The organism is Gardnerella sp. DNF01159 (assembly GCF_049244215.1).
In the GTDB taxonomy this organism is placed as follows: domain Bacteria; phylum Actinomycetota; class Actinomycetes; order Actinomycetales; family Bifidobacteriaceae; genus Bifidobacterium; species Bifidobacterium swidsinskii.
Genome location: NZ_CP058387.1, coordinates 1,499,459 through 1,614,801, shown reverse-complemented (window position 1 = coordinate 1,614,801; position 115,343 = coordinate 1,499,459). Strand labels below are relative to the sequence as shown.

The 115,343-nt window shown below is 41.6% G+C and carries 106 protein-coding genes, 1 tRNA gene and 2 pseudogenes (2 of these 109 running past the window's edge); 85 read left to right on the top strand and 24 right to left on the bottom strand.

The genetic code is table 11. The annotated features are described in order from the left end of the window. From HXT39_RS06590 to HXT39_RS06570, 5 genes are all read right to left on the bottom strand, one after another. A protein-coding gene (locus HXT39_RS06590) for an NUDIX hydrolase (protein ID WP_199172866.1) crosses the window boundary here: on the bottom strand, positions 1–867 show its 5' portion. Its footprint begins 312 nt before the window's first position; 867 of the gene's 1,179 nt are visible here — the first part of the coding sequence; the start codon lies at positions 865–867; its stop codon lies off the left edge, out of view. A 429-nt stretch (positions 868–1,296) separates the two neighbouring features. Further along, on the bottom strand, positions 1,297–1,746 hold the full coding sequence (locus HXT39_RS06585; RefSeq protein WP_233186347.1) for an RloB family protein: 450 nt from the start codon (positions 1,744–1,746) through the stop codon (positions 1,297–1,299). Further along, the gene (locus HXT39_RS06580; RefSeq protein WP_233186330.1) at positions 1,731–2,018 is read right to left on the bottom strand and encodes an RloB family protein; all 288 of its coding nucleotides are present in this window, start codon (positions 2,016–2,018) and stop codon (positions 1,731–1,733) included. Before HXT39_RS06580 ends, HXT39_RS06585 begins: the two co-directional genes overlap by 16 nt. Before the next feature lie 55 nt (positions 2,019–2,073). Beyond that, positions 2,074–3,399, bottom strand: coding sequence for an AAA family ATPase (locus tag HXT39_RS06575; protein WP_103013759.1), 1,326 nt, complete (start codon positions 3,397–3,399; stop codon positions 2,074–2,076). A 483-nt stretch (positions 3,400–3,882) separates the two neighbouring features. Further along, positions 3,883–4,206 (bottom strand): helix-turn-helix domain-containing protein, encoded by a 324-nt coding sequence (locus tag HXT39_RS06570; RefSeq protein WP_103013760.1) that lies wholly within the window; start codon positions 4,204–4,206, stop codon positions 3,883–3,885. Positions 4,207–4,349: 143 nt separating this feature from the next. On the opposite strand from HXT39_RS06570, the gene HXT39_RS06565 reads away from it, so the two are divergent. Next, entirely contained in the window at positions 4,350–5,585 is a 1,236-nt protein-coding gene (locus tag HXT39_RS06565) for an AIPR family protein (protein WP_103013761.1), read from the top strand. A 1,113-nt stretch (positions 5,586–6,698) separates the two neighbouring features. On the opposite strand, the gene HXT39_RS06560 is transcribed toward HXT39_RS06565, so the two are convergent. Then, entirely contained in the window at positions 6,699–8,936 is a 2,238-nt protein-coding gene (locus HXT39_RS06560; RefSeq protein WP_004110091.1) for an RNA degradosome polyphosphate kinase, read from the bottom strand. A gap of 662 nt (positions 8,937–9,598) precedes the next feature. Between HXT39_RS06560 and HXT39_RS06555 the strand changes: the two genes are divergently transcribed. The 3 genes from HXT39_RS06555 (at position 9,599) to HXT39_RS06545 (ending at position 12,390) form a co-directional block, all read left to right on the top strand. Continuing rightward, on the top strand, positions 9,599–10,330 hold the full coding sequence (locus HXT39_RS06555) for an MIP/aquaporin family protein (RefSeq protein ID WP_012913721.1): 732 nt from the start codon (positions 9,599–9,601) through the stop codon (positions 10,328–10,330). A gap of 175 nt (positions 10,331–10,505) precedes the next feature. After that, positions 10,506–11,555, top strand: a complete 1,050-nt coding sequence (locus tag HXT39_RS06550) for a glutamyl-Q tRNA(Asp) synthetase (RefSeq protein WP_103013874.1) — start codon at positions 10,506–10,508, stop codon at positions 11,553–11,555. Positions 11,556–11,589: 34 nt separating this feature from the next. Continuing rightward, a complete protein-coding gene (locus tag HXT39_RS06545) occupies positions 11,590–12,390 on the top strand; it encodes a YggS family pyridoxal phosphate-dependent enzyme (RefSeq protein ID WP_103013762.1) in 801 nt (266 codons plus the stop codon). A gap of 25 nt (positions 12,391–12,415) precedes the next feature. On the opposite strand, the gene HXT39_RS06540 is transcribed toward HXT39_RS06545, so the two are convergent. Further along, positions 12,416–13,231, bottom strand: a complete 816-nt coding sequence (locus HXT39_RS06540; RefSeq protein WP_102695081.1) for a fumarylacetoacetate hydrolase family protein — start codon at positions 13,229–13,231, stop codon at positions 12,416–12,418. A 295-nt stretch (positions 13,232–13,526) separates the two neighbouring features. Between HXT39_RS06540 and clpB the strand changes: the two genes are divergently transcribed. The 10 genes from clpB (at position 13,527) to HXT39_RS06490 (ending at position 24,981) form a co-directional block, all read left to right on the top strand. Then, positions 13,527–16,121 carry an ATP-dependent chaperone ClpB gene (clpB, locus tag HXT39_RS06535; RefSeq protein WP_103013763.1) on the top strand — a complete coding sequence of 865 codons (2,595 nt, stop codon included), beginning with the start codon at positions 13,527–13,529 and terminating at the stop codon, positions 16,119–16,121. 294 nt (positions 16,122–16,415) lie between these two features. After that, positions 16,416–16,577 carry a hypothetical protein gene (locus tag HXT39_RS06530; RefSeq protein WP_004136515.1) on the top strand — a complete coding sequence of 54 codons (162 nt, stop codon included), beginning with the start codon at positions 16,416–16,418 and terminating at the stop codon, positions 16,575–16,577. Between the two features lie 26 nt (positions 16,578–16,603). Then, entirely contained in the window at positions 16,604–17,371 is a 768-nt protein-coding gene (locus HXT39_RS06525) for an ABC transporter ATP-binding protein (protein WP_004136514.1), read from the top strand. A 533-nt stretch (positions 17,372–17,904) separates the two neighbouring features. Beyond that, a complete protein-coding gene (locus HXT39_RS06520; RefSeq protein ID WP_004136513.1) occupies positions 17,905–18,999 on the top strand; it encodes a hypothetical protein in 1,095 nt (364 codons plus the stop codon). Next, positions 18,989–19,720 (top strand): hypothetical protein, encoded by a 732-nt coding sequence (locus tag HXT39_RS06515; RefSeq protein ID WP_004136512.1) that lies wholly within the window; start codon positions 18,989–18,991, stop codon positions 19,718–19,720. The genes HXT39_RS06520 and HXT39_RS06515 overlap by 11 nt, the downstream gene beginning before the upstream one ends. Before the next feature lie 54 nt (positions 19,721–19,774). Next, a complete protein-coding gene (rmuC, locus tag HXT39_RS06510) occupies positions 19,775–21,115 on the top strand; it encodes a DNA recombination protein RmuC (protein ID WP_004105862.1) in 1,341 nt (446 codons plus the stop codon). A 57-nt stretch (positions 21,116–21,172) separates the two neighbouring features. Then, positions 21,173–22,021: a hypothetical protein gene (locus tag HXT39_RS06505; protein WP_004136511.1), complete on the top strand. Its 849-nt coding sequence runs from the start codon at positions 21,173–21,175 to the stop codon at positions 22,019–22,021. Between the two features lie 43 nt (positions 22,022–22,064). Then, positions 22,065–22,871, top strand: a complete 807-nt coding sequence (locus tag HXT39_RS06500) for a TrmH family RNA methyltransferase (RefSeq protein WP_103013764.1) — start codon at positions 22,065–22,067, stop codon at positions 22,869–22,871. A gap of 146 nt (positions 22,872–23,017) precedes the next feature. Beyond that, positions 23,018–24,010: an ATP-binding cassette domain-containing protein gene (locus HXT39_RS06495; protein WP_004136505.1), complete on the top strand. Its 993-nt coding sequence runs from the start codon at positions 23,018–23,020 to the stop codon at positions 24,008–24,010. Further along, positions 24,007–24,981 (top strand): ABC transporter permease subunit, encoded by a 975-nt coding sequence (locus HXT39_RS06490; RefSeq protein WP_103013765.1) that lies wholly within the window; start codon positions 24,007–24,009, stop codon positions 24,979–24,981. The genes HXT39_RS06495 and HXT39_RS06490 overlap by 4 nt, the downstream gene beginning before the upstream one ends. Positions 24,982–25,841: 860 nt before the next feature. Here the strand turns inward: HXT39_RS06490 and vly are convergent. Beyond that, positions 25,842–27,392 carry a cholesterol-dependent cytolysin vaginolysin gene (gene vly, locus HXT39_RS06485; RefSeq protein ID WP_004110067.1) on the bottom strand — a complete coding sequence of 517 codons (1,551 nt, stop codon included), beginning with the start codon at positions 27,390–27,392 and terminating at the stop codon, positions 25,842–25,844. A 498-nt stretch (positions 27,393–27,890) separates the two neighbouring features. Between vly and gatC the strand changes: the two genes are divergently transcribed. The 7 genes from gatC to rho all read left to right on the top strand — a co-directional run bounded on the left by gatC (position 27,891) and on the right by rho (position 36,754). After that, positions 27,891–28,187, top strand: a complete 297-nt coding sequence (gene gatC, locus HXT39_RS06480) for an Asp-tRNA(Asn)/Glu-tRNA(Gln) amidotransferase subunit GatC (RefSeq protein ID WP_004105888.1) — start codon at positions 27,891–27,893, stop codon at positions 28,185–28,187. Between the two features lie 4 nt (positions 28,188–28,191). Next, complete coding sequence (gene gatA, locus HXT39_RS06475; RefSeq protein WP_004110065.1) at positions 28,192–29,733, top strand: Asp-tRNA(Asn)/Glu-tRNA(Gln) amidotransferase subunit GatA; 1,542 nt, start codon at positions 28,192–28,194, stop codon at positions 29,731–29,733. Positions 29,734–29,765: 32 nt separating this feature from the next. Beyond that, positions 29,766–31,265 carry an Asp-tRNA(Asn)/Glu-tRNA(Gln) amidotransferase subunit GatB gene (gatB, locus tag HXT39_RS06470; protein WP_076002567.1) on the top strand — a complete coding sequence of 500 codons (1,500 nt, stop codon included), beginning with the start codon at positions 29,766–29,768 and terminating at the stop codon, positions 31,263–31,265. 256 nt (positions 31,266–31,521) lie between these two features. Then, positions 31,522–32,430 (top strand): GNAT family N-acetyltransferase, encoded by a 909-nt coding sequence (locus tag HXT39_RS06465; protein WP_076002568.1) that lies wholly within the window; start codon positions 31,522–31,524, stop codon positions 32,428–32,430. Next, a complete protein-coding gene (locus tag HXT39_RS06460) occupies positions 32,430–32,744 on the top strand; it encodes a DUF2469 domain-containing protein (protein ID WP_004105898.1) in 315 nt (104 codons plus the stop codon). The genes HXT39_RS06465 and HXT39_RS06460 overlap by 1 nt, the downstream gene beginning before the upstream one ends. A 91-nt stretch (positions 32,745–32,835) precedes the next feature. Then, the gene (locus HXT39_RS06455; RefSeq protein ID WP_012913735.1) at positions 32,836–34,455 is read left to right on the top strand and encodes an NAD(P)/FAD-dependent oxidoreductase; all 1,620 of its coding nucleotides are present in this window, start codon (positions 32,836–32,838) and stop codon (positions 34,453–34,455) included. Between the two features lie 337 nt (positions 34,456–34,792). Next, positions 34,793–36,754 (top strand): transcription termination factor Rho, encoded by a 1,962-nt coding sequence (gene rho, locus HXT39_RS06450; RefSeq protein ID WP_004110057.1) that lies wholly within the window; start codon positions 34,793–34,795, stop codon positions 36,752–36,754. A 96-nt stretch (positions 36,755–36,850) separates the two neighbouring features. Here the strand turns inward: rho and HXT39_RS06445 are convergent, their stop codons facing one another. Beyond that, positions 36,851–38,056, bottom strand: coding sequence for a pyridoxal phosphate-dependent aminotransferase (locus tag HXT39_RS06445; protein WP_004110055.1), 1,206 nt, complete (start codon positions 38,054–38,056; stop codon positions 36,851–36,853). Positions 38,057–38,338: 282 nt separating this feature from the next. Here HXT39_RS06445 and HXT39_RS06440 point away from each other — a divergent pair, with 282 nt between their 5' ends. The 24 genes from HXT39_RS06440 (at position 38,339) to nucS (ending at position 61,513) form a co-directional block, all read left to right on the top strand. Next, complete coding sequence (locus HXT39_RS06440; protein ID WP_004105907.1) at positions 38,339–38,800, top strand: Lrp/AsnC family transcriptional regulator; 462 nt, start codon at positions 38,339–38,341, stop codon at positions 38,798–38,800. 5 nt (positions 38,801–38,805) lie between these two features. Further along, on the top strand, positions 38,806–39,147 hold the full coding sequence (locus tag HXT39_RS06435) for a chorismate mutase (protein ID WP_004110050.1): 342 nt from the start codon (positions 38,806–38,808) through the stop codon (positions 39,145–39,147). 146 nt (positions 39,148–39,293) lie between these two features. After that, positions 39,294–40,349 carry a class II fructose-bisphosphate aldolase gene (gene fbaA, locus HXT39_RS06430; RefSeq protein ID WP_004110047.1) on the top strand — a complete coding sequence of 352 codons (1,056 nt, stop codon included), beginning with the start codon at positions 39,294–39,296 and terminating at the stop codon, positions 40,347–40,349. Positions 40,350–40,464: 115 nt separating this feature from the next. Continuing rightward, on the top strand, positions 40,465–41,766 hold the full coding sequence (locus HXT39_RS06425) for an adenylosuccinate synthase (RefSeq protein ID WP_102703307.1): 1,302 nt from the start codon (positions 40,465–40,467) through the stop codon (positions 41,764–41,766). A gap of 95 nt (positions 41,767–41,861) precedes the next feature. Beyond that, positions 41,862–42,365: a fluoride efflux transporter FluC gene (locus HXT39_RS06420; RefSeq protein ID WP_033888544.1), complete on the top strand. Its 504-nt coding sequence runs from the start codon at positions 41,862–41,864 to the stop codon at positions 42,363–42,365. Further along, positions 42,365–42,775 (top strand): fluoride efflux transporter FluC, encoded by a 411-nt coding sequence (locus HXT39_RS06415; RefSeq protein ID WP_004110041.1) that lies wholly within the window; start codon positions 42,365–42,367, stop codon positions 42,773–42,775. The genes HXT39_RS06420 and HXT39_RS06415 overlap by 1 nt, the downstream gene beginning before the upstream one ends. Before the next feature lie 39 nt (positions 42,776–42,814). Further along, entirely contained in the window at positions 42,815–44,182 is a 1,368-nt protein-coding gene (locus tag HXT39_RS06410) for a ClC family H(+)/Cl(-) exchange transporter (protein ID WP_004110037.1), read from the top strand. A gap of 123 nt (positions 44,183–44,305) precedes the next feature. After that, the gene (locus tag HXT39_RS06405; RefSeq protein ID WP_102703308.1) at positions 44,306–45,481 is read left to right on the top strand and encodes an ATPase; all 1,176 of its coding nucleotides are present in this window, start codon (positions 44,306–44,308) and stop codon (positions 45,479–45,481) included. After that, positions 45,468–46,544, top strand: a complete 1,077-nt coding sequence (locus HXT39_RS06400) for a CpaF family protein (RefSeq protein ID WP_004110032.1) — start codon at positions 45,468–45,470, stop codon at positions 46,542–46,544. Before HXT39_RS06405 ends, HXT39_RS06400 begins: the two co-directional genes overlap by 14 nt. A 29-nt stretch (positions 46,545–46,573) precedes the next feature. After that, entirely contained in the window at positions 46,574–47,149 is a 576-nt protein-coding gene (locus HXT39_RS06395; protein WP_004110029.1) for a type II secretion system F family protein, read from the top strand. A 3-nt stretch (positions 47,150–47,152) separates the two neighbouring features. Next, complete coding sequence (locus HXT39_RS06390; RefSeq protein WP_004110027.1) at positions 47,153–47,800, top strand: type II secretion system F family protein; 648 nt, start codon at positions 47,153–47,155, stop codon at positions 47,798–47,800. 138 nt (positions 47,801–47,938) lie between these two features. Beyond that, complete coding sequence (locus tag HXT39_RS06385) at positions 47,939–48,214, top strand: DUF4244 domain-containing protein (RefSeq protein ID WP_033888546.1); 276 nt, start codon at positions 47,939–47,941, stop codon at positions 48,212–48,214. Positions 48,215–48,243: 29 nt separating this feature from the next. After that, positions 48,244–48,624, top strand: a complete 381-nt coding sequence (locus tag HXT39_RS06380; protein ID WP_102703309.1) for a TadE/TadG family type IV pilus assembly protein — start codon at positions 48,244–48,246, stop codon at positions 48,622–48,624. Next, on the top strand, positions 48,621–49,025 hold the full coding sequence (locus HXT39_RS06375; RefSeq protein WP_033888548.1) for an Rv3654c family TadE-like protein: 405 nt from the start codon (positions 48,621–48,623) through the stop codon (positions 49,023–49,025). Before HXT39_RS06380 ends, HXT39_RS06375 begins: the two co-directional genes overlap by 4 nt. A 105-nt stretch (positions 49,026–49,130) precedes the next feature. After that, a complete protein-coding gene (locus tag HXT39_RS06370) occupies positions 49,131–51,536 on the top strand; it encodes a DNA polymerase III subunit gamma and tau (protein WP_102703310.1) in 2,406 nt (801 codons plus the stop codon). Positions 51,537–51,542: 6 nt separating this feature from the next. Then, positions 51,543–52,151: a recombination mediator RecR gene (gene recR, locus HXT39_RS06365; RefSeq protein WP_004105782.1), complete on the top strand. Its 609-nt coding sequence runs from the start codon at positions 51,543–51,545 to the stop codon at positions 52,149–52,151. A gap of 129 nt (positions 52,152–52,280) precedes the next feature. Beyond that, positions 52,281–53,045, top strand: coding sequence for an aspartate kinase (locus HXT39_RS06360; protein WP_004109991.1), 765 nt, complete (start codon positions 52,281–52,283; stop codon positions 53,043–53,045). Between the two features lie 63 nt (positions 53,046–53,108). After that, positions 53,109–53,678, top strand: coding sequence for an ACT domain-containing protein (locus tag HXT39_RS06355; protein ID WP_004105778.1), 570 nt, complete (start codon positions 53,109–53,111; stop codon positions 53,676–53,678). A 101-nt stretch (positions 53,679–53,779) separates the two neighbouring features. Next, complete coding sequence (locus tag HXT39_RS06350) at positions 53,780–54,847, top strand: aspartate-semialdehyde dehydrogenase (protein ID WP_004109990.1); 1,068 nt, start codon at positions 53,780–53,782, stop codon at positions 54,845–54,847. Between the two features lie 52 nt (positions 54,848–54,899). Next, positions 54,900–55,520, top strand: coding sequence for a DUF5701 family protein (locus HXT39_RS06345; protein ID WP_004109989.1), 621 nt, complete (start codon positions 54,900–54,902; stop codon positions 55,518–55,520). A gap of 109 nt (positions 55,521–55,629) precedes the next feature. Further along, positions 55,630–56,331 (top strand): ABC transporter ATP-binding protein, encoded by a 702-nt coding sequence (locus HXT39_RS06340; RefSeq protein ID WP_004105770.1) that lies wholly within the window; start codon positions 55,630–55,632, stop codon positions 56,329–56,331. Between the two features lie 13 nt (positions 56,332–56,344). Continuing rightward, complete coding sequence (locus tag HXT39_RS06335; RefSeq protein ID WP_103013766.1) at positions 56,345–59,098, top strand: ABC transporter permease; 2,754 nt, start codon at positions 56,345–56,347, stop codon at positions 59,096–59,098. A 237-nt stretch (positions 59,099–59,335) separates the two neighbouring features. Next, a complete protein-coding gene (locus tag HXT39_RS06330) occupies positions 59,336–60,769 on the top strand; it encodes an amino acid permease (protein ID WP_100066729.1) in 1,434 nt (477 codons plus the stop codon). 36 nt (positions 60,770–60,805) lie between these two features. Next, positions 60,806–61,513: an endonuclease NucS gene (nucS, locus tag HXT39_RS06325; RefSeq protein WP_064621458.1), complete on the top strand. Its 708-nt coding sequence runs from the start codon at positions 60,806–60,808 to the stop codon at positions 61,511–61,513. 97 nt (positions 61,514–61,610) lie between these two features. Here the strand turns inward: nucS and HXT39_RS06320 are convergent, their stop codons facing one another. Then, positions 61,611–62,600, bottom strand: coding sequence for an FKBP-type peptidyl-prolyl cis-trans isomerase (locus HXT39_RS06320; RefSeq protein WP_103013767.1), 990 nt, complete (start codon positions 62,598–62,600; stop codon positions 61,611–61,613). Between the two features lie 79 nt (positions 62,601–62,679). Here HXT39_RS06320 and HXT39_RS06315 point away from each other — a divergent pair, with 79 nt between their 5' ends. The 4 genes from HXT39_RS06315 to HXT39_RS06300 all read left to right on the top strand — a co-directional run bounded on the left by HXT39_RS06315 (position 62,680) and on the right by HXT39_RS06300 (position 67,213). Then, positions 62,680–64,476: a hypothetical protein gene (locus HXT39_RS06315; protein ID WP_064621457.1), complete on the top strand. Its 1,797-nt coding sequence runs from the start codon at positions 62,680–62,682 to the stop codon at positions 64,474–64,476. Then, positions 64,469–65,533 (top strand): hypothetical protein, encoded by a 1,065-nt coding sequence (locus tag HXT39_RS06310; protein ID WP_004109972.1) that lies wholly within the window; start codon positions 64,469–64,471, stop codon positions 65,531–65,533. Before HXT39_RS06315 ends, HXT39_RS06310 begins: the two co-directional genes overlap by 8 nt. A gap of 41 nt (positions 65,534–65,574) precedes the next feature. Next, positions 65,575–66,591, top strand: a complete 1,017-nt coding sequence (locus tag HXT39_RS06305) for a tetratricopeptide repeat protein (protein ID WP_103013768.1) — start codon at positions 65,575–65,577, stop codon at positions 66,589–66,591. A 283-nt stretch (positions 66,592–66,874) separates the two neighbouring features. Continuing rightward, positions 66,875–67,213, top strand: coding sequence for a hypothetical protein (locus tag HXT39_RS06300; RefSeq protein WP_004109968.1), 339 nt, complete (start codon positions 66,875–66,877; stop codon positions 67,211–67,213). Positions 67,214–67,948: 735 nt separating this feature from the next. On the opposite strand, the gene HXT39_RS06295 is transcribed toward HXT39_RS06300, so the two are convergent. Next, positions 67,949–68,497, bottom strand: a complete 549-nt coding sequence (locus HXT39_RS06295) for a hypothetical protein (protein ID WP_231130963.1) — start codon at positions 68,495–68,497, stop codon at positions 67,949–67,951. Between the two features lie 77 nt (positions 68,498–68,574). Between HXT39_RS06295 and HXT39_RS06290 the strand changes: the two genes are divergently transcribed. Beyond that, positions 68,575–68,697, top strand: a complete 123-nt coding sequence (locus HXT39_RS06290) for a hypothetical protein (protein WP_255358933.1) — start codon at positions 68,575–68,577, stop codon at positions 68,695–68,697. A gap of 408 nt (positions 68,698–69,105) precedes the next feature. Here HXT39_RS06290 and HXT39_RS06285 read toward each other — a convergent pair whose 3' ends face one another. After that, a complete protein-coding gene (locus tag HXT39_RS06285; RefSeq protein ID WP_076002578.1) occupies positions 69,106–70,398 on the bottom strand; it encodes an MFS transporter in 1,293 nt (430 codons plus the stop codon). After that, positions 70,382–70,870, bottom strand: a complete 489-nt coding sequence (locus tag HXT39_RS06280; protein WP_226988337.1) for a hypothetical protein — start codon at positions 70,868–70,870, stop codon at positions 70,382–70,384. The genes HXT39_RS06285 and HXT39_RS06280 overlap by 17 nt, the downstream gene beginning before the upstream one ends. A gap of 384 nt (positions 70,871–71,254) precedes the next feature. On the opposite strand from HXT39_RS06280, the gene HXT39_RS06275 reads away from it, so the two are divergent. Continuing rightward, positions 71,255–71,620, top strand: coding sequence for a hypothetical protein (locus HXT39_RS06275; RefSeq protein WP_162861110.1), 366 nt, complete (start codon positions 71,255–71,257; stop codon positions 71,618–71,620). A 115-nt stretch (positions 71,621–71,735) separates the two neighbouring features. On the opposite strand, the gene HXT39_RS06270 is transcribed toward HXT39_RS06275, so the two are convergent. The 4 genes from HXT39_RS06270 to HXT39_RS06255 form a co-directional block, all read right to left on the bottom strand. Continuing rightward, positions 71,736–72,236, bottom strand: a complete 501-nt coding sequence (locus HXT39_RS06270) for a DUF7507 domain-containing protein (protein WP_233186332.1) — start codon at positions 72,234–72,236, stop codon at positions 71,736–71,738. 96 nt (positions 72,237–72,332) lie between these two features. Next, positions 72,333–75,137, bottom strand: coding sequence for an LPXTG cell wall anchor domain-containing protein (locus tag HXT39_RS06265; protein ID WP_233186333.1), 2,805 nt, complete (start codon positions 75,135–75,137; stop codon positions 72,333–72,335). Positions 75,138–75,322: 185 nt separating this feature from the next. Then, complete coding sequence (locus tag HXT39_RS06260) at positions 75,323–76,381, bottom strand: hypothetical protein (protein ID WP_004109958.1); 1,059 nt, start codon at positions 76,379–76,381, stop codon at positions 75,323–75,325. A 198-nt stretch (positions 76,382–76,579) separates the two neighbouring features. Next, positions 76,580–77,413, bottom strand: a complete 834-nt coding sequence (locus HXT39_RS06255; protein WP_033888551.1) for a tyrosine-type recombinase/integrase — start codon at positions 77,411–77,413, stop codon at positions 76,580–76,582. 160 nt (positions 77,414–77,573) lie between these two features. On the opposite strand from HXT39_RS06255, the gene HXT39_RS06250 reads away from it, so the two are divergent. Beyond that, entirely contained in the window at positions 77,574–77,825 is a 252-nt protein-coding gene (locus HXT39_RS06250; protein WP_116285258.1) for a helix-turn-helix domain-containing protein, read from the top strand. Here HXT39_RS06250 and HXT39_RS06245 read toward each other — a convergent pair. Continuing rightward, positions 77,785–77,858: transfer RNA gene (locus tag HXT39_RS06245), tRNA-Met, on the bottom strand. The two genes, HXT39_RS06250 and HXT39_RS06245, sit on opposite strands and share 41 nt — an antisense overlap. A 155-nt stretch (positions 77,859–78,013) precedes the next feature. Here HXT39_RS06245 and HXT39_RS06240 point away from each other — a divergent pair. The 17 genes and pseudogenes from HXT39_RS06240 to HXT39_RS06160 all read left to right on the top strand — a co-directional run bounded on the left by HXT39_RS06240 (position 78,014) and on the right by HXT39_RS06160 (position 92,669). After that, positions 78,014–79,045 (top strand): homoserine O-succinyltransferase, encoded by a 1,032-nt coding sequence (locus HXT39_RS06240; RefSeq protein WP_076002579.1) that lies wholly within the window; start codon positions 78,014–78,016, stop codon positions 79,043–79,045. Positions 79,046–79,247: 202 nt separating this feature from the next. Further along, positions 79,248–80,102 carry a F0F1 ATP synthase subunit A gene (atpB, locus tag HXT39_RS06235; RefSeq protein ID WP_102703312.1) on the top strand — a complete coding sequence of 285 codons (855 nt, stop codon included), beginning with the start codon at positions 79,248–79,250 and terminating at the stop codon, positions 80,100–80,102. Between the two features lie 77 nt (positions 80,103–80,179). Next, on the top strand, positions 80,180–80,413 hold the full coding sequence (gene atpE, locus HXT39_RS06230) for an ATP synthase F0 subunit C (protein ID WP_004109950.1): 234 nt from the start codon (positions 80,180–80,182) through the stop codon (positions 80,411–80,413). Positions 80,414–80,468: 55 nt separating this feature from the next. Next, a complete protein-coding gene (locus HXT39_RS06225; protein ID WP_004109948.1) occupies positions 80,469–81,011 on the top strand; it encodes a F0F1 ATP synthase subunit B in 543 nt (180 codons plus the stop codon). A gap of 99 nt (positions 81,012–81,110) precedes the next feature. Continuing rightward, positions 81,111–81,692, top strand: coding sequence for a F0F1 ATP synthase subunit delta (locus tag HXT39_RS06220; protein WP_004574172.1), 582 nt, complete (start codon positions 81,111–81,113; stop codon positions 81,690–81,692). Between the two features lie 16 nt (positions 81,693–81,708). Continuing rightward, complete coding sequence (gene atpA / locus HXT39_RS06215) at positions 81,709–83,370, top strand: F0F1 ATP synthase subunit alpha (protein ID WP_012913755.1); 1,662 nt, start codon at positions 81,709–81,711, stop codon at positions 83,368–83,370. A 3-nt stretch (positions 83,371–83,373) separates the two neighbouring features. Next, the gene (locus HXT39_RS06210) at positions 83,374–84,378 is read left to right on the top strand and encodes a F0F1 ATP synthase subunit gamma (RefSeq protein WP_004574170.1); all 1,005 of its coding nucleotides are present in this window, start codon (positions 83,374–83,376) and stop codon (positions 84,376–84,378) included. 6 nt (positions 84,379–84,384) lie between these two features. Further along, positions 84,385–85,872, top strand: coding sequence for a F0F1 ATP synthase subunit beta (gene atpD / locus HXT39_RS06205; protein ID WP_012913756.1), 1,488 nt, complete (start codon positions 84,385–84,387; stop codon positions 85,870–85,872). Positions 85,873–85,874: 2 nt separating this feature from the next. Next, entirely contained in the window at positions 85,875–86,189 is a 315-nt protein-coding gene (locus HXT39_RS06200; RefSeq protein ID WP_033888552.1) for a F0F1 ATP synthase subunit epsilon, read from the top strand. A 739-nt stretch (positions 86,190–86,928) separates the two neighbouring features. Then, positions 86,929–87,114, top strand: a complete 186-nt coding sequence (locus HXT39_RS06195) for an antitoxin VbhA family protein (RefSeq protein ID WP_012913757.1) — start codon at positions 86,929–86,931, stop codon at positions 87,112–87,114. A gap of 18 nt (positions 87,115–87,132) precedes the next feature. Further along, positions 87,133–87,852, top strand: a complete 720-nt coding sequence (locus HXT39_RS06190; RefSeq protein ID WP_012913758.1) for a Fic/DOC family protein — start codon at positions 87,133–87,135, stop codon at positions 87,850–87,852. A 294-nt stretch (positions 87,853–88,146) separates the two neighbouring features. After that, positions 88,147–89,397, top strand: coding sequence for a Fic family protein (locus tag HXT39_RS06185; RefSeq protein ID WP_012913759.1), 1,251 nt, complete (start codon positions 88,147–88,149; stop codon positions 89,395–89,397). A gap of 30 nt (positions 89,398–89,427) precedes the next feature. After that, the gene (locus HXT39_RS06180; protein ID WP_199172868.1) at positions 89,428–90,477 is read left to right on the top strand and encodes an FAD:protein FMN transferase; all 1,050 of its coding nucleotides are present in this window, start codon (positions 89,428–89,430) and stop codon (positions 90,475–90,477) included. Positions 90,478–90,725: 248 nt separating this feature from the next. Next, positions 90,726–91,418: pseudogene (locus tag HXT39_RS06175) on the top strand (type I restriction-modification system subunit M); the annotation flags it as partial. A gap of 640 nt (positions 91,419–92,058) precedes the next feature. After that, positions 92,059–92,346 (top strand): terminase TerL endonuclease subunit, encoded by a 288-nt coding sequence (locus HXT39_RS06170; RefSeq protein ID WP_199172869.1) that lies wholly within the window; start codon positions 92,059–92,061, stop codon positions 92,344–92,346. Between the two features lie 12 nt (positions 92,347–92,358). Next, positions 92,359–92,487 (top strand): hypothetical protein, encoded by a 129-nt coding sequence (locus tag HXT39_RS06165; RefSeq protein ID WP_255408308.1) that lies wholly within the window; start codon positions 92,359–92,361, stop codon positions 92,485–92,487. Continuing rightward, a complete protein-coding gene (locus tag HXT39_RS06160; protein WP_080551010.1) occupies positions 92,484–92,669 on the top strand; it encodes a head-tail adaptor protein in 186 nt (61 codons plus the stop codon). Before HXT39_RS06165 ends, HXT39_RS06160 begins: the two co-directional genes overlap by 4 nt. 5 nt (positions 92,670–92,674) lie before the next feature. On the opposite strand, the gene HXT39_RS06155 is transcribed toward HXT39_RS06160, so the two are convergent. Both HXT39_RS06155 and HXT39_RS06150 read right to left on the bottom strand, forming a co-directional pair. After that, positions 92,675–94,252: an Eco57I restriction-modification methylase domain-containing protein gene (locus tag HXT39_RS06155; protein WP_102703314.1), complete on the bottom strand. Its 1,578-nt coding sequence runs from the start codon at positions 94,250–94,252 to the stop codon at positions 92,675–92,677. A gap of 62 nt (positions 94,253–94,314) precedes the next feature. Further along, positions 94,315–95,211 (bottom strand): hypothetical protein, encoded by an 897-nt coding sequence (locus tag HXT39_RS06150; RefSeq protein ID WP_004109026.1) that lies wholly within the window; start codon positions 95,209–95,211, stop codon positions 94,315–94,317. A gap of 238 nt (positions 95,212–95,449) precedes the next feature. Here HXT39_RS06150 and HXT39_RS06145 point away from each other — a divergent pair, with 238 nt between their 5' ends. From HXT39_RS06145 to HXT39_RS06085, 13 genes and pseudogenes are all read left to right on the top strand, one after another. Then, positions 95,450–95,650, top strand: a complete 201-nt coding sequence (locus HXT39_RS06145) for a hypothetical protein (RefSeq protein ID WP_033888430.1) — start codon at positions 95,450–95,452, stop codon at positions 95,648–95,650. Between the two features lie 201 nt (positions 95,651–95,851). Then, positions 95,852–96,013, top strand: coding sequence for a hypothetical protein (locus tag HXT39_RS06140; RefSeq protein ID WP_004109027.1), 162 nt, complete (start codon positions 95,852–95,854; stop codon positions 96,011–96,013). Positions 96,014–96,089: 76 nt separating this feature from the next. Next, positions 96,090–97,004, top strand: a pseudogene (locus tag HXT39_RS06135) (type I restriction-modification system subunit M); the annotation flags it as partial. Next, entirely contained in the window at positions 97,001–98,212 is a 1,212-nt protein-coding gene (locus tag HXT39_RS06130) for a restriction endonuclease subunit S (protein ID WP_102703315.1), read from the top strand. The pseudogene HXT39_RS06135 and the gene HXT39_RS06130, both read left to right, overlap by 4 nt. Before the next feature lie 111 nt (positions 98,213–98,323). Beyond that, positions 98,324–99,277 carry an Abi family protein gene (locus tag HXT39_RS06125; RefSeq protein WP_102703316.1) on the top strand — a complete coding sequence of 318 codons (954 nt, stop codon included), beginning with the start codon at positions 98,324–98,326 and terminating at the stop codon, positions 99,275–99,277. 58 nt (positions 99,278–99,335) lie between these two features. Then, on the top strand, positions 99,336–102,626 hold the full coding sequence (locus HXT39_RS06120) for a type I restriction endonuclease subunit R (protein ID WP_102703317.1): 3,291 nt from the start codon (positions 99,336–99,338) through the stop codon (positions 102,624–102,626). Positions 102,627–102,865: 239 nt separating this feature from the next. Further along, a complete protein-coding gene (locus tag HXT39_RS06115; protein WP_102703318.1) occupies positions 102,866–104,584 on the top strand; it encodes an FTR1 family iron permease in 1,719 nt (572 codons plus the stop codon). A gap of 95 nt (positions 104,585–104,679) precedes the next feature. Further along, the gene (locus tag HXT39_RS06110) at positions 104,680–105,324 is read left to right on the top strand and encodes an iron transporter (protein ID WP_012913768.1); all 645 of its coding nucleotides are present in this window, start codon (positions 104,680–104,682) and stop codon (positions 105,322–105,324) included. Positions 105,325–105,396: 72 nt separating this feature from the next. After that, positions 105,397–106,668, top strand: a complete 1,272-nt coding sequence (locus tag HXT39_RS06105; RefSeq protein WP_012913769.1) for a DUF2318 domain-containing protein — start codon at positions 105,397–105,399, stop codon at positions 106,666–106,668. A gap of 12 nt (positions 106,669–106,680) precedes the next feature. After that, complete coding sequence (locus tag HXT39_RS06100) at positions 106,681–108,015, top strand: ABC transporter permease (RefSeq protein ID WP_103013770.1); 1,335 nt, start codon at positions 106,681–106,683, stop codon at positions 108,013–108,015. After that, entirely contained in the window at positions 108,005–109,372 is a 1,368-nt protein-coding gene (locus tag HXT39_RS06095; RefSeq protein WP_103013771.1) for an ABC transporter permease, read from the top strand. Before HXT39_RS06100 ends, HXT39_RS06095 begins: the two co-directional genes overlap by 11 nt. Before the next feature lie 40 nt (positions 109,373–109,412). Continuing rightward, a complete protein-coding gene (locus HXT39_RS06090) occupies positions 109,413–110,258 on the top strand; it encodes an ABC transporter ATP-binding protein (protein WP_103013772.1) in 846 nt (281 codons plus the stop codon). A gap of 44 nt (positions 110,259–110,302) precedes the next feature. Further along, positions 110,303–110,902, top strand: a complete 600-nt coding sequence (locus HXT39_RS06085; RefSeq protein WP_103013773.1) for an FMN-binding protein — start codon at positions 110,303–110,305, stop codon at positions 110,900–110,902. Between the two features lie 12 nt (positions 110,903–110,914). Here the strand turns inward: HXT39_RS06085 and HXT39_RS06080 are convergent, their stop codons facing one another. Beyond that, entirely contained in the window at positions 110,915–111,151 is a 237-nt protein-coding gene (locus HXT39_RS06080) for a hypothetical protein (protein WP_162861111.1), read from the bottom strand. 182 nt (positions 111,152–111,333) lie between these two features. Then, positions 111,334–111,837, bottom strand: coding sequence for a hypothetical protein (locus HXT39_RS06075; RefSeq protein WP_103013775.1), 504 nt, complete (start codon positions 111,835–111,837; stop codon positions 111,334–111,336). Positions 111,838–112,031: 194 nt separating this feature from the next. Here HXT39_RS06075 and HXT39_RS06070 point away from each other — a divergent pair, with 194 nt between their 5' ends. Both HXT39_RS06070 and HXT39_RS06065 read left to right on the top strand, forming a co-directional pair. Further along, positions 112,032–112,772 carry a response regulator transcription factor gene (locus HXT39_RS06070; protein ID WP_103013776.1) on the top strand — a complete coding sequence of 247 codons (741 nt, stop codon included), beginning with the start codon at positions 112,032–112,034 and terminating at the stop codon, positions 112,770–112,772. Then, positions 112,766–113,983 (top strand): histidine kinase dimerization/phosphoacceptor domain-containing protein, encoded by a 1,218-nt coding sequence (locus tag HXT39_RS06065; RefSeq protein ID WP_012913775.1) that lies wholly within the window; start codon positions 112,766–112,768, stop codon positions 113,981–113,983. Before HXT39_RS06070 ends, HXT39_RS06065 begins: the two co-directional genes overlap by 7 nt. Positions 113,984–114,021: 38 nt before the next feature. On the opposite strand, the gene HXT39_RS06060 is transcribed toward HXT39_RS06065, so the two are convergent. Together HXT39_RS06060 and HXT39_RS06055 are read right to left on the bottom strand one after the other, a co-directional pair. After that, positions 114,022–114,282, bottom strand: a complete 261-nt coding sequence (locus tag HXT39_RS06060) for a hypothetical protein (protein WP_004109882.1) — start codon at positions 114,280–114,282, stop codon at positions 114,022–114,024. Between the two features lie 189 nt (positions 114,283–114,471). Further along, complete coding sequence (locus HXT39_RS06055) at positions 114,472–114,684, bottom strand: hypothetical protein (protein ID WP_004109881.1); 213 nt, start codon at positions 114,682–114,684, stop codon at positions 114,472–114,474. Between the two features lie 408 nt (positions 114,685–115,092). Between HXT39_RS06055 and HXT39_RS06050 the strand changes: the two genes are divergently transcribed. Next, on the top strand, positions 115,093–115,343 hold the 5' portion of the coding sequence (locus tag HXT39_RS06050; RefSeq protein ID WP_004109878.1) for a type II toxin-antitoxin system RelE/ParE family toxin. The gene runs 28 nt beyond the window's last position; only the first 251 of its 279 coding nucleotides appear in the window; the start codon lies at positions 115,093–115,095; its stop codon lies off the right edge, out of view.

Sequence of the window (115,343 nt, the reverse complement as noted above, 5' to 3'; positions counted from 1 at the left end):
CTCGTGATGGTCTTCAGTAAGTTCCGCAACCTGTTCTATTTGAAGTGAAGAGTCGTGTGCAAAAGCCGCAACCGTTTCAACGCAACGCTTCCAAGGTGACGATATGATTTTATTCGGCGCGTAGCAGGCAAGCTCGCGTCCTAGAGCGTATGATGCGGCTGCTCCAAGAGGTGTGATTGGTCGAGTCGCTTCGCTTCCTTGCCAAGTTTTTCGAGACTCAGCTTTTCCGTGACGCACCAAAAGCAGCGTGCTATATTCTGCTTGACCTGCGTGGAGCTTTTCTAAGAAAGCATCCAGCACTTCGCGGTCGCTATCGTGCGTAAGTTTTTTGCGCGCTTGAGAAGGAGTGAGCCATAAAACATTGCTAATTTCAGTAGGCTTGGCTGGCTTAATTGGTCCGAAAGCAGGGAGACGCTTTGCTGCAGTTGGCTTGTCGATTAAGCGCATCATCCAGTAATGGATTCGCTTTATTACTTCCGGCTGGGAATTGCGATTTTGGCTGCTATTTGATGAGCTGTTCTTGGAAGATTTTTTGCCTTCGCGCTCAAGCGGATACTCTATTTTGGCAATGTGTGGACCTAGCGTGACTGAATATCCTGTTTCTTCTCCAACTTCGCGCACGGCTGTGTGGCGATGTGATTCGTTTGGCTCGTTTTTGCCCTTTGGCCAGCTCCAATCGTCATATTTAGGACGGTAGACTAGGCAAAGTTCAAAATCGTCGTCGCTGGGCTTTATTGCATCGCTAGGCTTTATTGCATTGCTTCCTGTTTTTGCATCTTCGCCTGCGTTTGAGTTGTTTGTAATATTGCGCTTGCGATAGATTATTCCGCCAGCTGCTTCAACGTATTGCGTCGTTACTGCACTCATATTCACTATTTTAGCGTTTTTCTTTCGCAAATTTTAGTTATGCTTGGTTATTTATTGCAATTCGATTATTTGTCCATTTGGTTAGAGTCAATTTAGTTGCTGATTTTTGTATATTTGCGCTGCTTACGTTTATCATGGCCATGACTGTGATAAAAGTGTTGTGACTGTCATTTTCTCGTCCATAACAGTGATTTTCGTATATATGACTGTCATTTTTTCGATTTTGAACATGATTTACTATATTTTGACAGTGATCTTACATATTTTGACCGAGATGTGTCGACTTATGACTGTCATTTTAACTTCCGTGACTGTGATAATTTACTCCATAGACGTGATGACTCATCAATATTGCGCCATCATCTCACCCACATCTAGATTATTGCTGTTAATAACAGTAATGAAGACATATGTAGTTACATCATTAATTCACAATTTTTCTGACAAATCTACTCCTGATACACGCTTGCATTCATTTAATATTGTTTCTACTATTTCTGGAACATCTGTCCAAGGAGCGTAGTTTGACTTTTGAGTTACTGAAGGGTGATTTTTGCGAGTTTCTCTCTGTTCGGTTTGCATATGCTGCTTTGCGTTTTTAAAAGCATTCTTATAGTTTCCAGTTAATTTTTCTAATTGGATATGCTTATTTTTATTCCCAGTAGTGTTGTGCAGTAGTCCAAGTTCTTTTGCTTCTTTTTGGCAATCTCGCGTTTCTGTGCAAGAAAGAGGGCAGCTTTTTATATGGTCAATAAGCCATACTTCGAAGCAAGGGTTGGAAATTACTAATTTTATCTTCCCACAAGTTGAATCCGACTTAGATTGAGCTTGTTGAATTTTTTCTCCAAATTCATCAACGTCTGTTACAACCCATACCAGTGTAAACGGATCGTAGTTTTCTTTTTTGCTTCTTTGCAGTCTAATTTCTCAAGTTTAATTGCATAATTCATTAAAGTGAGTGGGTCTACGCCCTCTTTTTCTATGTTAATTGATTTATGAATATCCCATGATGCAGCACAATATTTACTTACTTCTGATTTTATATAGCTAAAATACTCAAACTCTGTAACTACACCGCCACAAACAATGAGGAATCTTTTATTTCGTTTCGACTGTTTCTTCGAACGGCCGTGTGATGGAACATGAACCATAGCCCGCTCCTCATGAATACTAGTGTTTTATATCGTTTTGAATACTGGTAGTGTTTTAGCTTCTGTTAGTATTTGTAAGTATTTCCGCAAAAACATCATATAGAGACGGTTGTGGTGCTGAAGCGTATATGTTGTGTTGATAGTTTTTACCAAAGTTTACATTGCGGTTTTCCCATTCCGTAAGTGGATGTAGTGAAGATTCGCCTAATGTGTTTTTCTCTATAAACCAAATTTGATCTCTGTCGAGAATAGTTTTGTCGGTTCCAGAATTACTAATAAGACTTAAATCGTGAGTAGTAAAAATTAATTGCGATTGGTTAGGATTCGTTTCTGGATTACTGTAAAGCTTGAGTATTTCAGACACGAATTGCATGCTTAGACTTGTGTCGATTTCATCGATTAGAAGTATGGAATGTTTTGATAATGCATCTATAACGAAAGCAAATAGCAATAATGCTGTTTTAGTTCCTAAAGATTCAAAATCCTCAGGAAGCTGGCAATCTTTTTGACCAGAATGTGTAAACATTAAACGTGAAACACTAAATTTTTGCAATTTTTCAGTGTTTTCAGAAGTGTTATCTGTAAGTTTATTGTTATCTCCGTCAAGTTCATTAAGAAGATTTGCGAGTCTCGCTAGTTTTTCTGATTGTTTAGCATCTAGCTGTTCGGATTGGACTGTTACACCTTTTAATCCTAAATCTGCATATTTTAGCAACTTGCTAATGTTGGATGCAAAATCTGGATTTTCTTGTAAAACTGTTATCAAATTATTGGAATACTTATCAAAGTCAACTGTTCTGCATTGCTGTGTAGAAGTTATTTCTTCGTATGCAGCTTGCAATGCTTGTACTCCTGATGCTGCAGCTGCAGATAGAAATAATGCGTTGTCTCTTGTAATTTTTTCTACAGTTTTTCCTATGGTTTTTAGATTTGAGCCAAATCGCATTGGCTTGCCATGCTCTCGTTCAAACAGCACAGTTTTTCTGTTTGTTGTAGAGCGGAAAAGCCATAGTACCTCTTCAATAATGTAGTTATTATTGAAGGTGAACCAATATTTATACCTGTTTTTATCTCTTGCAATAAATTCTATAAAGAACGTTGAAGGTTTATTTTCAGACTCTTTATTCAAAAGAAAAGGAAGTGCATTTATTTTTGAATTTGAGTTGCCGCTTTTGAAGCTTCCTTCCACAAAATTTTTTAAGAATGCTATACATTTTAGCAGATTTGTTTTCCCTGAGGCATTTCCTCCGTAAATGGCTGCAAGAGTTGATACATCTGGATGGGGCCACGAACTGTTTTTTGCATGTACGGTTCTTTGCATGCTGAATTGTTGCGATTGACGAAAACTTAGCGCGTTTTCTACGCTAAAATTAAGCAACATAGTTGCCTCCAGTGTCCAGTTTGCTGTTTGTTTACAAGTAGCATCAAAATTTTTCTGATTATTATCTACTATCTACAGCGATATTCCTTAATATAATAATATCCTAAAATATCATATTTACAATCTACAAACAGTTTTTTGCATGAAATCTACATAAAAGCAGTTGAAAATTTAAAGAATAGGATTGTTGTTCGTATGTGTGTGGTAGGTAACTTATACTAAAACGTAAGCGACGTTAAATTCTCAAACTTCCCAAAACTGGCAAATAATGCTAGGTAGGTTGTACATTGTCAAAATAGTTGCTGAGAATATTAGTTAGATATTGCAGGAGCTGGTGCCCGAGATAATCAGGTGATTATGGCTCCAACTTCCATATTCTCCGAAAAGATAGGCAATAAAGTTATTGGTCATTGCATAAATATCACTGCGTATTATATTAAGCTAAATAATAATTTCTTATTTTAATCTTGATTGGACAACTTATTATTTTTTTGATTTGCCTGGATCTATAATTGCTTCAGCTACTTCTTTAAATAAATCCCGTGCGTCAACTTGAAGAGCTGTTGCCAATTTAAATAATGTTAAAATCGATGGAAGATTTTTTCCATTTTCGATGTTTGCCAGGCTTTTTACACTTATCCAATCAGGATCTAAACCTACATGATCCGCATAGACAAATTTTTCTCTAGTTTTAGCTATATCGGTAAGTTCAAGCCTATGCTGTTTGATTATTGCGCCTATTCGCTTTATTGCATTTGATTCTTCTATGCTTTTTATGTTTTGTTTTTTTGTTTTTCTTATTGTCATAAAGATATTTTACATCAAAAAAGAACCTTGGTTCCTTTTTAATAAAATTTTGTATGATAATCTTATAAATATCTTCACCAAAAGGTGCTAGATGTATGGTTACAAACTGTAATTGTGCTTTAAGCTACTCAAAGGAGTGCAAAATGATAAAAGAATTTAAATTTGAAGCTGTGCGAACGCTTACGTCACCTGTAGATAAAGAGAAAGATGACGATGGCAACAAAGTTAAATACTATATTGTATGGGTTAATTTGCGCGATTTGCCAGAAGGAATGCCTACGGATGTAAATCCTCGTGAAGTAAATATGAAAACAGCTACAGCTAAAAAGCTCAAGGCTGCGGTTTCTAATTCGGATCCGTATTTTGACATGCATAACAGGGGAATGGTAATTCTTGCCAACCGTGTCAAAACTGATCCATCTAAATCAACAATTGAAATTGATTTTGGTGATAATTCTTCTCTTTATGGTGTTTTGGATGGTGGGCATACTTATAAAGCCATTATTGAAAATCGAAAAGAAATCCCTGAAGGAATGGATAAGTTTGTTAAAATCGAAATCTTTGTAGGTAAAAATATTGATGTAGCAAAATTATCTGATGCGCGTAACACATCTGTTCAAGTTAGCGATATTGCATTATTTAATCTTGAAAATAGGTTTGGATTTATTAAAGAAGCCTTGGAATCTAAAGGTGAAACCTATCGTAACGAAATTGCATATAAAGACAATGAGGATAAGCGTATACCAATTTCTGATTTACTTAGATTAATGTATGCATTTAATATTGATTTGTTCAAAGACGATACGAATGCTCCTATTGCTTCATATTCTGGGAAGGCTATAGTTTTTAAGAATTATAGTGAAGAATATAATAAATATGAGTCGTCAAATCCTGATGATGTAAATGATTCTAAAGAAAAAAATATTTATTATCTTCTTGCTCAAGAATTGCCAGTTTTAGTTAGGTTGTTTGAGCTTATTCAAAAAGATATGGGCCAAAAGTATAAAGGGTATAAAATTGACAACAATCAAAAGAGTGCGTTTGGCAAAATTCGTGGTGTAAAAACTACGGATAAAGCAAAAACGTCTTATCATTGCGAAGACATTAAATATGATATTCCATCTGGGTATATTATGCCTATTTTTGGAGCTTTTCGAGCGTTGTTGAAGAGGACCAAGGACGGCTCTCTCAAATGGGCTTATGCGCCGGAAGTGATATGGGAAAGGGTTGGTAAAACTTTAGTTCAAAATACTCTTGATACAGACACAAACCCAAATAATATTGGCAAACTTAAGATTGTTTGGCAATCAAATTATCGTATCGTTGAAAATGAAAAGAACAAGATGTTGATTGCGGAATTAGAATCCAATAATCATTAAATTTAGTAAATTAATAATTATCATTAGATTACGTACGACTACAAATGCCTGAGAAAAATACGGCATTTGTAGTCGTTTCTGTGTTGTGCAGAAACGTTTGCAGGTGATTTTTCTGGTGTTTGTGTGTTGTAGTCCAAAAAGCGTATAAGAAATCATGCTTTGCATATTGCAATACACGTGTGTCGCATTAATCGAATCTATTTTCTGTACATTAGCCAACTCGGACAAAAGTGTGTAAAAAATAAGCCCATAACCCTTATGGGAGTAGTGCTCATAGTATATCGAATGTAGGTTATTTCCTTAGGAGCTGTGGCGTTCGTATCAAAATATTTAATAGCGATTCATGTTGAGTGTTACTAGCTCAGTTAGTTAGATGAGTTTTTGATTGTGTTGAGGCTATGAGTATTACTACCTCGGTTGGTTGACTTAGTTTTAGGGTAAGCGGTAAAAAGTGTGTCTAAAAATCCGAGTTATCGTTGAAATACCAAGGAAAATTCTCTGTAACTAAGCTAAAAAACTTAACATTTAGTATTCCTTGACATTTTCGTAGACACGTGATCGCGCATATCAGGCATCTGCAACCGACTTAAATGTACTGTATTTCCCGAACTAACGTCATCTGTGTGTATATATATATTCTTATGCGCTAAGGATTACTAAATTTTATAACATAGTTAACTAGTGGATTGGGGTATATGTTTTATTATTACTTCAAACATCAAAAAAGTATATAACGCACTCACTTACTGCAAGAAAGCTATATTTCTCTCAAGACGCTCTAACTAACAGATACATTTTGCTGCTTATCGGTATTTGGAGCATGACCCTAGATATTGCAGGAGCTGATGCCCGAGATAATCAGGTGATTACAGCCTCAGCTTCCAATCCTTAAGAAGATAGGAATAGAACTGCTATATAGTATGTAAACAATATTATAAACGCTCAATTTTCACATAAATTATCCTAAAACTGGCAAATGGTGCTGTAGAAATTTCGGCTATTGCCGGGAATACTTGAGATTTAGCCAGATTATAAAGGGTTAATAAACACAACAAGAGCCAGAAACATGTTACTGAATCTGGCTCTTGCTTATTGTTTATTAGTTATTTGCGATTAGTTCGCACCGCGAGGCTTACGCGTGTGAGTATGAATCAAGTAAGCCTGGCTGTCAACGAGCGGACGACCTTCCTTATCACGAGAATGCAAGGTATACGTGCCGTCGCCATCCATCCACCACGAAACAGTTGAATCAGCCATTTGCAAATCAATATACTGAATTAATGCTTCAACTTGATCAGGCGCAGTAATGCGAACTAGGGTTTCAACTCGACGATCAAGATTGCGGTGCATCAAATCTGCAGAGCCAATCCACACTTCTGGACCACTTGCAGGACCGTCACCAATCTGCGGGCCACAAGAATTAGCGAACGCGTAAATACGGCTGTGCTCAAGGAATCGACCAAGAATAGAACGAACGCGAATATTCTCACTCAATCCCTCAATGCCAGGCTTCAGTGAGCAAATTCCACGCTCAACAATATCAATCTTCACGCCAGCTTGAGAAGCACGGTATAAAGCGTCAATAGTTTGCTCATCAACTACGGAATTGACCTTAATCTTAATCCACGCTTCCTTGCCAGCAAGAGCTGCGGCTTCCTCGCGGCGAATACGCTGAATAATGCCAGTGCGAACGGTTCGTGGAGCTACAAGTAAGCGATGGAAGCTTGACTTTGGAGCATAACCGGAAAGCTGGTTAAACAAGCGAGTCAAATCCTGTCCGACTACAGGATCGCAAGTAAGCAACCCCAAATCAGTGTAAAGGCGAGCAGTCTTAGGATTGTAATTACCTGTGCCAACGTGGCAGTAGCGACGCAACCCTTCTGCTTCTTGGCGTACCACGAGTGAAAGCTTGCAGTGAGTCTTCAAACCAACAATGCCGTACACAACGTGAACGCCTGCGCGCTCAAGCTTACGAGCCCAAGCAATATTTGCGTCCTCGTCAAATCGTGCCTTAATCTCAACCAGCGCAAGTACCTGTTTGCCAGCGTGAGCTGCGTCAACAAGAGCGTCAATAATTGGCGAATTGCTAGACGTTCGATACAAAGTTTGCTTAATTGCAAGCACTTTTGGATCTGCAGCAGCCTGCGCGAGGAATGCCTGTACAGAAGTAGAGAACGAATCGTAAGGATGATGCAACAAAATGTCATGCTCGCGAATAGAAGCGAAAATATCTTGAGCGTGGCTAGTTTCAACTTCCGCAATCTGACGGTTCGTAGTAGGAATAAACGGACGATACTTCAAATCTGGGCGGTCAAGCGCCTGCAATTCAAACAATACCGTCATATCAAGCGGCGAAGGCAAGCGATAGACTTCCTCAGGGCTTACGCGAAGTTGATTTGCAAGAAGCTGAGAAAGGAATGGGCTGGCCTCGTTAGAAATTTCCAAACGAATTGGCGGCCCAAAGCGGCGGCGAAGAAGTTCCTTCTCCATAGCGTTAAGCAAGTTTTCTGCATCGTCTTCCTCAACGTCAATATCTTCGTTACGCGTAACGCGGAAAGAGCGAGCTTCCTTAATAATCATTCCTGGGAAAAGTGATTCCAAGTGTGCTGCAATCAGCTTTTCCATAGTGATGAAGCCGTAGCGCTCTTCGCGACCTTCTTCGTCTGTTAAATCGTCAACTGGTACAAGGCGATTCAAATTATCTGGAATTTTTACGCGCGCAAAATGCGACTTTCCAGAATTTGGATTTTCGACGATAACAGCCAAGTTAATAGACTTGCCGGAAATGTATGGGAATGGGTGAGCAGGATCCACTGCAAGAGGCGTAAGAACAGGGAATACTTGCTTTTTGTAGTAATCAGACAAACGTGCTTTTTCTGATTCTGTAAGCTTATCCCAGCTGAGCAACACAATGCGCTGTTTGGCAAGCTCAGGAAGAATGTGCTCAATAACATAGTGAGCGTGCTCATCTTGACGGCGGTGAGTTACTTCACTAATAGCGCGCAATTGCTGACGAGGGCTTAAGCCGGATGCTGCAGTTACTGCTATTCCAGAATCTATTCTGCGCTTTAATCCTGCAACTCGAACCATAAAGAATTCGTCGAGATTTGACGCAAAGATAGCAGCAAAATTAGCGCGTTCAAGAAGTGGCAAATCTGTATTCTGAGCCAACTCGAGCACGCGACGATTGAACTTCAACCAGCTTAATTCTCGGTCGAAGAAACGATCTTTTGGCAACGGTAGCTCACCCTCACGAGCTTCACGCTTTTCTGCCTTTTCATCTTCGGCGATGTGTTCGGCAATTTGACCGCGCAGTATCGCCTTTGAGGGAGCGTCAAAAATTTGTACCATATTCTGTAATTGTATGCGTTGCAAGGGAAGTGCGCGACTGAGTGTCGATTTTATTGCTTGCTTTGCGCTCTAAAAATATCTTGCGACACGCCGGAGTGTGTCTCATGCGAACGTAATTTAACATGATAACCTTTGCATGTTCACAAAATGCCGCAAGAGTTGCGATTTTTCGTGTGCAATTGAACAGTAGTGACAATATGTTAACAAAGGCTAATTTGCTCTTTACTATTAGGCAAAAAACGATGATAATAATAATTACAAAAACAAAAAAGAGATAGCGGTAACCCACAAAAGTGTATGGATATGAAATCCGTGGACGTTGGACGGGATATTTAAGACTTTAACCGTTGCAACGAGGATGTTGTGAAGATGAAACCGCAGATATTGTTTTTGTAGATAAGAGGCTCGCCAAGGTGGCGGGCCTCTTTTGGTGTGAGGGCGATTTTACTATTTACGCAGACTGTCGCGCGTATAAGGGAAACTATCAAAGAATAAATGTTGGAATTCATTTTCTTAGCTTCTTTGAAAATGAGAATATATTGTGTTCCATGCTGTGCTAATCGCAATTGCGAGTTGTTGGACGATTGTTAAGCGACGAGTCGTTATTTATACGCGTGATTACGTGTGTGGAGTTTGAAACAAGTAAGAAGGATCGAAGGACCATGCAACATTCGTTTATGGCAATGTTGGCTGCAGAATTTATTGGCACTGCTATTCTCATGATTTTCGGAAACGGTGCTGTGGCAAACGTTGAATTAAAAAATACTAAAGGACACCATGCTGGCTGGCTAAATATTGCTATGGGCTACGGTTTTGGCGTGATGTTCCCAGTGCTCATGTTTGGCGGAATCTCAGGTGCGCATATCAATCCTGCTATGACAATTGCGCAAGCTGTAAACGGCATGTTCCCGTGGGCTAACGTTGCGCCTTATATTGTAGCTCAGCTTTTAGGCGCGCTGGTTGGTCAGCTTATTGTGTACGTAACTTATTTGCCGCATTACAACGAAACTGAGGAGTCAGAAGCAATTCTTGGCACTTTCTGCACTACGGATGCGTATAACAACAAAATTAACTACTTCCTTAACGAGTTCTTCGGCACGCTTGTGCTTGTTTTAGCTGCACTTTGCTGCCTTACTTCTCCTTGGGGTGAGAAGAATTTGGCTGGCGCTTCAATCGTCGTTGGCTTCGTTGTTTGGGGCTTGGTGACTTCTATGGGTGGTCCAACTGGTCCTGCTTTGAATCCTGCTCGTGATCTTATGCCGCGTTTGCTTCACGCAATTTTGCCAATTCCGCACAAGGGATCTTCTCGCTGGGGTGAAGCGTGGATTCCAGTTATTGCTCCTATTGCCGGCGCAATCTTGGGTGTGGTTATGTATAAGTCGTTATTTGCATAAAACATTTGCTTTTAACTGTGATTGATTGCGGTTTATTGCGATTGTAAGAAGCGCGTAATGCTAGTATGAATGCGTTACGCGCTTTTTATTTTGCAAGCTTATGCTTTGCAAGCTTGTGCTTATTAAGAAAAATATTGGAAAAGATTTTAAGAAAGATTTTAAGAAAGACGAAATCATGTTTTCGAAGTCAACTATTGCAATTGGTCGTTTTGCGCCGACTCCTTCCGGGCGTATGCATATTGGAAACATGGTAGCAATGTTGGCTGCGTGGCTTTCTGCAAAATCGCAGGGTGGCCACATGCTTTTGCGTTTGGAAGATCTTGATATTGCGCGAATGCCGAAAGATGCTAGCGCGCGAGTTATTGATGATTTGAAGTGGGCTGGTCTTGATTGGGTTGGTGAGCCTACTTATCAGCATGAGCGCACTGAAATCTACCAAGAAGCTCTTGAATTTCTAGAATCTTTGCAAGATGCTGACGGAAATTCGTTAATCTACCCTTGTTTTTGCTCGCGTTCCGATATTCGCGCAATCGCAGCTCCGCAAGAAGGCGACGGTTTTATACGCTACCCGGGTACGTGCAGAAATCTTCGCAAAACTGCGCAAGGTTTGGCGCAAATCGAAAGGCGTTTGCAAAATAATCAGCAACATTCTTTAAGACTTGCTGTTCCCTCGGCTGATTCGCCGCAAGCAAATGTGAGTTTTGAAGACGCAATTTTTGGGCAGCAATCTTTTAATATTGACCGCGATTTGGGAGATATGGTGATTCGCCGCGCGGATAGCGTTTTTTCTTATCAGCTTGCGGTTGTTGTTGACGATGTTTTGAGCGGAGTAAATGATATTGTGCGCGGCCGCGATTTGCTTCGTTCGGCAGCGCTTCAAATTTGGATTGGCGAGTTGCTTGAAAAATCGGGATTTTTTGCGGCTTATGGCGTGCACTATGTGCGTCCGCAATTTGCGCATTTACCGCTGATTGATAACGCACAAGGCGAGCGACTTGCAAAAAGTAAGCACTCGCTAGACGTCGGTGCTCTTCGTGAATCTGGCTGGAGTGCCGAGCGCATGATTGGCTATTGCATGTATCTTTTGGGATACAAAAAGCCTGGTCAAAATCAGCCTGTAGATATGAGTGCCGACGATGCGCTTGCGTTATTTAAAAGCCTTGACACGCCGTGGGGTTCTGTTCGCGCAAACCTAGCCGACAAATCCGTGCCCTTCCTCGACTAAACTATGTATTTAGATTGATAGATTGGGGCAATAAATGGCATATATGGCGCAAAAAGATTTAGCGAATACTGAGGTTGATTGTGTTCGTGCGCGTCAAATTGCCGACGGCGTGCACAGCGTGCAAGACGCCATTGCTCAAGCCGAATCGCATTATGGTCGCCAAGCTGAGTCGGTTACGCTACTTGCCGCAACTAAAACGCGAGATGTTGGCGAAATTATGGCAGCGCTTAAAGCTGGGGTGAGAGTAATTGGGGAAAATCGCCCACAAGAAATCGTTGCAAAAGCCGAAATTTTACGCGCGGAAGCTGCTAGAGAAGGTTTAAGCGTTGGTGTAAACGGCGAAATTCCGCTCTACTTAATCGGTCAACTGCAAAGCAATAAAATAAACAAAGTTTTACCACTTGCAAATGGTATTCAGTCGGTTGACGGCATTGAACTTGCGCAAAAGATATCTGCTCGCGCGCAAAATTTGGGACTTTGTGTAGACGTTATGTTGGAAGTGAACGTTTCGGGAGAAGCTACGAAATCGGGGTGCGCGCCAGAACGCGCGATTGACGAAGCGTTCGCTATATCTAGTCTTCCGGCACTTAATTTGCACGGATTTATGACGCTTGGAGCGCGCGTGGATGATGAAACAATAGTGAGAAGCGGTTTCGCAAAATTGCGAGAAATTAGAGATTGTGTGAGTGAACAACTCGCGCAAGATTATGATGGAAGCTCTGTAAAATTAGAGCTTTCGATGGGAATGTCCGGCGATTTTGCGTGGGCGATTGCCGAAGGTTCAACAATGGTTAGGATCGGTTCGGCAATCTTTGGCCCACGCGCATTTGTGTAGTTTTAAGTCAAATCGATGATTTTAGTTACGCATGCACAATCACATTGCGCAGCGAACCAATACCATCTACGTGTACAATCGCTTCGTCACCAGCTCGCAAAGTTCCAGCTGGGTACGGAGTTCCTGTCAAAATCACATCTCCCGGAAGAAGCGTTGAGAAGCTTGAAATCGCAGCAATTTGCTCAGGAATACTGTGAATAAGTCGAGCTGTAGTGCCATCGGCTTCTGGCACATTTTCACCATTAAGCGTAAACGAAATATGTGCATCGCGCCAATTTAGCTCGGTTGTAATCCAAGGTCCAAGCGGGCAAGAAGTGTCGAAGCCCTTTGCGCGCGTCCACATTGGGTCGCTTCCTGCGCAATCTCGCAAAGTTACGTCGTTTACGCACGTAAAACCAAAAACGTAATTCATTGCGGTATCTGCCGTTACGTTTTTGGCGATTTTGCCCATAACAACTGCCACTTCTGGCTCAAAATTCATATCGTTTGAGCAAGCAGGAATCACAATCGGATCGTCTGGACCAATTACAGAAGTGCTTGGCTTTGTAAAGATCACCATGTCTGCAGCAGTATGCGAAGAAGCTGCAGAAGAAGTAGCGCGCTCGTCATCGGAACGAGTATCGTAATTTTTTGCCAATCCGTACACTTTTGACGGAATTACAGGCACAAGCAAGCGCACGCCATCGGCGTCTAACGCGTAACGTTTACCAGTTGGCTTAACTCCTTGTGGACTTAAAGGATGACCTTCAAGCGCTACTAAATAATCTTTACCGTCGGTTTCGTCTTTTTGAACGAAAGCGTATTGCGGAACTTCATTATATGAAAAACGTGCAATTCTCATGTTTTTAAGATTACGACATATTTACTACTTAATTAAATTATCTGCGTAAATTATTTGCGATTGAAAGTTCTTGAAAACAAAACTTGAGTCTAGTACACTCAAGTTTTAGGAATAAAGTTATAGGAAAATCTGTTATACGTATCAGATACATGAAAGTGAAAGCTCGTTAGAACTCGAAAGTATTGTCAAAAAGCTTGAAGTTGCAACGAAAGTTGCAATAAAAATTGCAATAAAAGTTGCAGCGATTTGACTTAACTGAAATGGTTTCTACAGCTTTCGTGGAAATGAGGTAGATATGGAACAAAAGTTTACAACCTTAGCGCAAGACGCATTAAGTGATGCTGTGCAAAGTGCAGCGGCTGCTGGCAATGCGCAAGTTGACACTTTGCATTTGGCGGATGCTTTACTTCGCCAAGAGCAGGGCGTCGTTCGCGCGCTTATTGCTCAGGCGGGGGCGGATGCGCAACAAATCGGTGCTGAAATTCGTAATGCATTAGTGGCATTGCCTTCATCTACTGGTTCAACTACAACTAAGCCAGATGCAAGTCGTCAGCTTTTGGCTGCGCTAAGCCAGGCAGAAAAAGAGATGCGCGCAATGGGAGACGAATACGTTTCTACGGAGCACATGCTTATTGGCATGGTTGCTAGCGAACCAAACGCTGTTGCGGATATTTTCAAAAAGCACAACGTTTCCGCAGACGCGTTGCGAAAAGCTGTGCCAACTGTACGCGGAGGCGCAAAAGTTACAAGCCCAGACGCGGAAGGCAACTACAAAGCGCTCGAAAAGTATTCAGTTGATATGACAGCGCGCGCTCGCGAGGGAAAGCTTGACCCTGTGATTGGGCGCGACCAGGAGATTCGTCGCGTAATTCAGATTCTTTCTCGCCGCACGAAGAACAATCCTGTGCTGATTGGCGAGCCGGGCGTTGGAAAAACGGCAGTTGTAGAAGGATTAGCTCAGCGAATCGTTGCAGGGGATGTGCCTACGACTTTGCAAAACAAGCGTCTTATCAGTCTTGACTTGGCTTCGATGGTTGCAGGTTCGAAGTATCGCGGCGAGTTTGAGGAACGCTTAAAAGCAGTGTTGAAGGAAATTCAACAATCAGACGGTCAAATTATTACGTTTATTGACGAAATTCACACTGTTGTTGGCGCGGGATCTGCAGAAGGTTCAATGGATGCTGGCAATATGCTTAAGCCAATGCTTGCGCGCGGTGAGCTGCGCTTGGTTGGCGCGACTACGCTTAACGAGTATCGTGAGCATATTGAAAAGGATTCTGCGCTTGAACGCAGATTCCAGCAAGTGTTTGTTGGCGAGCCGTCTGTTGAAGATACTGTGACGATTTTGCGCGGACTTAAGCAACGTTACGAAGCACACCACAAGGTGACGATTAGTGACGATGCAATCGTAGCTGCAGCAACGCTTTCAAACCGCTATATTACCGGTCGTCAGCTTCCAGATAAGGCGATTGATTTGGTGGATGAAGCGGCAGCTCACTTGCGTATGGAGCTTGATTCTCAGCCAGAAGAAATCGACGAATTGCAGCGCAAAGTTACGCGTCTTGAAATGGAGGAAATGCAATTAAAGAAAGCGGAAGATGCTGCTGCTAAAGAACGCTTAGAAAAGTTGCAAGAAGAATTAGCTAACTCGCGCGAAAAGCTTGCTGGATTGAAAGCGCGTTGGGATGCGGAAAAGGCTGGTCACAACAAGGTTGGTGATTTGCGAGCGCAACTCGATGCTAAGCGCGTAGAAGCCGACAAATTCACGCGTGAAGGCAACTTGGAGCAAGCAAGCCGTATTTTGTATGGCGAAATCCCAAGCATTCAAAAAGCTTTGGAAGAAGCAGAGTCCGAGGCTGCTAACGCTAAGAGTGAAGCGAAAGAGCCGATGGTTCCAGACCAGGTTGACGCTGATTCTATTGCAGGAGTCGTTAGCGAATGGACGGGCATTCCTGTTGGTCGCTTGATGCAAGGCGAAAATGAGAAGCTCCTAAACATGGAAAAGGAGCTTTCTAAGCGTGTGGTTGGTCAAAGCGAAGCAATTCAGGCTATAGCGGATGCTGTGCGCAGAAGCCGTGCTGGAATTGCAGACCCGAATCGCCCGACTGGTTCGTTCCTATTCTTGGGTCCTACTGGCGTTGGCAAGACGGAGCTTGCTAAGGCTCTTGCTGACTTTTTGTTTGACGACGAGCGTGCAATGGTTCGCATTGATATGAGCGAGTACATGGAAAAGGCTTCCGTTTCGCGTCTAATCGGTGCTGCTCCTGGTTACATTGGCTATGAGGAAGGCGGCCAGCTTACTGAAGCTGTGCGTAGGCGTCCGTATTCTGTAGTGCTTTTTGACGAAGTTGAGAAGGCACATCCGGAAGTATTCGACGTTTTGTTGCAGGTTTTGGATGATGGTCGTTTGACTGACGGTCAGGGTAGAACGGTTGATTTTACGAATACGATTTTGATTATGACGTCAAACTTGGGTTCGCAATTCCTTGTGCAAGAAGGCTTGGACGATGCTGCTAAACGTAAAGCTGTTATGAACGCTGTTCACGCTGAGTTTGAGCCAGAGTTCATCAACCGTTTGGATGAACTTGTTATGTTCCATCCGCTTACTCGTGAAGAGCTTGGTGGAATTGTGGATATTCAAGTTCGTCAAGTGGCTGCGCGCTTGAGCGACCGCCGCATTAGCTTGGATGTGAGTGACTCTGCTCGCACTTGGCTTGCGGAGCATGGCTACGATCCAGTTTATGGTGCTCGTCCGTTACGCAGATTGGTTCAAACAGAAATTGGCGACCAGCTTGCGCGATTGTTGCTTTCTGGAAAGGTGCATGATGGCGCTCGCGTAGTTGCAGATTGTGAGAATACTAGCGACCATGTGACCCTAAAGATTGCGTAGTGCCTGCATTCTTTAATGTAGTCAAATAATGTAGTCAAATAAAACAAAGCGTGCTGTTTGTTGGATTATTCCCCAGTAGACAGCACGCTATTTTTTTATCTAAATAAAAAATATTTGTAGAATGAACTTGAAATAAAAAGGTGGAATTCCCCCTTAATTTTTCGAGTTATTGCTGATAATTGGCATTATCGAATATGCGTATCTTTTAAAATTTTAATTGGTTTTTGTAAAAATCTATTTTTTTTATATTGAATTATTATAAAATGCGTGTATGTATTCAAGGCTGAATACGTTATGAAGCAGATTGAAAATGGAGATACGAATATGTTCGCAAAGGAAGGATTTGCAATAGTTGCGCGTTCTACTATTGCTTATGCTATGCCAATGTCAGCTTATGCTCAGATGAGTGGTTCTGTAGTTGGAATAGACAGAGAAAATATACGAAGTTGTAGGTAAGTAGTCTAGTTATTAAGTGGTGAGATATGCAAGAATCATATACGTGCTCAGATGTGCAACTTGTTAATGTGAATTTTTCGTATGGGAAAAAACAAATTTTGCATAATCTTTCTATAGATTTATCTTTTGGCATATGTGGTCTTTTGGGGCCAAATGGTGCTGGGAAAACTACTCTGCTTAACGTTATAGCGACGATTTATGCTCCCTCTAGTGGGAAACTTTTTGTTCATGGCTTTGACGTAACTGATCGTGCGGAAAGGGCTAAAGCTCGGTCAAATATTGGTTATTTGCCACAATCATTTGAACTTATGAATGCATCGAGTGTGTTAAAAAATGTTCAATATGCCGCATGGGCGCGAGGTCTATCGTGGAGTGCTGCGTATCAAGCTGCTTGGAATGCTCTCAAACAGGTTGGCTTGGAAAAACAAGCACATCGCATAGTTGCAAAAATATCAGGAGGTCAGCGTCAGCGTGCTGGTATTGCTTGTGTGATTGCTAGTCAGCCTGCAGTACTAATACTTGATGAGCCTACTGTTGGTTTAGATCCTGAGCAGCGTATTGATATTCGTAATTTTCTTAAGTCTTATTCGCAAAAGCATACTGTTATTGTCAGTACACATTTAGTAGAAGATTTAGCAGTAATTGCGGATCGGGTTATAGTTCTTAATGAAGGAATTATATTGCTTGATGGGAAAATGGATAATCTTCTTCAATATGCTAATCGTGAAGATCTTATGGTAACTCCATGGGAATCAGGGTATAGGCATTTGCTATCTAAATTTCATAAAAATTAGTAGTAGCAGTAACTAGATATGTATAGTTTCTTATTTCGTTAATGTGGTAGCAAGTAGGGATGTGATTAAATATGCGTCAATATTCTAACTTTTTAACTGAATTCAGATTTTTTACGAAAAGTCATAAGAAGTGCACAATTATTTCACGTATTATGTACCCATTATCTCTAATAAGCAGTTGTATTTTTAGCTTATTTTTGATTGCATATCCTATTTTTTTGGGTGTGGCAAATTTTTTAGCGCATAATAATAATTATGCGCTTTGGTTAAGAATTGATGTCACGTGGATGCATTGTTTGTCTGATATTGTTGCTTGCATTTTTGGCGCATGGTGTTCATGTAAAGCTTGCTCGCCTAGATGTTTGGTTAATTCTGCGTGGTGTGCAGGAAAATCAGCCAGTCGTTACGCTATTCCTATACTAAAAGGCGCTATACTGTGCAGTTTGTTATATTGCGTAAGTATATTGCCAACAGTAATTCAGAGTGATGTAAATATTACAAATTTTCCGTATTTTCCACTATTATGTGGAGGCGTGACGCCAAGTGCATTTTTTGCAATTGGTTTTGCTTTAGGAGTAATTATTGGCAATCGTTGGGCAATTGTATTCTCAGCTTTATTATCTTTTGCAATAATTTGGTGCTGTATTTATGGTGTCATTATAATGCATAATGGCACCATACCTCAGGGAGATATTTTTCCTAGATATTGGGGTAGTAGTTTATATGCAATACTTCCAGTGTCGGATGCTGGTATTGGTGCTGAGCCTGGTTTGCGTATGAACCCATGGTTGGTGACTTTGCGCATATTCTTTGTGTGTGTTGTTATCGTTTCATGCATTCTTTGTTGCGCGCATATTAGATATTTTTGGCAAAAGGGATCTTATTGGTGCATAAAAGCAATAAGTATTTCTTTAATTATGCCAATAGTATGTGCTTGTTGTATAGCTATGTGGGGTCCAAAACCTTGGATTCGCTCTGGACCTTTTGTGCCTCAGTGTACGACGTTTAAAGATACTGCTTTTTCTGTTTGTGTACATCCTGAAGAAGCTTATATTCGTAAACTTCGTGCTGTTAAACATTTGAAAACTGTTGCTTCTTGGTTTCCTAAGAATCAGAGAGATTCGCAAGGCAAAGGAATTGTGCTTGTGCTTGGAAATGCGTTTACTCCAACAAATACTGAAAAATCTTGGAATCTTACTAATAGTGGTTTAATAAAGTTACGTAATCTTAAAGCTACTGTTATTCAACAACAAACAGATACATTTGTTAGGCGTTCTGAGAAATATGGTGATATGACTGGTATCGCTCAAGAAGTGTTACAAAGATTTGTGCCTGCAAAATGTGCATCAAGTGCTATGAAAGAAGTATATGTAAAAAAGAATCTTGATTCAAACGCTTCTGTTACAGCATTTTTGCTTGCTCAGCTTCCTTCTCGTATAAGTAATGATGTGTATGGGTCATATGGATTTATTACAGGTGAAGCAAACGATAAAGTGGCTATGAGTATTAATAATGCTGATGATGCTAAGCTGAAACAATTTGTAAAAAATCATGTTAAAGAACTTAATCAATGTCTCATAACTCCACAACAAGTCTTATCGGAACTTGGTGATAAGCATGAAAAATAATTTTCGCGCTTGGCTTGAAGGTAGGCATTATATTGTTGCAATCGTTGCAATTTTATTGTCCGTAGTCCTTCCCTCTTTAATGCTTGTTATATTCAGATCATTTGTAACGCAGTTGCCAGTTTATGTTGGTTATATTTGTTTGCCGGATTCTGCTAATGTGCATAATGCGGTAGAAGGTATAACGTTTCAATGTCAATCTGGTAGTAGTGTTGTTAATTTTGTTGTTCCTCTGTATGAAGTTATTGTAGTTGGGTTTATTGCCGCGGCATTCGTTTGTCTTGCTCCGATTATGGTATCGTGGGAACGTTTCGTGATGAAAAGGTTGCGAATATATGCATTGAGTGCTGCTTTATTGTGTTTGTTTGTTTCATTTGGCGCTTCAGTGTTAATTGTTCGTATAATTGATTTGCAGTTATTGAGTACATTGCAGATGATTTTAGGTAATGCTTGGATTGATATTGTGCTCATAATGATTGGATTAGCCTGTTTTGGAAGGTTTTACGGCCTTGCATTTGGTGTCTTTTTAGCGGTGATGAATATTGCCACACAAGGTTTGCAAAGTAAAATTGGATTGATTTTGCGATGGTATCCTTCTGGAACTTTGCCTGTAATTCCTGGACAATCCATATTGTTATACGTCATTGTTGTTCTTACTGTAATTGCAGTTTGCCTATGGAGCGGCACGTGTGGACGTGGATTGCTTTATTTTGAACGTGCTTAAAAGACGTGTTTAATTATATTTCAAAAGTCAACTCAATAGTGTTTAATAGAACGTATGTTCGATAATATTGTGATGTTTGTTTTAATGGTGGTTGCTGTTGTAATAACCGCCATTGTTGTGCTGGCTATTGTTAAGCACAACTCTGGAACGCAAGGCGCTAATGGCGTAAACCAGCGCGAATTTAACGAATTGCGCTCGCAGTATGAACAAGCGCGCGCTCAAGCTCAAGAAAATGGCAATCAGGCTATACGCTATCGCACGCAAGCAGAGCAGCTTGCTGAGCGATTAAAGTTTGTTGAAGCAGAACTTGCTAAGGCGCAGCAGGCAGAGCAATTGCGAGTGAATCGCGAAGAACAATTGCGCGCAGAGCGAGAAGAACGCGAACGGTTAAATCGTGAAAAAACTTTGAAAGAGCAAGGTAAAGTTTTGGAAGCGCTTGCTCCAGTAAAAGACAATCTCGAAGCATTGAAGAATAAAGTTTCGCAGATTGAAGAAGGGCGTAAGCAAGAAATGGGTGTGCTAAGCACTCAGCTTAAAGGCCTAAGTGAGCAGCAAACAAGGCTTGACCGCGAAACAAGTTCGCTTTCTGCAGCATTGCGAAATAATAAGGTTCGCGGAGCTTGGGGCGAGGCTCAACTAAAGAATATTGTTGAATCTGCAGGCTTGCTTGAGCATGTTGATTTTGATACGCAGGTTGTTGTAACTGGAGTAAATGGCGAACAGCAGAGGCCAGATATGGTTGTGCATCTGCCAGGAGGCAAAACAATTCCAGTTGATGCAAAAGTTCCGTATGCGGATTATCAGCGCGCTTGCGAAATCCCAGATAACGCAAGTGACGAAGAATTAGCTAGAAGGAGCGAGCTTCTAAAAGCGCATGCTAAGGCTTTGCGAGAGCATGTTAGAGTATTAGGGGCTAAAGCGTATTGGCAGGCTTTTGAAACAGCACCAGATTTTGTAGTTGCATTTATTCCAAACGAAGCATTGCTTCAGGCGGCTCTTGAAGCGGATCCAACGCTTATGGATGATGCTTTTGCGCAAAAAGTAGCACTCACTTCACCAGTTACTTTGTGGGCCGTGCTTAAGTCTGTTGCGTACGCATGGCAGCAGCAAAGTCTTACAGATGATGCAAAAGAACTTTTCGATTTATCTCGAGAATTATATGATCGCTTTGCGGTTCTTGGGGAAAATGCTTCAAAACTTGGCGTATCTTTGGCAAGAACAGTTGCAGCTTACAATAAGTTTGCTTCTTCGCTTGAGTCGCGAGTGTTGGTAACAGCGCGTAAACTTCAGAAGTTAGATCAAAGTAAAGTTATTGCTTCAATAGATCTTATAGATTCCGATAAAGCTGATGTTAAAGAGCTGAGCGCTCCGGAAGTATCAGTAGAAGATCGTTAAGCATAAAAACATTAAAGCATCAAAAATTGAAGAACTCTAACGCTAAGGAGTGCAAAAATGGCAGAATTACAAGAGGAACGCGCTGAGCTTAAACGCATGCTTTGTGCAGATATGATTGCGAAACCATTTAGTGAACTGTTTTCTGTTACATTTGCTCAGCGTGGCTCTAAGCTGGTTGGAGATGTTCTTTTTGACGCAATTGAGAAAGCTGGGTATTCGTTAGAACGCGATGTTGACGCTGTTGGCGCGTTAACTGCTGCTGCGGTGCCGATGGTTTTTGCGCTTATTCATGCTGCAGAACGTAAAGGAATTGCACTCGACGGCTTTGTTATGGATTTTGTTTTTCCTGCAACAAAAGGCCCGTCAGTTAAAGGCAAGCGAGTGCTGTTGCTTGACTCTTGGCTTTCTGAAAAATCGTATGTTCAAACTTCTTCGCTTGTGACTTTACGACACGGAAATGAATTAAGTCTTGATTTTGGCATTGTTCATCAGCAAGGCGCGCAAATTCTTGCTATAGTTGCATTAATTGGTGGTGTTGACGCCGACGAACAAGGCACAAGGCATCTTCAATTAGTAAATCCAATAAGTGAGGAGAGTACTAAAATGGCATTTGTTCAAGCTTTCGATGAAGAAGAATTACGTGCAGATGCAGATCACGACGATTGCTGCAACGACAATTGCTGTGGCGGTCATTGCGAGGTTAAATGCACTGGCGATTGTAAGCATGACGGCTGCACTGAGCCATGCTGTGAAGATAACTGCTGTGGCGGTCATTGCAAGGTAGAGTGCACTGGTGATTGTGCTCATGATGGTTGCACTGAGCCTTGCTGCGAGGATAACTGCTGTGGTGGCCATTGCAAGTCAAGTTGCACAGGTGATTGCGCAACTGACGGCTGCCAAGACTAGCTGCAATACTAAGCAAAAGTATTAAACGGAGCAAAACTCACGCATGCACGAACCGAATCCAATTACTTTGGCTGCAAAAGCTTCCGATGAGCCAGAATTCCGACCTATAGGAGTTGGCCCATGGGAAGAAGAACATCCAGGTGAGCCTCGTCCAGATAATCCAGAATCGCCAAATTATGATGCGCGGTTTAGCACTGAATTACTAGACGAAGGCGACCAGCGTAACGTCTTAGATCGCTACAGATACTGGAAAGTAGAAGCCATAAAAGCGGATCTCGATTCTAAAGGCCGTCATGAGTTTGAAGTAGCTGTAGAAAATTGGACTCACGATTTCAACATAGGCTCTATGGTTCGCACTGCGAACGCGTTTACTGCGAAAAAAGTGTATATCGTAGGGCCTCATAAATGGAATCGTAAAGGCTCATTAATGACTGAGCTATACCAATACGTTGAGTGCTGCCCAACTATTGAAACTCTAGTAACTAATTGGCGCGAAAATATAGCACGGGAAGCAGAAGAAGCGCATCAACTTTTGCTTAAAGCGCAGGCAGAAGGCAATAAAGAAGCCGAAAAAATCGCAAATATCAAGGAACAAGATGCTAAAAACGCTCGCGTTATAGCGCTCGATATTATTCCAGGTGCTGTTGCTATGGAAACCTACAAGTTCCCTAGACGTTGCCTTATGCTTTTTGGTGCAGAAGGTCCGGGTCTTTCTAAAAAAGCGTTACAAATGGCGGATGACGTTGTTTATATTTCGCAATTCGGCTCTGTTCGCTCACTAAACGCGGGAGCAGCTGCAGCTGTTTCCATGCACGCGTGGATTGCGCAACATGCAGTGCCAAATTGCTGAATCTTAATAAAATATTAATTAGAATTTCGGTAGCAGAATTTTGTCAGCAGAATCTCATCAGCAGTATTAGTTAAAACGCAGCAGCCTGTACTCATAAACGCTTACATTTAATGTGTATTTTTTTTTATTTGTGATATTGTTAATTTATGTTAGAATTTCAACATATTACAAAGCGTTTCGGCGCAAAAACAGTGCTTAACGACGTTTCTTTCGTCGCCGAAGACGGTAAAGTCACGGGCTTTTTAGGTCCTAATGGCGCTGGTAAATCTACCACCATGCGTTGCGCGTTAAATCTTATTCACGCCAATAGTGGCACTTCTCTTATTGACGGAAAACCTTACGCAAAAATCGCATCCCCAATGACGGAAGTTGGCGCAGTTCTTGACGCAAAGTCTGCCCACAGAGGTCGTTCCGCATATAATCACTTGTACTCGCTCGCTTTAACTCACGGAATATCAAAAAAGCGCGTTGACGAAGTGATTGATATTACTGGTTTAACTAGCGTAAAAACTCGCAAAGCGGGATCCTTCTCACTCGGCATGAGCCAGCGTCTTTCGATTGCGGCGGCACTTTTAGCAGATCCGCACAATCTTATTTTGGACGAGCCAATTAACGGTTTGGATCCAGAAGGCGTTAAGTGGGTTCGCGAATTGTGCAAGTATTACGCAAGCCAAGGTCGAGCAATTCTGCTTAGTTCGCACTTGATGAGCGAAGTTGCGCTTACTGCAGATAACCTTGTGATTATTGCGCATGGCGAAATTTTGGAGCGCACAACAGTACAAGATTTTGTTGACGCACATTCTCAGCATGCTATACGTTTAGTAACGCCAGAAGGTGAAAAGCTAAAGTCTGTGCTTGTTCAGAATCATCCTGAATGCAAGATTTTGCCAGATAATCGCACGCCTCAAGACGTTCAAGAAGGCGAGCTACTCAGAATAACAGGTTGCGAGCTCAACCAGATTGCGCGCGAAATTGCGGATAATCAGATTTTGGTATATCAGCTGAATCAAGAGCATGCTTCGCTTGAGGAAGCATATTTGGCTCTTACGCACGGTCAAGAGCAGTACGTAACAAAAGCATTGCCAAATACTACTGCTGCGACTGGAACGCAATATGTAGATGGAAGGAGCGCAAAATGAGTGGGCAAATTGAACAAGCTGTTGAATATCCGGCGAGCAATTCTTACAAAACAGGCCGCAGCATGAACGCTCAGCACTTACGCCTTACATTTATGCACACGCTTAAATCTGAAATTGTTAAGCTGCGCGGACTTGCGTCTACGTGGTGGTGCATGGCATTAACAATTGTTTTGCCAGTAATTTTTAGTTTTATTATCGCGCTTGTGCAGAAAGCAATGTCTAAAGTTGACGTTCATAACAATGGTGCAGCTGGTAGCAAATCAAGTGCTGCGATTACCGTTGGGCCGAGCGATAAAAGTGATCTTATTGCATCTCAAGAAGGCATTTTCCGCTTAGTTATTAGCTTTGCTTCTATATCTTTGATTGTTTTGGCGATTTTTGCAGTGCTTGCTGTAACCGCGGAGCATTCTACAACTTCGATTCAGGCTTCTCTTACTGCTGTACCTCGAAGGGGTATGTTCTTTACGGCTAAATTTGTTGCGGTTGCAATCTACGTTTTTGTAGCCCAACTTATTGCAATGACAGTTTCGCTAGCTGCTGCAGAATTAGCTTTTATGGGAGATAACATTTCCGGATTATCGGGAAGCAACGTGTGGAAATTGCCGCTTACTCTGTTCCTTGGCTCTCCTGCAATTATGGTTGTTGTGTCAGCAATGGCCTACGGTTTTGGCATGATTTGCAAGTCAACTGCTGGCGGAATTATGTGCGTTATTGGAGCCGTGGTGATTCTGCAGACCATTGTTAGCATTATTATGCTTGCAAGCAATTTTGCGAAGTGGACTTCAATACTTATTCAGATTTTGCCAGGCAGTGCTGTAAGCCAATTCTTAGAAGCCTCCGCTAATTCTGGGCTGCAACTTCCACCAAACGCATATGTTTTTACATGGTGGCAGTCCGGTTTAGTGGTTCTTGCTTGGGCTGTAATCATGTACGCAATTGGCTACGTTATTGAAAAGCATCGCGATATTTAAACATAGTAAGTATAAATAAAATAAGCCCTGTTCAATCGCAATCATTACTGAGCAAGTGAGCGGGGCTTATTTGTTGCAACTATTTGCCGATACTAATTTCTAATTCTTCTTCTTGCTAGAAATAGAGCACCCAGCTGCAAATAACGCGATAGCCCAAGCAGCCATAGTAATAATAGATGGCACTAATTCTGGCACTAAGCTCATTGTGTATTTTCTTGAGAATCCTGATCATCTTGTTTCTTTTTAGCAAATTGAGGATGAGCATACTCTGGTCCAATATATGAAGTATCAGGCAATGGTAGCTCGGTAGTAGGCTTAGCATGTTGTGGTTGCGCATGCCGGTTGATATTTCTTTGATTTTCATATTTTGCATAGAGCTGATTCCGGCAATATCCATAATCTCTGATACGCGACTTTTTGGAATTTTACAATATTTTGCAACGAATGTGAGCTTTTTATAGAACTAGTATTTCTATAATTAGCTTTTAAATCTAATACTTTGCCGACTGTTTTTATTGGGGAATTAAGCTTTTTGTATGGGACGCCGTCGAATAATACTTCACCTTCATTGGCTTTTATGAGTCCCAATGCGCAATATAGCGCAGTTGATTGAACCGTTAGGGCCAACAAATCCCGTAACTTTGCTATCTTCTGCTACAAAAGAAATATTATTGAGTACTTGCTGTTTTTATAGTACTTGGATATATTTTGTATCTCTAACATAACTAAATCCTACTGCGAAAAATGTAATAGAAACCCTATTTGTGTAAAAAATTAAGGACTTTATCTCGTAACTGGCTACAAGATAAAGTCCTTAATTTTTTCAGTTTTATTTATTTATGCTCAATTGCAATATGAGTTCAGTCATTCTTTACAGTTTCAGCAACGCGAGGCCACAAGGTTGTGCCCCAGTTCTTGATTGTGCGCTGACGAACCAACGGCAAATCAGTACGGTTGTACACTGTACGCCATGGTTCCCATACCAAGCCGGTCTTTTCTTCCAACTTAATGCGAAGATTGCGCACATTGCCCTTGAACTGAATCGTTGTGCTGAAGTGAGCGGTACGATACTTGCCGTTTCCTTCCCAAGCGCGAGAACGTACGTATGGAGTTCCGTCGATATCAGTGCCGTACTCATCCCAGTAGACGTAGTAGCGAGCTACATAAGCTCCACGGTGATCCAAGGTCAAATAACCGTCACGGTAAGCAGAAACCTTAGTCTCAACATAATCGCTGTTGCTCTGGAGAGTTGCTACTTCGTTATCTTTTACGAAGGAAGTAGTGTAAGCGATTGGAACAGCTGGGCTAGAGGTGCTCAAATTTGCACCTTCCTGAATCAAAGCCTTCAGCGTATCGATATTGCCGGTAATAACCTTTGCTGCGCCGTTAGCGCTGCCGCCGAGAATCACTGCAGTAACAGAAGTATTCTGGAGAATGCGATGGAATTCGGTGTTTGGCTTAATTTCTACGCCCTTAATTGCCGCTTCTACTGCAGCCTGGAAATCAGTGCTCTTGCTGGTGGTATCGAACTTTACGTACATTGAGCGACCATAAGCTACGTTTGACACGTAAACTGGTGGGCGTTTGCTGTCAACGCCACGGTTCTTCAAGCTTTCTGGCGTAGTGCATGGAGCAAAGAAATCTGCTGGGCTATCTGGAGCGTCGACGCTTACTGTGTAGTAAGTTTGCTTGAAGTTCACAATTTGAGTCTGCTTCTCACCCTTGTGTACTGCATCGAAATCAATCTTCAGCGGTACGCCAATCTTTGCAAAATCAGCACCAAACTTAGCCTTGAGCTGGTTCATGCTCTGTGCGCTTGCGGAATCATACTGCATACGAGCTGCCACATGATGGCTTGCTGCATATTGTGCATTCCACTTAGAAACTAAACCGTTAACTGCTGAAGTAACGGAGCTCTTGGTTGGATGTTGCACAGTTACAGCACTCTCGCCGCCGTGGAAGCCTGGCAAATCAATGCTCAAAGTTAATGGTGCGCGATTTGCTGAAATCAAGCTTGGCATGTTATCCATCAAATTCTGGTCAGCGCGGAATAATGCACCAGGATACACGCGATCATTGTTGGCCGAAGTTACCGACAAGTTTGACGTTGTATTGGTGATGTTCTTCTTCTGATGCTCAACAACAACGAATTCGCCGTTCTTGTTGAAGCTGTCGCTGGAGAATTTATTGTTAATTGTTTCGCCGTGACGTGCGAGAATATTCGTTTTATCGTAATGCAAATCCCACAAGTAGTTGTTCAGCGAGTCCTTGCTGGCTGCGCAAGATGCAGCTGGTGCAGAAGGCTTTGCAGAAGAATCTGCCATTGCTGGAACTGCTAAGCATTGTGGAATAATAGTCGCGCCCGCGAGCAACAACATTGCTGCATTACGGTAGAACTTTGTGCTCTTCATATGTATCCTTCGATTTTTATTAGATTTTATTTCAAATTATTTTTTCAGTGAGATGCTGCAAATACGTGCTTCAGTGCATATATATGCTTCAGTGCATCAGCTTCAGCTTCTCACATCACACGATTATTACACACTTTTTATTTATGCGATAATTGTTTAAAATAATTTTTTAAGTTTCAAACAAAAGTTTAAATAATGCTGAAATACCAACACTTTTTTGTTACGTCAGTTTTGTCGTTTCGGCGTGTTGACAGATAAAATGAACGGATTTTACGTATTTTGATTCGTGATAATTTTGTGAAAATATATGCAAAATATTTGTGCAAGTATTATTTAGTGTTACACATGCGCAATTTTTAATTGCTTCAGTCTTAAAGAATTAATTTGTAGTACTTTCTCAATAAAACAAAATAATCAACAAATAATTCTCATAAAGCTTTTATCCACATTGCTTTTTTCTACTAACGAAGGTCACGTATCACACATATAGTTGAGGTTATGCCTACATTCACACGCGAAGAAATTGAGCATTTGGGCGTTTTATCCCAGATTGCTTTAAGCGACGAAGAAATCAGTCGCTTGCAAGGCGAATTGAACGTCATTGCAGAATCTATTAATAAAGTGCAGGAAGTTGCTGGCGAAGATGTGCCACCTACTGCAAATCCAGTGCCTTTGGAAGCTTATTTGCGTCCAGATGAGCCTGCTACACCTTTGACTCAAGAAGAAGCTCTTTCGGATGCTCCTAGAAGTGAGTCTGGCATGTTTGTAGCGCCTCGAATTTTGGGGGAGGAATAAAAACATGACTAATACTCAAGATTTGGTAAAACTTTCTGCTGCCGATATGGCAAAGGCTGTAAAAGCTAAAGAAGTTTCTAGCCGTGAACTTGTTGAAGCTCACTTGGCAGTCATTGAATCTGCAGAGCCAGAAATTAAGGCATTCTTGCATGTTTCTGCAGATATTGCTCTCGAGCAGGCAGATGCTTTTGATGCTAAGAACGCTAATGGTGAGACTGAAGGCTTGCCTGAGCTTGCAGGCGTTCCAATTGCAATTAAAGACATGATTGTCACTAAAGGCATTCCAACCACTGCAGCATCGAAGATCCTCGAAGGCTGGGTTCCACCTTACGATGCTACTGTTATTGAAAAGCTCAAAGCAGCTGGCATGCCAATTCTCGGCAAGACTAATTTGGATGAGTTTGCTCAAGGTTCTTCTACAGAACATTCTGCTTATCAAACTACTTGCAATCCTTGGGATACTGAGCGTGTTCCTGGTGGTTCCGGCGGCGGTTCAGCTGCAGCTGTTGCTGCATTCGAGGCTCCTATTGCTTTGGGTACAGATACAGGTGGCTCTATTCGTCAGCCAGGTGCTTTAACTGGTACAGTCGGCGCAAAGCCAACTTATGGCGGTGTTAGCCGTTTTGGTGCAATCGCTATGGCAAGTTCCTTGGATCAGATTGGACCTGTTTCTCGTACCGTTCTTGATTCTGCGCTTTTGCAGGAAATTATCGGTGGTAACGATAGGCGCGATTCTACTTCTATTCCAGCTCCTGTTCCTCCAATGGCTCAAGCTGCTCGTGAGGGTGCTCGCCGTGATTTGAAGGGCTTGAAGGTTGGTTTAGTTAAAGAGCTTAGTGGCGACGGATTCCAGCCGGGAGTTGAAGCACGCTTTAATGAAGCTGTGCAATTGCTTAAGGATATGGGTGCAGAAGTAACAGAAGTCTCTTGCCCTCATTTCCCTTACTCTTTGGCTGCTTACTACATTATTATGCCTTCGGAAGTTAGCTCTAATTTGGCTCGTTACGACGGCATGCGCTACGGTTTGCGCGTAATGCCGCCAGCAGACAAGCCTCAGACTGCTGCAAATATGATGGCTGCAACTCGTGAAGCTGGTTTCGGTGACGAAGTAAAGCGCCGTATTATTCTCGGTACTTACGCGCTTTCCGCTGGCTATTACGATGCTTGGTATGGTTCTGCACAGAAAGTTCGTACGCTTATTATTCGCGATTTCGAAGAAGCGTTTAAGAAAGTAGATGTTCTTATTTCTCCAACAAGCCCTACAACGGCATTTAAGTTTGGTGAGAAGATGGACGATCCGCTTTCTATGTATATGAACGATATTGCTACGATTCCTGCAAACATGGCTGGAGTTCCTGCTTTGAGTCTCCCAGCTGGCTTAAGCGACGACGGTTTGCCTGTTGGCATTCAGATTATTGCTCCGCAATGCCATGATGAAAAGATGTACAAGCCTGCAGCAGCGTTGGAAGCTGCTCTCGAAGAGCAGTGGGGCGGCTCAATCTGGAAGTCGCTTAAGGCTGGCTGGCTCGATTCATTGGCTAAGTAAAGTTAAGCAAAGCTTAAGTAAGAAGGATTCTCATGGCTGAAAAACTTATGAAATACGCCGATGCTGTTGAGCAGTTTGATCCAGTATTCGGTTTGGAAACTCACGTTGAGCTTAGCACGCGCACAAAGCTGTTTTGCCCAGCGGAAGTGTCTTTTGGTGGCGAGCCAAACACTCAGCTAACTCCTGTAAGCCTTGGTTTGCCAGGCTCTTTGCCAGTTGTAAACAAGACTGCAGTTGATTATGCAATTAAGCTTGGTTTGGCATTGCATTGCGAAATTGCTGAGTGGAGCCAGTTCGCTCGTAAGAACTACTTCTACCCAGATATGCCTCGCGATTATCAGATCTCCCAGTACGATAAGCCTACCAATGGCAACGGTTACTTGGATGTTGAGCTTGAAGATGGAACCGTGTTCCGCGTTCCGATTGAGCGCGCTCACATTGAAGATGATGCTGGTAAGAATACGCACGTTGGTGGTGCTGACGGCCGTATTGAAGGCGCAAATCATTCTTTGGTTGATTACAATCGCGCAGGTGTGCCTTTAATCGAGATTGTAACTAAGCCAATCGAAGGCGCTGGCAGCCGCGCTCCAGAAATCGCAGGCGCATACATGCGTGCTATTCGCGATATTGTTCGCGCTCTCAACATTTCTCACGCTCGCATGGAGCAGGGCAATATGCGTGCTGACGTGAACGTTTCGCTCCGTCGCAAGCCAACCGATCCATTTGGTACGCGTTCAGAAACTAAGAATGTGAACACATTCCGCGGAATCGAAAAGACGCTCCAATATGAGATTCGTCGTCAAGCTGCTATTTTGAGTGAAGGCGGCGAGATTTTGCAGGAAACTCGTCACTGGGATGAGGCAACTCAGACTACTGCTGGCGGTCGTGTGAAGTCGGATGCTGACGATTATCGCTACTTCCCAGATCCTGATTTGGTTATGCTTCACATCACTAAAGAGCATATTGAGCGCATGAAGGCGCAAATGCCTGAAATGCCTCGCGAGCGTCGTAACCGTTTGCAAAGCGAATGGGGTATTAGCGATCTTGAAATGCGAGATATTCTTAACGCGGATGCTCTTGATTTGGTTGAAGAAACCGTTAAAGCTGGTGCAACTGCAGCAGGTGCTAAGAAGTGGTGGCTTGGTGAGCTTGCTCGCGAAGCAAACACTCGTGGCGTGACTTTGGAAGAATTGCCTATTACTCCGCAAGATGTGGCTGAAGTTGAAAAGTTAATTGCAGACGGCAATCTTAACGATAAGCTCGCTAAGCAAACTGTTGCATGCGTTTTGGCTGGCGAGGGTAAACCTGATGAAGTTGTTAAGAAGCACGGATTTAAGGTTATGAACGACGACGGTGCTTTGGAAGCTGCTGTTGACGCTGCTCTTGCAGCCGATCCTGAAGTTGCCGAAAAGCTTAAGTCTGGAAACATGAAGCCGATGGGTGCAATTATTGGCGCTGTCATGCGTGCGACTAAAGGTCAGGCTGATGCTAAGGCTGTTACTAAGATTGTGATGGCAAAAATCAAAGGCTGAAAAGTGCCGTAAAGGCTGAAAAATTTAATATTTGATAACGCTAATGTATAAACGTAAAAGCGTAATCAATATTCAAAAGTAAGTGCTGCGTACTTGCTGCATGCTCAAATCAGATTTGTTTGTGTAGCAGGTGCGCAGAATTTACTATTTATCAACATTGCGAGGCATTTTTCGTCTTCGGGATTATCATATATTATGCGACATGAGAATTATGCGAAGGGCTTAATTCTCAAAGGCACAATACAAGTAGGTGACTATGCAACAAACCAATGATGGTGTTATTAACTCTCGCGAGTTACCAAAATCTATAGTAATTCCTCAAATTCGTGGAGAGATGGCGCACCTTCGTCCAGCTACGTGCGATGATTTTCAAAGAATGGATGATTTGTGCGCATTTGATGGTGCTGCAGTTATTACTGGAAAGGATGCTAATTCAGAGCGTTCTATGGTTCATTCGTGGGTTGAAAGCTCTATGCAATGGACTAAAGATAGTCTTATTGGCGAAAATCCTTCTGAATCTTGTCGTTTTGCTGGCGATGTTCAATTGCGTCACACTATTGCGTGGGCGATTGTTCCTGATGTTTTGGATGATTCAAATAACGCTTCCGGCGACATTATTGGCATGATTTTCCTTATAGATATTGACGGATGGTCTCGCAGTGCTCGAATTCAAGTTGTTTTAGGCAAAAATTATCGAGGAAGAGGCTATTCGCGCGATGCGATGCCTAGAGTTATGACTTATGCTTTTGCATCAGAGCCGACTGGTCTAGGGTTGCATAGAATTTGGGTGGGAGTTCCGGCAACTAATACTCGTTCGCTTTCGGTGTATCAATCGCTTGGCTTTGTAAAAACAGGCACTGCGCGCGATGCATTATGGGATGCCCAGAATCAAAAATATCAAGATTTTGTTGTAATGGACACTCTTGTAGATGAATATGATGCTATTCGCTCGCTAGATGCTTTTGGGTTACACGTTATTGAAGAAAATCCTGGTGTAATTGAAGCTTTGAGTGCGCATGAACATTCTGTGGCTATACCTGTGCATCGTGATAATCTTGATGAAGCATGGCCGTACAATGTAAACGTCTCTGAAGGAAGTTCATCAAAAAAAGCTTGGTGGCGCATTATAGGTCGTGGACGCAAACGTAATACGGAAGGTAAGTAATGAGCGCCGAAGATCTCGACAACTATGAAACCGATGCAGAACTTGCGTTATACAAAGAATACCGTGATGTTATTAAGCTTTTTACTTATGTTGTAGAAACAGAGCGACGATTTTATTTAGCCAATAAAGTCGATTTTAATGTGCGTTCAGCAGGTCAGGATGTTTATTTTGATGTTCAACTTACGGACGCTTGGGTATGGGATGTTTACCGCCCTTCGCGTTTTGTTAAAAATGTACGAATAGTAACTTTTAAAGATGTAAATGTTGAAGAAGTACAAAAAACAGACATTGACATTCCTGAATCTATCGCGTGATGCGCGTATGCTCAATAAGGATGTATAGGAATTGCTTACCTAGCACGCAAAGTGTTTTCGTAAAAATTTGATGTATTAAGATGGAGGACAAGTGACGGATACACAATCCCCAAAGGAATCTGTGGTAATTATTGGTGGTGGTCCGGCAGGGTTGACGGCAGCCTGGGAACTCGTTAAGGATGGCGGATCCAGCCGCTACGACGTAACAGTACTCGAAGCCACGCGTGAATTTGGCGGCATTTCGCGTACTGTGAAGTATAACGGCAATCGTATGGATATTGGCGGTCATCGTTTCTTCTCAAAAGATGACCGTATTATGCAGTGGTGGCGTGAAATGCTACCTCTCCAGGGTGCGCCTTCATATGATGATAAAAAGCTTGGTCGTCATCATGATTTGGAAGCAGGTGGACCTGATCCTGAAGTTGAAGATGAAGTGATGTTGAAGCGTCATCGCGTTTCTCGTATTTTCTGGAATCATCATTTCTTTGATTATCCAATTTCTCTTTCTGCAGCAACCTTGCGTTCTATGGGCTTTATCTTGACTATGAAGGTTGGCTTCAGCTATTTGTGGTCTATGATTCACAAGTTGCCAGAAACTAATCTTGAGAATTTCTACATTAATCGTTTCGGCAAGAAACTTTATTCCATGTTCTTTGAGGGCTATACAGAGAAGCTTTGGGGTAGGCATCCAAGCCAAATTTCTGCCGATTGGGGTGCTCAGCGCGTTAAGGGCTTGAGCATTGTGGAAGTGTTGAAGAACGCTTTTTCCAAGCTTTTCCCTAAGAAAAAAGGCAAGGAAAAGGAAGTAGAAACCTCATTAATTGAGGAATTCTGGTATCCAAAGCTTGGTCCTGGTCAGTTGTGGGAAACGGTTGAGCGTCGTTGCCGCGAAAACGGTGCTACTGTGCGCACAGACGCAAAGGTAGTTGCTATTAAGCAAGCAGACGGAAAGATTTCCAGTGTTGTAGTTGAAGATGCAAATGGAGAGCGTTCAGAATTGCACGCCGACCAGTTTATATCTTCTATGCCAATTAAGGATTTGGTAGCTGCTCTTGAGCAGGGTGCAAATGGTGACGAAAAGGCTGAAGTTCCAGCAGAAATGCAACGCGTTGCCAAAGGTTTACCTTATCGCGATTTTGTGACTGTAGGCTTGCTTGTTAAGCGCGTGCGTCTGCGTAATACTACCACTATTCCAACGCTTGGTAATCCTCCTATTGTTCCTGATTGCTGGATTTACGTGCAGGATCCTGGATATAAAGTCGGACGTTTGCAAATCTTCAACAACTGGAGCCCATATCTCGTTAAGGATGTTGATAACACTGTTTGGATTGGTCTTGAGTACTTCTGCGACGAAGGTGACGACTTCTGGAATATGAGTGATGATGATGCTCGCAAGATGGCTATTGACGAGTTGACTCGTATGCAGGTTATCAATGGTGAGGAAGACGTTCTTGATTCTCACCGTGAGCGAGTTCCAAAGGCATATCCTGCTTACTTTGACACATACGCTCAGATGCCTGAATTGATTGATTATCTTGATGGCTTTGGTAATTTGTATTGCGTTGGTCGTAATGGACAGCATCGTTATAATAACCAAGATCATTCAATGGCAACTGCTATTGAGGCTGTAGAAGATATCCGAACTGGAGAAACTTCTAAGAAGAACGTGTGGTCTGTTAATACTGAAAAGTCGTATCACGAAAAGAAGTAGTAATTAATTCTCGTATAAATTTGAGCGTTTGATTTTAAAGCGCAAATAATTTAGCGATATAGCGTCAATAATACTGGGTGTTACCCAAGTTATTGGCGCTTTTTGTTTATGTGAGTAGCTCTTTAAAAACTTTATAGAAATTGCAATAAAATACTAAATACTATGGCGCGTCGCATTGTACAGCGTCGTATAGCTGTAGTAGCATACATAATGTTCGTTGTTATGTACATATGAATTGTTATGAAATAGCAGCGAGTTCGTGACGGATTTTTCCGTAATCTTCCATGTAAAGACTTGCCGGGTCTCTATTCCGTGCGAGTTAAGGAAAGGTAAAATTGTGGCAACAGGCCAGAATCTTGAAAAAATGAAGCTTTCAGAATTGAAAGATCTTGCGAAACAAATGGGTTTGCGCGGTACATCTACAATGCGTAAGCCTGAGTTGGTGGCTACACTGACGGCTGCTCGTAATGGGGGAGAAGCGCCTGCAGGTGTAAGTGTTCGTGTTCCTCGTGATGTTGTGAATGCTAATAAAACTGCAGATACTAGTACAGATATAGAAGATGTTAGGTCATCGAAAGACAATAGTGATTTAGAAGCGTTAGAAGTTTTGGTTCCCAATGCTGCTTCAGATCGTCGCTATAGAGACGAAGAAGATTTTGGGAATAAAAATTATCGACGCGATGCGAATCGTAATAATACATTCCAGCGTCGTCGTTCCTCAGAAGATCGTAATGATAATCGCGATCGTAGAGAAGATGGTATGGATTCGCATGAGTTGGATCAAATTTTGGCAACATTGCCTGGTGAAGATTCTCATGCAGAGGGTGAACCGCGTCGTCAGCGTGTAGCTTCTCGTGACTTTGATAGAGAAGAACAACAAAATCGTGCTGATCGTTTCCAGCGTCGTATGCGCGGTCGTGCACGTGATTACGATGAGTCTCGTTCAGATTATTCAGATCGACAGAATCATTCAGAACGCATGAATCGAGTAGAACGTGAAGATCGTGATGAACGTCGTGCTGAGCGTGGAGAACGTCAAGATTGTAACGATCGCAATGTTCGTCTTGATCGCGATGCACGCGATGCTCGCGAAGAGCATGATTTACGTGAGTCTCGTCGTGAAGAGTCTCAGGAAGAGCTCGTGCCAGTAGCTGGAATTGTTGATGTCTTAGAATCTTACGCATTCGTGCGCACTTCTGGTTATTTGCCTGGTCCTAACGATGTTTATGTTTCAATGAGCCAAATTAAAAAATATGGCTTACGCAAGGGTGATGCAGTTCAAGGCTCCATTCGTGCTCCTCGCGAAGGCGATCGTCGAAATCAGCGCCAAAAGTTTGTTCCTTTGCAAACAATCGATAGCATTAATGGAATGAGCGTTGAAGAAGCTCAGTCTCGACCGCAATTTGCTAAGTTGACGCCGTTATACCCACAAGAGCGTTTGAAGCAAGAAACTACTCCGAATCGCATGTTGGGACGTGTTATTGATTTAGTTGCCCCAATTGGTAAAGGTCAGCGCGGTTTGATTGTGTCGCCACCAAAGGCTGGTAAAACCATTACTCTTCAGAATATTGCAAATGCAATTACTACAAATAATCCTGAAGTGCATCTTATGGTTGTGCTTGTCGATGAGCGTCCAGAAGAAGTTACCGATATGGAACGCACTGTGCAAGGCGAAGTGATTTCTTCTACATTCGATCGTCCTGCAACGGATCACACTACTGTTGCTGAGCTTGCTATTGAGCGCGCTAAGCGTTTGGTTGAGCTTGGCCAGGATGTTGTGGTTTTGCTTGATTCTATGACTCGTTTGGCTAGAGCCTACAATATTGCTGCTCCTACTTCTGGTCGTATTCTTTCCGGTGGTGTTGATGCTCAGGCGTTGTACCCACCAAAGAAGTTCTTCGGTGCTGCTCGAAATATTGAAGACGGCGGCTCTTTGACGATTATTTCTTCTGCATTGGTTGAAACCGGCTCTAAGATGGATGAAGTAATCTTCGAAGAGTTTAAGGGCACTGGAAATATGGAATTGCGTTTGAGTAGAGATTTGGCTGATAAGCGTCTCTTCCCAGCAGTAGATATTAATGCTTCTGGAACTCGTCGCGAGGAGTTAATTACTCCAGCTGCAGATTTGCCAGTTATTTATCGTTTGCGCCGTCTCTTTGGTGGTCTTGAGGCAGAGCAAGCGTATCAGACTTTGATTCCTCGATTGAAGAAAACTGCTTCAAACCGTGATTTCTTGGCTGCCATAACTCAACAAACTGGCACTGCTACGAATAATTCTTCTTCTACGACTATTGCGTAGTTCTTATTTCGTAAGGAATTAAAATTATTGCCCTTTGGATTATCTACCAAGGGGCAATAATTTTATTTATATTTATATTCGTTAATAACTAATATTTTATGCAGCATGTAAAGCTTGTTGCGCAAGTGCAAATTTGCTTATGCGCGCTACGCCTTCTTTAAGTTCTTCTGCTTTCCCAGCGTAAGATAGTCGCACGAATCCGCTTCCTTCTGCGCCAAAGGCTTCTCCTGGCACAACAGCAACTTTTTCTTCATCTAAAAGTTTTTTGCTAAATTCTTCTGAACTTAAACCAGTTGGTCGAACGTCAACAAAAACGTAGAATGCACCTTGAGGCTCTATAAGACGCAATGCATTGCAATTTGCCAATCCGTCTATAACAAGCTGACGTTTTGCACGATATTCTTCTCTCATTTCGCGCACGTGATCTTGCGGACCTGTTAATGCAGCTACGCCGCCATATTGTGCGGTAGAATTTACAGAAGAATGCATCATTTCTGCAATTTTGCTGGTTTGCTCAATAACTTGACTTGGTGCAAGAATATATCCAATTCTCCATCCTGTCATTGCATAAGTTTTCGATAAACTTTCTACAATAATGGTTCGTTCGTGCATTCCTTCAGCTGCTGCAATAGATGGTGCTACAGCATTTCCGCAAGGTTCAGTTTCTGGATTGCTTGCGAATACGAATGGATGGTAGACTTCGTCAGAAATTACCCAAAGATTAAATTCTTGGCATAATTTTGCAACTTCTTCGAGTTCTTCTGCGGTTGTTACAGCACCGGTTGGGTTGCATGGAGAATTGATAATGATGGCTTTAGTGCGTGGCGATATAGCTTTGCGTATTTCTGCTGCATTAATATGCATTCCATGTTCTGGCTTAAGGGCTACAGTTACTGGAATTCCTTCGCACATTAGCACTTCTGCATCGTATGATGTGAAGTATGGAGATGGAATAATAACCTCATCTCCCGGATCTATTACTGATTTAATAGCTAAATATAATCCAATAGTAGCGCCGTCAACGGCTTGAATTTCTGTGTCTGCGTTGTAGTTTAAACCTTTTACTCTATTCGTATAATTTGCAGCTGCCTCGCGGAATTCTGGTATGCCTAAAACGTCTGTGTATTTTGTTTTTCCCTCTCGTAATGAGTTGCACGCGGCTTCAACAATGTGTGAGGAAGCAGTTTCGCCTGGTTCTCCTAGGCATAGTGAAATAGCGTCTGGTATTTGTTCTACACGGTCAAATACATCTCTAATACCTGAACGAGGTATTGAAATTGCATGTTTCGCTACTTTTGCCATGCTGTGCTCCTTTTTGATTGTTGGTTTTGATTTTATAAGAATAATCTTTAAAGGTTATAGGCTTCGTTTATACGCTTATTATGCGAATTGTACAACACTATTACGGCTGATGTTAAAAGAAAAAATTATTTTTAACGTAATAATTTGTATTTTTTATTATTTTTTGAATAAATTTGTTCTTTTTCTGTAAAAAATACTGTACCATGAAAGAGACTGCAATGTGGCGCTACATAGATTCGTTTTAGATTCTCAATTCAGCGTCGACTGGAGAATGGAGGACGTATGGCTGGAAATCCTCATAAAGCTGAAACTAGTATAGCTATGGATTCAACTGATGCAATCATTGTTGATATTCTCGAACATGATGGTCGAGCGACGTTAACTCGTTTGGCGAAGGCTTCGGGTTTGTCTGTTTCTGCAGTTCAATCTCGAGTGCAAAAGCTTGAGCGTAAAGGTGTTATTACTGGTTATCGCGCGTTAATTGATTATGAGCGTCGTGGTTTACCTGTAAGCGCATTTGTGTCTGTTACGCCACTTGATTTTGGGCAGGAAGCTACAATACCTAACAAATTGCGTGATATTTCTGGTATTGAAGCTTGCTATTCGATTACTGGTAGTCCAAGTTTTATGCTGGTAGTGCGTGTTGCTACGCCAAGCAAATTGGAAGAACTTATTAATACCATTCATCGCATAGTCCCTGTCAGTACAGAAACAACTATGGTTCTGCAAACATATTTCGATTAAATAATATGTGTGATTTTTCTGAAACAACGGTTGACGCGCGCGATACATCTCTTACGACATGTTGCAAAGTTGCTGCCGAAGAGATTATTGTGTTGCGTCAATCTGTTGATAATTTTGATAATGCAATAATTGCGCTGCTTGCTGAGCGGTTTAAAACTACGAAACGAATTGGTGAGTTGAAGGCTGAAGCTGGATTTGCTCCTGAGGATTCTAAAAGAGAGCAGCAGCAAATAGAAAGTTTGCTAAATATTGCGGAAAATGCCGGATTAGATTCTTCGATTGCGTTGAAATATCACGAGTTTGTTGTTACTGAGGCTAAGAAACGTCATCAGCAAATGCAGTCTTGAGATTAGATATTTCTGTTATTTTAATTGCGTTGAACTATGAATCACAATCAGTTTGTAGATTTTGAAAATAGATTTTCGCATATCGGTATGTAATGTTTTTGTGCATATGCGTGGCTATCTGAGTAATAAAGGCGGATAATACAAGTATGACTATTGCAACTGTTGAACGTTATGCGCATATGCTTGATGCTGCAAGTCGAGGTGGCTACGCATACCCTGCTATCAATGTTACTAGTACGCAAACTCTTAATGCAGCTTTGCAGGGATTTGCTCAAGCTGAATCTGATGGCATTATCCAAGTTTCTGTCGGTGGCTCTGCTTATTTTTCGGGTCAATCTCTCAATAATCGTGTTGTTGGTTCAATAGCATTTGCAAAATTTGCGCACGAAGTAGCAGCTCAATATCCTAATATCACTATTGCGCTTCATACAGATCATTGTGCTGAGCAATATTTAGATGATTGGATTCAACCACTAATTTCTTATGAAACAGAACGAGTCAAAAAAGGCGAAGAACCATTATTTCAGTCGCATATGTGGGATGGCTCAACGGTGCCTTTGCAACATAATCTAGACGTTGCAGAACAGTTGCTGGATGCTTCGCAAAAATCTCGCACAATTCTTGAAATTGAGATTGGTGCTGTTGGTGGAGAAGAAGATGGGCATCGTGCTGATATTGACGAGAGATTGTATTCTACGCCTGAAGATGCTTTGCGTGTTGTAGATAAACTTGGCTTGGGTGAACGTGGCAGGTATATGGCAGCGTTTACTTTTGGCAACGTTCATGGAGCCTATAAGCCTGGCGTTGTAAAACTGCATCCTAAATTATTGCAAGAAATCCAAAAAACTGTATATCAGAACTATCAAAATATTTGTGATACTCGCACCTTTGGCGCTTCTAAAAAGCCGTTCCTGCTGGTATTTCATGGCGGATCTGGCTCTACTGCTCAAGAGATTGCTGAAGCTGTGCGTTACGGCGTAATTAAAATGAATATAGATACCGACACTCAATACGCTTTTACTCGTGCAATCGCTGGTCACATGTTCAGCAATTATGACTCTGTTCTTAAAATAGACGGAGAAGTTGGCGAAAAGAAGTTGTATGATCCTCGATCTTGGGGTCGTGAAGCCGAAAAAGCCATGGCTCAGCGTGTAGCAGAAGCTTGTGTGCAGTTAGGTTCTGCTGGTAAAGCACTGAAATAGTAAATTTTTAATTTTATATATTTCATTTTCTTATTCGGTAGGGGCATAGAGATAGTCTTAACAGGTAAGGATTGTGCTTATTTGAGCAGCGTTAGCTCAAAAATGGAGGTGCGGCATGCCTGGTATTGTGCTTATTGGAGCTCAATGGGGTGACGAAGGTAAAGGCAAAGCAACAGATTTAATTGGTTCAAAGGTTGATATTGTCGCACGTTTTAATGGCGGTAATAATGCTGGGCACACTGTTGTTGTTGGCGATAAATCTTATGCATTACATTTACTTCCAAGCGGAATTATCAGCCCTAATGTTACGCCTGTAATTGGTAATGGTGTTGTTGTTGATCCAGAGGTATTGCTTGAAGAAATTGACGCTTTGGAATCTCGCGGTGTAGATTGTTCGCGCTTGCTTGTGAGCGAAGCTGCGCATGTTATTACTCCGTATCATCGAGTTATTGATAAAGTAACTGAGCGTTTTCTTGGCAAACACAAGATCGGCACGACTGGTCGTGGTATTGGACCTACTTACGCAGATAAAATTAATCGTGTTGGTATTCGAGTGCATGATTTATTTAATGCTGATCACTTGCGCGACAAAGTTGAAGCAAGTTTGCATCAAAAGAATCAAATGCTTGTAAAACTTTATAATCAACATCCTATTGATATTGATGCAGTTACTGCTCAACTTGTGGAGCTTGGCAAACGCTTGAAGAAATATGTTGCTGATACTTCATTAGTATTGAATGAAGCAATGGATGAAGGCAAAACTGTGCTGTTTGAAGGTGGACAAGCCACAATGCTTGACGTCGATCATGGCACTTATCCGTTTGTAACTTCTTCAAACCCTACTGCTGGTGGCGCTTGCACGGGTACTGGTGTTGGTCCTACTCGTATTACGCGCGTAATTGGAGTAGCGAAAGCGTATATTACTCGTGTTGGTGAAGGTTCATTCCCAACTGAACTTTTGGATGAGCAGGGTGACTGGTTGCGTGAGCAAGGCCATGAATATGGTGTTACAACTGGTCGTCCTCGTCGTTGTGGATGGTTTGATTCTGTAGTAAGCCGTTATGCAACTCGCGTAAATGGTTTGACGGATATTGTTCTTACTAAGCTTGACGTTTTGACTGGTTTGAAGGAAATCCCAGTTTGCGTAGCTTATGATGTGACTTTGTCTGATGGAACAGTTCAGCGTATGGAAGAAATGCCTGTAGATCAATCACTGTTTGCTTCTGCGAAACCAGTATACGAGATGCTTCCAGGCTGGAATGAGGATATTTCTCAAATTCATAAGTTTGAAGATTTGCCTCAAAATACGCAAAGTTATGTAAAGCGTTTGGAAGAGCTTTCTCATTGCCGTATTTCTGCTATTGGAACTGGTCCGCAGCGTGATCATATCATTAGTGTTCACTCACTAACTGACTGAAATTGTTTATTATTTTATGATCAACTTAGCAAAACGGCACTTCTCGGTTGGGAGTGTCGTTTTGGTTTATGACGATAATTTCAAAAAGAGTGAAAATGAGTAAAATAAGCGGAAAAAATAAAAAAAATAATTGTCGATTATACTTTTTAGTTTTTATTGGTGGTACATGTGGAGCTTTCGTGCGCGCAGTAATTTCTTCTTATGCGCACACGATTCACCAAGTAGACGGACAATCATTTATATTTGGTCAGCTTACTTTAGGAACTTTTTTGTCGAATATGATTGCATGCTTTATTTTTGCTCTTGTTACTGCAATATCTGTTAAAGCTTTAACGCAAGAAAAGCAAACTTTGTATAAATATGCGCTAGGAACAGGCTTTTGTGGCGGATTGTCGACTATGTCTACTTTCGCGTTTGAAAGTGCAATGTCTTTTATGTCTCCACGCATAACGCTTGTTGTTTTGGGCATGCTTTTTTCGCTGCTTTTTGGCGTTTTTATGGCTTTTGTTGGTAATTGGGTTGGAACAGGAATTGCGAATTGCATGAACAAAAAGCAAACTCGATCTGTTGCAGAAGCTAATACTAAGGTGATGAAGTGATGAATTCTTTATACGTTTTTATTATGTTTATTTTGCCTTGCTTTTTTGGCGGTTTAGGTGCTGTTTTAAGATGCGCAATGACTAAAAAAATTTCAGCTGCTCATAAAAGCGAAGTTCCAGTTGCAACGCTATTTATCAATTGCGTTGCTTCATTTGCTATAGGTGTTATGTCTAATGTTTTCATGGTTGCAGCTGCAATATGTGGAGTACGTTTTGCTTATTTGATGATTTTGGGATTTTTGGGTGGATTTTCCACGTTTTCTACTGCAATTTTTGAAGGTGTGGATCTTATTCAAAGAAAGCGCATAAAAGATGGAGTGTTCTTGCTTTTTGCAGAACTTATTGTTCCATTCTTTGCTGCTTCTGTTGGGTATATTGTTTCGCAAATATTGTTACTGTACGTAATTTAGTATTTAGAAGTTAAGTGTTGTGCGCAGAATCGAGTTGTAGTGAAGTTTAAGAATGCATTGAGCTTTTTGAGTAATAACTTAAAGCAAATATCAAAAACTTTTTGCCAGCTTCGTTGGAAAGTAATATTAGCTGGGATATTTGTCGGCGTTGTTTCTGGTTCATTAGTAGCTTCTTACAGGCTTGGTATTGAATACGGTACAGATTTTGCGCGTTGGATGTATTTACAAATCCGGCATAACGCATGGTGGATTTTGCCATGCTTAATTTTTGCTGTAATTGCAGGTTTAATTATTGGCTGGATGAGTCGTAAAGAAAGTATGGCTTCTGGAAGTGGTATTCCTCAAGTCGTGGGATATGTTAATCGCGGTTTGAATATGCGATGGCACACGATTCTGCCAGTGCGTTTTGTTGGCGGTTTACTTGGTTCTTTATTTGGATTGTCTCTTGGACGTGAAGGTCCATCTATTCAAATAGGTGCATGTGGTGCTCAGATGTTGTCTCGAATTTTTCGTAAAGGTAGGCGTGACGATATTAAAGAGCATTATGTGGTAACTGCTGGAGCTGCAGCCGGTTTATCTGCTGCGTTTTCTGCGCCACTTTCTGGAGTTATGTTTGCTATGGAGGAGATTCAGCACGGCTTAACTTCAATTGTTCTTATAGGAGCTGCTGCAGCTGCTTTATGTGCTGATTTTGTTTCGCAAACTTGTTTCGGGTTGCGTCCAGTTCTTGATTTTGGTCAGATTCCAGATTTGCCAATGAACTTGCATATTTGGATTATTCCTCTTGGTATTTTTGCAGGTTTTGTAGGCTCGATAATGAATCGTTCGTTACTTGGTTTGCAAACATTATACGGATATTTGCCAAAGTGGATGCCTGTTGCCATTGCTTGCTTAATTGCAATACCAGTTGGCTTGTTCCTGCCTGAAGTTCTTGGTGGCGGATCTAATTTAGTGCGACTTTCTGAATATGGAAAAGCAAGTCTTGCAATGCTTTGTTTGCTATTTGTGGCAAAAATGTTGTTTACTTCTACGAGTTTTGGTTGTGGCGCTCCCGGTGGTATTTTTATGCCTATTCTTGCAGTAGGTGCGCTCGCAGGTGGTGTTGCTGCGCGCTGGATTACTAGCGTTTCAGCATTTGGCATTGATACAAAATTTGTATCTGTGTTTGCAGTTTGCGTTATGGCTGGTACGTTGTCTGCATCTGTAAAAGCTCCACTCACTTCGATTTTGCTTACTGTTGAAATGTCTGGAACTATGATTCATACGCTTCCAGTTGCAGCTTCTGCATTTATCGCATTGCTTATTTCGGATATTCTAAAAACTAAGCCAATTTATGGTGAGTTACTTGAACGCTATATGAAAGTTAATAAAGATTTAGTATTGCCATCTGTAAATTCTGTAAAATAGATGTTTTTATAGATAATTTTTGTGCAATATTTGCTTATTCTTAATATTTCCTGAGCTTTTAACCACATTGCATGAATATTGTTGAAAACTCATTGCTGTATGCGTTTCAATAGGCGCATGAGTATGAATATGAGTGTAAGCAACAAATCAATTGGCGTTAAGCAGATTGATAAAAATTATAACAATGGCGAAGCTGTAGGCGCATTTAGAGATGTTAAACGTTATGTTTATCCTCCTCAAGTTGCAGATAAATCTATATACGAATCTGCGTCTAATGGTGTAAAAAGCACGCCTTGTATAGCTGACGATCATACTGTTATGACTCTTTTGCCTAAGAGTTCTCAAGATGTGGAGAGTTTTCAACACACTGAACGCTCACAAGATATTTCTATTAAGCATAAGTCTTGCATGTTTAATAATTCTGAAGAAGATAATCTTATTGCGCGTGATTCTTTAGATCCGTTGCCTAAAAATATTTTAGTTGGAATGTCTGCTGCAGATGGCATTGGGCTAAGCACTTCGCTATCTATTCTTTCGCGCTATATAAGTGAACAAGGTCATAGTGTTGCTCTTGTAGATGCTGATTTGACTCATGGTGGTTTAGACGTTCTGCTTGGTTTGGAATCAGATGAAGGCCGCAGGTTGCAAGAAGTTGATGCTTCTTTAGGTAAATGCGATGGCTATGTGTTACGCAATGAGCTATTGCATTGGGACAATGTGGATGTTTTAGCATTTTCTCCATGGCATGGTAAGTATCCTGAACCTTGGGTTTTAGAGGCTGCTATTAGAGGTTTAGCTGATGCTGTTGATGTAGTTATTGTAGATATAGGTTCTGGCGAGACTGCTATGAAGTCTTACCATAATATTCCGCAATTTATTGACAGTGCGACTCTTGCTGCTGTTGAGCTATCTGTGCTTGATTTAGCAAGGTTTAGAGCGTTGCTACAAAAATTAGATACTTTGTGTGATTCTGAAGTAAAGTTTAATAAATTTGCTGTTGTTGGATTGTCTCCTCGTGGTTTAACGCAAAAATCTTATGTTTTAAGTATCGATGAAGCTTCTGAATATCTATCAACTACATTTCTTGGTTCTTTGCAACACGATGCTCGCATGTACACCGACATTATAGGGGGATATGGTATTCGAAATGTGCCATCTTCAATGAAGGAAACCATGAAACGCATAAATAATTGGCTTATCGGAGATGTTATATCAAATACAAAAAATGCTGTAACTAAATATCGTCGTTCGCAATATCGTCGTTCGAAATACTCAAGAGGTAAATATGATCGTAAATAATATTCGTGATATCGATTTTGGAATTCTGCAGGAATTTGCCAATGATGTAAGAGTTACAGACATGGTTGTAAGTGAGTCCGGTCGTGTGTGGGTAGATTGTGGGCAAGGTCTCAAGGAACGCGCAACTCGAGTTCCGCTTAACAACCCTGCTTTGTTAAGAGAATATGCTGTATGGCTTTGTGCACAATTAGGCAAAAGACTGGATGATGCGTGTCCTATTGCTGATGCTTCAAGTACTTCTGGCATTCGCATACATGCTGTTTTAGCACCACTTGTATCTCAAGGAGCAGCATTGTCAATTCGTTTTCCTTCAGTTAATCGTTATGATCTTGTTTCTTTAAGCGATCAAGGCATGTTTCCAAAAGAATTGTCTTGTATTCTAAGCGTTTTAGTTAAAAAGCGAGCAAATATAATGATCACTGGAAGTACTGGATCTGGGAAAACCACACTTATGAAGGCTTTGTTGGCTGCTGCTGATTGCGAAGATCGTATTGTATCTGTTGAAGAAATTAGAGAGCTCGGCGAGTTGACACAAAATCATGTTTCGTTAAGTGCGCGAGAAGCTAATGTAGAAGGTGTAGGAGAAATTGGCTTATCTCAATTAGTAAAAGCAACATTAAGAATGCGCCCGGATCGCATTATTCTTGGTGAATGTCGTGGGGAAGAAATTGCTGATTTGTTGAGAGTGTTTACTTCCGGGCATAAGGGTGGAATGACAACTCTTCATGCAGATGAAATAGAAAAAGTTCCCGCTCGTCTTATGGCATTAGGGTTATTGGCTGGGTTGGAGCCTGCAGCTTTATGTGCTTTAGCTGCTGGAGCATTCGATGTTGTTATTCATGTAGAGAGATCCTCTAACGGGCGTCGAATGATCAAAGAACTCGGTATTTTGCAATACGCTTCTAGCGCTTCGTTGCTGTGTGGCATTCCAGTTTTGCAATTATCTTGTGGAATTGACGGCAGTATTGTCATGAAATTTTTGCCTGCATGGGTTAAGTTTTCAAATTATTGGAATCTTCCCGAAAATATGGCCAACATATGTGTTGACAGTTCAAATAATTAGTAGTCGATTGTGTTGCTTGGAGCGTAAAAATGGATATTGAAGAAGTTCTTGCTGGAATGATTGCTGCATTACGTTCTGGTTCTACTTTTGCAATGATTGTTCACAGTGACTCTAAGTCTCAACAATGTATTTGCAGTAGTGCAGTTAATACAAAAATTATTTATAAATGGCTTTATGAACGTTGTTTTCCAAAGAACCGCAATATGAATAAGAATCAACGTCGTCAGCTTGAAAAACATATGCATACTGTTTCTGAAAGTCTTATGGCTTCATATGAATTGAGTAATACTCTTGGTTGTGCTATGGCAGAATGTGTGGAAGCTACGGCAGCGTCATATCATGCTCAGAAGCGTGCAGAAGATTTACGTGCTGACGTAGCTGCAATGCCAAAAGCAACAATAAAACTACTTACTGCTCTACCTATTTTGGCTCTTTTTGCTGGTGAATTATTAGGTGGGCACCCTATTTTGATGTTAATTACAACAGTAAATGGATGGATTTTATTAACAATAGGTGGAATATGTTATGGATTGGGTTTGGCATGGGTTAGTTCTATGTTGCAAATATCTCAGCATGCAATGGATGCTGCCTCGCTGGAAGGATGATTTATGGAATCCACAAAGCAGCTTTTGTTTATCATCCCATTGTTTGTTGTAATTGTTTGGCAATGGGTGAGTTTGAAATTAGAGTGCGATTCATTAGATAATCGTATGCGTTTTAACAGTAAAATTATGCTAGTTAAATACGAATGGCGTAACTCCAAAGTTTCATATGTAGATCCTCTTCTTGGTTTACATATGATTATTGTTTCACTTCGTAGTGGTGTTGCTATTACTAGGGCTCTTAGTGCTGTTGGAGAAGTGTTTCCTTGTGGTCAAGGCATGTGGCTTTGCTCTGTTTCCAATGCTTTACTTGCAGGAGATACGTGGCATGAAGCATGGTCTTCTACTTATACTAAACAAGATAATTTTGAATTAGAAAATAAATCAAAATTTACTAATCGTAAAAACTTAGATTCTTCAGAAATATTAGCTAGATGGTTAATGACATCTTTAAAAGAATCATGGTGTTATGGTTCATCTCCAGTTCCTGTATTGTCTGCACTTGCTCAACATTATGAGATAAATATGGCCAATATTGCTAGACAAGAAAGTTCTAAGTTGTCTGTGCGATTGCTGCTTCCTGTTGGATTATGTTTTTTGCCGTCTTTTATATGCATAGGAATTTTGCCAACAGTTATGTCGCTTATGCGCTAGCTTTTTAAAAATAAATTTTTAGAAAAATAAATTAGCTTTTATCCACAATGCAATTTTTTTATTTTCATTCGCAAAACAAGTTGTAATAATATTTCTATCCGAAAATTTCGGATAGTTTGAAGTGAAAGGTACAAGATGATGGTTGGGATAATGCAAAAACTTGTTGCACGATACGCTGTGTCTATGCTTCAAGTAAATGAACAATTAGTGAATATTGAGTCACGTTTGTGTCAAAAAAGAAAACTGTACGCTGAAGGTCTTAAAAATAAGGATTCCGGAGCTGTAACAGCTGAGTATGCAGTAGTTATTATTGCTGCTACTGGTTTTGCTGCACTGCTAGTTGCTATTTTGAAATCAGATACGGTTCGCACAACGTTGACAGATTTAGTGAAAAAAGCATTGAAAATCGGCTAACGGCATGTTTTAGCAGATGAAATGAGCTTATGATGCGGAAAGTTATTGTGTGCAAAAGATTGTTGCGCAAAATTAGTGATTATGACAGAGGGACGGTAACTGCTGAATTTTCTATTGTTTTGCCTTGTGCATTAATACTGTTATTTGTATTAATTGGCATAGGTAGAGCAGTTGTATGTACTATGAATTGTCATGATGCTGCTGCGCAAGTTGCGTATTATCTTGTGACTCATAAGGACGATAAAGCTGCCGCAAGTATTGTGCAGTTGGTCGCAGGTCAAGGAGCGTCGGTGAAAATAAGTCGTAGCAATAATATGGCGAATATTGTTGTTAAATGTCCTCTTATTCCCGATCCTCTTCATATTTTGCCGCCTCTAGTGGAAAGTCATGTAAGCCAGGTTTTAGTATGAGTAGGCGCAAGAATTTTGTGAAGCATTCAATAAATTTCATTCATAAGCGATGTAAGGGCATTGACTGCGGTTCTGGCACTATGCTTGGCATTATGCTAGTGATCGCAGTCTGCTCAATAGTAGTGCTTTCTGCTATTTTATGTAATGTTCTCGGAGCTAAACATCAAGCTTATGCTGTTGCAACTTCTGCTGCTTTATCTGGTGCTTCTGCGTTGCAAAGGATGGAGGATAATGCGTGTGAGGTTGTTGCGCGTACTGTTGCTTCAAGCAATGCTTTTTTGAAATCTTGCAACTCTACTAGTAATGATGTAACTGTTCGTGTTTCTGTTGGGCTAAATATTCCATTTGCTTCTAACGTGGAAGTTTCTGCTAGAGCAGGACTAGAAGATTGCAATAAGTAGTAAGTAGCAAAAACGAATATAAATATCAGCAGTCGGGTGGCGGCTGCTGATAGTCTTAACTAAGATATATCGGGGAAATAGTTAGGTCGCGGTAGGTTAGGAAACATGGCACTTGCACTGTATCGTAGATATCGTCCTGACACGTTTGATGGTGTTATTGGGCAGGATCAGGTTACCATACCTTTGTCTAGAGCATTAGACCAAGGAAAAATAACGCATGCATATTTATTTTCTGGGCCGCGTGGATGCGGTAAAACAAGTTCTGCGCGAATTTTAGCTCGCTGCATTAATTGCGAAAAAGGACCAACTTCGCACCCATGTGGAGAGTGCCAAAGCTGTAAAGATTTAGCTACTGGCGGTGCCGGTTCTATCGACGTTGTAGAGATTGATGCTGCAAGCCATAACGGTGTCGATGATGCTAGAGAGTTGCGTGAGCGTGCTGGCTTCGCTCCTGCTCGTGACCGTTATAAGATTTTCATTCTCGATGAAGCTCATATGGTTACGCAGCAAGGTTTTAATGCTTTGCTTAAGATTGTAGAAGAGCCGCCTGAACATGTAATGTTTATTTTTGCTACCACTGAGCCGGATAAAGTTATTGGCACTATTCGCTCGCGTACACACCATTATCCTTTCAGACTTGTGCCTCCAGAGGTAATGTCTCCATATCTTGAAGATATTTGCAAAAAAGAAGGTATTCTGCCACAGCCGGGAGTTCTTCGCCTTGTCATGCGCGCTGGTGCAGGATCAATGCGAGATACGTTATCTGTGCTCGATCAGCTTATGGTGGGTGCTGTTGATGGTTCAATTTCTTTGGATTCTGCGGTTGCTTTATTAGGTTTTACGCCTAATTCATTGATTAGTGAATTCATTGACAATCTTATTAATCATGATGGTGCTTCGATATACGATGTAGTTCGTCGCGTTATTGTTGGAGGCTACGATACTCGTAAGTTTGTAGAAGATTTATTAGGTAGAGTTCGTGATTTGTTGCTTATGGTATCTGCAGGTCCTAAAGCGACTTCAAGCTTACTTAATGATGTTTCTCCAGAAGATTTGGAAATATTGAATAAGCAATCTGCAAGCATGACATTGCATGATTTAGCACGTATGGCTCAAACAATTAATGATGCTTTAAGTGCAATGGCTAGTGCAATTTCTCCTCGAATGAATTTGGAAATTTTAGTTGCTCGTTTGCTTGCAGACAGCGAAACTTCAAATACTGTTGCAACTAATTTGCGCATCAATAACGTGCAGCAACAAAATATTTCAACTTCTAAGCAGAATATTCAAAATAAAGTATCTTCTGGTGCTCATTTCGTAGGTTCTACAAGCAATAAAAAATATGTTTCTGCAAATAGTGAGAATAATAGTACTTCAAATTCTTCGCTACCTTCTGAAACTACGGCATCTCCTATTGCTAAAGCAGAAACGCAATCTGCTCCACGCACAAAAGAAATGGAATCTAAAAAAGCGTTTTTGAACGATGCACATAATGCTAATTCAAAGAATGATTCCATGGATACTGATGCAATGTGGGATAAAGTAGTTTCAAAATTGCCTGATGACGTACGTGAATATGTAACTCGTGAGTATGTTCCTACAGTGCAACTTACTCCAGCACAATCAGGTCGACAGCGTCTTATTTTGACTTTTAATGAGCCTATGAGTCAACATGCATTTGCGCTCGCAGTATGCACTACTTCTCCATATGATGGGCAAAAAGTGCCAAAAGTAGTAATGAATGAAGTGCATGAGATATTTGGAGCGCAAGTAATGATTGCTCCTGCACCAGTTGCTGCTAATGGTGAACAAGTAGAATCTGTTGCTCGAATGGATCCGCAAAAGCTTGCCAAAGTTAAGCGAGATATTTTATTACGCAAAACTGGCCTATCTGCTGGATTTAGTAATAAAACTGATTCTGATGGCAGCAGAATAAATAAAAATCCTACTAAAAAAGAATCTTCGGGTTTTAGTGGCGCTGATGGCTCCGCAGCATCAGTAGCTTCTGAAAATACTGCGGATGAGTTAAGTGATGTTGCGAATGCGGATGATGATGTTTGGGCAGATATGTCGTCTATGCCTATGTCGGATGTGATTGCAATGCCAGAAAACTCTTCTTCTGAAGAGTCTTCTTCTAAAGACTCTTCTATTGAAGATGAGCCTATGAATCATGATGACGAGATTACAATACAGAAGAGTTCGCATTCTCATAACCAATCTGAAGCTATTTCTGGTGTCTTGGATCAAGCTAAACTACACTCTCAAGTTCAGAATGCAACTAATACTTCAGAATTGTCTACTGAATCAATTCAGACTACTGTTTCTCCTACGAATGGAGCTACTGCTGACGAATGTTCGATGGATGATGCTTCATTAGAATCCGCAACGTCTGTAAGCACTGATGAGCTTAAACAAATTTTTGAAGTTAAATCTGTTGAAGAATTTGCTTCTACTGATCCTAAAAATCCTAAAAATGCGATTATGAGCGTTAAGAAAAAGCAAGAGGAGTAGTTTACAGTGCATAATTCATCGTCATATGATGGAGCAATTGGTCGCTTAATTGAAGCATTTTCAAAGCTTCCAGGGATTGGACCTAAAGGCGCTCAGCGTATTGCGTTTTACTTACTTTCTTCCTCGGATAAAGATGTTCAAGAGCTAATAGACGCAATTAATAACATGAAAGAAAGTGTGCGTTTTTGTGATGTATGCGGAAACGTATGTGAGCAGAGCCCTTGCATAGTATGCGCAGATCCTCGGCGTGATCATAGCAAAATTTGTGTAGTTGAAGAACCTAAAGACATTATGAGTATTGAGCGAACTCATGAATATTCAGGTGTTTATCATGTTCTTGGTGGTGCAATTAACCCAATGGCAAATGTTGGGCCTGGGGACTTAGCAATTACGCAATTACTTGAACGTCTTAAAGATGCAAAAGTTCAAGAAATTATTCTTGCGCTTGATCCTGATATAGAAGGTGAAGCGACTGTTACGTATTTGGCTCGATTGCTCGATCCTCTAGGAATTAAAGTTACTCGCTTGGCAAGTGGATTGCCTGTTGGTGGAGATTTAGAGTATGCGGATGAGATCACTTTAGGTCGTGCATTTTCTGGTCGTCAATCTGTGTAATTTTGAATATTGTTTTTATGAGCACAAATCATTATTAGTAAATAGGGCATAGTTGGTAGTCTGATATTGAAGCCATTATTTGGCATATCCTGTGCGTTTATCAATATTGACATGAGCAAGGGGTAAAAATTGTCGCTTATCGTACAGAAATACGGTGGTTCTTCTGTAGCGGATACGGATTCCATACAACGTGTTGCCAAACGCATTCTTTCTACAAAAGCAGCAGGCAATGATGTTGCTGTTGTAGTTTCAGCGATGGGAGATACGACTGACGATTTAATTGATCAAGCAATGAGTGTAAACACTCATCCTCCTGCTCGCGAAATGGATATGCTTATGACAGCAGGCGAACGAATTTCTATGAGTTTGCTTGCAATGGCTATTCATGCTCAAGGATCTCATGCTTATTCTTTTACTGGTTCTCAAGCTGGATTTATGACAGATACTCAGTTTGGAGCTGCGCATATTCGTGCGGTTAAGCCTGATCGTGTCAGAAGAGCTCTTAGCAAAGGCAGTGTTGCAATTGTTGCCGGGTTCCAAGGAATTAACGAAGTTGGAGATGACACGACTCTCGGTAGAGGCGGTTCGGATACTTCCGCTGTAGCGCTTGCGGTTGCTTTAGGTGCTGATGTATGTGAGATTTACACGGATGTAGATGGAGTATTTACTGCGGATCCACGTATTGTGCCAACTGCAAAACGTATTCCTGTAATTGATTATGATTCAATGCTTGAAATGTCATCTTGCGGCTCGCGCGTGCTTGCGTTGCGTTGTGTTGAGTACGCTCAGCGTTTTGGTATGCCTCTTCATGTTAGAAGTTCATTCTCACATAGGAACGGAACGCTTATAGTTCCAAATAATATTAATCCGAACGATTTGCCTAATCTGAGTTAGGAAATACAAAACTAAATATTAATAGATAATGTCAAATAATCTTCGAGCTTAAAGGCGGTAACAATGGTAAACCACGATATTCTTTCGACTATGGGCGATTTATTTCCTGATTTAGGTCCGGAAACTCCTGTTATCTCTGGCGTTGCTCATGATCGCAGTGAGGCAATGATTACGGTTCGCGGTATTCCAGATATTCCTGGTATGGCTGCGAAAGTATTTACAACTCTTGCAAAAGCAAATGTAAATATTGACATGATTGCGCAAGCAAGTGCTTCTACTGGTACAGCAGATATTTCTATTACTGCTCCAGGAGCATCAATGGAAGCAGTGCGTAAAGTTCTAGAAGAAGCGCATGATGAATTGAAATTTACTTCTATGGATGTCGTTCCAGTAGTAGGAAAAGTAGCTGTTGTTGGCGTTGGTATGAAAACACATTCAGGTCTAGCTGCTACCTTCTTCACTGCGCTAAGTGAACATGGTATAAATACTTTGATGATTTCTACTTCGGAAATTCGTATTGCTGCCATGGTTCCTGTTGAACAAATTGATGAAGCTGTTCGCGCTTTGCATACTGCTTACGGTTTGGACGCAAGTCAGGTTGAAGCAGTAGTGTACGGCGGAAGCGGGCGCTGAAGCAATTTAAATTATTAAATTAATAAATTAACTAAATTATTTAAATTGTAGAATTGTAAAAACTGTAGAAATTATACGTACTTACTTTTAAGGGAGTCTCGATGACAATTATCAACGAAAAAGGCGTGAACGTGGCAGTACTTGGCGCAACTGGCCAAGTTGGTATGGTAATGCGTCGAGTGCTTGACGAGCGTGATTTCCCAATAAAAGATTTACGTTTTATGGCTTCTGCTCATTCTGCTGGCACAGTTTTGCAATATCGTGGCAAAGACGTAGTTGTAGAAGATGTAGAAAAAGCAGATTTGCACGGAATTGATATAGCTATTTTTTCTGCAGGCGGCGGAACTTCAAAAATTTGGGCTCCGGAATTCGCTGAAGCTGGCGCAATTGTAGTAGATAATTCTTCGCAATGGCGTATGCATAACGATGTGCCTTTGGTAGTTGCGGAAGTAAATCCTGAAGATTTAGATACTATTCCAAGAGGAATAGTAGCAAATCCAAATTGCACAACTATGGCTTGCATGCCTGTATTAAAGCCGCTTGCTGATGCTTTTGGATTAAAACGTTTAATAGTTTCGTCTTATCAAGCTGTTTCTGGTGCCGGTCGAGCCGGTGCTTTGCAACTCATGAATGAGGCTCAAGCTGCATTAAACCAAGGAGCAGATAAACTCGTTTTCGACGGTAGTGCAATAGATTTCCCTGAGCCTACAAAAGTTGCTCGTACTATTGCTTTTAATGTAGTGCCTTTTATTGGTTCAATAGTTGATGACGGATCTGAAGAAACTGACGAAGAACAAAAATTGCGCAATGAAAGCCGTAAGATTTTGCATTTGCCAAATCTTGCAGCCTCATGTACTTGTGTGCGAGTAGGTGTTTTCACTGGTCACGGCATGAGTGTAAACGCTGAGTTTGAGCATGATGTAACTCCAGACATGGCTCGCGAAGTATTGAGCAATGCTGAAGGAGTTGAACTTAACGATATTCCTACTCCTCAGCTAGCAGCCGGAAAATCTGCAAGTTATGTTGGCAGAATTAGGAAAGATCAAGCAGTAGATGGAAATAAGGGATTGGCACTTTTTATCACTAACGATAATTTGCGAAAAGGTGCTGCATTAAATGCTGTGCAATTGGCGGAAATTATTGCTAAAAAGCGTAATTTCCTAAACTAATTATGGTTATATTGCGCTCGCGATTATGTAAGATTTTGCGTAAACTGGAATTATGTCAATAGCATCTGAAGAAATACAGCAGCAACTCGATCGTATAGTGGCACTTGGGTATCCAGATGTGGCTGATATGAGTGCCAATGCTTTTCGTAAGTTGGCAAATCCTATATTATGTGCGCTTGAAAATAGTAGTTTAGGTGCGAATATTTTATTGATTCCTACGCGTGAATTAGTTTCGCCTGAATCGTTGATTTCTCGGACGAGTATTAATCGCATGGCTGGATTCACTACTATGCCTCCGCGAGATATCATAAGTTTTCTTCCTAAAGACGGGTATGAGTTTCCTGAAGGTCCGTTCTATATAGTTGTCGATCCGCATACTGGCTCATCGTATTTGAATCGAGAGCCTGATGTTGCTCGTAAGCTTATTGATTCTGATGAGCGTTTGCCTCTTACGCTGGAAGAAGGGCTTGCTATTGCAACACAACATCCAGATTGGCTTGAAAGCAAGAATGGATTTAATTTGCTTGGTTCGCAAAGCGCAGATGGGCGTGTGCCAAGTATATGGATGAGTCAATGTGCTCCGCGTTTAGGTGCTGTCTGGCCAAATTCTCGTCATACTTGGCTTGGTAATGCGTATTGCATGGAAAGATGTGGAGTGTCATCGCTGAAGTAAGTTAGCGAATTTTGCGCTCATTTAGTAAAATAGTACGAAATATAACGGTAGATAATACAAATAAATAGAAGTTGAATTTTTATAGTTTCTCATATTGTGAAGGTGTGTTGTGGCATATATAACTTTTGATCATGTAGTGAAAGAATACCCATCAGGTTCTGGTGCTGTGCGAGCTTTAGATGATGCCAGTTTTACTGCACAGAGCGGTGAGCTTACAGTAATTTTAGGTGCATCTGGCGCGGGAAAAACTACAGCATTAAATATTTTGGGTGGTATGGATACTGCAACAAGCGGTCGTGTTGTTGTTGGCGATTGCGATGTTACTAAGCTAAAAGGTCGTAATTTGGTTCGCTACCGCAGAGAAGACATTGGTTTTGTTTTTCAATTTTATAATTTAGTTCCAAATTTAACTGCTCTTGAAAATGTAGAGTTAGCTTCGCAAATTTGTGCAGATCATTTTGACCCTGCTCAAACGCTTATTGATGTTGGCTTGAAAGAAAGGCTACATAATTTCCCAGCTCAACTTTCTGGCGGTGAGCAGCAACGCGTATCTATTGCGCGAGCTCTTGCTAAAAAACCTAAATTATTGTTATGTGACGAGCCTACTGGTGCCTTGGATTATGAAACAGGTAAGGCAGTATTGCAATTATTGCAAGATATTTGCCGAACTGAAGGCATGACAGTGCTGATTATTACTCATAATGCTGCCATTGCTCCGATGGCTCACAAAGTTGTTCGTTTCCGTTCTGGAAAAGTTGTAGACGAAACTGTGCAAGAACATCCTATGGCTATAGCCGATATTGAGTGGTGATTAGGTGGTTGTTATGCGGAAAGTAACAGCAGTTTCAAAGCAATCTGATAATAAAAACGCCAATAATGGCAGTGAAGGTAAGCGCACGCACTCATTGCTGCCAATAGTATTTATTAGCGCAATTAGAATGTGGGTTCGCGAATGGCGTCGCTTCTGTGTTCTTGCGGTTATTGCAATGCTTGGCGTTGCTGTTATGACTGGTATTTATGCAGGCTGCAACGACATGTTTCTCGCTACTAACGATATGTATGCGAAATTGCATGCTTATGATTTGCAAATCGTATCTACTCTTGGTTTAACTAAAGACGATGTTGCAGCATTACGCGCGTTGCCAAGTGTGAGTGAAGTTGAAGCAGAGCGTTCTTGGAAAGCAACAGCACACGCGACAGATGATGCAAAGTCTTCATACGCAATGAATTTCGTGCATTATGTAGAATCGCAAAAAAATCTTAATCGTTTGCATTTGCTTAAGGGCAATATGCCTAAAAATAATAGTGAAGCTGTTGTAACTCAGCGATTTTTACACGATAGTGGCTTGAGCATTGGCAATGTGATAGTAGTCAACATGCAGCAAAATGTGGACGTTGGAAATCTTGATTCTTCTAATTCAAAGTCTAAAACTTATCGTTTGCGCATAACTGGTAGCGTGCTAGATAGCAACGATTTAAACAATCCTGATGGCTATCAATCTAAAGCATTTCGTAACTCTGTGACGTCTAGATATCCAATATTTACTTCTGCTGCTCCTGATAACGTGACCGGCTTGCCGTATACAGCAATATCGGTACGTTTGAATGATACTCAACATGTCAATGTTTTTTCTAAAGATTATCGGGGCATTGTCGACGATGCATCTGAACAGATTCAAGAACGCGTGCAATCTAAGCGAGAAACAGCTCGACGTAATCAAATTATCGACAACCAAGTTAACTCAGAATTAAAAAACATTATTGCAAACGATTCTAGACTTCAGCGCGCTCCAAATTTTGTTAAAGAGCAAGCAAAAAAGCAAATTCGTAAACAAATTAAGTCAGAGATTCAAAAACGTGTTCCTCAAGCTCAATGGCATATATCTACTCGTATAGCTAACGATAGTTATGCTAGTTTGCGTTCTGACGTTGCTTCAATACAGTCACTTGGATACGCTTTCCCGGCAGTATTTCTTGTTGTAGCAATGATGATGAGTTTAACTGCTATGGCTCGTATGGTTGAAGAAGAGCGAGGGCTTATTGGCACATACTTAAGTTTGGGATACGGTCGTTCTACTGCAGTAACAAGACATGCTTTCTTCGCAATATTTGCGTGCTTTGTTGGCGGCGGAATTGGCGATATTATGGGTTTTCTTGCAATCCCTTCACTTTTACTAAAAATCTTGCGTGGTTTATACGCCGTTCCAGACGTTAGGTTGAAGTATGACTGGCTATATGGCTCTTTGTGTGTGCTAGCATTTGTGATTCCTGTTGCAATATGCACAATCGTTGTTAGTTGGCGAGAAACAAAGCAAGTTCCTGCAGCTTTGTTAAGACCAAAAGCCCCAAAAGCTGGTTCTCGCGTTCTTCTTGAAAGGTTGCCTTGGATTTGGAAGCGAATGAGTTTCTTAAATAAGGTTACTGTTCGCAATTTGGCGCGATTCAAAGGCAGATTGTGCATGACTATCGGTGGAGTTGCCGGTTGCACAGCGCTTATTGTTTGCGGTCTTGCTTTGAACGATACTGTTGCGACCTTGGGTATTCGCCAATACGAGGGAATTTATCGATACGATATGATTTCTATCTCGGCTCCAGGATCTTTCCAAAATATGAAGAAAAGCGTTGAGCAAGACAAGTCAAATAATAAAGTAGAAACTATACTTCCGGCTTATGTGGGCTCTGGAGAAATAGCTAAAAATCAATCAAATAAGTCGAATAGTCGTCATGTTGAGGATGCGGAAAGCGTGCAGTTGATTGTTGTAAAAGACACAAAAGCTTTGTCTCATCTTGTAAATTTGCAGGATGTGAACAATAATTTGCAAACTGTTAAACTTACGGATGAAGGTCCGTTGCTTTCTCAAAGCGCTGCTGCATCTCTGGACATTACTCGTGGTAGCGAAATTAATGTGACGAATACTAGTTTTAAACGTGCGAAGGTTAAAGTTAAAGCTATTGTTCGTAATCTTATCGGTTCTAATATTTACATGACTGAACATTGCTACGAACGCTTATTTAATGGAGAAAACAGTAAGCTTTTGAAACATAATGCGTTAATTTTGCGTTTGCGAGGTAGCGATAATAATAAAATTAAATATGCCGACAAGGTTTCTGAACGTGACGGTGTGCTTGCTGTTATGAATATTACGCGTATGAAGCATGCTTTTAGTTTTGATCTTATGAATGCTGTTGTTGCTTTAATCGTAACTTTGGCTGCTGGCTTAGCTTTAGCTGTGCTTTTTACTCTTGCAAGTACTAATATTTCGGAACGTACTCGCGAAATGGCTACGCTGAAAGTTCTTGGTTTTTATCGTAGAGAAGTTCATTCCTATGTGCATAAAGAAATGCTTACTTTAACTGTTATCGGCATTGCAGTTGGATTGCCATTAGGAAGGCTTATTGCAGGATTGTTGACTAGCGCGCTTCGTATGCCGTCTTTGTATTTTGAAGTTGAAGTAGCTCCTTTAAGCTATTGCATTGCTGGCGTTGCAACACTAATTTTTGCGTTAATTGTGCAATGGGCTACCAACCCAGCTTTGGATCGCATAGATCCAGTAAGCTCACTTAAAAGTGTGGAATAGTTGCGCGAATTGTGGAATGCGTAATGAATAGTTAAGGGTTCCTATAAAATTAGAAATTCGTGGCTATTAAGGAACGGAGTTGTAATAATGAGTGAGACTGTGAATAGTGACATTAATGTAGGTTCTAAACAAACAGAATCTGCAGAGACGCACAATAGCACATCTTCTCATAATCAATCTTCAAACCAATCTTCTTGCGTATCTGCGCAAGAAAATGCAAGTAGCAATGCAAACCAAATGGAGCGTAGTCTTACCAAGCGTCACGTGCAATTTATTGCTATTGGTGGCACTATTGGCACAGGCTTATTCCTTGGTTCCGGAAAATCTATTAGCTTAACAGGTCCTAGTATCGTATTCGTTTACATTATTGTGGGCTTGATTATGTTCCTGCTGATGCGTGGCATTGGCGAACTTATGTATAAGGATCCGAACCAGCATACTTTTATTAGTTTTATTACACGTTATCTTGGCAGAGGTTGGGGTAATTTTGCCGGATGGTCGTATTGGTTTGTGCTTGTACTTATTGGTATGAGCGAAATTACGGCAGTTAGTACGTATTGTGTCACATTCTTCCAAACTTTCGATATTGACGTAAGTCATTGGAAATGGCTGATAGAAGTAGTATTTTTAGCGGCTTTAGTGTGCATAAATTTGGTAGCTGTAAAGCTATTTGGGGAAACTGAGTTTTGGTTCTCAATGATTAAAATTACGCTAATTGTTGCTCTTATTGTCACAGCCGTAGTTATGGCTTTAATTGGTTACCATTACTCTGCAACTCCTTTGCATGGTGGTGTAATGAGTCCTGCTGGTCACGCTGGATTAGATAATATTTTCAACAATTTCTCGCTTATGCCAAATGGCTGGCTTTCCTTCTTAATGAGCTTCCAAATGGTGTTTTACGCGTACCAGCTTATTGAGTTTGTTGGTGTGACTGTTTCGGAAACTAAGAATCCTCGCCAGGTTTTGCCAAAGGCTGTTAACGAGATTATTGTACGCGTTCTGGTTTTCTATGTTGGTGCTCTCATAGCGATTATGCTTATTGTGCCGTGGCAACAGTTTAGGGCTACGAATGCGGAAGGCGTATTTATGTCACCATTCATTATGGTGTTCCAATACGCGGGATTGCATTGGGCTTCTGCGCTTGTGTTCTTTGTGGTTATTACAGCTGCTTCTTCTGCGCTTAATTCTTTGCTGTATTCTGCTGGTCGCCACATGTATCAAATCGCGCTTGAGTCACCTTCGCCTCTTTTGGGTAAGTTGCGTAAGGTTTCACGCACGAAGGTTCCTGCTCGCGCGATTTTGTTCTCGTCTGCTTTGATTCTTCTTTCACCAATTATTAATTCGATCCCTGGTATTCATGGTGCGTTTATTTTGTTTGCTTCGGCTTCTTCGGCAGTGATAATCATGATTTATATTTTGATTATGGTTACGCATCGTAAATACCGTGAATCTGCTGATTTTATGCCAGACGGCTTCGTTATGCCGCATTATAAGCTTTTGAATTCTCTTACTATAGCGTTCTTTGCTTTTGTGTATGTGACTTTGTTTATTAGCGACGATACGCGAGCTTCTGCAATTGGCGGACTAGTGTGGCTCGTATTGTTCGGCGGATACTGCGCCTTACATCAACATTGGCAGAATCGCGATTTAGCTGAAGCTTTGGGGAAGTAAGGTACTTCTTTACTTGATTTCTGTTATGCTTGCTGTGTGCGAATTATTGTTGCAGATTGCAGTGCAGAGTATACAGGTAGGTTAAATGCCACGCTTCCTTTAGCTAAGCGAGTGTTGCTTATTAAAGCAGATGGCAGCGTACTTATTTTTTCTGAGCTTGGTGCATATAAACCTCTTAATTGGATGGTAGCTCCTTGTAGTATGCGTGTTTTACGTAAAGAAGATAGCGGCGAATCCGATGCTGGCGTTGTTGTAGATGGCTGTATTTTGCGTGTTGCTGCCGCTAAAAGCGATGATTTGCTTATGGTTTCGCTCGAGCATGTTTATAGCGATAATACTTACGATTTGGGTGAGGATCCTGGCCTAATTAAAGATGGTGTTGAGGATCATTTGCAACGTTACTTGGCTGAGCAGATTGAACGAATCGGCGATGGTGCAACGTTGGTGCGCCGTGAGTATCCTACGGCTATCGGCCCAGTGGATATTATGGCTCAGGACGCGGATGGTGTACATGTCGCTATTGAGATTAAGCGGCATGGCGGTATCGACGGCGTTGAGCAACTTACGCGTTATTGTGAGTTGCTGAATAGAGATCCGTTACTTAAGCCGGTTAGAGGTATTTTTGCTGCGCAAACTATTAGTCCGCAAGCTCGCGTTTTGGCTGAGGATCGTGGATTTACTTGCTTAATATTGGATTACGATGAAATGCGTGGAGTCGAGTCCAACGATCTTCGTCTGTTCTAAATATGTGTTCTAAATATGTAAAAACCCCTCGGGAAGGAGGGGTTTATTATTTATGAATCGCTAGTTAATTTTGCAACAGTTTGCAAAATTACAAATCTCACGAAGCATAGAGAATATCGACTACAAAGTACAGCGTGGCATTTGCAGGAATAGTTACGTTTCCGCGCGCGTCCTTCTTTTCTTCTTTACCGTAGCCATCTTCTGGTGGGATTACCAAAAGAACTTGGGAGCCAACTTTCTTTCCAGTTAAGCCTTTAGTCCAACCAGGGATTACTCCTCCAGCAAGTTGGAAGTCTGCAGGTATGCCACGAAGCCAAGAAGAATCAAATTGATGCAATTTGCCGTCTTTATCAGTAGTCCAGCCAGTGTAATGAGCAGAAACTGTGTCTTTTGCAGTTACTTTTTTGCCGGTTCCTTCAATCAAAGTCTGAGAAACAAGCTTTCCGTCTGGAACGTAGTTATTTTTATCTAAGGTTGGTGCTCCAGATTTATCAAGAGTTACCTTCGGCAAATTTGCGGGAATATTCGTAACAGCCTTGCCCGTTGCTCTAGTTATAGCCTTTGATCGCGAAACCATTGTAAGAACCACAACATATGAAGGATTTTTATATCCTTCACTTACGCCAAAAGCAATAGTTGTATTAATTTTCTTGCCTTTAATCAAAGCGTAATATGGGCGGCTTGTAGAATTTTTATTAATGTAAATCGAGCAATCAACTTTGCCTTTTTCCCAAGTATTCATAAGCTCTTTGCCGGTTTTGGAGTCGAACACAATGCCCTGAGAGCATACGCGATCGCCTTCTTTAATTGTTTCTCCGTTGCCTCGTTGCAAAACAGCATAAGTATTTTGCTTTACTTTTACAGGCGTTTTCAGTGTTATTTTAGGCTTTTTCCCAAGTGCTCCAGATGCGCTTACGCCTTCCAGCAACTGCATTCCAGCTTTTTGAGCGTTCTCATCAGTTAAATTGTTTTTGTTGTTGGAACTTTCTCCGCATGAAGCGAGTACTACACACATTGCCACTGCACTAATAGTTGCAAAAGTGCGAAGCAAAAAGGATTTTTGTTCTAATGTTTTGATTTTTTTCATAGCCTCACATTACCGCTTGACACTGATTTTTACATCAAAACATGCAAGTAATATTAAAAGACTGTAGAATGGTATCGTTATGACAAATATAGAAGATGCTTCTGATATAGAAGGACGACCAATGCGACGACCAATGCGACGGCTCACTTTGCGCAGTAAAATCATGCGCGGCGTTGTAGCTCCATTTTTTGCTTTGCTTGCAGTATTAAGCGTTGTTCTTGGAGTTGCTAACGCAACATTTTGGAAGCCTAGCAACGTTGTTATTGCGTACGCTAACGTATCTGGAACTCGTTATATTGTCACTGATCCTGGTGTTTTGAATCTTGTAGATAACAGGGTTCGTATTAGTGTTGCTGCTTTGCATACGCGTAAGCCTATTTGTGTTGCTGTAGGTTTAACGAAAGACGTAAGAGGCTGGGTGGCAGGTTCTCCAGTACAAAGAATTACTGGTTTGCGTGATTGGAATAATCTTTCAGTTTCTGAAGTGTCTGGTAAAACCTCTGTGCAAGCGGGTGACTCTGTGGACATTAAGGATCCTGACGTAAAATTCCAAGAATCTAATTTATGGCCTATAGTTACATGCCAGCTTGGTTTAGCGAAATTGGCAATAAATACTGCAGATTATGTTCAATCTTCTGGTTCTGCGTCGTATGATCATGCTGTTGCAAGCGGCACAATGCCTAAATCGGGCACTCGCGCTAGTAAGTCAAATAGTCATGATGCGTCTTCTTCTTCACTGCGCTCGCAGGCTGCTAGACGTGTTTTGCTAATTGATTTGGGGGATAATGTGCCGGAAGCTTCCGTAGAATTGCGGTGGCGTCGTAATCAAATTCCAGATTTTGCAACGCCTTTATATTTTGTAGGAGTGCTTTTTGCAGTATTAGCTATACTTTCTGCAACTATTTTTGCAATGGCTCCGCATCGTCGTCGTAATAAGCAATTAATAGCTAGCCGTTCAGGAGTGTTGGCAGTAAAGTCTGCACAGCGTGACGAAGTCACCTTTGCTGAGGCGATTTCTGGAACCATGTCTGGTATTTTTGGTCACAAACGACACAAGAAGGATTCTGGAAGCCACGCAAGGCATGGAGATCATGCGCGTCGTCGCAAAGATTCAATGCAAAGCGGCGACTCAAATGGTATGCAAACTCGAATTGCGTCTGCTTCTACAGCGGTTGCATCTACTGATTCTTTGGCTGAAACTACTGTTATTGCGCAAGATGAAATGCTTGCGTTTGCTACGCGCTTTATGCAGCAACATGACGATAATTCTTATTTAGATGATTTAGACAATGCTGATGATGAATTTAATGATTTGCACAATCAGGATGCTGCGGCAAACGGAGAAGATTTAGCAAATGCGGAAGATATAGGAAATGCGAAATATTCTGGAAATTCAGCAGAATCAGCAAATTCAGAAAATAAGCAATATAAGCGGAATTCTCAGAATATTAAGACTCCGCGAAATAAGAAAAAATCTTACGCAAGCGCGTCGGATGGCAATAGTCTGAACGATTATAAGAATAAGCGTCAGCAGCAAAATAAGTATGCACAGCAGAATAACAAGAGGCGTAATCGTCAGAACGATAGAAATAATGCTAATAATTCTGAAAAGTTTGCAAAGAAACGTTTAGAAACGGTCAAGCCTTCAGATAGTAATAGCAAGATTTCACATGAATCTAGTAAGAAAAAGCTTAATGAGCACGAAAACTATCGCAACTCAGAATCAAACAAACGTCAAAATTCGTCTAAAAATAGCAACGATAAGCAATCTCGCATAAAACGAAATGGGTTTAGAGGAGACGGCGGTAACGGTCGCTACAGAAAAAATGGGAAAGGCTACCGCGGTAATTCTTCAAGTGAGCGAGGAAATGAGTAAAATGCGTAATAGTAATGTCGATATTCACCGAGTAAAAAGTAAAAATAGAGGCGTATTGCGCAACAACGTAGTCACATTAATAGCATGTGTTGTATCAACGGTTATGGTAACCGGATTATCTGCTTGCGATGGGCAGGTGCCGAAACCTGCTGAAGCGCGTAGTAATCAAGAGTTACCTAATGTGACTATGCTGCAAGAAAAAGATATCCGCTTGGGGTTGCTTCGCACTCTAGAAAAGGCAAACGACGAAAAAGATGTGGATTCATTATCTCAAGCAGTTTCTGGACCTGCTCTCGATATTCGTACGAGCGAGCTTACGATTGCAAACAAAACTGGAAACTTAGATCCTAAGGCCACTATTCCGCGTGAAGCCGCGCAAACTATTGTGCCAACTAATTCTGGTTGGCCAAGAGATTTAATGACTATTACAACTACTACTAAAGATCAGCAGTCAAAACGTTTGCTGGTTTTACGTCAACAGAGAGCGCGTTCGAATTATAAACTTTGGGCTGTTGCGCGCTTATTCCCTGGAGTGCATCTTCCTAAATTTGCTGTGCCAAGTATTGGTTCTTCAATGGGTAAATCTAACGATACTGGTTTGGTGATGACTCCAGATGAAGCGGTAGCTGCGTACGCTGACGTTTTACAAAATGGTGAAAACAGCAAGTACGCAAAGCATTTTGCTGACGATTATTTGCGTAAAAAGTTAGTTGAACTTTCTAAAGCAGTGCAAGCTGGAATGGAGCGAAATAAAGGCTCTCAAGAACAAGTCTTTACACCAAATCTCAAACAAATAAGCATTATGCGTTCAAGCGATGGAAGTGATTTGGTTGTTGCGCGCATAGATTCTGTGTGGACTCGTAAAGCTGGTGAAGGGCGTGAATCTCGTCCTGCTTCTGATGAAGAAAAAGCATTATTTGGCGACGGTAAAGCAAAAGGTACTATGCGAGTAACTTACGTAAATGTTATTGCTCTAGTAGTTCCTCCAGCTAGTTCTCATATGAAGATTATTCCTGTTGGTGCTGAGCGTCAGCCTATTAAGGTAGAAGCTTTATAAATTTTGTAAGTGCAATGTAGTGTGCTTGGAAAAGAGGAAAAATGGTGAGTAGCAAAGCGCAAGGCATGAATCCTGGCGGATTTTCGCTTGCTGGGGCTGTAGATTTAGAAGGCGTAAAGCGTCGTGTAGAAGCTCAAGCTAAGCAAGCTGCTAAAGCTGCATCGGGTTCTACTGGTTCTTCTGCTCCAAAAGCTGGCGGCTATGTAATCGATGTTAATGAGCAGTCTTTTCAGGCGATGGTGCAAACGTCTGTAAGTTTCCCAATTGTTATTTTGCTTTGGCAAGCTAATGACGAGGCCTATTATGATGTGGCACAGAAATTAGCGGATGCTGTTAACGCGCTTGACGGTCGTATGCAGTTGGCGCGTATTGATGCAGACGAAAGCCCAAGTATTGCTCAAGCTTTGAGAGCTGAGCAACTTCCTGCAATTTATGGTTTGATTGGCGGACGCCCTATGCCAATTTCGCAAGGATTACCTAGCGATGATGAGTTGCAGCAGATTTGTAGCGCAATTTTACCTCAATTAGTGCAGGTGGCAGAGCGTTCGGGGGTTGCTGGAACGGCTCCTTTTGTACAGCCATCTGAAGATGCTAAGGATGATTCAGAAGAATCTTCAGATAATAATTCTAGTTGCGAAAATCAAGTTCCTGCAGCTCATGAAAAAGCGCATGAGCTTGCTATGAAAGGTGATTACGAGGGCGCTGCTTTAGAATATGCGAAGCTTATGGATGCAGATCCGCACGATTCTATTGCTGCGCGTGAACATGCCAAAGCTTTGTTACTAGCGCGCAATACCAATACAGATGTTGCTTTAGTGCGCAAAAATGCTGGCGATAATCCTAATGATGTAGATGCGCAGCTTGCTGTGGCAGATGTCGATATGATTGATGGTCATATTGATGACGCTTTTGGCCGTTTGCTTGATTTTTTGGCTGCGGGACATCGTTCGGATGCTGAGGCTATTCGATCTAGAATGCTTGAGTATTTTGCTATGCTTCCTGCAGATGATGCTCGATTAGCGCGCGCTCGCCGTCGCCTTGCAATACTTCTTTATTGATTCTTATGAAGATGACTTGTATTTTGGCGATTGCAGATTGACTGACTTATGCGTTATTAAATAAAAAAGCCAAGAACCACAACAATCGTGAGAAATTCGTGTGATTCTTGGCTTCAGTAGCGGGGCATGGATTTGAACCATGGACCTCTGGGTTTCCTAACTAATCTCTTACAAAGCCACAAATTTTAATATCTTTCCTTTCCTAAAAATTAAGATAGCTCAGAGCAATACCTCTGAGCTATCGAATAAGCCTTTTCATCAAGAAACAATGCGGAGTCTTTTGATGAAAGTACTTAATATTTTAACCAACCCAGATGATAACGTCAACGATCTTGTAACGTTTAATGCTCCTTCCGCAGCTCTCCAGTTTGACGAGGAAAAACGGGAAGAGATTCGCTCTCTTAATCCTGATGCTCAAATGAATTGGGCACATACTACTACGCAACAGTTGCGCGAAAAACTTGTCACAACGATTGATAGCGTAGAGCTTGCTAACAATAATGTTGCAGACTTCTGCATTGCATTAAATACGGCGCTTTCTGGTGAAGCATGGGCTATTCTTGGAATAAGGCGGGCTCTAGTTGGGAGACATAGTCTTTATCGAGTGTCCAGTTGTGGATGAAGCGTAGGTCGCACGAGTTTTCGTATGTGTTTTCAAGCTCGCTTATGGGGTGGATGGTGTATCCGGTTTTTTGCGCGTCTTGCTCATCTTGTGTGTTTTCGCAGATGTAGATTTTGTGGCATCCGTCGTATGCGAAGCTTGTGCCGGTGACTGGCTTGCTGTTAATTTTCATTCTTGTTTTCCTTTCTACTTGTATATGATTTTTCTTATGGTTTGGTTTTATATAAAAACCCTGGTGTGATTATTTTTCGTTCGTGTTGTTGAACACTGGAAGGGACAAAAACGGAATGCGCTGGAGCCAACCCCTTGCGGGCCCTAGCTTCGCGCGTGTCCGTAACGCGAGTGGAGGACGCGGGGAAGTTGGCGGAAGTGACCCGTTTTTTAGAGTGGGAAGTGTCAAGAACACGTCATAAAAAGCAAAAAATGAGAGTACACCGCAGGTGTTCCATGCGATGATAATGGGTCTGCCGCCATGATAGTGGTGGCAGATTCTTTGTTCTGCTGGTGGCGGCTGGTTCACACATCTTTGTGTGAACTTATGGAAGCATAGTAGCCACCCTTCTCGCGTGGTAATAGCGCGGCTTGCTCCTGGGGGTAATGCCCTAAAATTTATGGAATTTTGTTCAGGGCATGCCCTAGGGGTAAGACGCGCCCCGCGCGGGAGGGTGGCTGCGATAAGCCACCAGGGGCTGGCAGAAAAAGTTGCGCTTCTTTTTCTGCCAGCAAACCCTCTGCTTACTTCTGGCACCAGTGGGGTGTGATGTGGTGAAGGAGCGCTGTAGTAGTGATGCGTGCAAGCCAGTACTTCTCGTCTATCGTGAGTGCTTTCTGGGCTGTGATACGAGCGTTTGTCGTGTCATTTTTCAGCCAATACAAGTATGACAGTGTGCCATAGACTGTGACAGTTTCCCTCTGACTTAATCCTTTAAGTTCCAGCATGGTGGTCAGCAGTGCTATTGCACGATGGATGCGCCGTGTGTCGAGGGTGAAATTGTCATCTCTAAAAACCAGGTCGAGGCTTGAACGCACATAGTGGACAGTTTTCTCAGCGAATGGGTGCTCAACGTTATCGAGGAAGTCTTGCATGGTGCAGCCATGGAAACTATCAATAAGGAACATGTCACGCACGATGAGGAGACTGCTTAATGCTTGGATACCGTAGCGTAGTGTGTTCTCGTCCAATCCTTTCGTGGTAAAGCCTGCTAGGTAGTTGTGGAATGCTACGAGAGCTTCTACCTCTCCTATTAGGAGTGTGACCGTGTGGTCGCTGTTGATGGTAACCATTTTTTTATCCTTTCCTTGTGTGTTGGTAGTTCCAGGGCAGGCACACCCGTAAACCCACAAGAACACTCCCAGTCCTTGTGCGACGCTCCAGGCTCGACTCCGGTCAGCCCGTGGAACATGTTGTGGAATGGGCTGGCAGGGGTGAGCTTGTTGGGTGGCGTGACAAGGCTGGCGTGTGGTCTTTGGACTGGGTGTGCTAGCCTCTGGGCTACCAACACGAGAAAGTGGGGGCGGCGACCGGTGGCAGCATTCTTGCTGCGCCACAACAGTACAGTCTCCACGAGTGAAACTCGTGGAGACAATAGCCGCCCAGACTTTTTAGTGGATCCGGGTATGGTGCTGATATTTCTTTTAATTCTCATGATGTTAGTCAAAAGAATTTACAGACGGGACATCAGTTATAAATATCCTAGATATAGATGTTGGTGCTATTTGCTCACGGCACAAATGAACACTCTATGACAGATAAAGTATGGTTCACTCGGTTAACTTAGATGTCTGAATTGAAAGCGTTCTAATTTAAAAATAAGCTGCGCTGTGAAACTTCTGTAGTGAACTTTCACAGCGCAGCTTGTAGTTGTGCTCGTATTTACAATATTTATTGCATCTTATTCTGCTTTAATTGAACGCAATCGCTTATCGAATATGCAGATAAGCACCAGTATAAAGTGGATAAGAGCAGCTATGACAATTATTCCTGACTCTGCATGTAGAGATGGAATGGTCATGTGGGAATAAGCGTAATCCCATAGCGGATAGCTTACTGCTCCTATAGCGGCAACAACTGAGATGAATACAGACATTACCTGTCCAACGAGATTATCATCTACTGCATGAATAAATACTGTTTGGAATGGTGGATTTACTACTCCTTGGAAGAAAGCAAAAAGGAAACCAAACACGGCTGCTGCTATAGCGTTAGGCGCTAATGCCAGTCCTATTATAGAAAGAGTCACTAGTATATGTGAAAGAGTGAGTAGCATAGAGAAGGACATTTTGCTGGACACTTTTGGCGCGATGAGATAGCTGAGGGCATACCCAAGTGACATTGCGCTTAAATACCAGCCATATCCTTCTGCACTATGTAGAACCATTGAGAATAAGAGGACTCCAGCAAAGCTTATGCCAGTAGATGCGATAGCTTCGAGTATTGCAAATGGAGCTAAAGTCCTGTACGTTTGGTTTTTTACAAATGTTGCCATTCCCCTAGCCCAAGTTGCCAAAAAGCCTTGAGAATATTCTGGATTTTCATCTGCGACGTCTGAAGTATAAATTCCGGTTCTAACTGCATGCTTGTAAATAAAATAAATAAAAATTATTATTCCTGCTAATGCGATAGTTTCTGTAAATAGAATTGGAATGTATAAATATTTACTACTCGCAAAACCTGCAACTGCTGGTCCTACTAATGTACCCATGAGGCTTGTAAAGCGAAGAAGTGAAAGAACATTAATAAGATCATCATTTTTTGTTACACGATTAACAAAGGAAGTAATAGCAGGAAAATAGAAAGTATCACATGCTGTCGTAACCATTACAAGTATACAAACACACCAAAATAGGAGCAACTTGTTAGCAGATGGGGTTGAGAAGGATACCGATACAATTGCGATAATACATAATCCCGCAATCATTCTTGCTAAGCATGCAGCAACTGTTGTCCTGAAAATTCCTACATGCTCAGCTAGTGCTCCTGAGAAAAGGCCTGCTACTAATTCACTTATTGCAGTGAGGGTGAGGTAAAGCGATAAATAATGGCTTGACTGCTGAAAACCGATAAAAAGTGAGTTCAATAGCCATAATTGAATAGTAGTTGAGGCTAGTGTAGTTGCATAGTTAGAAAGAAAATCACTAGCTGCTAAACGCAGATATCCGCGGTAAGGTTTAAATAGATTCGTCAAGGTTTGCTCGTTTCGCGAAATTACATTGCCAAATTATTGCTTGAGAGATGCTATCGGCACTAGTAGTGAAGTATGTTGTAAAGTCGTCGTTATCCCAAATCTGTTGCTGTAGGTTCTTGTCATCACGCACTGTGCTAAAGAGTTGAATAATCTGCTCGACGCAAGATAATGTTTTCTTTATATAGAAGTATTGTTGTGCGAAATCGACTTCTACTTGCTCTCCAGGGATAGTCGTATGTATTTCTTGGAATGTCCGTAGCAAATCAATTGTTTTAATAAGCGATATTTTACATGTCTCGAAATATTCTTGTATTGAATGGATGGTGGATGTTTTCGCTGTGTTTGTACTGACGATAGTGGCTTCAAGTGCAGCATTTGCTTTGAAAAAATATTCTGTTGCTTCAAATAGAGAAGCGCAATATGCTGCACTTGATTTCACATACTCATCAAACATTTCTTCGTACGAAGTCATGTTCATTATTAACCTTTGGTGTGAATATGTGCGGATAAATTATGCCTAAATCATATGAGGATATGGTCGAGGTCGTGGGTTGATTCCGCCGCGCTTGCTATTCTTGTTCATCTTTGCCTCCTTTCATAAGAACAATGCTGTATCTTATTTGCATATTCATCTATGAAGATACAAATAATCCTAATACAGGATTCGCATTCTTTCCAAGTGTGTCTCTTATTGTGGAATAATTTTATATAAAAATTAGTAGTACATTATTAGACCTTAACTATTTACCAGTCTCAGCTCGTAGTACGTGTTTTCTGATATCCCTACTGTTTGGCAGAGTCCGGCTATTCGTATGTCAGGATTCTTTCTGTGGAATTGGTGGATAAGGTGTAACGCTTGGCTTCAATCAAAACCCTCAACTCTGCTCGCCATCTGGTCGAGGAATATGCTGACTTGCTTGTGTACTTGTTCTGGCATGCCGGACTGTGTGTAGTCGGTGTTTTCCCGCCTGTTGATGCAGCGTTCAATCCTTTTGCTCCCGATGAGGGTGGACGGCATTCCAGCCTGTGCAAAAATAACAGACGGTCTGACACCGTTATCGTATTGCTGGACAGCGTCTTTGTGGAATTGGCTTGTGTAGTAGATTCGTGTGGCTGTCGCGTGTTTGATAGCTGGAAGACTGTTGAGATAAGCACGTTGACTAGGGGTAAAGGCTGTGTCTTTTCTACTCATGAGTATGAACCGTTACGTGTGAAAGATTAATAAGAAATCAATAGAGGAAGAAGAAAATATAGAGTGAGGGGCCACACCATTGCACGGAGATAGTCCCGTGTGCATGTGCGACCCCTCGCCAGTTAATACTAAGCGTGTTTACGGGTTAATGCTTACGAGCATTTTCCTTGTTACGCTTAGTGATCATGATGCTTGCTCCTGCGCCCAGGGCTGCAAGAGCAGCGATAGCGATAGACACGACCGCGCTACCAGTCTGAGCCAATGGTGCAGCAGTAACACCGTTCCAATCATCAGAATCTTCGACTGGAGTGTCATAGCACACACCCGTATTACCACCATTACCATTATCTCCACCGTTTGGGTCGAATGGGTGATCGTTATGGGATGCGCATGGCACGATAGGTGTACCAGTCGTGTGACCACGGTCGGTATGATTCATCGTGTTCATACCAGTCAACGTGCCCTTGACTTCTACGTATTCGCCAGGCTTTAATACCAGGTTAGACCAGTTTGCTGGATACTCCAGATTAGTTACCGTACCGGAGCCTGCGATAGTCTTATCATCTAACGTGATCTTGGTCAGGTTGACTTTACCGGTGTTGATGATACGGAACACAATCTTGGTGCCGTTCTTGGTAGACTTCAAGGCTTCGCTTGGTGTGTTACGGTCTCCCGCTTCAAGACCAGATGCTGCGTCGTACTTGATGAGTTTAATAGCAGGGGTCTGGTCTGGGGTCTTGGTTCACACCATATTGGATTCGCGTTCAACATCATTCATGGTTTCCACGAACGTGTTTTCTACGCGATCGCTTACGCCCAAACGGGTCATTTGCACGTACGCTGTCCAGGACAAGTCACTATCCATAGCAGATGCAATATCAAGGAACTGTTGTGTTGCCTCTACAGTAAACGCACCATTAGCCTCGGTGAAAGTGAAATATCCGGCATCAACACCGCTACCGTCGATACGGCTACCCTTGGAGATCACAGTGCCGTCAGCGAGCTTAATGTCGTTGTTGACATAGACTGCCCACTGGCCGGTTAGCTTGTCAAACTTTTCATCATAATCATCCACGATGCGCCAATTCTTGATCTGCTTGTAGGCACGGTTACCAGCGATCTTGGAGCTATCGAGACGATACAAGAACTGATGATCCTTATAAATACTCTTACCATTCGCACTTTCGCCATTAACCTTAACAGTCACATCCTTCTTCGGGTTAATAACCTTTAACGGGTTAGTTACCGTGTTCGTTACATCCTTGCGATCGTTTGTAATCTGGGTGGCAGTGTTCTTCACTACATACCCGTCCTTGACCTGCTTGACTGTCATAGGAAGCACGATGGTGTAATCCTGACCAAGGAGAGACTGGTCGATTGCAGGATCCTTTGTCACATCCAATACCTTGCCAGCGTAGGCCTTTAAATCTGTTGGTTGTGGATCCCCTGGAAGAATATCTCCGAGATACTCCGTGTCTACGGTCTTAGCGAACACGTAGACGACACCATCCTTAACCTGGATATTGAACTTGTTGGTGACGTCCTTACCGGCTGCGTCTAGGATTTCGATATTCTTGTCATTGAGCTGCAAGTACTCATCATCATAGTCATCGATCATGCCGAGACGGTGAACCTTATACGCAGTGTCCTTCAACGTGGCTGCGCTTAAAGTGAGACGGTAGTAAATATCGTCTCCTACGTATGCGGTCTTGCCATCAATATTGATACCAGTCTTGGTTTCATCCTTCTTTTCAGGCTTTGGCTCTACCGGCTTATTCGATACCACGTTAGACGAGGTCAAACTATTGTTGAGTTTCAAACCCCACTGATTATCCACACTATGGTCTGTTGGAGCGTTCTTGGATACCGTGCCTTCGAAACGAACCTGGAAACGATGCTTAGATCCCGCGGTCATATTCGCTGTCACGTAATCCTTGTTGAGTTCGATAGTAAACTCATGCTTCTCGGTATCTGCAGTAAGCGTGTAGTTCTTCTTACTGATGGTGCGACCGGTTTCAAGGTCACGCAGCTCGATAGTCTGCTTGTCAAGCTCAAGATACTGGTCATACGTGTCAGTGAATGCAACAGACTCGATAGCATAACTCAGGTTGTTTGGAATGGTTGGTTCGCTAGTGAGTTCGTATTCCAGCTTCTGTCCTGGCATGACACTCTTACCATTAATATCGTCCTGGTCACCACCCTGAGAGGCCTCAGATATGACTGCCTTTGCTACTGGTGGAACGTAACCACACACGTATGGTTCGTTCGTAGTCTTTGTCTTGCCCGCGGCAGACTCTGAGCCTTTATTCTTCAAACCATGAGAATTGAGGGCTGCGCCTGTGGTTGGATCAGCACAAAACTCGACTTCATCCGTAGCTTTTTTGCCTGCGTCAGCGCGTACCTGGGCTGCACCCTTACCATTTGCATAATTCGCCTTGCCTCCGATAAGCAGCGTGTATTGCATAGGGGTAGCAAGACTACGTGCAGCAGCAAGAGCTTGACTGGTCATGGTAGCAGTAATGGTCGTGCCAGCCTGTTGGATAGTGAACTGGCTTGTCACGTCAGTACCCTTAGTGATGATGTCATCGACTGAGGAGACGGTAGTTGATGCCTCAGGGATTGGAGCAGCATACACATGCACATCACTCATATCTGGATCCCACAAATAGTCAGCAGCCGTGTAATCATCAGACAGGGTGAATGTGTCGAGGCTATCTCCCAGGTTCTCGCCCAAGCTACCGTTAACCACAGAGCCGAGCTTGTCGCCATCAAGGATGGTTTGGGTGTCTGCACCGGTGGTGTTGGTATGCTTCGCATCAATAACGGTTGCCCATTTGCCGTTAGAGTATTTTACCCAGGACTTATCAGGGGTAAAGTCCCACAGTTTAGGCTGGTCTTTTGCAAGAACGATAACAATCAAATCAGTATTTGGCGTACTCATACCCTGAGCAGCGAATGAAGCGAGTGTATTAGCTGAATCAATATCATCAAACACTGTGTATTCGCTACCGCCGTGATTATATTTTCTGGTACCGTTCTGTGTTTCGTTGTTCCATGCTGATAACCATTGAGCGCCAGTTGCTTGCGCGCTAGAAGTATTGTTATATTCCGGTTTTGTGATTCCTGGTCCTGCTGTTGTTGCGGTGAAGCCTACACCCCAGATGCGGCAGTCTGCCGAACCAGTGCCACCTCGCGCAGTATACTCTGTTTCACAATCACCGCGAGCCTTGGATAATGCAGCGTTAATTTGCGCTCTAGCTGCTGCTTCGCGGGTAGCAGAGCTACCGATGGCTACACCTTCTGATTGGATAGCGCGCACCACTGCTTCATTATCTGATGCGGAACCTAGGTTATCATCGGTAACCCAGAATGTATTCGATTTATATGTGCCAGATCCGCCAGTGTTTCCACCTGTCCATCCGGCACCGCCAGCGGCAAATGCGGATCCTGTCAACATTGTTGATGCGACAACGATACCAGCAAGAGCGCGATGTGAACCTTGTCGGATCTTGTCTCTCATACTTTTATGCTTAGCGAAAAGCGACATAAAAGTCTCCCTTTTTCAAATTGCTTATTATGAAATGCGAAACCAAAAAGTTTCACATTCAGTAATGAGAAAATGAAAAAATTTTATTTTATATCAATAAAAATTTGGTATTGATAAAAATGGTTGGTTTTAGAAGTCGTCTAAAACCAACCACTATGTAAAGGGAAAATGAGTAAAGATGGAAACTATTTGCTATTAGTTACATCACCGTCACCATCTGGTGTTCCATCGGTATTCCATCCAGTGCCACAGCGATAGATATATCGACATTGATTAGGTGTTCTATGTAATTCATTATATGCTTTCCCGTCAGCAAGGTATTTATCCCAGTCGACCGCACCCGAATTCTTATTCTGTGCTGGCGCACTATAAGAAGACCCACCACGAGTACTTGAACGAGGAGCTCCCGAGCTAGTACGAGCCGCAGACTGGGAACGAGCCTGCGGAGCTGCTTGCGCCGCAGCCGCTGCGGCAGCGTCTGCCTGCTGCTTCGCTTGTATACTTGCGTTTACACTGTCGATTGCGCCTTGGACTGGCTCAAGAGCCTTAGTCAAAGACTCGACGGTTGCTTTCTTATCATTCAACGCTGCGGTAAGCGTGTTTATCTGGTTTTGCAGGTTATCACGAGTAGCATTATCAGCCACTTGACCGTCTGATGAGGAGAGCAGATTATTCATCTCATCAAGCTTCGCCTTCACCATATTCTTAGCATTTTCAAGATCCTTCACATTCTTCGACTTTGTGACCTGAACGACTGAGTTTTTCAGAGCCTTAGTGGTCTTATTAAGCTGTGCTGTAGTCTTATCAAGACTAGACATGGTCGCGTTGAAAGCCTGAGTGTAGGAGATAGCACAATTCAAAGACTGCGCCTTACTTACCTTTTTACTCTTAGCATGCTGGGCTGTGAATGTGGTGTAGGTTTTAGCGTTTGCAACCTGCTCCACACTAGTCACAGTCTTAGCAGTTTCATCAGCATCCTGGCGTGTCTTCTCGTACTGTGCCCACGCTTTGGCGTACGCACTGTTTGCCTGGATGCACGCTTGAGTCTTGGAATCTCTTAAAGACTTCACACCCAGCATACTCGCAACCAGCAAAGCTATAACTACAACAACCGCAGTAGCAATGATGATAAGCTTACGCTTCTTCTTGCTCCCTGGCTTCTGGTCACCGCGACCAGAAATAGCATCTAGTCTCGTAATCTCGGTTTCTTGTTTAATAATCTGATTTTTATCCATATTAGCCATAATTATCCTTCGTCTTTCTATCTATGTTTTTACTATACGTAAATATTCAGGTGAAAGATATATACATACTTAGTGTCGTTCTAATTTTTCTTTCCTAATCTCGATAACTTTTGCTTTATACATAGTAGTGAGAATACGATTGGCAACTTTTTGATATAAAGTCAATATGCTCGTGTGCTCCCCTCATATTGTCTTGTTTTAGAGGCGAACAGCTTCTGTAATGGCACTGCTATCAGGGAATGTGAGACTGATATATATTTGAGTGGTTTCTACACTAGCGTGGCCAAGGAGTTTAGATACTAAGAGAAGGTCGTGTGTACTTTCATATGCCTTAGTGTCATATCGATGTCTGAGACTATGTGTGGAGTATCCGTTACCAAGAAGCTGAGAGATGTGATGCGCAATATAGGATGCTTCGACGTGACCGGTCCATCTGCCAGGAAACATGTATCCATGCTTGTTGGCGATGATTTGTGCGAGATCTGGCGCGATGGGGACAGTGCGTTCTTTGCGTCCTTTACCGTGTACAAGAAGCTGGGGATGAGTATTAAGCATCATAATATCGGATGAAGATACTTGTGCTATCTCACTACGTCGTAATCCACATTCTGCCCCGAGCCTGAGCATGGCTTCATACTCCTTGTTACCTCTAACTCGGGCTAAAGCACCACGAATGATGTAATCAGGACATGGATGAGGTATTGCGTATTCTTTACGAATTTTAGGTAACTTTACTGTTGGATTGACATCAATAATTTCTTCTTCAATCATGTATGAGTAAAACGAGCGTATTGTTGAAGAATAACCTTTGCGCGTTTCTCGTTTCCAGTCTTGGTGTGCAAAAAGCTCAACAAGTTGTTGTCCTGTAATATCTTCTGGTGGCTGATTAAGTAGGCGTGCAAGCCGACTGATTTTGTAGTAGCGGCATCTAATCGTATCTTCTGTATATCCACTTGCTTCAAGATATTCCAGCCAATGTGTAACATATGTTTCCCAACTATTAGGGAGTAGTTTTCTTTTGATTTTTAACATAAAAACATAGACTAGAATACGTAGAGAAAAGATTTTACGTATTGTTTCGTTACACGGTTTCAAGTCCGTTTTTTTTTACAAATACATAATATGTGATATACTATATATGTAACTAACCGATAGGATGAAAAGGCTAGTTGGTTTTAGGAAAGAAAGATGAATGATAATGGATTTGACATTGAATCAGATTGTGACAATGAATATTCGTATGCTTTTGGCGGGTCAAAGACGTACGCAAAATGAATTGGCGGAAGTATTAGATATGACACGACCGTCGGTCAATATGAGATTAAATGAAGCCACTCCATGGCGTGTTCCGGAAATAGAAAAGGCCGCAGAATTCTTAAAAGTAGAACCTACGACCTTATTTGTAGCGGGGCATGGATTTGAACCATGGACCTCTGGGTTATGAGCCCAGCGAGCTACCGAGCTGCTCCACCCCGCGTCGGCTACTTTTAGCAGCTCTATCTACGATAGGTGCAAATTTAAATTTGTCAACTTTCGGGCGTGTCTCGCTGTATTTGGTTAGAATTTTACGATTCGTGCACATGCGTGACATAGGCACAATAAACATAAACAAGTGTGGAGTATAATAAACATATGCCTATTAAGATTCCTGAAGGATTGCCAGCGCGAAGCATATTAGATGCTGAGCGAATTTTTGCATTGGAACGCCCAGAAGCAGAACAGCAGGATGTTCGACCACTTCGTTTGTTGATTTTGAATCTTATGCCCAAAAAAATCGAGACAGAAACTCAGCTTTTGAGACTCATTTCTAAGTCTCCTTTGCAAGTCGACGTCGATTTTATGAAAACTTCTACGCATGTATCAACGCATGTTAGCACTGATCATTTAGTAAAATTCTATGAAAATCTTGACGCACTTCGTAACAACTATTATGACGGATTTGTTGTGACGGGCGCTCCTGTTGAGCATATGGAATTTGAAGATGTCGACTACTGGCACGAATTTACGCAAATTCTTGACTGGGCATCAACACACGTTTTCTCAACAATGTATTTGTGCTGGGGTGCAATGGGTGCGCTTTACTATCGATATGGCGTAAAAAAGCATGTTCTCAGCAAAAAAGTTTTTGGTGTGTTCCCGCAATATTTGCAGGATGAGTACTGTTTCCTTACAAATGGTTTTGATGAAATCGCTTTACAACCGCATTCTAGAATAGCGAGTGTTGATGTTGACAGCATTTCTGCAGATCAGCGTTTGCAGATTCTTACGTATGGTCCCGAATCTGGTCCGGGCTTAGTTGCTACGCGTGATTTTTCTGAAGTTTTTGCCCTAGGGCATTGGGAATACGGCAAAATGACTCTTGCGCAGGAATATGAGCGTGACATGTTAAAAGGTTTGAGCAACGTTCCATTTCCTTACAACTATTTCCCTCATGACGATCCAAAATTAGAGCCATTATTTTCTTGGCGCGCGCACGCGAATTTGCTTTGGCGCAACTGGCTTAATTGGGTGTACGAAACTACGCCTTACAATCTTTCTGATATTCCTCATTTAAGAACTGCTGGAAGGCTTGGAACTGAACGTTCTATAAGACATGAGCCAGCTTCTCCGCGCTCCGATAATTTTTATCCATTTGACGGAGTTAAGTACGGTATGAATAAATAAATTTTGACGTTGCGTAATTTTATGTACAAGCAAAGAGTACAATCAGCAATTAGATATATTTTTCGTTTCGTGCCCCGCGCCTTACGAAATATGAAACATATGATCTAGTTTGATATATATGCCGCGAGAATGAATGAATTGAGTATGTGAGTGAGCGGCACTGAATTGAGGCGTGTGAACGAATTGCTATAAGGAGGCACTTATGGATGTAATGGTTGATGTTTTACAGAAGACCACAACTGTAGCTTCTACTGTAGCTTCGAATAAACCAGAGCTACCTAATATTAGTGAGTTTTTGCCTCCAGAAATTTTGTTCCAAGGCACTCCATTTGCCATGAATCGCATTATTTTGGTGCGCTTACTTATGGTAGTAGTAGTAATGATTATTTTTGGAATTGGTGCTATGCGAGCAAAGGTGGTTCCTGGCAGATTCCAAAGCGTGCTTGAAATTTTGATGGATTTTGTGCGCTACAACATTGTTTACGAAATGATTGGCGAGGAACGCGGCAAGCGCTATGTGCCAATGATGTCCACATTATTCCTCACTATTTTCTTCTTTAATCTTTGTTCTGTGATTCCAGGATTAAATATGGCTGCAACCGCAACCATTGCTTGTCCGTTGGTATTTGCTTTGTGGGTTGTTTGCCAATATCTTATTGCTGGCATTCGCGAAAAAGGTTTTTTGCGATTCTTCCGCGAAGCATTGTTCCCAGCGGGTGTGCCATGGCCGATTTACTTTATTCTTTCGCCATTGCAGCTCATAGAATTAATAATTGTGCGACCACTTTCGCTTACAATTCGTTTGTTTGCGAATATGATTGCTGGCCATTTGCTGGTGGCCACTTGTTTAGTATTCACCAATTTCTTCGTGGTGGATTCCAGCAATAAACTCCTTGCCTTAGGCGGTGCTTTGTGGCTGCTTGGTGGCATTCTGTTTACCCTATTCGAAATTATGGTAGCTGGCTTGCAGGCATTTATTTTTACAGTGCTTGCTTCAGTCTACATTTCGGAAAGTTATCCGGAAGAGGAAGAAAAGTCTGCTGTTGTAGCTGCTTAATAAAAGTAGTTTAGATTTTCAGATTTTACATATCTTACGGGTTTATACTGGTTACTGTTTCAACAGAAAGGAAACCAATGAATAGTATCATCGCTCTTGCAGGTTTGACCGGCAACCTGAGCATTCTTGGCTTTGCTGTAGCAACTATTTCCCCTGCACTCGGCATGGCAATAGTAGTGTCTAAGGCTATGGAATCTACTGCACGTCAGCCAGAGGTTGGCAACCGCATTCAGCTGTTTATGTTCGTCGGCTTGGCATTTATTGAGGTTTTGGGCTTGCTTGGCTTCGTTTCCTACATTATGGGAGCCTGAACAAAACTTACAATGCACAACACGAATAGTGTTGAAAGAATAGAAAGGACAAGCCATGGCATATGCAGCCGGAAGTAATAAGTTGGCGTTGTTCTTGCCTGAGCCTTATGACGTACTGTGGTCATTAGTAGTTTTGGTAGTTCTTGCAGCGTTTTTCTACAAGTTTGTTATGCCTAAATTCCAGGCAATTCTCGACGAGCGTGCAGAAAAAATTGAAGGCGGAATGGCTAAGGCTGCTAATGTGCAGCGTGAAGCAGACGAGTTGAAGAGCCAGATTGAAAACGAACTTTCTCAAGCTCAAACTGATGCTGCAAAGACTCGTGAAGAGGCTCGATCGGAAGCTTCAAAAATTATTGGCGAAGCTAGACAACGCGCTGAAAAGGATGCTGCGAAGATTATCAGTGAAGCGCAGCATTCTATTGAGGCTCAGCATAAGCATGCCATGTCCAGCCTCCAAGGAGAGGTGTCGGTTCTTGCAGCAGCTTTAGCTGGCAAGATTCTTGCATCCAAATTGGATGACGATACCGTCAGCTCCAAGATTATTGATCATGTGATCGATGAAGTTGGAGACACTAAAAATTCGGATCAAAGCAAGTAAAGTAATGTACAAAACTGAATAATCGCAAAATAAAATTACGGTTATTTCATTTTGTATTATTTGCATTACTTCGTTTTTTACAGAAACGAGGAGGTAAGAATGCCAGAAAAGGCATCGCGAGCAAACGATAGTTTGTCGCGTTCTTCGCTTGCTCAGGCCATCTCAGATGCGCACGATGAAGCGCAGCGCATTTCAGACGAGCTTTCGTCAATGATGGACATGATTGATAAGTATCCTGAGCTTTCTGATGCGATTACTGATCCGAATAGGTCTTCGGAAGATAAGTCTCGCCTTATTGACGAGCTTATTGGAGGTAAGGCGCACCCTGTTGTATTGCGCATTATGCATTATCTAGTAGGAACTTGGCACGGAGGTGCCGAAAGCGGTAAAACCGGTAGCTTCGGTGGTGCTTGGTCAGGATTTGAGCGTGAAGCTGGCGAAACATTGGTTACAGTCACTACTGCTCAGCCGCTTACAGATAAGCAAATTAAGCGTTTGATTGAAATCTACAGCAATAAGTTGGGTCATCGTGCATACATTAACCCAATTGTGGATCCAAACGTACTTGGTGGTATGCGTATACAAATCGGTGATCAAATAACCGATCGCACCATGTTGATGCAGCTTAAGCAGTTGCAGCGTTCTGCGCGAAATGGTGCTTGGACACAGGCAGTGAAGTAGTAAATTAAGGAGAATTATGGCGGAACTATCTATTGATCCCGCCCTGATACGCAAGGCGCTCGACGGGTTTGTTGACTCGTATAAGCCTACCGACATGCCAACGCAAGAAGTTGGCTATGTTGTTACGGCTGGTGACGGCATTGCGCACGTAGCTGGATTGTCCGGCTGCATGGCAAACGAGCTGCTCACATTCGAGAACGATACCTTGGGTCTTGCGTTCAACCTTGATGCACACGAAATCGGCGTCGTTATTCTCGGCGATTTTACAGGTATTGAGGAAGGGCAGGAAGTATACCGCACAGGCGAGGTGTTGTCTGTGCCGGTTGGTGACGCTTATCTTGGTCGTACTGTGGATCCGTTGGGTAATCCAATCGATGGTTTGGGTGCGATTGAGTGCAGTGAGCGTCGTATTCTTGAAGCCCAGGCTCCAGACGTTATTCACCGTCATCCAGTCGATGAACCATTGTCTACTGGTTTGAAGGCTATTGACGCAATGACGCCAATAGGTCGTGGTCAGCGCCAGTTGATTATTGGTGACCGTCAAACAGGTAAGACTGCAATCGCAATAGATACGATTATTAACCAGCGTGCTAACTGGGAAACTGGAGATCCAAAGAAACAGGTTCGCTGCATTTATGTAGCAATCGGTCAAAAGGGTTCTACTATTGCTTCAGTGCGTCAAAGCCTTGAAGAAGCAGGAGCTATGAAGTACACCACAATCGTGGCAAGTCCAGCTTCTGATTCTGCAGGTTTTAAATACATTGCACCTTACACTGGTTCTGCAATCGGTCAGCACTGGATGTATAACGGCAAGCACGTTTTGATTGTTTTCGATGATCTGTCGAAACAAGCAGAAGCATACCGTTCAATTTCCTTGCTTTTGCGTCGTCCACCTGGGCGTGAAGCTTACCCAGGCGACGTGTTCTACTTGCACTCTCGTCTGCTTGAACGTTGTGCTAAGCTTTCTGACGATTTGGGTGGCGGTTCTATGACCGGTCTTCCAATTATCGAAACCAAGGCAAACGATGTTTCTGCATACATTCCAACCAACGTGATTTCTATCACCGATGGTCAGATCTTCTTGCAGTCTGATTTGTTCAACGCCGGTCAGCGTCCAGCAGTAGACGTTGGTATTTCCGTGTCTCGTGTTGGTGGTGCAGCTCAGGCTAAGGCTTTGAAGAAAGTCTCCGGCATGTTGAAGATTTCCTTGGCTCGTTACAAGTCTTTGGAATCCTTCGCAATGTTCGCTTCTGATTTGGATGCAGCCTCAAAGGCGCAGCTTACTCGCGGTGCTCGTTTGACTGAGCTACTTAAGCAGAAGCAGTTCTCTCCTCGAGCAATGGAGCAAGAAGTTGTTTCTGTGTGGGCTGGTACTCATGGCAAGCTTGACGATATTCCTGTGAAGGATGTGTTGCGTTTCGAAAGCGAATTGTTGGATTACTTGGATAAGGGAACCGACATTTTGCAAGTAATTCGCGATACTGAAGACTTCACTAAGGAAACTGAAGCTAAGCTTGATGCAGCCATTGATGATTTCCGTAGGACGTTTAAGACATCTGCTGGCAAGCCTTTGATTGTAAAGGATTCTTTGCCGCCGGCTGAAAACCCTGCTCCTGTTGAGAAGGAACAGCTCGTAGCTAAGCCGAAAGCAGACAGTCGCGAGCCTGAGGGGAAGTAGCGTATGTCCTCCCAACTTGCATTGAAATCGAGAATTATTTCCACACAGTCTTTGGGTAAAATCTTTAAGGCTCAGGAAATGATTGCGTCTTCTCATATCGCTAAAGCGCGAGATATTGCGCTTAATGCTAAGCCTTATAGTGACGCAATTTTCGATGCCGTGCAGGCGTTGGTAGCTCATCACGAAGCAAATATTAAGCATCCTATTTTTGGTAAAGAGCATGCTGGCAATCGTGTAGCAGTTTTAGCTCTTACTTCTGATCGTGGTATGGCAGGTGCGTTTACGTCTTCGATTATTCGTGAGACTGAAGCACTTCTTGCAAAACTCGATGCAGAAGGTAAGCATGCAGAACTGTACGTGTACGGTCGACGCGGTGCAACTTACTACAAGTATCGCAATCGCGATGTGGCAGGTACTTGGGAAGGTTCTACTGACCACCCAGACGTTACTATTGCTGAAAAGATTTCCGATACTTTAATGGACGCTTATATGACGCCGGAAGCAGAAGGCGGAGTTTCGGAACTGTATATTGTGTTCACTGAATTTATAAATATGGTGAGGCAAAAAGTTCGTACGTTGCGCATGCTGCCAGTTGAGCTGGTTCCTTTGAAGGACGGTGAAGAGTTTTCTATGCATCGTCCTGACTATGAAGCAGCTTCTGGTCCTTCAGCAGCATTGTCGTCTACGAGCGCAGTTTCGGCTCGTGAAGAAGCAGTGAGCCGCAGCAATCCAGAAGCTGTGGAGTATTGCTTCGAACCAAGCCCGGATGAAGTATTGGATGCTGTTTTGCCGAAGTATATTCAGTCTCGTATTCACGAGTGCTTACTTACTTCTGCTGCTTCCGAAACGGCAAGCAGACAGAACGCTATGCATACGGCTACAGATAACGCCCGCAATTTGGTGGATGATTTGACAAGAAAGCTTAATGCTTCTCGTCAGGCATCCATTACTCAAGAACTTACCGAAATTATCGGCAGCGCTGATGCGCTGAATAATGAGGAGGATTAGGAGCATATGGCTGAAAATCAGACCACAGCGCCTCCAGAAGCTGAGCAGGAGGTCGATCCAACAGCTGGTCGCGTAACCCGCGTTCAGGGTTCCGTGATTGACGTTGAATTCCCGGTCGGCTATCTGCCGGATATTTACAATGCTCTCAAAGTCGATATCAACACCGTTGGAAACACCGAGGGAGATACCGTCCACGAGATTACGCTGGAAGTTGAGCAGCACCTTGGTGATTCGACTGTGCGTGCAGTTGCTTTAAAGCCTACTGACGGTTTGGTTCGTGGTGCTTTAGTGCGAGATACTGGCGGCCCAATCTCTGTACCTGTTGGTGATGTTACTAAGGGTCACGTGTTCGATGTTACAGGCAACATTTTGAATGCTAAGCCTGGCGAGCACATTGAAATAACTGAGCGTTGGCCAATTCACCGTAACCCACCTGCTTTTGATCAGCTTGAGTCTAAGACTCAGATGTTCGAAACTGGTATTAAGGTTATCGATTTGCTTACCCCTTACGTTCAGGGCGGTAAAATTGGTCTGTTCGGTGGTGCAGGCGTTGGTAAAACTGTGTTGATTCAGGAAATGATTCAGCGCGTTGCACAGAATCACGGTGGTGTGTCTGTGTTTGCTGGCGTTGGCGAACGTACCCGTGAAGGTAACGATTTGATTGGCGAAATGGCTGATGCTGGCGTTTTGGAGAAAACAGCGCTTGTCTTTGGTCAGATGGATGAGCCTCCTGGGACTCGTCTTCGCGTGCCTCTTACCGCTTTGACTATGGCTGAGTACTTCCGCGATGTGCAGAATCAGGATGTGTTGCTGTTCATCGATAACATATTCCGCTTTACTCAGGCTGGTTCTGAGGTTTCCACGCTGCTTGGTCGTATGCCTTCCGCAGTTGGTTACCAGCCAAACTTGGCAGATGAAATGGGTGCATTACAGGAGCGTATTACTTCTACGCGCGGCCATTCCATTACGTCACTTCAGGCTATTTACGTTCCTGCAGATGATTACACTGATCCTGCACCTGCAACAACCTTTACGCACTTGGATGCAACTACTGAGCTTTCGCGTGATATTGCAGCTAAGGGTATTTACCCAGCTGTGGATCCTTTGACTTCTACTTCTAGAATTTTGGATCCGCGTTACGTTGGTCAGGCTCATTATGATTGCGCGAACCGCGTTAAGGCTATTTTGCAGCGTAACAAGGAGCTTCAGGACATCATCGCTTTGATTGGTATCGATGAGCTTGGTGAGGAAGATAAGACTACTGTCAGCCGCGCTCGTAAGATTGAGCAGTTCCTTGGTCAGAACTTCTATGTGGCTGAAAAGTTCACTGGTCGTCCAGGTTCTTATGTGCCAGCAGACGAAACCATTGAGGCATTCACTCGCATTTGCGATGGTGTTTACGATGAGATTCCTGAGCAGGCATTCTCTGGTATCGGTGGCATTGATGATCTTGAGCGTCGTTGGCACGATATGCAGCAAGAGTTTGGTGCGTGATTATGTCGGAGAAGCAAGTAAAATCGCTGCACGTTAGTGTGGTGGCAGCCAGGCATCCTGTTTGGGAAGGTGACGCCAAGTTTGTGGTTATTCCTTCTGTGAATGGCGCAATGGGCGTGCTTCCTGGACATGAGGCTGTGCTTGCGTTGATTGATCACGGTTTTGTGAAGGTTGACGATTTGAAAGGCGTGCGTCACGTTTTTAAGGTGACGGATGGCTTCTACTCGGTTGACTCTGACAATATTACGATTGCTGTTGAGCATAGTTGTAACGTTGATAAAGACGGCAACGTGCTGCCTAACGCTAAGGTGATTTAAGGTTGCTTTTGTTGCTTATGTAAGTTTGTTGCTTTTGTAAGTTTATGAACTTGTGTAAGCAAGGTAATCTCTTCTAAGGCAGGAGTTTGGGATATTCTCAAGCTCCTGCCTTTTTGTTTTTATAGCGCGTTTGTAAAGAAAATAGATCTCAGAGGCGAAGCACTGTTACTAACTCAGCTAACGAACTGAGAAAGTAACGGTGATTGGCAAAACACTGTTAAAAACTCAGTTAGCCGACTGAGAAAGTAACGCTCACAAACGAAACGACGTGTTTGTTTCGAGCAGCCATTGCGCTATGTCTATTACGCGGATTCCTTCAATGTCGTAAGAATCGTGGCGAGTGTTTGCAAGCAGATTCGCACTTTCACTTTCAAAACTGTAAAATTTTTTCACTTTTGAAAGTGAGTGCCTATTTGCGTTCGTGTGCGAAGGCTCTTTCTTTTTGCTTAAGTTTTGCGAATCTTTACTTTTCAATATGCAAGATTGCAATTATCTTTACTTTTTATTGTTGTTATGTGCAAATAAGTAAAGATTTAGCTATAACATGGCGCTTATCTTTGGAATAATCTACGCCGAAACGAGCGGCGTTATGTTGCCGATGCTAGATTCGTCAAATCGCAGAATGTGCTGTAAGTAAAATGTGTTGTAATTGAATATGTTGTAATCAAAATGTATCGTGCATAGTAAAATAGTTAATAGTTGTTTTTGATTTGGGTGCGTGTGTTGGCAGGGAGAAGAAATGATTGATAAAGAAACGCAACGTAGGCGTCAAGAAAATTTGGGTCTTGCAATAGCTTCAGGCAAACTTGAAGGCAATTCGCCTTCAAAAGAGTTTCTTTATGACGCAAATCAATATGCTAATGGTCTTATAAGTAGCAATGAATTTGTTGCTAGAATGCGTTCTAGATATGGCGTGATGGATTAAGTTATTGGGTTGTGTGTCGTGGAAACAGTTTTTGACCCTTATCTTATTCCTCACACAAGGGTATTGAAGAACAAATCTAATATAAATAATCAGATTGAATTAGATAAATATGAGAACGATGCTGTTCTCACAAGATGTTCTATTTTGTACGAAAACTTGCCACATGCTGAAGGAACTGTTAAGCAATTGCAGTGGATTCATCATTATCTTTTTCAAGATGTTTACGATTGGGCTGGCCAGATTCGCACTATAGATATGACTAAAGGCGGCGGCGAACCGTTTCATCCGCTTGAATACATGGGCGTTGGGATTCGTTACTGTGAGCAAACGCTTAAAAATGATAATTTATTGCAAGGTTTATCTATTGACGAGTTTATTAGTAAGCTAAGTGTAAATTACAATAATTTTAATGTTTTACACCCATTTCGTGAGGGCAATGGTAGAACGCAACGCGTTTTTTGGGATATAGTTGCGCGAGATGCTGGATACCATTTCGATTGGGGATTAATAACGCAGCGTGTTAACGACGAAGCTTCAATCCAGGCTAAAGATGCTAACGATACGAAGCTTCTTGAGGATATGTTCCACATTATTACAAAGCCTTTGAATGTTGAGCTTTTAGCTCAGCAGCAGTTTGCGCATCTTGTTGAAGAAGAATACGAATACGCTCCGAATGTGGCTAGTATTTTGCAAGATAAGGATTACGCTGCGTATAAAACGCGTTACGGCATAGATTGAATTTAGCGTTTGAGTATTGCGAACGCCGAAACGAGTGGTGTGATGTTGCCAATGCTTCCGATGTTTCTATAGCGCGTTTTTGCCAAAATGTCGGTATAGACGAATGTTTTTTGTGTGCTATGCCTTCATTTTGCCAAAATGTAGGTATAGAATAGACTTTTATATTAGTTATGCAATCATTTTGTGATAAATGCGTTATTTGCGTATAAGCAAAATATCGCAAGCAAAATATTGCAAGACATCACTACAAAATCCTCAATAATGTAAACGCAATAATGTAAACGGAGTCGCATTATGGATTACAAAACAATACGCAAAATAGTTGCAATGTCTAAAAGTAATGCAAAACCTTGTGATATTGCGGAAGAAGAGTATTGCTTGCGCATTGATAATCCAGTGACGTATCGTTCTGGAATCGTATTTGATGCGCATGAGATTTTTGCAATGTGCGTAACGGATCTTGTGACGTATATGAATTATATTGCGAATACTGAAAAAGCGGTTGAAAAAGCGTGGAACGAGTTGCCGCGGTTTGCTCAGCGCGAGTATTTAATGCAACTTATTGCAAAAGAAGTGCAAAATACCAACATTATTGAAGGTGTTCACAGCACTAGAAAAGAGCTTTCCAAAGCACTTGATGCTGCAAACGAGCAGAATAATCATACGCGTTTTAGTGAATTTACTAAGCTTTTTCTCGAGCTTGCGGATTCAAATGAATGTGACACTTCGATTCCACAAACCTTGCAAGATATACGAAAAATCTACGACAGTATTATGCAGGGCGAATTAGAAGCAAATAATATTCCAGATGGCGAGATTTTTAGGAGTGGAAAAGTAAGTATTCGTGATGGTGCAAATAATGTAGTGCACGATGGCGATGCAACGGAAGCAGAAATTCAAGATCATTTAACACAGATGTTGAGTTTGATGAATAGCAGCGAAGTTCCAACGCTTATTAAGGCGTGCATGTGCCACTATGCTTTTGAGAGCGTGCACCCGTTTTACGATGGAAACGGTAGAACTGGGCGGTTTTTGCTTGCTTTGCAATTGCATGAGCATCTTTCGATGCCAACAATTTTGAGCTTAAGCTCTATAATTTATGCAGAAAAATCTGGATACTATGCTGCTTTTTCTAAAGCTCAGGAGCTGTTTAATTGCAATGATTTAACTATGTTTTGTTGCACAATGTTGGAATATATTGTAAAAGCACAGGGCGAAGTGTTTGAGAATATTAGTGTGCAATTAAAGCACATTATTTACTGTATGGGTAAGCTGCGTGAGCTTTTCTCAGAGGAAGAAATTTCTAAAGTGCAGCGTGAAGTTCTGTCTATTTTGTTGCAAAATAAGCTTTTTTCGTATAATCCAACTCCGATGACTCGCAAGCAATTAAGCGAATATGTTGGCAATGCAATTGCTGAGCAGGTTGGTGAGAGAAAGATTGTGAGTGCGCTTAACGGTTTGATTGAGCTTGGAATGGTTGATTCTATTGGCGAACGCCCTATTCGGTATGAGCTTTCTAAAAAAGCGAATGAAATGTTTGCGTGAGGCAAGCGATGTTTTTGTGTGAGGAAAGTGATGTTTGGGAATGTAATGGCGATTGAGCGCGCGCTTGGCACGGGGATTATTATCTCTAGCAGCGTGCCGATTTCGCAGCGCGTGCAGAATCGGATTCGCGATTTTATTGAAGAGTATGAATCGGTGCTTTCGCGCTTTCGTGCGGATTCGCTTGTTTCGCGCATGGCTTGTGCGGAGCATGGCGGCGAGTTTGAGTTTCCAACGTGGGTTCAGCCGCTTTTTGCGATCTATAGCGAGTTTTACGATGCCACGCACGGTGCTTTTGACGCTTGTATTGGTGCGGATCTGCTTGCGCTTGGCTACAACAATTCTGTGCAATTCGTTCCGGAGTCGGCAGCTAGCGCAGGCAAGAACGATAATAGCAGCAGCTACAGTTGCTCTAACTATCGCCGCGCTCTGCCAGTTAAGTGGGCAGATATTTCGCGAGATGACGGCGGCGCAACGCTTCACACAAATAAGCCAGTGCAGCTTGATTTTGGTGCAGCCGGTAAGGGCTATTTTGTAGATCTTGTAATGCAGATTATTAAAGAGGAGTTTAGTGACGATTCGACTGCGAATAATTATTTTCCTTCGGATTTTGATTTTTTGGTAAACGCAGGCGGAGATATGCGCGCTTGCTTTAGCAAAAAGAATAGTCAAATAAAAGTTGCGCTAGAAAATCCTTTTGACACAACGCAAGCGGTAGGTGTGGCATCAATCGCAAGCGGAGCGTTGTGTGCTTCGTCTGCTGCAAGAAGGCGCTGGAAAGTAAAAGACACAAATTGCCTTGCAGCTGATGCTTTTGAATCTAATGTAGTTGCAACTCACCTTATCAACGCTTTAGATGGCGTACCTTCGCAAAAACTTTCTGCAAGCTGGACTTACGTTCCTGCTAAAACATGTGCTTTTCCGACTGCTTACGCCGATGCGCTCGCAACTGCGCTTTTTATTTCGCAAGAAAGCGATTTGCAAAAAATCGCGCAAACTACCGGCGCTGAGTTTGCTGTAATGCAGCCAAATCATGCGCTTCGCAAAACGTGTGCTTTCCCAGCGCGCTTTTTTGCTGAATAATCGCCTTATTGCCTAATGCGTTGTTGCGTTGTGTCTTTTGTAACTCAAGGCTTGCGCGCACAAAATCGAAGCTAGACGCAAGCAATGAAAATAACATTATGCAAATAACATCGCTGCTGATTGTGCGCGTTTACAGTAGAATATTAAAGAACGCTTATTTAATTATTGCGTAATTATTGCGTAATTATTGAGTTTATTTAATTATGGCGCATGCGCTTGCACAAATTGCACAAATAGGGAGCGGCAAAATGGACACTCGCAAAGAAGAAGAACGCGCGGAATTGCATCGCACGATTTGGAAGATTGCAGACGATTTGCGAGGTTCTGTTGATGGTTGGGACTTCAAAGCATACGTATTGTGCACAATGTTTTATCGCTATATTTCCGAGAATTTATGCGATTATATCAATAAAGATGAGCACGAATCTGAAGGCGGCGATCCAGACTTTGATTATGCAAAAATAAGCGATGAAGATGCCGAGCCTCTTCGCAGTGAAATGATTAGTGAAAAAGGCTTCTTTATACTTCCTAGCGAGCTGTTTTGCAATGTGCTTAAGAACGCTCCTCAAGATAGCAATCTAAACGAAACGTTGAGCCGCGTGTTCCGCAATATTGAAGCTTCTTCTCAAGGAACTGATTCGTCTGGTGATTTTAAGGGATTATTCTCCGATTACGATGTGAATAACATTAAGCTTGCAGACACTGTTGAAGGCAGAAATAAGCGTTTTGTTAAGTTATTACAAGTGATTAGTGAGATGAAGCTTGGTAGTGTAAACAACAACGTGATTGAGGCTTTTGGTGATGCTTACGAATATTTGATGGGCTTGTACGCTTCTAACGCTGGCAAGTCTGGTGGCGAATACTTTACGCCTGCAGAAGTCTCAATGCTGCTCACGCGCCTTGGAACCAATGGAAAATCAAGTATTTCCAGCGTGTACGAGATAACTTTACAGGAAATGATACCAAGCCTATTGGCTGTTGCCTAAAAGAACACTGTAAATAAGGGTTTATTGTAGGCTGGCTAAGCAGAAGAACGTGAATGAAGGTCTGGCGTGAATTGACGCTGGATTTTTTCTTTTTATGGGGTGTCTTTTTTGGTTTTAGGGGTGTGTGCTACTTAGGCAAGGGGGTGCTCTTTTACTTCTTAGGGGGTCTATAAGTGCTGGACTTATTCCGGAGGCTGAGTGATGTATAAGATTAAAAAGCGACCTCTCAAAAAGAGAGTGTCTGCCTAATGTCTAAGGCGTAGCATCGAGACGGATTGAATGTACAGGATGGATATAAGGAGGTAAAAATGATAACAGTAGACAATCTTCAAGCATTATTAATAAAACTTGGTTATAAACAAATTGGTCAGCAGTATACTGTACTGGATTCCTACCGAGTGTCTGACAGAACGTGTGCAGCAAGATGAAATCCCTTATGACAAGTGGTATGAACGGGGCTTGATACGTCTTTGCACTGGAAAGGCAATCAACTATTCCGATATAACAACAGAGTTTTGTAAAGTGTTGCAAAATACGAATTATTACCGGCGTGGGTATATTATTACATCTATTTTGCAAGGTATTTTGTAGAAAAATGCAAATGCAGGGCTTTAATATGGTGCGCTGCATACAAGAGGCAAAAACTCTTTCTCTGCCTATGCAGATGTTAGGGGCAGACTTACAGGCACATAAAGTTATATGCGGCAATAACCCGGTTTTGAAATGGTGCTTAACGAATACGGGCGTGCAGACTGACGGAAACGGAAATATCGTTCCTATCAAGAACCAAAGCCCAAAACAGCGAATAGACGGCACGGCAGCACTGCTTGACTGCTATGTGGGGCTATATGAGCATTACAACGAATATACAAGTGCAATCTAAGGGGGTGGCAGCATGAAATTGAAAGATAAGAAAATAGAGATTTTAGGAAAGACCTATACGCATGATAAATACGGCAATAGCAAAGTGAGTTTGCACCCATTACCCCGCCGCTGTGGGCGTATTTTCGGCATTTATCCATGAAAGAATTATGCGGCACTGTCACGCATGTTGAAGAAGAAGCCCCGTTTATTATCAATTACAGAACGGATATAACAACAACCCATGTAATTCTATATAAGGGGAACTTGTACGAAATAATACGGGTTGATGTTTTCGAGGGCTACAAAAGCGACCTCACGTTATGCTGTAGGCGGATAGAGTAAGCAATTTACTTTCTGAAATTAGAATACAGTTCATTTATTGTATGATTCAATTCAGAATGTAGCTTTTCACATTCTGTAATTTTTCCTTTCTCCCCAAGGGAAAGAATATGTTTTACCTTATTGTTAATTTTCTCTAAAACTGATTTTGGCGGTTCAAAATAAGGAATTTGTTTAATGTAGTTGGCTGAATTATTAGCAGTTGGATTGATAGTATGAATTAGTTCATTCACAATATCTGAATTCATAAGTGCAAGCACGTACAGTATCTTCGATTGATCTTTCGGGAAAATTCCGACAATAGATTGATCGAATACTCTATTTTCGATATAGAACGCACGTATGGTGCTTGCCTTAACCATTGGTATTGCAACGCCCTTTTTGAAATAGAATGCTGAATTTTGAAACCGTGATTTTGGATGACTATTATAATATTCAATAGTATCTTCATCCCATCGAACAAACCATTCATCTTTTTCGCGATAATATCTAGTTTTTGAAGCACTTTTTACATAAGGAATGTAGCCTTCTGAAACTTCTTTGATTCCTGATAATGAACTACAATTAAATATTTGTGAAGGATTTACTTTCTCATAGTTCTTGCTGCCTTTCACGCTATCATCAGCAGCGCGAATAAATCTTTTATTGTCACCTGTATAAAATCCAGTAACAATGTTTGCAATATCGCCAAGACGAATTAAAGCAGTGTTTATTATTGCATTCGTTGAACTATCTGCAAGAATAAAACGGTGCTTGTCGTTTGTAAGAACATCCGACTGTTTTACAAAAAAGGTACTAAGATTATCTGGAAGCTGTGAATCATTTAATAGCAACTGAAATTCATTAGCAGATTCAAAACCTTGTACAATTCTTACGGTATTATTTAAAGCATTTTCTTTGTTTGTTCGTTCTAATGTTATGATTGACAAGTTAGAATAACCAAAACTAACACCCGGAAAGAATTTTGAAGGGAAAGTAATGATTTCGACTATCCTTGTTGATGTTAGCAGCAGTTCACGTAATTTCGCATGTAAATTCAAAAACAAGTACGTGTCGGGAATAATGAATGAAAGCCGACCACCATTTCTTAACAGTGAAATGCAACGTAATAAAAAAAGTGAATATGTTTCTTTTACATACTGCCCCGGATATTTTTTCTTTAGTTGTGCCCTCTTATCATAATCTTGCCACGCCCCATAAGGCGGATTGCCTATTACTTTGTTGTAATGCCCACCTATTGAACCAAAAAAATTAAGCTGTTCATCAAGCAATGTATCTGTTTGCTTAATCCACAATTCCGGAGAACTTAGCAAATCTAATCTTTCATCTAACAGAGTGTCTGTTTCTCGTACAGTGATGGAAGGAAGATCTTGATATTTTGAATTAAGAATTTTTATTGCTTCTGCATTGATGTCAAGCGCATCAATTTGAATCATTTTATTAGAGTTCAAAATTTGGTCAATAAATATTCCTTCCCCCGCTGACGGCTCAAGAATAATATCGTTTTCCTCTATTTCCAAACGGTTAACCATATAGGATGTAATTTCGTCTGAATTTGTATAGTAGGAACAAAAAGTATCTTTCATACACAGCACACGCCTTTCGATTACTTAAGATAAAACTTAAGATAAAGTATATGCTGTTTTTGTTACCACGTCAAGTATTTTAGTAGATCGTTAGCTTGTAAGTGTTGCTTGAAATCGGCACTTATATCTTTTTTCCAATCTGCATTTACATCTAACCAATTACGCAAATCAAAACCAGTAAAGGACTTAATCGCTTCATAACAATCATTAGCGCAATATACATCCCAATAAGGCGAATTCTTTAATGTTTGGAGATAATGATTGTTTTCATCTTCGTTCTGCCGAACAAATAAAAGTGTTTTTTCGCCAGCACCAAGCGAATTATATATACTTGCAACTAAAAGCAGACGGTTCGTATTTCCTTTTTCGTTTGAACTAAACCCACTTTTAAAATCACAGTTATAGTGAATACCGTTCTGCTCAAAGTGAAGATCAAGCGCTAATTTTATGCCGCCGCTATCAACCATAGTCCACGGTATAGAATAGTGTCGTTTTAACTCTTTTTTAATATCATCAGCTAGCTGCAATGAATTGATATAATCAGTTGCGTTCTTTTGTATTCCAGATTGAACATCTTCAAATTTTGGGGGTTCAATAATACGTAATGTTTTAATAGGATATTCAAACGGTAAACGACAGAACGGTTCCCACAATTCCCCAATACGTCGAGCAAACGCCATGTATTCATAAGGCCATACCTTATTGCGGTATTCCAACATTGCAATATATGACGCATATGTCATGCACATAATTTCATTAAGAATGCGCTCATTATCCCACTTTTCAGAACGGGACTTCCTAAGAATTAAAGATAGTTTTTCATTGCGGTAGTTCTTAATGGACTTATTGATTTCGCTTGCCTTATCTTTTTTACTTTTTCGAGTGTGCGACAACGCCACCAAAACTGAATCTGAATAGATGCGAAAATCATTAAGCCATTCTGCCTTAGAATGTAGCATGATAATTTATCTTCTTTCATAGTACAAAAATCTAGTCTTTATTATACATAAAATTAGTGGTTCGCTCAATCGAACAATTATTTTATTGTCGCTTAAATAGGCAAAAGTCGCTTACGAATATCAGAAATAATAAAATATATATTCAAGAAACTAGAAGAAAAACACAATGGTGATCTTTTAGAAATAGAGATTAATCCTGTTCATAGCAGAGCTTCATTATCAAAAATACGTAATGTAAATGATTGGGACACTGGCTTTGATGATGGCTATTCATTTTGGGAAAAAGGCGATAGCTTTAGAAAATCTGGAAGCTTTGATGAAGCAATTGATTGTTTTGACAAGGCTAGATTTAATGGCTATTGTGCTTCAGCGCTGTATGAATCCTATGCGATGGCATTCCATAAGACAAAAGACTATGACAATGAAATTGATATCTTAAATGAAGGAATCAAGAGATTAGCAAAACTTAATATGAAAACTAGTCAATTGATTACCAGACGAAACAATGCCATTAAAGCATTGATAAAACAGAGAGAACGGAAAAACGCAAGAGTCTAAAGCAAGGCGAAAGCTAGAAAAAAGCACTTGTGCTCAATCAGAAAAAGCCACTAAAAACAAAGCTGGTCGCTCAGTATTCCAGATGGATGATGAGGGAAACATCATCGAAAGATTTGAGACAATTGCAGATGCAGTAAGAAAAACAGGTGTAAATTCTAAAAGCATTCGTGATGCAGCAAAAGGTGTTCAAAGACATGCTGGTGGGTATGTTTGGAAATTTGTAGATGAGGAAAGTATCGATTAAAAGGTTTCAGAGTACAGAACAATAGTTTCAGAGTTCAAGGTCAAGGTTTCATTGTATCCAAATGGGTAAGAAACTAGATCCTGCGTGCGGTTCTGGCTCGCTTCTGCTAAAAGCCAAAAAAGTGCTAGGCATTGAAAATATTAATGGCGGTTTTTACGGCCAAGAAAAGAACGTTACTAGCTACAACTTGTGCCGCATGAACATGTTTTTGCACGATGTGAATTTTGATAAGTTTACTATTACTTGCGGCGATACTCTTATAAAACCGAAAATCGACGCTAATAAAAAGTTCGAGTTAGTGGTTTCTAATCCGCCTTATTCCACGAGTTGGGAGGGGGATTCTAATCCGTTGATGATTAACGATCCTCGTTTTGCTCCAGCTGGAGTTCTTGCTCCAAAAAGTAAGGCGGATATGGCGTTTGTGTTGCACTGTTTAGCGCATCTGGCAGAAGATGGTGCTGCTGCAATTGTTTGCTTCCCTGGGATTATGTATAGAGGCGGAGCTGAGCAAAAGATTCGCCAATATTTAATTGAGCATAATGCTGTTGATTGCGTGATTCAACTTCCAAGCAACTTATTCTTTGGCACTTCGATTGCTACGTGCATTATGGTTTTGCGTAAAAACAAGCAAAACGACACTTCTATATTGTTTGTTGATGCTAGCCAACAGTTTGTAAAGTCAACGAATAGCAACAAGCTTTCGGACGAGAACATTGAGCAAATTGTTAAGTGGTACACTTCTAGGCAAGATGTGGAGCATATTGCGCATGTAGCGTCTTTGGAAGAAGTGGAATCCAATAAATACAATCTTTCCGTTTCCACGTACGTTGAAGTAGAAGATACTCGCGAAAAGATTAATATTACGGAGCTTAACGCGCAAATTGCATCGGTTTGCGCTCGCGAGCAAGAGTTACGCGAACAAATTGAGAAGATTGTAAGCGAGATTGAAGCTGGCAGCGTTAACTTTGATAATAGCGAGGTGGCTCAATGACTAGCAAACTTGAGGATTTAATTGCTGAGCTTTGCCCTAATGGTGTGGAGTATAAGAAAATTGGAGATATTGCTGATGTTAGTATTGGATTAGCAACATCTGTAACAAAATATAAAAGAGATTCTGGCGTTTTGTTACTTCACAATTCAGATATTCAACAAGGTAGAATTGAACTGAAAAATATTGAACATATTGATGATTCATTCGCTAAAAAAAATAGTAGTAAACTTCTAAGAAAGAATGACATTATCACTATTCATACTGGTGATGTAGGTACGTCGGCAGTTATTACTGATGAATATGCAGGATCTATAGGATTTACTACAATTACCTCTAGAATAAAGGATTTTAATCAAGTTTATCCGTATTATTTATGCACATATTTCAATTCACATAAGTGCAAGATTGATATACGTAAAATGACTATTAGCGATCGTAGCAATCTGAATCAAAAAGATTTCATTAAAATTCAAGTCCCCGTCCCTCCTCTGGAGGTACAACGTGAAATTGTCCGCATATTGGACAATTTCACAGAGCTTACAGCAGAGCTTACAGCAGAGCTTACAGCTCGTAAAAAGCAATACGAGTATTATCGAGATACCTTACTCACTTTTAACGATAATAATCCCCTACGCTCGCTTATCTCACGCTACTGCCCAAACGGTGTGGAGTATAAGAAGATTGGCGATATTGCTACGCTTTCTCGTGGTAAAGTAATGTCGAAAAGCTTTATAAATGATAATTCAGGTGAGTATCCTGTTTACTCGTCTCAAACAGAAAATAATGGTCAATTTGGTGCGATTTCTACTTACATGTTTGACGGTAAGTATGTGACATGGACAACTGATGGTGCTAATGCTGGAACAGTGTTCTATCGTGACGGTAAATTCAGTGTGACAAATGTTTGTGGCGTTATTGATATATCAGATTGTCAAGTTGACACTAAGTATGTGTATTATGCGTTGACAATTCATGCGAAGAACTATGTAAGTTCGGGCATGGGTAATGCAAAACTCATGAGTAATGTTATGAGTAAAGTAACAATCCCCGTTCCGCCTCTAGGAGTACAGCGTCAAATCGTACAAATTCTGGATCGTTTTGATGCTCTGTGCAATGATTTAACTCAAGGTTTGCCTGCAGAAATCGAAGCTAGACGTAAGCAGTACGAGTACTATCGCGATCAACTCCTAACCTTCAAGCGTGCGTAATGTAGTTATGCACAATTTATGTAAAGTAACCTATAAAAGCGTATCTAGTATTACAATTTATATAAATTACATTTCTAGTGAGACTCGCCGAAGAGATTGAGGAGGTAAAAAATGTCTGATAGACTTGCTGATAACAGCAGCCCCCTAAGCCTACTAACAGTGCTCAAACCTGGGGGTTCTTCTTGTTTTTCAGCTGATTCAAAGCCTCCAAAATCTATTGACGATATGATTCAACTCATGAAAACTCGAGGATTAGTAGTTACAGATGAAAATAATTTAAAAAGTATGCTATATAACTGCAACTACTATAGATTATCTGGGTATTTTCGAGTGTTTCAAGTCGATCCTTCTTCTGGCAATAATCAGTTTAAGCCAGGCAGCAAAGATGTTGATTTTCTTGTGCCGTACAAAATGGATGAAGAATTGCGAACAATTATTCTTAAAGGTACCGCACAAGTAGAGTTAACATTAAGATCTAGATTTGCATATCACGTTGCAAACTCTGGAGGAGCATATACATACTTCAATTCAGATTCGTATATTAAAAAATCTAATATAAGCATAAATAATCTTTTATCTAATATGAATAAATGGCTGGAAAAATCTAACGAAGTTTGTATAAAACATTACAAGAGTAAGAAACAACCTATACCAATATGGGCTGCTGTTGAAGCTTTTCCATTTGATACTATTTCACGAATGATTTCTTTGTACGAAGATACTAATGTGTTGCGAAAACTTTTTGATTCAATGGGGTTAAAAACAGAAATTCGTAAATCTTCTGAAGCAATCCATTCAATAGTTTACTTGCGTAATTTGTGTTCTCATCATTGTAGATTATGGTATAAGGAAACTGTAATATCGACTCCTTCAATTCGTGATGTTAAAAATTCTTCTTTATTAAATGGTTATACGGATAAATCTATTGCTGCAGCATTAGTAAATTTAATGTATTTAGTATCAAAAATAGAAAACAATCATAATTATGAGACTGAAATAAAAGATTTTCTGAATAAAAATGAAGAATATAAAAATGGGATATTTAACCATTTACATTGGAGATAATTTAAATTTGTAGAATATGCAATGCGTTATGTGAGTAAGTAAGAAAGAAGGAAGCAGAATGAAAATTGTGTTAGAGAATCAAGATAGCACTGTAATGTCTACGTTTACGCCAAGCGCGCGCAACGACGGCAGCTATCAAAGCGAAGCGCAGCTCGAAGAAGAGTTCATTAACATTTTGCAATCCCAAGGCTACGAGTACGCTCACATTCACAGCGAGAAAGATCTTATAGCAAATCTTCGCGTGCAAATCGAAAAGCTCAACGACTACCATTTTTCGAATGACGAGTGGGAAAGATTTTTCAAAGAAAATATTGCAAACAGCACTGACGATATAGTTAAGAAAACAGATACTATTCAGCGAGATAACGTTAAAATACTCAAAAAAGATGACGGCGTAGATAAGAACATTACTATTATTGACAAAGAAAATATTCACAAGAATATTGTGCAAGTAATCAACCAATATGCTGTTAACGCAAACGATAATGCAAACAATAATGATGCAAATGGCCCTGCGCGTAGCAATCGTTACGATGTGACTGTTCTAGTAAACGGCTTGCCGATGGTTCATATTGAGCTAAAGCGCAGAGGTGTGCCTATTAGAGAAGCGTTCAATCAGATTAACCGTTATGCTCGCGACTCATTTTGGGCTGGAAGCGGACTATTTGGATACGTGCAAATTTTCGTAATCTCAAACGGCACTGAAACAAAGTATTACTCCAACTCAACTCGCAATAATGCGTACAACGAGCAGAAAAGTAAAGGATCTAGCAAAAGCACAACAAGTAACAGTTTTGAATTTACAAACTATTGGTCCGATGCTCAAAACACTATAATCTCCGACTTATGCGATTTTGCTAAAACCTTCTTTGCAAAGCACGTAATTCTTAACATTCTCACAAAATATTGCGTTTTTAATGCAGAAGATTGCTTGATGGTTATGCGTCCATACCAGATTACTGCAGCAGAAAACATAGTGAATCGCGTAAAATACATGTTTGCTAATGCGAGCAAAATGCCGGCAGCAGAGCGTCAAAAGGGCGGATATATTTGGCATACTACTGGATCTGGTAAAACGCTAACTAGCTTCAAAACATCGCAGCTAGTAAAAGCTTTGAAAGACGCAGAAGGCAATAATCTTGTTGACAAAGTTTTGTTTGTTGTAGACCGTAAAGATCTTGACTATCAAACAATGAGAGAATACGACAGGTTTGAAAAAGGAGCCGCAAATAGTAACACTTCAACAGCTGTGCTTACAAAACAGCTAGAAGACAATACGGAAGAATGCAGGCTTATTATAACCACTATTCAAAAGCTTAGTAAATTTATAAGCAACAACCCAAGTCATGAAATTTACAAAAAGCGCATAGTGTTTATTTTTGACGAATGCCACAGAAGCCAGTTTGGAGGCATGCATGCAGATATTGTAAAACACTTTAAAAATGCTCTGCTTTTTGGGTTTACTGGCACGCCAATTTTTGAAGCGAACGCTGCTGGCTCCGACGCTGCGCATCTTTCCACAACCGAGCAAACCTTTGGACCGTGCTTGCATACGTACACAATCATTAACGCGATTAACGATAAAAACGTGTTGCCATTCCGCGTGGAATACGTTGCTACTGTAAAAACGTCGAGCGAGCTGGAAAAAGCAACCGACGAATTGGTTAAAGATATTAATCGACCAGATGTAATTAGGCATAAAGATCGCGTGCATAATGTTGTTCAATACATTATTGAGCATTTTACTCAAAAAACGTATCGCAACGAGAAGACTTACAAATACAAGCGCATTATTAACGTTAAAGAACTTGCTGCAGATAAGCATAATACTTTAGAGACTAAAAAATCTTCTGAAGAAGTTGACATAAACGGCTTTAATTCAATCTTTGCTGTTGCAGACATTCCTCTTGCAAAAGCGTATTACAACGAGTTCAAAAAGCAGCAGCAAAATCTGCCTCCAAGCGAACGCTTAAAAGTAGCAACTATTTTCAGCTATGCAGTAAACGAGGGTGAGTCAGATTCTTCGGCGTACGCCAACGGCATGGGTTCTCTTGGAGAAGAAAATTCAGAAAGCACGGCAAAGCTAGACGCAAATTCGCAAGAATTTTTGGAAAGCGCAATAAAAGACTATAACGAAATGTTTAATACTGCGTATGATGCGTCAAATAACAAATTCCAAAACTATTACAAAGACGTTTCAATTCGCATGAAAAATAAGGAAATTGACATTTTGATTGTAGTCAACATGTTTCTAACTGGTTTTGATGCAACAACTTTGAACACGCTTTGGGTAGATAAAAATCTTCGCATGCATGGGCTTATTCAAGCGTTTTCGCGCACAAATCGAATCTTAAATTCCGTTAAAACATTTGGAAACATTGTGTGCTTTAGGGATTTGAGCTATCAAGTTGACGAAGCGGTAGCTCTTTTTGGAGATAAAGATGCGCAAGGTATTGTGCTTTGCCCTACGTTTGAGCAGATTTACAACGGTTACGTTGACGCTAAAGGAATTGAGCGTTGTGGATACAGTGATTTAGTAAATGAGCTTATGGAAAAGTATCCACTGCAAGGCTTCAACATTGTTGGAGAAGAGAATCAGAAAAAGTTTATATCGCTTTTTGGTAATATTCTGCGATTGCGTAACATGCTGAAAGCTTTCGATCAATTTGAAGGCAACGAGATAATCAAAGAGCGCGATATGCAAGATTACTTGGGGCATTACCAGGATTTGCATGAAGAATGGAAGCGCAAAGAGCAAAAAGGCGATATTGCAAACATTACGGACGATGTTGTGTTTGAGATGGAGCTTGTGCGCCAAGTAGAAGTAAATATTGACTACATTTTGATGTTAGTAGAACATTACCATAGCAAGCATTGTAAGGATAAAAATGTTCTTGCTTCTATTAAGGTGGCAGTTGACTCTAGCCCGCAGTTGCGTAGTAAAAAGAAGCTTATTGAAGGGTTTATTGCGCAGCTTAACGAGAAGGAGCTTGGGAAGCTTGTAGATTCTGAAGGTGACATTACTATTTACGATTCTAACGGCAACAAGTTGAGTATTGTTGATTGCTGGAGCGAGTATGTTGAGCAAAAGTATAATCATGATTTGGCGCAACTTGTGCAAAGCGAAGGATTAAACGATGCTTTGACTCGCAAGTTTATGGAGAAATCTTTTAGCGCTGGCGAAGTGAGTGAGCTTGGCACAGATATTAATGATTTAATGCCTAGAATGAGCAGATTTGGCGCTGCGGCTATTGCGCGCGCTGAGAAGAAAAGTCGCATTGTAGAAAGTATGAGAAACATGTTTAATGAGTTTGTTGGGCTTATTGGCTTTAGTAAAAACGAAAGATAATTATCGTTATCAATATCATTTTTGTAATATTTGCGAGTTTTTTGCGCCGAACTATATCAATCTACATGATATGTCGATATTATGTACCTGTGGGGCCTTTGTAATGGCAAGTTTTAGTTGGGTGCGCTCAATTTGGGGTAGAGCGCGTAGATATGCAGGAAATGCGTTAACGCAAAAGGCGTAAAACGCGTGAGAAGTGCGGAATCGCAAGAAGACGCGGAAGAACGCGAGGAGATGTTATGCGCGCGTATGTAAAAGTGCGCCGAATTATTCGTGACTCGGCTGCACTGATTCTGGCTGTGTGCATGTTGGTGGGTTGCATAGTGAGCTCGTTTGCTACAACTATTCCAGCTTTTGCAACAGATGCAGATCGTTCGTATACTAGCTGGACAGAAGTTTCTAAAGCAATCGACAATGAATTGCTACAAGGTCAATCAGAATACAATAGTGGCAATAATTCTGGAGCTGCAACTCGATTTGAAGCAGCATACAATTCAGTTTACGTTGCTTCTAACATGATTACGGTTGTGCGAGATGCAATTGGGCAGAATAAAGTTCAGGCACAAACTGATCAATTCCAGCAGCTACAAACGCTTGTATACCAGCAAAATCAAGGTTCACAAATAAGTGCTGTTTCAACGGCTCTTTCAGTGGATGTTGCACAAACTGCATCTAGTCTCGATGCCAACTTAAAAGTGGATAAGCCAAATGTTTATGCACAAAAGTTGCGTGCGCAAATTAAAGCAGAGCGCAAAAAGCTAGATGCTGCAAAAAAGAAAAACCTTGGACGTAATGGTCGTACGTGGGGTCAAGTTGCTCGAGAAATGAACGTTATTCTCGACAAATCGGTTGCAACCTACAAGTTTGCAAAAGGTAATAAAACTCAAGTAGCATCTGCAGTTGATTTAATTAACGAAGCCTATTACCAGTATTACGAAAAGCTCGGTTTTGAAAAGAACGTAATGAACGCAATAAGTGGTAGTCGCGTTTCAACAGTCGAATATCAGTTCAAAGAGTGCCGTCAAGCAATGAACAACGGCAAAACGGTTGAGCAAGCTAAAAAGTTCGTAACGGATCTTAAAGCGATGCTTATTGAAGACGCAGCAAAATTAGACAAAGGTGCATCTTCAAGCGCAAATCCATTTATGCAATTCATAACTAGCTCATTTGGTCAAGCTTTCGTGATTTTGCTTCGTGAAGGTTTGGAAGCGCTGCTAGTTGTTGCAGCAATTATTGCATACCTTGTTAAATCCGGTCACAAGAATATGGTGAAGTATATTTACCTAGGTATTGCGGCTGGAATTGTGGCATCTCTTGCTGTAGCTGCACTATTCGGCTTGCTATTTAATGGCTCTGGTCCGCAGCAGGAGATTACAGAAGGCGTTGTTGCATTGTTCGCAATGCTTATGCTGCTTTACACGAGTAATTGGATGATTTCAAGATCTTCAGTGCAAGCATGGAATAAGTATATTAGTGAGCAAACAACGGCAGCAGTTTCTAAAGGCAGTTTGATTTCTCTAGCGTTGCTAAGCTTCCTAGCGGTGTTCCGCGAAGGCGCAGAAACAGTAATCTTCTACCAGGCGATTTTTGCTGTATCAAGCGGAGCTGACTCCATGATTTGGGGCGGATTCGTGGCCGCAGCCGCCGTGCTGGTTGTAATCTTCTTGCTGATTCGTTTCGCATCTGTGCACATACCAATTCGCCCATTCTTTACTGGAACAAGTGCTCTTATGTCTGTTCTCGTAGTGATTTTTGCAGGCGGTGGTGTGCACGCGTTAATCGAGGGTGATGCTCTCGAAGGAATGTATATTCAAGGCTTGCCAACTAACGATTGGCTTGGGTTCTATCCGTATGTTGAGACGATTGTTGCTCAAATTGTGGCAGCAATTGTTGTGATTTCACTGCTTTGCGTATCTATTGCGCGAAGTCGTGGGAAACGCGCGATAGAAAATAAATAAGCAAAACAACAAATAACCAACTAATAAATAATTAATAAACAACCAATAACAACAATTAAATAAAAATAACTAACAACAAACACAGAAGGTTAGATATGAAGAATAATAAAATGATGGCAATTGCAGCTTTGGCTCTTGCTGGACTGCTTGCGCTCGCTGGATGCGGTTCTAATGGCAATTCAGCTAAAACTGATGCTAAGTCACAAGCAACCGAGCAGAAGGCTGACGACAAGGCTGACGACAAGGGCGGTGATAAGGGCTTTGAGGAGGTTCCAGTTGGTCCTCACCAAGATCAGAACATTGGACCTCTTACTATTGGCGCTGTGTACTTCCAGCCAGTGGACATGGTTCCAGCTGGTATGGGCTTGAAGGCAAGCGAAGCAAGCTTCCACCTTGAAGCCGATATCCACGCTAACCAAAAAGGTACAAAGCTTGGCTACGGTAAGGGCGAGTTCATTCCAGATTTGACTGTGAACTATGAGATTGTCGATAAGGCAAGCGGCGAATCCGTTGGCAAGGGCACGTTTATGCAGATGAACGCTTCCGATGGTCCTCACTACGGTGCAAACGTTAAGCTTGACAAGGCTGGAAATTATAAGCTCGTGCTTTCTATTGAATCCCCAGAAAAGAAGGGTTGGATGCTTCACGTCGATCCTGCTACCGGCGTAACCGGTCGCTTCTGGACTGAGCCAATTAAGGCAACCTTCGACGATTGGAAGTACACTCCTCGTCAGTGGTAGTGGTAGCTAGTTAATAATTAGCGATTAATTAATAATTTTAGTAAATAATAAGTAATAGCAAAGGAGGGAGTTATGCTCAGACTGTTTGTGGCAGTTATGCCTGGGCTGCTCCCTCTTGCGCTACTCACAATGGGATTAAGCACATCGCTTACTGTTGGCGAGGGGCGAGATAAGCCTCTGAGTGCACGTTGGAGATTGTATGGGCTGTCTGCAGGCACAGTCGCAGCTCTTATTTTTGCTATACTCCGCGCATCTGTGGTAATTAATCAGCGAAACTTTATTAATATGCCGGCGTTGTGTATTGCGGTTCCGCTTGATATTGCTGCAATTATTGTGGTTATTTTTTCACACAAAATAATAAAAAATTGGCGTAATTGCCCGCTTTTAATGCACATAAGTAACGCGATTGGTGCATGTTGCTTAGCGTTTACTGTGTTTTATGCTTTACCAGATGTTATTTTGCAACTTACTATTTTCGTAGATTCAAGCACTCCGCCTTTTACATCAGACATGTTACTTCGCGCGCTTGGTTTTGTGCTTGGCGTTATTGCTGCTATCTGCTTAAGTCTTATGGTGCGTTCTTTGCGCACTACGTCTAACGCTATTTGCTTCAAAATTGCTGTAGTTTTAAGCATGATTATTTTGCTAGTGCAGCACATAACTTCACTTTTGCAGATTATGCAAGGAAGCATTTTGCTTTATATGGATGACTTTTCTTTTAGCGTGCTTGTTTGGCTAATTAATAACGCTCCATTAATGATTATGGCGCAAATTAGCGTGTTCATGATTCCTGCTGCTGCATCCGTAATAATCGGCTTTAAAACGGCTGTAGTTGGTGAAAATGCAGCAGAAATTCGCACGAAGCGAGCGTTTAAAAGGAAATCTCGGAAGTCTGCGCTCGCAGCTCTTTTGGCTGCTATCACAGTAATACTTACGCTTACTGTAGGCGTATCTATTATGAATATTAAACCAACTCTTACGCCTCCAGAACCGTATGAATTGCACGATGGTGTTGCAACTATTAATTACGTTCAAGTTTCAGATGGTCATTTGCATCGTTTCCAATACAAAGCAAAAGACGGCACTATTATGCGTTTTATAATCATTAAAAAGAATGGTGGAGCGTATGGCGTTGGATTGGATGCTTGCGAAAACTGCGGCGATGCAGGCTACTATGAAAAAGACGGTAAGATTATTTGCCGTAAGTGCGACGTAGCAATTAATTTGGCAACTATCGGTTTTAAAGGTGGTTGCAATCCGATTCCGTTCCCGTATAAGGCTGGGCATGGCAAAATCACAATTCATACTGCTGATTTAGACGTGCTCAGTTCGCATTTTAAGTAAGGGAGAGTTGCTATGTTTATGATGCGCATGGTTGCTCGATCTCTTGTGCGGCAATTGAAAAAGCGTGTGTTAATTGCGCTCGTAGTGTGCTTAAGCGCGTGCGTTAGCGTGTCAATGCTTAGCGTTGTGTATGACGTTGGAGACAAAATTAACGCAGAGCTGAGTTCATATGGTTCAAATATTGTGGTTCAGCCAAAATCTAGCGCTGTTGTAAATGATTTGTATGCTTCTCGAGAGCAGATTGATACTAATGGTTCTGAGAGTTTAAAGGCTGCGGAAAGCCACGAGTCTACTGCTTCGCTAAAAGAATCTGATGCTGCAAAAATAAAAATGATTTTCTGGGCGTTTAATATCACTAATTTTGCGCCGAAAATAATTGTTCATGCAAATCTTGAAGCGAAATCTTCTGGCGATTTGGTAGTGCCTATTATTGGAACTTGGTTTAATCGTAAGCTTGCGCTCGCTTCCGGGGAAACAACAGTTGTTGGTGTTAGAGGTTTGCGCTCTTGGTGGAAGATTAATGCAGGTCGTTGGGCAAAAGATAATAAATCTGAAGCAATGGTAGGTGCGCAGCTAGCTGAGCGTTTGCACTTAAAACTTGGCCAGCGTTTGCGTTTGATTCGTGACGGACGCGAGGTTTCGTTGCGCTTGGTTGGCGTATACGATTCTGGCGACGATGACAATAACGCAATCTACGCAAGTTCTAGCGATGCTCAAAGCCTTGCAAATAAGCCGAATAAGGTTGATTCGATTGAAGTAAAGGCACTTACTACTCCTGAAAATGATTTAGCGCGAAAGGCTGCTAAAAATCCGGCAGCGCTCAGCCAGGAAGAGTGGGAAACTTGGTATTGCACGGCTTACCCGAGTTCGATTACTTACCAAATTGAGGAGGTAATTCCTGGAGCTGTTGCAAAGCAGGTTCGTCAAGTTGCGGCGTTGCAGGGTAACGTATTAAATAAGACGCGTGCTGTTATGGTTTTGATGACTGCGTTGAGTTTAATTGCTGCTGCTGTTGCTGTGGCGAATCTTATGGCTGCTTCAATTTCTGAGCGTTCTGGCGAGCTTGCATTGCTTAAGGCTTTGGGTGCACGTGATGGTGCTGTTGCTCGTCTTATGCTTATGGAAACTGCGGTTATTGCGTTTGGTGGAGCGTTACTCGGCATGGCTTTGGGATTTGCGGTGGCGCAGATTATTGGTTTCACAGTGTTTGGCTCTTCGATTTTGTTCCGACCAATGGTATTTGTTCTGGTGTTCGTGCTGCTTGCGTTGACTGTGCTTGCGGCTGCAGGCTCTTCGATTCGTTCGATTTTGAGTGTGCGTCCTGCGGAGGTGCTTCATGGCAGGTAAATCTTATATGACTTCCAACAATTCTATGTTTATTACCATGCTATTTAGCGCGGTATTTCGTAGAAAATCGCGTGCTTTGATGGCTGTTATTGCAACGCTTGTTGGTGCTGCTACGCTGTTTTGTTTAGCTGCAATCTGCCTGGTTGTGCCTCAGCAAATGAGCGATGAAATGCGTGCTTATGGAGCGAATATTATCGTAACTCCAATTGAGGGTGAGTGGAAAAACGGTATTGATCGCGCGATGGTTTTGCACACAAACGATATGGTTCTTGCAAAAGGTGCTATGCGATTTGCTACATATCGTTACGAAAACGTGCGTATTAACGCAGCTCCATATGTTTTAGCAGGAATAGATGTTCGTTCAGTAAAGTCTCTTAATAAGCATTGGAATGTAGACGGCTCTTGGCCTAGCAGTGGAAATGTTATGGTTGGGCGAGATGTAGCTCTTGCGATGGGCTTAAAAATAGGCTCTCGTATTGCGATTGCGTATAGATCTTCGGATAATACTGTCGGCTCGCATAAGCCAGCAGAGAAGTCTGCAAATAAGTCTGCAAATAAGTCTGCAAGTGAATCTGCAAATAAGTCTACAAATCAGTCTGTAGAGAAGCCAGCAGAGAATCAAGCGCAAAATTCTGCTGCAAATTCTTCAGATCAGTCTGCGCAAAAATCTTCTCAACAAAAGCTTGTTGAAGGCAGAGTCTCAACGGATATTATGGATACTCACGGCACAACTTTCCGCGTTTGCGGCATTTTGGATACGGGCGGTGCTGAAGATTCTATGCTTTACGCTCTTAATGCGGATGTGAATACTCTTACGGGAGTTAAGCGCGGAGCAGACGTGATTGCTTACTCGTCTTCTGCGCCTAGCGTCGATGCGGTTGTTAGAAGTATTAACGACATGACTTCTATGCGCGTGCGCGCTCAGCAAGTTACTAAAGTTACTGCTGCTGACACTGGTATTATCACTATGCTTCGCAGCCTGTTCTGCATTGTATCGCTAGTTGTTCTAGTATTGATGATGGTTGGCGTGAGCACTACGATTTCTTCGATTGTGCAGCAGCGTCGAAATGAAATTGGTTTGCGCAAAGCTTTGGGTGCGAGCGCACGGAGTATTGGCGTGGAGTTTACTGCTGAAGCTGGAGTATATGGCTTCGTTGGCGGTATTGCTGGTACTGCGGTAGGGTATGTGTTTGCGTGCTTGCTTGCTGCAATGGTGTTCTCGAGAGATTTGGGCGTGAATTGGTGGCTAGTCGTGTTCTCTATTGTATTTAGCGTTGCTGCGTCTTGCGTTGCTGCATTGCCGCCTGTTTTGCGTGCTTCAAAGATCGACCCTGCGATTGTGCTTCGAGAAGAATAGCTTTTAGAGTGATTTTAGAGTGATTAGTTAAGGATTTAATATGACAGAGAATATAGAAAATAAGTTAGATAGCGCGGAGTCTAAGCCAAAAATGCTGTTGACGTTGGATCATATTTCCAAGATTTACGGATCTCTTCGAGCTGTTGACGATTTGTCGCTCACTGTGCCAGAAGGCGAGTGGCTTTCTATTGTTGGCTCCAGTGGTTCTGGCAAAACAACGTTAATGAACATTATTGGCTGCATGGATTCACCATCTAAAGGTTCCGTGTCTTTGCAAGGTCGCAAACTTGAGGATTTGAATGCCGGTCAACTCGCTGACGTTCGTAAAAACGTAATCGGTTTAGTTTTTCAAAAGTTTTATCTTGTTCCGCATTTAACAGCTGTTGAAAATGTGATGGTTGCGCAATACTATCATTCTGTTGTTGACGAAGCTCAAGCAATGGACGCTTTGGATCGCGTGGGCTTGAAGGATCGCGCTCACCATCTGCCAAGCCAGCTTTCTGGCGGCGAGCAGCAGCGTGTTTGCGTTGCTCGTGCACTTATCAACTGCCCTAAGTTGCTTCTTGCGGATGAGCCGACTGGTAATTTGGATGAAAAAAATGAGCAGATTGTGCTCGACTTGTTTAAGCAGCTGCACAATCAAGGTACGACGATTATTGTTGTAACTCACGATTCTTTGGTTGCTCAATGTGCAGATCGAGAAATTATGCTCAACCACGGTGTGCTTGTTGGTGAGCGTTGGAATAACGAGGATGCTCGCAAAGCGTATGAGGCGATTGGTGGCAAGCCTGCGTTTACGAGTGCTCACCTTGATGAAAGTGTTGTGGAAGCTTTGCAAGACCATGAGCCTACTAAGTCGCCTAAATTAGCGAATTTAGATGATTAGTTGCGTGGGTTTTAAAATATACAAGATTTGAAGGCGATGATTTTATGGTTTCAGATAATATGTTTCACGATGTTTCACGCGACGATTTGAAATCCAAAAAAGTTGCAAAAACTGTTGCTACGCTTGCAATTGTAGCTGCATCGTCTGCTATGTTGTCTGCTTGCGGTGAGCCGAGTGCTGTACCAATGAACGATGAGTTCGCTGGTAATTCTGGTCAAAGCGCGGATGATGGCGGTAATCCTTCTGGAAAGTACGATGCTGGTGCTCAGCAATCTAAATCTTCTGCGCAAAGTGAGGATTCTCAGAACCAGCAGAATCAGCCTAAAACAGACACTGGCAATTACAAAGATGGCGACTATAAAGTCAAAGCTACGTATGGTCCGGTTGCAGAAGACAGTTTCGATGTGCGCTTAAGCGTTGCAAATGGGAATGTTAGCGATGTGCAAATGACGCCTCATCCGTTTACGCCGATTTCAAGAGGCCATATGGATGCATTCTCAAAGGCTATTCCAGGAAAAATCGTTGGAAAGCCGTTGAAAGATTTGCATATTTCAGTTGTTGCTGGAGCAAGTTGGACTAGCGATGCCTTCAACAAAGCACTTGACGTTGCTCGCCAAGAGGCTTCAATCGCATCCGCAAAATAATCTACAACCACCTTAATCTTTGACTTCAAGAATAGTGCCTTCGTCGCGAATCATTGTTGCTGCCATGGCTCCGGTTGCTGCCATAAATGGAATAATAGCATCACTGTATTCGTCCATGAACTGTGCAAAATCATGATTCCAAGAAATAATTGCAACATACAAAAGAAGGAACTCAACTGCTGTAAATAATGCCCACTTAAGAATCCAAATAAGCGTTTTTTTAATAACTTTTATAGAGTTCTTGCTCATGAGTTGCCTTCTTTCCAATTTGCTGTTTTGTTTGTGAGCATTGTAGCTAATTCATGTACATTGCTTCTCGTTCGTATGTATTTTGTATTTCTAGTATAAATATTGCAATTCTTTGCAGCAATATGATGTACTCAAAACTTAATACTCAACGTAATGGTAGATTGCCAATAAGTCTTAAATCTTTACAAATCGCTTTCATCAATAGGGTGACCTTGTGGACGCTTTATTACTCGCCACAAAATCACCAATGTTAAGACGCCATTTGCAATTCCGTAGTAATAAATCCAAGGAACGTGAATAAGCCCACAAATAAAGCATGAAATAATATTTGTTAAATTATTTAGATAATTGCTAAGTATTTGCTTATTTTGTGATTCGACTTTTTTGCGTTTTTGCTCAAGAGTTGTTATGTAATCTTTGTTGTTTCCTATATTCTCAACATCACTACTTATGCTGTTAGCGCCTGCGCCGTTAAGATTAGATATATTATTTTCTATATACGCATTTTTTGCTTTAATAACGCTTTTGCGCAAGAAAAAATATGCATAAGAATACAATGCAACAGAAAGAAGTCCTAAAACAAGCCACAAAACGAAAAAGCCAAAGCTACGCATAAAAGCAGCTGTTGAGGCAAGTGCCATCGCAGCTACTTCTGCGGAGTGCAATACTACTAATCGTTTTGTCATATAATCCTGCTGCAATCATTATTGAAACTGCATTTTCAAACGCAACTAAAAGTCACATATTGTTACTTATTATAAGCACATATGATTTACGCGCAGTACTTGTAATCATTTTTTACTACACGATTTGCCCTACTTTGCGCATGCTTATAAAGTAGAATATAAGGAAAGTAGCATAAGATTGCAAGAAAGCCATTATGCAAAAAACGTATGCAATAGTAGATAACGACCCGCTAGTTTTAGCGGTTATGCGAAACGTGCTCAGCAAGCTTTTGCCAAGCGAGTACGTGTGCAAATGGTGCGTAAAATCAGGCGTGCAAGCTTTGAAATATTGCCAAGTAACAAAAACTACTCCGGATTATATTCTGATAGATATGTCAATGAAAGACATGTCTGGAGTAGAGGTAATACGCGCAATTCGTGAACAAAACAGCAATATTGTTTTAATTGGCATGACTTCGTACGATTGTAGATCCTACGCTTCGATGGTTGCGCAAGTTGGTGGGCAGGCAATGGTTGCTAAAGACAATTTCAAAGGGTTAGCAGAAGCTTTGCAATATTGCGATAATCAGAAGGTGTATGGCTGCCGATGTGTTAAAGATGTTGCTTACGATTTTGCTACTCCGCAAGAATCTTTTATTAGGCTTTCTAAATCAAGGTCGCGTAGCGTTTTGCCGCCTCAAGAACTAAAAATCATGGATCTGCTCTCTAAAGGTTGCACAACAAATCAGGTTGCGGCTCAACTTGGTCTTATGCCAAACACTATTAACACGCATATTCATAGGATTTACAAAAAATTGCATGTTTCTAACCGAGTGCAAGCAATGTCCGCGTTTGCTGCAATGCAAAATCGTGAGCAAACTAGCAATCTGCAATATTTTAATAATTCGCCGCAGAGTCATCCGAATCCTTCTCAAGAAACGGATAACGCATGTTAATGAAAACATTTTCGCGCGTTATTGAGTTGGTTAAAAGCTGGAAAATTCAGCGAACTTTATTCATAATATTGGCGATTCTTGTAGTGTCAATGGATGTGCAATCGTGCAATACAGCTGGGCTGTGGCATAACCCGCAGCAATCTGCGTGTCAATACGTTTGGATGTTTGCAATATTTCTTTTGATTGCTTTTCCGCGTCAAGTATCACTCGTAACTCCGATTTTGTATTGCGTAACGTTAGCAGTACCAGGTGTAAATGCAACTTGCGTGCTTTTTGCGCTGATTGCTAGCATGTTTGTTGCAGGCTTTTATGATTCGTGGAAGTATTTGCTTTGTGCGTACATAGTTTCGCTGAATATTATGTACTTTGCAAAAATTGCGTACATTTCGCTTACTTTTCCTTGTTTTATTCTTATTTCCATGATTTGTGGTTACGTTTTGCGCAAATATTTGAACATGTTGGAAGAAAATAATCGCGCAAAAATGGATATTGTACGGAGTAAGTTCCAGTCTTATATTGCGTCGGTTGCGTTGCAATTGCATGACGATGTGAACAATGAGATTACGGATATTACACTGCTTGCAACGGATGCTTTATATGCTAAGAACAATGAACATACAAAAGAATCGTTAGAGCAGATTATTGAACATTCGCGTAATGCACTTTCCAAAGCGAGACTTGTTATCAGCCTGCTTGAGCAAACTGAACAAAAGTATGATGATTCTTTAGATTCAAATATTGCTAGTACGCAGTTTGTTTATAGTTCTAATAGCAATGATTGCATGAATTTGGCTGATTTCTTATGCAATATTCGTGCGCGTTTACAGGCTGAACGGCAAATTTGTGAGCAGCTTGGGTACTATGGTTCTCTAACAGTGGTTGATAAAAGTTCGGGGAGTGGTGATTTTGCTGCATCTGCAACTGTTAGTACTGAAAAAGCTCAATGTGCTATTCGCATGTGCAGTGAGTTGCTTACTAATATTCGTAAGCATTGCAGTACTAGCGTTGACTTTTCTATGAACGTTACTGTTGATGAGCGAGAATGCAAAATAATGTGTATGAATTCGTTGTCGAATAAGTTTGGTGGAAGACTTGTTTTTGGCAAAGGACTACTATTCCACAAAAAATCCGTGGAACGTTTAGGTGGATCTTTAAACGCGCAAAAAGATGATGATGCATGGTTGGTCAATGTTGTTATTCCGCTAAACTAGTATCAATCAGACTCTCGCTTTATCGTGGTTAATTTACGCTACCTGTCCTCTTCAAGACCAGCAGTGAATTTTTCTGCTAAGATGTGAAAGCCTTCTAAATATTCTTCATAACCATCGGCAATAATCGCATCGTCATGAACTACAAACTTATTATTTTCTAACACTACATACTTGGTAAAGAATTGCTCAAGCTCTGTAGCCAATTTATCAAAATCTTCTTCAGAAAGATTATCGTCATCGTTACTAATATTTGCTGCAGCAGATGGATTCCAATTTTTTACTCCAAAATCTTGACTCATGACATTCCTTCTTCTTAATGTAATCTATGAATATTGCATATTAGCATCTTAGACAGCAACCGAAAAGTTACTGATAAATAAAAACAACCAAATAGGATTAAAATCTACCGTAATATAACTTAGAAAATATGAAATAGAAGATTAGCGAAGTGCTGTGTGCATTTCGCTAATCGTCATGAAATAAATTGTTCAATAACGATTATCAGGTATAAAGGCACGTGCAAAAGCAACAATAAGTGTAAAAACAAATGTTTCAATCCACCTATTTGGAGATGAAATGTAAGCAATTGTATTGCCACTAAATATTGCAAAAATTCCAAGCAAGCCAATAAATGTTAACGGCATATAAGTAGCTTCTCGTTTGATAAGTCGCTTAAAATAAGCCAAGATTTGCTTTTTCATAATGATTTACCTACCACTGGTTGCGACACATTGTCACTGTTGTAACTATTGCAGCTACTGTCTTTGCTAAGCACTTCACCGCATAACTCCTTTATTTAAAACGCTATTTTGCTGCGCAAATAAATTGTGCAATGGCTCTCAGTGTAATAAAAAATACTGTCATGTAATCAGCTGTAACTATTTTTAGCGACACAGTAAAATTGGCAATACTTGTAATTGTTATTTTTGGCTCAGTAGAAATTTTATGCTGCAAAAATCAACCCAAACACATACGTTATAGTGGCAGAAATTGCAAAATTAGCAAAAACTGTCACGATAACTGATATGATTGTTTACTTATATTGCAAAACTGTATCCTACAGGATAAAATACTTTTATGGAGATACTTAAAACAGATGAGTATCGCAATTGGATGAAAAACTTCGCGATACTCAATCTAAAGCTCGAATTAACGCGAGACTGAGATTATGCGAAATTGCAGGTAAGCCAGTAGGTGATTTACATCCAGTTTGCAATGGTATTAGTGAACTGCGTTTCACTTTTGGACCAGGGTATCGTGTGTATTTTGCACAAAAAGGCTTAAAACTAATGCTATTACTTGCTGGTGGAGATAAAAGTAGTCAAAGTAAAGATATTAAGCAAGCGAAGATACTTCTCGC

What these genes read in the sequence shown, in the direction of transcription:
- gatA (WP_004110065.1), top strand. Translation starts at nt 28,192, where the DNA reads ATGACTAATACTCAAGATTTGGTAAAACTTTCTGCTGCCGATATGGCA.
- HXT39_RS06080 (WP_162861111.1), bottom strand. Translation starts at nt 111,151, where the DNA reads ATGAGCAAGAACTCTATAAAAGTTATTAAAAAAACGCTTATTTGGATT.
- HXT39_RS06060 (WP_004109882.1), bottom strand. Translation starts at nt 114,282, where the DNA reads ATGAGTCAAGATTTTGGAGTAAAAAATTGGAATCCATCTGCTGCAGCA.
- HXT39_RS06370 (WP_102703310.1), top strand. Translation starts at nt 49,131, where the DNA reads ATGGCACTTGCACTGTATCGTAGATATCGTCCTGACACGTTTGATGGT.
- HXT39_RS06120 (WP_102703317.1), top strand. Translation starts at nt 99,336, where the DNA reads ATGAAAATTGTGTTAGAGAATCAAGATAGCACTGTAATGTCTACGTTT.
- HXT39_RS06105 (WP_012913769.1), top strand. Translation starts at nt 105,397, where the DNA reads ATGCTCAGACTGTTTGTGGCAGTTATGCCTGGGCTGCTCCCTCTTGCG.
- HXT39_RS06335 (WP_103013766.1), top strand. Translation starts at nt 56,345, where the DNA reads ATGCGGAAAGTAACAGCAGTTTCAAAGCAATCTGATAATAAAAACGCC.
- HXT39_RS06330 (WP_100066729.1), top strand. Translation starts at nt 59,336, where the DNA reads ATGGAGCGTAGTCTTACCAAGCGTCACGTGCAATTTATTGCTATTGGT.
- HXT39_RS06260 (WP_004109958.1), bottom strand. Translation starts at nt 76,381, where the DNA reads ATGGCTAATATGGATAAAAATCAGATTATTAAACAAGAAACCGAGATT.
- HXT39_RS06125 (WP_102703316.1), top strand. Translation starts at nt 98,324, where the DNA reads ATGTCTGATAGACTTGCTGATAACAGCAGCCCCCTAAGCCTACTAACA.
- HXT39_RS06130 (WP_102703315.1), top strand. Translation starts at nt 97,001, where the DNA reads ATGACTAGCAAACTTGAGGATTTAATTGCTGAGCTTTGCCCTAATGGT.
- HXT39_RS06575 (WP_103013759.1), bottom strand. Translation starts at nt 3,399, where the DNA reads ATGTTGCTTAATTTTAGCGTAGAAAACGCGCTAAGTTTTCGTCAATCG.
- HXT39_RS06075 (WP_103013775.1), bottom strand. Translation starts at nt 111,837, where the DNA reads ATGACAAAACGATTAGTAGTATTGCACTCCGCAGAAGTAGCTGCGATG.
- HXT39_RS06265 (WP_233186333.1), bottom strand. Translation starts at nt 75,137, where the DNA reads ATGTCGCTTTTCGCTAAGCATAAAAGTATGAGAGACAAGATCCGACAA.
- HXT39_RS06280 (WP_226988337.1), bottom strand. Translation starts at nt 70,870, where the DNA reads ATGACTTCGTACGAAGAAATGTTTGATGAGTATGTGAAATCAAGTGCA.
- HXT39_RS06310 (WP_004109972.1), top strand. Translation starts at nt 64,469, where the DNA reads ATGAGTAAAATGCGTAATAGTAATGTCGATATTCACCGAGTAAAAAGT.
- HXT39_RS06525 (WP_004136514.1), top strand. Translation starts at nt 16,604, where the DNA reads ATGCAAGAATCATATACGTGCTCAGATGTGCAACTTGTTAATGTGAAT.
- HXT39_RS06165 (WP_255408308.1), top strand. Translation starts at nt 92,359, where the DNA reads ATGAAATTGAAAGATAAGAAAATAGAGATTTTAGGAAAGACCTATACG.
- fbaA (WP_004110047.1), top strand. Translation starts at nt 39,294, where the DNA reads ATGACTATTGCAACTGTTGAACGTTATGCGCATATGCTTGATGCTGCA.
- HXT39_RS06530 (WP_004136515.1), top strand. Translation starts at nt 16,416, where the DNA reads ATGAAGCAGATTGAAAATGGAGATACGAATATGTTCGCAAAGGAAGGA.
- HXT39_RS06150 (WP_004109026.1), bottom strand. Translation starts at nt 95,211, where the DNA reads ATGCTACATTCTAAGGCAGAATGGCTTAATGATTTTCGCATCTATTCA.
- rmuC (WP_004105862.1), top strand. Translation starts at nt 19,775, where the DNA reads ATGTTCGATAATATTGTGATGTTTGTTTTAATGGTGGTTGCTGTTGTA.
- HXT39_RS06210 (WP_004574170.1), top strand. Translation starts at nt 83,374, where the DNA reads ATGTCCTCCCAACTTGCATTGAAATCGAGAATTATTTCCACACAGTCT.
- HXT39_RS06250 (WP_116285258.1), top strand. Translation starts at nt 77,574, where the DNA reads ATGATAATGGATTTGACATTGAATCAGATTGTGACAATGAATATTCGT.
- HXT39_RS06380 (WP_102703309.1), top strand. Translation starts at nt 48,244, where the DNA reads ATGATGCGGAAAGTTATTGTGTGCAAAAGATTGTTGCGCAAAATTAGT.
- gatC (WP_004105888.1), top strand. Translation starts at nt 27,891, where the DNA reads ATGCCTACATTCACACGCGAAGAAATTGAGCATTTGGGCGTTTTATCC.
- atpA (WP_012913755.1), top strand. Translation starts at nt 81,709, where the DNA reads ATGGCGGAACTATCTATTGATCCCGCCCTGATACGCAAGGCGCTCGAC.
- HXT39_RS06070 (WP_103013776.1), top strand. Translation starts at nt 112,032, where the DNA reads ATGCAAAAAACGTATGCAATAGTAGATAACGACCCGCTAGTTTTAGCG.
- HXT39_RS06065 (WP_012913775.1), top strand. Translation starts at nt 112,766, where the DNA reads ATGTTAATGAAAACATTTTCGCGCGTTATTGAGTTGGTTAAAAGCTGG.
- clpB (WP_103013763.1), top strand. Translation starts at nt 13,527, where the DNA reads ATGGAACAAAAGTTTACAACCTTAGCGCAAGACGCATTAAGTGATGCT.
- HXT39_RS06320 (WP_103013767.1), bottom strand. Translation starts at nt 62,600, where the DNA reads ATGAAAAAAATCAAAACATTAGAACAAAAATCCTTTTTGCTTCGCACT.
- HXT39_RS06155 (WP_102703314.1), bottom strand. Translation starts at nt 94,252, where the DNA reads ATGAAAGATACTTTTTGTTCCTACTATACAAATTCAGACGAAATTACA.
- HXT39_RS06315 (WP_064621457.1), top strand. Translation starts at nt 62,680, where the DNA reads ATGACAAATATAGAAGATGCTTCTGATATAGAAGGACGACCAATGCGA.
- HXT39_RS06115 (WP_102703318.1), top strand. Translation starts at nt 102,866, where the DNA reads ATGCGCGCGTATGTAAAAGTGCGCCGAATTATTCGTGACTCGGCTGCA.
- HXT39_RS06140 (WP_004109027.1), top strand. Translation starts at nt 95,852, where the DNA reads ATGGATGATGAGGGAAACATCATCGAAAGATTTGAGACAATTGCAGAT.
- HXT39_RS06550 (WP_103013874.1), top strand. Translation starts at nt 10,506, where the DNA reads ATGTTTTCGAAGTCAACTATTGCAATTGGTCGTTTTGCGCCGACTCCT.
- HXT39_RS06495 (WP_004136505.1), top strand. Translation starts at nt 23,018, where the DNA reads ATGTTAGAATTTCAACATATTACAAAGCGTTTCGGCGCAAAAACAGTG.
- HXT39_RS06225 (WP_004109948.1), top strand. Translation starts at nt 80,469, where the DNA reads ATGGCATATGCAGCCGGAAGTAATAAGTTGGCGTTGTTCTTGCCTGAG.
- atpD (WP_012913756.1), top strand. Translation starts at nt 84,385, where the DNA reads ATGGCTGAAAATCAGACCACAGCGCCTCCAGAAGCTGAGCAGGAGGTC.
- gatB (WP_076002567.1), top strand. Translation starts at nt 29,766, where the DNA reads ATGGCTGAAAAACTTATGAAATACGCCGATGCTGTTGAGCAGTTTGAT.
- HXT39_RS06440 (WP_004105907.1), top strand. Translation starts at nt 38,339, where the DNA reads ATGGCTGGAAATCCTCATAAAGCTGAAACTAGTATAGCTATGGATTCA.
- HXT39_RS06500 (WP_103013764.1), top strand. Translation starts at nt 22,065, where the DNA reads ATGCACGAACCGAATCCAATTACTTTGGCTGCAAAAGCTTCCGATGAG.
- HXT39_RS06220 (WP_004574172.1), top strand. Translation starts at nt 81,111, where the DNA reads ATGCCAGAAAAGGCATCGCGAGCAAACGATAGTTTGTCGCGTTCTTCG.
- HXT39_RS06385 (WP_033888546.1), top strand. Translation starts at nt 47,939, where the DNA reads ATGGTTGGGATAATGCAAAAACTTGTTGCACGATACGCTGTGTCTATG.
- HXT39_RS06395 (WP_004110029.1), top strand. Translation starts at nt 46,574, where the DNA reads ATGGATATTGAAGAAGTTCTTGCTGGAATGATTGCTGCATTACGTTCT.
- HXT39_RS06565 (WP_103013761.1), top strand. Translation starts at nt 4,350, where the DNA reads ATGATAAAAGAATTTAAATTTGAAGCTGTGCGAACGCTTACGTCACCT.
- HXT39_RS06580 (WP_233186330.1), bottom strand. Translation starts at nt 2,018, where the DNA reads ATGGTTCATGTTCCATCACACGGCCGTTCGAAGAAACAGTCGAAACGA.
- HXT39_RS06350 (WP_004109990.1), top strand. Translation starts at nt 53,780, where the DNA reads ATGACAATTATCAACGAAAAAGGCGTGAACGTGGCAGTACTTGGCGCA.
- HXT39_RS06195 (WP_012913757.1), top strand. Translation starts at nt 86,929, where the DNA reads ATGATTGATAAAGAAACGCAACGTAGGCGTCAAGAAAATTTGGGTCTT.
- HXT39_RS06055 (WP_004109881.1), bottom strand. Translation starts at nt 114,684, where the DNA reads ATGAAAAAGCAAATCTTGGCTTATTTTAAGCGACTTATCAAACGAGAA.
- HXT39_RS06100 (WP_103013770.1), top strand. Translation starts at nt 106,681, where the DNA reads ATGTTTATGATGCGCATGGTTGCTCGATCTCTTGTGCGGCAATTGAAA.
- HXT39_RS06435 (WP_004110050.1), top strand. Translation starts at nt 38,806, where the DNA reads ATGTGTGATTTTTCTGAAACAACGGTTGACGCGCGCGATACATCTCTT.
- vly (WP_004110067.1), bottom strand. Translation starts at nt 27,392, where the DNA reads ATGAAGAGCACAAAGTTCTACCGTAATGCAGCAATGTTGTTGCTCGCG.
- HXT39_RS06160 (WP_080551010.1), top strand. Translation starts at nt 92,484, where the DNA reads ATGAAAGAATTATGCGGCACTGTCACGCATGTTGAAGAAGAAGCCCCG.
- HXT39_RS06425 (WP_102703307.1), top strand. Translation starts at nt 40,465, where the DNA reads ATGCCTGGTATTGTGCTTATTGGAGCTCAATGGGGTGACGAAGGTAAA.
- HXT39_RS06085 (WP_103013773.1), top strand. Translation starts at nt 110,303, where the DNA reads ATGGTTTCAGATAATATGTTTCACGATGTTTCACGCGACGATTTGAAA.
- HXT39_RS06095 (WP_103013771.1), top strand. Translation starts at nt 108,005, where the DNA reads ATGGCAGGTAAATCTTATATGACTTCCAACAATTCTATGTTTATTACC.
- HXT39_RS06460 (WP_004105898.1), top strand. Translation starts at nt 32,430, where the DNA reads ATGAGCGCCGAAGATCTCGACAACTATGAAACCGATGCAGAACTTGCG.
- HXT39_RS06555 (WP_012913721.1), top strand. Translation starts at nt 9,599, where the DNA reads ATGCAACATTCGTTTATGGCAATGTTGGCTGCAGAATTTATTGGCACT.
- HXT39_RS06305 (WP_103013768.1), top strand. Translation starts at nt 65,575, where the DNA reads ATGGTGAGTAGCAAAGCGCAAGGCATGAATCCTGGCGGATTTTCGCTT.
- HXT39_RS06185 (WP_012913759.1), top strand. Translation starts at nt 88,147, where the DNA reads ATGGATTACAAAACAATACGCAAAATAGTTGCAATGTCTAAAAGTAAT.
- HXT39_RS06515 (WP_004136512.1), top strand. Translation starts at nt 18,989, where the DNA reads ATGAAAAATAATTTTCGCGCTTGGCTTGAAGGTAGGCATTATATTGTT.
- HXT39_RS06400 (WP_004110032.1), top strand. Translation starts at nt 45,468, where the DNA reads ATGATCGTAAATAATATTCGTGATATCGATTTTGGAATTCTGCAGGAA.
- HXT39_RS06490 (WP_103013765.1), top strand. Translation starts at nt 24,007, where the DNA reads ATGAGTGGGCAAATTGAACAAGCTGTTGAATATCCGGCGAGCAATTCT.
- HXT39_RS06145 (WP_033888430.1), top strand. Translation starts at nt 95,450, where the DNA reads ATGATTGGGACACTGGCTTTGATGATGGCTATTCATTTTGGGAAAAAG.
- HXT39_RS06420 (WP_033888544.1), top strand. Translation starts at nt 41,862, where the DNA reads ATGAGTAAAATAAGCGGAAAAAATAAAAAAAATAATTGTCGATTATAC.
- HXT39_RS06375 (WP_033888548.1), top strand. Translation starts at nt 48,621, where the DNA reads ATGAGTAGGCGCAAGAATTTTGTGAAGCATTCAATAAATTTCATTCAT.
- HXT39_RS06415 (WP_004110041.1), top strand. Translation starts at nt 42,365, where the DNA reads ATGAATTCTTTATACGTTTTTATTATGTTTATTTTGCCTTGCTTTTTT.
- HXT39_RS06505 (WP_004136511.1), top strand. Translation starts at nt 21,173, where the DNA reads ATGGCAGAATTACAAGAGGAACGCGCTGAGCTTAAACGCATGCTTTGT.
- HXT39_RS06355 (WP_004105778.1), top strand. Translation starts at nt 53,109, where the DNA reads ATGGTAAACCACGATATTCTTTCGACTATGGGCGATTTATTTCCTGAT.
- HXT39_RS06540 (WP_102695081.1), bottom strand. Translation starts at nt 13,231, where the DNA reads ATGAGAATTGCACGTTTTTCATATAATGAAGTTCCGCAATACGCTTTC.
- HXT39_RS06295 (WP_231130963.1), bottom strand. Translation starts at nt 68,497, where the DNA reads ATGGTTACCATCAACAGCGACCACACGGTCACACTCCTAATAGGAGAG.
- HXT39_RS06545 (WP_103013762.1), top strand. Translation starts at nt 11,590, where the DNA reads ATGGCATATATGGCGCAAAAAGATTTAGCGAATACTGAGGTTGATTGT.
- HXT39_RS06300 (WP_004109968.1), top strand. Translation starts at nt 66,875, where the DNA reads ATGAAAGTACTTAATATTTTAACCAACCCAGATGATAACGTCAACGAT.
- HXT39_RS06180 (WP_199172868.1), top strand. Translation starts at nt 89,428, where the DNA reads ATGTTTGGGAATGTAATGGCGATTGAGCGCGCGCTTGGCACGGGGATT.
- HXT39_RS06345 (WP_004109989.1), top strand. Translation starts at nt 54,900, where the DNA reads ATGTCAATAGCATCTGAAGAAATACAGCAGCAACTCGATCGTATAGTG.
- HXT39_RS06465 (WP_076002568.1), top strand. Translation starts at nt 31,522, where the DNA reads ATGCAACAAACCAATGATGGTGTTATTAACTCTCGCGAGTTACCAAAA.
- atpB (WP_102703312.1), top strand. Translation starts at nt 79,248, where the DNA reads ATGGATGTAATGGTTGATGTTTTACAGAAGACCACAACTGTAGCTTCT.
- HXT39_RS06110 (WP_012913768.1), top strand. Translation starts at nt 104,680, where the DNA reads ATGAAGAATAATAAAATGATGGCAATTGCAGCTTTGGCTCTTGCTGGA.
- HXT39_RS06200 (WP_033888552.1), top strand. Translation starts at nt 85,875, where the DNA reads ATGTCGGAGAAGCAAGTAAAATCGCTGCACGTTAGTGTGGTGGCAGCC.
- atpE (WP_004109950.1), top strand. Translation starts at nt 80,180, where the DNA reads ATGAATAGTATCATCGCTCTTGCAGGTTTGACCGGCAACCTGAGCATT.
- HXT39_RS06570 (WP_103013760.1), bottom strand. Translation starts at nt 4,206, where the DNA reads ATGACAATAAGAAAAACAAAAAAACAAAACATAAAAAGCATAGAAGAA.
- HXT39_RS06405 (WP_102703308.1), top strand. Translation starts at nt 44,306, where the DNA reads ATGAATATGAGTGTAAGCAACAAATCAATTGGCGTTAAGCAGATTGAT.
- HXT39_RS06390 (WP_004110027.1), top strand. Translation starts at nt 47,153, where the DNA reads ATGGAATCCACAAAGCAGCTTTTGTTTATCATCCCATTGTTTGTTGTA.
- HXT39_RS06255 (WP_033888551.1), bottom strand. Translation starts at nt 77,413, where the DNA reads ATGTTAAAAATCAAAAGAAAACTACTCCCTAATAGTTGGGAAACATAT.
- HXT39_RS06090 (WP_103013772.1), top strand. Translation starts at nt 109,413, where the DNA reads ATGACAGAGAATATAGAAAATAAGTTAGATAGCGCGGAGTCTAAGCCA.
- HXT39_RS06170 (WP_199172869.1), top strand. Translation starts at nt 92,059, where the DNA reads ATGCAAATGCAGGGCTTTAATATGGTGCGCTGCATACAAGAGGCAAAA.
- HXT39_RS06560 (WP_004110091.1), bottom strand. Translation starts at nt 8,936, where the DNA reads ATGGTACAAATTTTTGACGCTCCCTCAAAGGCGATACTGCGCGGTCAA.
- HXT39_RS06445 (WP_004110055.1), bottom strand. Translation starts at nt 38,056, where the DNA reads ATGGCAAAAGTAGCGAAACATGCAATTTCAATACCTCGTTCAGGTATT.
- HXT39_RS06240 (WP_076002579.1), top strand. Translation starts at nt 78,014, where the DNA reads ATGCCTATTAAGATTCCTGAAGGATTGCCAGCGCGAAGCATATTAGAT.